The sequence below is a fragment of the Clostridia bacterium genome, assembly GCA_017394805.1.
GTDB lineage: Bacteria > Bacillota > Clostridia > Christensenellales > CAG-1252 > RUG14300.
This window is the reverse complement of the sequence record JAFPXC010000009.1, coordinates 1-89,054: the sequence shown is the minus strand read 5'-3', so window position 1 is coordinate 89,054 and position 89,054 is coordinate 1. Positions and strand designations below refer to the sequence as shown.

Below are 89,054 nucleotides of genomic sequence, written 5' to 3'. Positions count from 1 at the left end.
CAACAATACCGCGTGCAATCTTGCGATTGCCGTATGCCATGCATACCTTTGCTGTCGCAAAGACGCGTGTTGCAATGCGGCGCAAGCGTAACGCAAATACTTCGTGCTTGCACGCTTGCTTCTATTATACAACAATACCGCGTGCAATCTTGCGATTGCCGTATGCCATGCATACCTTTGCTGTCGCAAAGACGCGTGTTGCAATGCGGCGCAAGCGTAACGCAAATACTTCGTGCTTGCACGCTTGCTTCTATTATACAACTATAAAATAGTTTGCACATCAGCCATCCGGCTAATCTTTGCGAGGAAAAACGATTGCGAGCGTAAAGTTTTCGTCGGCGAAAGTCTCTACACGTGCGCCTTGTCTTTCCGCAAGGCGTTTAAGGTTAAGAAGTCCGCCCGTAAAGGTCACCGCACCACTCGGCATATCCCCGTCGTTGGTAAGCCGGCATTCTACACTCGTTTCCGTTGCGGCAAAGTCAATAGCGATCTCTTTTGCGCCCGCGTGTTTTGCGGCGTTGGCTACGGCCTCCTGCGCGGCGGTGAGAAACAAACCACGTTGCTCTTCGGTGAGGACGCCGGGCAAACGATTCCGCCAAACCAAGCGGATTTTGAGCGCGTCGGCAAGGTCTTTGATTTTGCCAATCGCCTTTTTATCCGCCGCGTCGTCCGCTTGCATACAAAGAAGAAGGGCGTTTTGCTCCCACATAGCGAATATCTTGTCCATCGTCGCCGCGTCCTGGCCATCCGCCAAAACGGTGGAGAGCATCAGCCGGTTCATCTCGTCGTGGATGTTGACTTTGGCTTGCAGGATCTCTTGCCTTCTTACGGCATCGTCGATATTCAGATTGTAGTCTTTCAGTTCGCGGTTGAGGCGGGATAGTTCCGCTTTGTCTTTTTCGAGCGCCTGCGTTTTGGCGTATTCGCTCGTTACGTCCGAGGCGATCATCTCGTGCAACTTATCCTTGCCCACCGTCAGTTCCCAAGAGGTAAAACGCCACATTTTGTCGCCTACCGTCAATATCTTGTCCGCAACGACGACGTGGAACGAATTGCCGTTGAGGAGTTGTCCGTCGGTGATAGTGGCGCACAGTTCGTTCATGCACATATTGGTAAACAGCACTCTGCCGGTATCCTTGTAGCAACACACGCCGCACGGCAACTGGTCGAGGTATTTCTTGATGGAGCCCAAGGTGACGTGGCTCTTTTCATATCGAATATTGTATCCCAAAAGGCACAAAAGGGCTACCGAAAGCGCGAATAATACGACGAACCACCACACCCAATCGATACCGCCGAGCGTCTCGGTGACCGATGACACGACGATCCCCAATCGGTTGAACAGTGCCACGTCGAAAATCACCTGCCACATAAAGTATGCGGGTAGAAAAAGGACGAGCGCGAGTAGGGAGAAAAGGTAGCGTTTCTTCCACAAGGGAAGGAACACGCCCCCGATACCGGCAAGGCAAAGGAGCAATGCCCACAAAGCGAAGAATGCACGAGGAAGCGCGGAAAGCGTATCAAAGGAAGTCATAGCTTTTCACCTCCTTTTGGCAGAGTCAACGAGATATAGGTGACGTTGTCTTCGCGCGCGGTATCATAGGTTATGCCGACGTCCGTCAGTTCTTTTGTTTGGAAGATCGAGATGGGCTCGTCCAAGTCCTCGAAGATCATTTTGAAAGTCACTTTTTCTTTGCCGGAGAGGTTGACGAACACGCCTTTCAAGCCGACATAATTGTCTTCCAACAGCGTTTCAAAGACCTCGAATGCGGCGATTGCCGCCTCGGAAGATACCAAACAATCGGTATCTATCATCACTTCGCCCGGCTTGCCGCAGTAGTTGAGATAGCGTAAGACCTCTCTGACGGCAAGTCCCAATTCTCCGCTCGCTATGACGTCGCTTTCTTCGGCAAGCAAGGTCAGATTGGCGTAACGCTTGATATACGCGCCGAGGAGCGTAATGTGCTTGCGACATTCTTCCCTTACCGCTTTGTCGGTGCTTTCTCGCGCCGTTTTTGCCAAAAGGGATATGTCTTGCGACTGTTTTTGCGTGCGGCGGGCGATCGCGTCGTACACACGCGTTCTTTGTTCGATTTTGGTCTGTTTCTCTTTCAATTCGTTTTGCAGACGTGTAAGTTCCGCTTCTTCTTGCAAGCAATTTTTCGCCTCTTCCAATTCTTCGTTGAGGGCGTCGAGATTGGTCATGTCGTCCAGCCAAAACCCGAAGCCGCCGGGAATGGGCATTTTATACAGTACGGTATGTTCGTCGATACGAGTGCCGCTTTCCGCGGCAAACTGCTCGCTCGTCAGGGGCGAAGACTTCGCCGAAGCGTAAACGGGCGTACCTTTTTTGTCGGTAATTTGCGCCGCGATGGAGAGACTACGGAACATTTTGCCGTAATCGGTATTGGTCGGAATAAGTCCCAAAGTCATGCAACATTCCAACACCGTCGCCGCCGTAAAAATGTGCGCTTCGGGAAACTCGACGATGTATGCGCCGTTCAGTTTCGGCATTGCGCCCGTAAGAAGTAGCGCGTACAGGACGATCCCTATCGCAAACGGAATGAGGATGATCCACGCGCTTTTCTTGGAACTGCTTATGCGGCATTTATAGATCAATATAATAATGGACGCAAAAGACAAGGCGAATTGCCACGCGTTGACGACGTAGAACAGCCAAGCGTAGGAGTAATCGTTGTCCCAGTTGTCGAAGTTGGGGTTGAACACAAACGCCTGCTGATGGAGGTCGTTTGTCAAAACGAGAACGAGAAGCGCCACGGTCAGCGCAAACGACACGAACCAAAGTCTCGGTAAACGCGAATTGTCTTTGGACGATACAAGAAGGGATATGGCGAACAAAAACAGCGGTATGAGCAAGATCGGCACGTAATAAAGATACCACGAGAGACGCGCAAGTACGCCGATCTCGGACACCGCGCTGTACTTTATTCCGCGCAAAAGGATGAGAAAAACAGCCATTACGGACAGCGCTTTCACCATCACCGACAAATAGCCCGACGGAACGACTCTGTGCGCGTAATACAAAACGAGACATACGGAAAGAACGAGCAAATAGATCGCGGAAAGATTGCGGGTGGGAAACACGTCCGCAACGATATTCGCACAAAACAGAATGTTGATCGCAAGAAGCAGATAATAAACCGCTATCCGTTTCAGCGTCGTCTTAACTTCGTTCATAGGATCATACTCTCGTTCTTTGATGATAACGTCCTTATTATATCACTTTTTTCACAATAATTCAAGGTATGCAACCATATATCCCAAAGCCTCCATCCGTAAACAAAAAAAGGACTTGGAACTTCCAAATCCTTGTTTGTTGACCGCTTGACAGTGCAATTACCATCGAATTTCTTTTTTCATAAAATCCCTAATGGAACAGCACTGAGGCACAGCCTTTTGTTTGGTTGCTAGTAGGTACTGCCCAGGCGGCAGTGAAGCCGCCTGAGGGTAACTATTGTTGTGGATTACTCGGCGTCGGTGGAGTCGGTCTCCTCGGCCTCTTCGGATTTGGCGGGAGCCTCTTCCTTGGCCGCGGGGGCTTTCTTCTTCTTGCCGAGCACGATGACCAACACGATGACGATAGCAACTACCGCAACGGCCGCTATGACGATACCGACGATGGAGCCGATAGACAAGACGTAGCCGACCATATAGGTGGAGTTGTGATCGGTGGTGAAGGTGACGGTGCCATTCTCGAACACACCCTTCATATCGGTCTTCTTGCCGTTCTCATCGACGTAGAAGATCTTGGCAACTTTGCCACCGGGGGCATTGTTGGCGAAGGGCACGGTGATGGTGGCGGTGCCATCGGTCATACCGCTCAAGGTGATGTCGAGCACGAGCTCGGCGCCCTTGATGGCATCGGCGGCATCGGCGCCCTCTTTGACGGTGTAGGCGATCTTGACGTCCTTACCGGCCAAGGCCTTGACGGCGGCGGCATTCAACACGATGGAGGAGGCTTTGTTGCCTTCGCCCACGGTGAGGGTCAAACCGGCGTTGTCACCGGCTTTGGCAGCGGCCTCGATAATCTTGTTGATGTCCACGCCCTCGACAGAGGAAGCGGCGGCGGCGTCAACGTCGACCTCGACTTTGCCACCGTCCTTGACTTCGACAGCCTCGAACTCGCCTTCGGCGACGGTCAAGGTGCCCTTGGTGAAGGTGATGGCATAGTTGTCGCTGGTGAGACCGGCGGGCACGATGTCATATTTGCCGGCGGCGGACTTGAACTGCTCGTAGGTGCAGGTCAAAGTCAACTCACCACCCAACACAGCCTTGTCCTCACTACCCGCGAAGCCTTCGTAGCTCTCGGTGTAGGTGGGTTTGTAGTCGCCGTAGGTGATGGACTTGTCGTCGGCCTTGACGGTCAAAGCCTTCTTGCCGATGGTCACCTTGAAGCTACCGGTCGCCTCGTTGTAGTTGACCAAGTTCACCTTGTAGTACACGGTGTACTCGCCAGCATCCTTGAAGGAAGGCACGTCGGCGGCGAAGGTGCCGTTGGCAGCCTTAGCAAAGGTGAAGGCAGCCACGTCGGCCTCGATTTTGGTGCCGGCAACCTTGGTAACAGTAGCGACTTGCTCGGCGGCATTGTAGGTAAGGGCAGCGGCTTGCGACACGCTGACGTTGGCGAATTCGGCATTGACGATGGTCACCTGGAAGTTACCGGTCGCCTCGTTGTGGTTGGCGGCGTTCACCTTGTAGTACACGGTGTACTCACCTACATTCTTGAAGGAAGGCACGCTTGCCGAGAAGGTACCGTCGGCAGCTTTGCTGTAGGTGAAGGCGACAGCCTGCTCATTCACGGAGGTGGCGGCGGTGCTCACGGTGGCCGCTTGCTCGGTGCCGTCGTAGGTCAGGGTACCGCTTTGCGCGGCGCTGATGCCGGTAAGAGTGGCGTTGGTGATGGTGTAAGCACCGGCTTCGCCAACGAAGATGATGTCGTAGTTGGCGTCGACGCAGGAACCGGTGATGTCATACGCACCGACAGCGGAGGTGGCCACAGCAGCACAGACGAGGCTGTAGGGAGTGGCGTCCTCGTCGACGACAGCGATTTGATCATCTTCGGCGGCCGCGATAACGGCGGTCAACACGGCGGGTTCTGCACCATAGACGGAAGTCTTGGCATCCACGGTGACGGTGAGTTTTCTCGCCACGATGTCGAGGTAGTCCACTTCTTCGTCGAGGATACCCACCGCATAGGTTTCTTCCTCGTTAATCACATAGTGATCGGTGTCGAGGTTGATGACGTACAGATAATACTTGTTGACATTCCAAACGTCGCTCAAGTCGGCAACGGGTGCGAAGACCACTTCGTCACCATTGGTCAACTTGGTGGCCAAGGTCACCGTGATAACGTCGGCGAGTTCGTCGCCCACGGCCAAGGTGCTGCCGGTGGCAAGTTGCACGTAACTGAAGGGTTGATCAAGACCTTCGAGGTTGCCGTACACCTTGGTGAGGTTGGCATCGAGGGTGCCTTCCACGGTAATCTCACGCTTGACGATGGAGTAATCGGGCACGTTGTAGTCGGCCATCTCGTAGTCGGCATAGTCGAATTCGTCATCGGCATACAACGCTTGCGCGGGAACCTCGAATTCGGTGCTGCCTTGGGGATCGGTCCACTCGTCTACGGCGATGGTGATGGTTTGACCATTGACACCTGCCGCTTTGACGACGAAGGTATGCTCCACACCGTCATAGGACAGCGCGATAGCCTCGGTAACCTCGGCTCCGTCCACATAGAACTTGGGCGTGACCACTTTCTTGTTGACGGTGTAAGTACCCGCCACGAAGGTGATGTCGTAGTTGAAGTTGACGCAGCTGCCGGTGATGCTATACGCGCCGGTGTGGCTCTTGCCGTTCACTTCGCAAGCGAGAGCGTAGGGCAATTCGCCGTCCACGATAACGTTCTTGCCATCGTTGAAGCTATTCTTGAAGGTAGCCACAGCGTCGAGCGCCACTTGAGCGTCGCCGTAGAAGCTATCCTTGGCGTTGATGGTCACGGTGATGGGACGCGCGTTGACGGTGACGTCGATGTACGCGGGCGCGGTATCACTATGGTTGGCAGCCTTGACGACGTAGTAGAGGCGGTTGACCGCATTCACGGCGTAGGTATACGCGGTGGGCACGGTGGTGGTATAGGTGCCGTCTTCGGTGGCAGAATACCAGAACTCCCAGTCCTCACTATTTTGCGTCTTGGCGCTGACGTTCTTGAGCGCGGGTTGTTGGGCAACGCCGTTGTAGGTCAAGACGCCGTCCTGCGCGATGGTGACGTTGGTGATGGTGGCGGGCAACATCGTGTACACGCCGTTCTCGAAGGTGACAGCATAGTTGTTGTTCAACGTTCTGCCGCAGATCTCGTACTCACCCACGTCGGAAGTCTTGTCGAGGTTGACCTCCACGCCGTTCTTCTTGAAGTAGAGCGACCAGATTTGACCTTGCGCACCGTCGTTGGCAACGGTGGGATAGTAACCATCGGAGACAGCCGCTGCCGAGCTGAGCACGGCCAAGGTCTTGTTGTACACGCTCTCTTTGTTGTCGATCGTGACGAAAGTGGGTCTCGGGCTGATGGAGAACGTGGTGGACTTGGTGGCGTTGTCAATCACGTAGTTGGCATTGCCGATCTCGGTGACGGTAATGGTGTAACCGTTGCCCGCATTGACTTTGCCTGCGCCCAACGTGATGCTGATGACGTCGCCGTTCTTCACGTCTTCGGCCTTGGCAGCAACGGTGGGCTTTTGCTCAGAGCCGTTGTAGATGAGGTCGCCGGTGTGGCTCCAGTCGAAGCGCAACGTGCGCGCGTCTATAATATACTGCGCGGTCGCGCCCGCGAAGTCGTAGTTGGCGTTGCCAAGCGAAGTAACGCTGATATTGTAGGTGCCTTGCTGCGTATAGCTCTTGAGATTGAACGCATAAGTAGCAACATCAGCGAAGGTATCGCCCACACCCAAGGAGGTGTCGTTGAGGGCAACGAGGTTGCCTGCCACGAAGGTGCTGTCGTCGTCACCATAGGTAAAGTGACTGCCGTCACCGCTCAAACCGACGGTGATGGGACGCGCGCTGACTACGACGGTGAACTTGTCGCTGTCATTGCCACCGAAAGCACTGTGGTTCTCGGCCGTGACCATGTAGTACACGGTATGCGCACCGGCGGTGGTGAACACGGGAATGGAAGTAGACCATTCGTCGGCCTCGCTCTTTCTGTAATAGAACACGGCGTCTTCACCATGCTTGGTGATCGCAGCGGTGTTAACCGAAGCGGCAGCGGTAGCGGTGCCGTTGTAGATAACGGTGCCGCTCTGCACGACGCTGACACCCGTGATGGTGGCGAAACCGATAGCCCAGTTGACGCTGGTCGTGTCGTCGCCGTTTGCGAACAAGTAGTTGGCTTTGGCGGCGCCGATCAACGTCAAAGTGGCGACGTAGTTGCCTTTCTCCGACTCGACGGTATCACCCGACAATTCGATGCTGACGTCGTCAGAGCCGAATCTGTTGGTGATGGTGGCGGTGACGGTGTGATCACTACCGGTGGTTTCGGCAGAGGTGGTCTCTTCGCCGTCGATCATGAACTTGTAAGTGACGGTGACGGGATCGATGGCGATCTCGTAGTAGTCTTGCATGTCCTCGTGGTTGTCGGCGGTGACTTTGAACCAAATGCCGTGCGTACCGGCATCGATGAAGGTGGGCAGACCGCCCCAAGCGCCATCGATAGAGGTCTTGTATTGCTTGACGATGCTGGAGGTATCGCGCGCAGCCACGGTGGCAATGGTATCCTCGAGTGCGGCACTACCGCCCTGCTCGGCACCATTGTAGGTCAAGGTCTTGCTTTGACGAATGTAACCTTGGATGGTGGCCTTGGCGAGGTTGAAGGTGTAACTGCCGGTATAGGTCTCGTAGTTGGTGCTCGTGACCTGGAAGTACACGGTGTAGTCGCCCGCATCGGTCCAGGTGGGCACGTCGGTGCTATAGCCGCCCGCGGTCTTGGAGAACTTGTAGGTCAAGAGCGCATTGTCTTGCTCACGCAAGGTGTCGGGGTCGACGTTGAAGCCGGTGGTGCTAAAGGCAGCTTGCGCCTCGCCGGTGTAGACGTAGTACGCGTTTTGGTCGATGCTGACGGTCAACGATTGTTTCGCAACGGTCAACGTGCCGTCTTGGAACTCGAACTCATAGTTGAGAGCCCACAGGTTGCTGTCCTCGCACACGATGCCGTACTCGCCCACGTCGGAGTATTGCGCATAGGAGGAGTGGAGATAGGGATAACCGGTAAGGTCGCCCGCGGTACGCAAGGACGCCTCGGTCTCCTCGTTGACCAAACCTTCGATGCGGTAGGTGTAGACGGGAGCCCAACCGTAGATCTCGTCGATGTCGTCCGCAACCACGGTAGCCTTGATCTTGTTGATGAACAAGGTGGCAGCGGGGTTGACGAGGTTGTAGTTGTCGTTGCCCAAGCTGTTGGTCTTCTTGAACGCAGCGGTAAGCGCATAGCCGCCTTCTTGGTAGTCGGTGTAGCTATCTTGCGTGTAGGCAACCCACTCGTCGAACGCTTCGCCGTAAGCCATGGTGGCGTTGGCGTTGGCCATGTGGCCGAAACCGTTGTACATATTGTCCAAACCGATCCATTGCAACGTGAGGTCACGGGGATTGATGCGGAAGGTGCCTTCTACGTAGTCGAGTTTGTAGACGCCCTTGTCGCGGGTCTTTTGTCCTAAATAGTCTTCCACGTCGAGATAGACGTCCCACTTGCCGGTTTCGTCATTCCAAGCGTATTGGTCGCAGGTCACGTTGTAGAACACGGCGCTGTAACGCACGAGATAGACGCCGACATCCTTGGGATAGTTAACGTCGGTCCAAAGGGTCCAAGGATCCTCGGTGGAGGTGCGGAACTCCCAAGTCTCGTAAGGAATACGGAAGGTCTGAGCCGCCTCGCCGAAGCCGTCGGTAGCACCGATGATGTCACTTTCACCGACAAAGTCGACGAAGGGGGTCTGATAGTAGCTGTTGCCGTCCTCACCGCCGTAGGTGAAGTCGGTGGGCAAATCGAACTTCTCCACCGTAACCATATTCCAGGGAATGGTGAAGGTGACCTCGGGATTCATGATCTCATAGTAGTCGGAGATCATCGTAGACGACGCCGTGCTGAAGCCGATGGTGAAGTTGTATTCACCCGCAAACTTGGCACCGTTGCTGCCATTGGTCAACTCGAAGAAGTCGTCATGGTTGAGGTCGTCGTTCATATCGTAGTCCACGGAGAACTCCATTCTGGTCTCGACCGCGATGCCGTCTTCGCGATTGAAGAGCACGGCGGTCCAATCGTACCATGCGACCGCTTGCAGGTTGAGGTCGGTGGGATTCAAGGTTACGGCAGAATCATTATAGATGAAGTACACGGGAGCCTTGACCACGGTGAAGGAATAGCTGTCGGACCAACTGGCCACGTTGCCGCTGTCGGACACGGCGTTGCCAAACCGGAAGGTAATGGTCTTGCCGATATAGTTGGCGACGTCGGTGTCGAATTTGTCTTCGTCGGGCGCGTACCAGTCATAATCGTTAACGGTCCATTGCACAGAGTCAAGCTCGACCTCGTCACCTTCGAGACCGGTGGTGACCAACTCGATGGAGATCTTCTTGGCCATATACTCCATGAAGTCATCGTACTCGCTGCCGGCATGAACCATGATGGCCTCGGTGTAGAACCAGTCTTGGAGCTTGGTGAACTCGAAGGTGGGATGCATTTGCTCAATGCTGTAGGGCCAGGTGTAAGCCAAGTGGAGAGAACCCATATCGTCGATAATGAAACGGGTGTCGTCCAGCACTTGGACGCCGTAGTCGTAACCACTGCCGGCATTGGTGCCCTTGATGATGTTGTCGGCCTCGGCCAAGACGGTCCAGGGGTCATCGATGCGGAACTCGGGGGCTGCGGGCTCGTTGGGGTTGAGGTAACCGTCCACACCTTGGATGGTGAAGCCGGGGACCTGCTCGGTGCCGTCGTAGTACAGCATGCTCACGTCGGGCACGATTTGGATGCGACGACGGTTGATACGCACGGCGCAAGAGAGTTGATCCACGTTGTAGTTGGTATCCTTGACCCACTCGGGCTCTTCCTCGGTACCCACGTTCTTGACAGCATAGACGTTATACGCGAAATAAACGTTGTTGCCGATCAATTCGGAGAGGTCGGTCACGGGCTCTTCTTCGTCATCGTCGGGATTTCTCTTCCAGCCGTCGAAGGCGAATTTGGCGGCGGGATCGCTCATGCTCTTCACGCTGAACTTCAAGCCGGTGGGAACGTAGTACAACTCGTTGAGGTGAGAGGCCTCGACGTAGTCACCGGTGAACATAATGAGCGACATAGAGGAAGGCTCGGTGCCGATATACACGGTAGCGTCGGTGACGGAAGCCTTCTTGATGGTGACGCGAATGGGATTCTCGTCGTCGAAGAAGCTGTCGCCGTTCTTTGTAAGACCGGTCTCGAAACCGTACACTTGGCTGCCGAGGTACTCATACTTCAAGGTATAGGTGCCGGCGGGGCAGAACTCATCAAAGTCATGCTTGCCCTCGGCGTCCTCGTAGTACCAACGCACATAGTAATCGATAGCGCCCCAATTGGAGACGGCAGTCGCCGTTCTGGCGGTCTCGTTGGTGTAGACGTTGGTCTTGAACCCGAAGCTCATAGCGTCGCCGTAGGTCAGGCCGGTGAAGGCGTCGTTGGCGATGCTGTAGGTGAGGTCGATGGGATTGATGACGAGGGTGGCGGGGTTGGCCTTGTTGGCCTCATCCATATCAACGTCGATTCTGCCCATGACGATGTTGCCGGCTTCCACGTCGGAACCGGTCAACACGGGCCACACGCTGTAGTTGCCGGGTTGCAGATCCAAACCGCTGGGCAATTTGGCACCGTCCTCGGAGCCGTCGTCATACCACCACTCCAATTGAGCGTTGGGATTCGTATCGATGGCCATGGGTTGATAGAAATCCAAATCATAGTCGCCCCAAGTACGGGTGAATTGAGAGGAACCATACGTTTCGTTGACCACTAAGGGCTTGACCTCGATCTCGAGTGCAGGATCGCCCACGTTGCCGATGTCACCTGCGGAACCGCCGGACCAATCCTCCCACCACACGGTCATATTGTACTTGCCCGCGGGCAAATACGCAGAGCCTTTGTTCCAGTCGCCGTCGGCGTCGAGGTTGTTGTTGACTCTGCGACCGTAACGCATGGTTTCGCCCTCGTCATCGATGTAAGCGCCATAGTGATAGCCGGCTTTCTCGTCGTAGTAATCCTGAGCCAACTTGGCGTAGCCATAGTCAGAGGTGCTGTACAAAGCGTCGATGAGATCGTTGCCGCTGTACGTGCCATAGGTGAACTCGGTGTTGAACACTTTGAAGGGGCCGAACTCTCTGTACAACTTGACGGCCACCCATGCCATGGGCTTATCGGTGCTGTCGTTATAAATCACCACGGTGTACTGGCCGGGCTTGGTGGGAGCGCCAACCAAATACTCACCGGGGCGGTCACTCGTGCTATCGTAAGTGGCATAGTAACCGGTGAACGTATTGCCCAAACCAGCCCTGTAATCAACACCCGTAAAATCGTCGGACGTATTGACGTCAACGGTCCACAAGTTATTGACCAACTCGTCCGCGGTGCAAGCGAGCGAATAGGTAAAAGGCTCATTGTTCGAAGTAGTCCAGAAGAAATCGTAGTACTCCGCGCTGGTGTTATCCAACACACGGATGTAGGCAAGGTTGGCATCATCCGCAGGGTCTTCCCACTCGTAGACCGTGTGATTATACCAACCGCCGCCGATTTCTATCTCGGCGCTCGCCGTTTGCACGGCGGGGGTGAGCGTCACGATAAGCCCGAGTACGATAGCCAATACCACCACAATGGCAACCGTAGCGAGCGTCAGACGCAAGTTGAGTTTACTTGTCATATATGTACCTCCTTTAGGTTTTTCTTCACAGCGTATGACGACACTGCGACACTTTGCCATCATTATACCATACGCGGGGGCGCGAGCATATCCTCACAAGTGATGAGGCAGAGCATTTTTTTTGGAAAATTGAGAAAAATGAAGATTTTTGCGCGTCGCGTCGAATTTTCCGCCCACCTCTAATAGCAAAATCCGAATCGCGACACGCGGTGAAGTATTCGCTATGCGAAAGTGAAGTTTGCTATGCAAGTGAAGTTCAAGGCCCCGCCTTGAGTGAAGTTTGCGCAAAGCGCAAGTTGCGGTAGGGATAGATGCCTGTGCCGCGCGGTGAATTGGCGGCTATGCGCCGTGAATTGCGGGCTGTGCCCGCGTGAATTGAAGGCCAATGCCTCCGTGAATAGCACCTCTCGGTGCGTTGCGGTAAGGATAGAGTCTGTCGGCGAGGGGAAAACGAGGAGCGAGGCGGGGCGGAATGACAAGTCGAGGGGAAAAGTGATTGATTTTTGGACACGGCGGGTGTAGAATAGAGGGAGAACTCCCTGCGCAAGGCGCGGTGAAGTATTCGCTATGCGAAAGTGAAGTTTGCTATGCAAGTGAAGTTCAAGGCACCGCCTCGAGTGAAGTTTGCGCTAAGCGCAAGTTGCGGTAGGGATAGAGGTGAAGTAACGAGGAAGACGTTTAGTACCTCTGCTTAGGGGATGTTTCGACACACAATGGCAGTTGCCATTGTGGCTCAACATGACGGAGGAAGGGTGACTCTACTTAGGGGATCCTTCGGGCGCAACGGTGCGGGGATTTGCGATATTGTTGACAGGGCCAACCACGGAGAGACAAGGCAAGTAGAATGAAACGGAAAAGATCGATAATGTACACGCTGGTCTTCGGGGCGACGTTCGCCCTACTGGGACTATTGCACTACTTCGAGTGGGAGTTGCACGACCTCGCGGCGCTCTTGTTTTGCGTAATCACGTTCGGCTATATCGGGCTGGTGCTGGCGTGGTATTGGTCGGTGCGCACGCGGCTACTGCCCACGAGAGCGCGGCTGTATATAGCGGCGGCGGCGTGGCTGATGGTGTTCTTTTTGGTATTGCGCACGGTGCGCTACCGCTTCGTACAACCAAGCGACGCCTACGTCTATCAATGGACCTGGTACCTATACTACGTACCCTACCTTTTCATACCCGCACTCTTTTTGATGGCGTGTATCTATTCGACCGAATGGCGGGGGGCGACGGACGTTCACGTGGACGAACGATGGCTCCTCGTGGTGCCCGCGGTTTTCTTCCTTTTGGTATGCACCAACGAGTGGCACTACCTCGTATTCGAGCCGTTCGTCACCGTGCCCATCACGGGGCAGCCGGACACCTACGGCTACGGGCCGTTCTATTACGTGATATGGACGATATTCGTATCCGAGGCGGTGCTGGGCGTGGGACTCTTGGTGAGCGTGACCAAGAAAACCCAGCATTGGCTGAAAGCGCTCATCCCCGTGGGCGTCATATTGGCCTACGCGCTCGTGTTGACCTTTGACAATTATACGTCGGGGAACGGCAGCTTTCACAATGCGTACAGCATGCCCGAATTGTCCGTGTTCGGTATGCTGGCGGTGTTTGAATGCAGTATTCGCCTGCGGCTCATACCGTACAACGAGAATTACGCGGGCGTTTTCGCAAAAATGCGGCTCGCGGCCGTCATTACGGACAACGACCTCGTGCCGAGGTGGCGCACGGAAACCGCGATAGAGGCCCGACGAGAGGACCTCGCGCAAGCGACGGAAGGAGAAAAACCACTCGACCGCGATACCGTGCTGTGGGCGCACCGATTGGGCGAGGCGGGATACGTCTTCTACACCGAAGATCGCCGCGATATACACGCCTTGAACGACCGATTGGCGGCCGCCAACGCCACCATCGAGGAAGAGAACGCCCTCATCAAGCGGGAAAACGAATTGCAGGTGGAGGCCGCGCGGGTGCGACAGCGCAACGAGATCTATCGCAACGTGCGCGAGGTGATGGCGACGAGGCAGCGCAAGATAAACGAACTGCTGACCGAGGCCGACGCCCGCCTTCCGCCCGATCGTCGCCGAAGTGCTGGTGCGGCAGGCCTTCGTCAAGCGCGGCTCGAATATGCTATTGACGATGGCGGACGGGGGCAAAATAACCTACGCCGATATGGATTTGGCTATGGATGAGCCCCTACGTTACCTCAAATATCGTAACATCCACGCGGGCGTCAACGTGCTGACGGAGGGCGCGTTGGAGGCCGAAACGGCCTTTGCGCTCTACCAAACCTTCGAGGACGTGATAGAGGCTTTGATGCCCGTGGCGACGCGTATCGTCGTGGCCTTCGAGGGGGGCAAACTGCGCATATCCGCCAACGCGAAGAAGCGCCCGTCCTTGCCCGAAACCGCCCTGCCCGTCCTCTCGAAGACGGAAGACGGGGGCTGTTATTTCCTCGTGGACGGCACGGGGGAGGTGGCCGTATGACGACGATCGGCGTATTGATCTATACTCCGTGGGGCGCGGTGGTGCGCATTGCGTCCCTACTGACGGTCGTGGCTGCGTTGTTCGTGCTGACGATGGCCGTCCGTCAACGGCGTAAAGCGTACGTCGTCGCGCTGTCCGCTCTGCATTTCGTATGGGACGCGTATCTCTTTGGGTGCTTGTTGCACGCGAGCGTCGGCGGCACCGTGCCCGTGGTGGACTGGATACGGACGTGCCCGTGGGGCGCGGTAGCGGCTCTATTGGCGATAGATACCGCCCTTATTGGGGTGGCGGTGGCGGAAAGCGTGCGCTACGCCAAGTCCCATTTGTGGTCGGAATCGGTCAAATCGGCCATCGACGCGCTGCCCGTGGCGGTGTGCGTGGGTACGGACAAGACGACCTATCTCGTCAACATGCGCATGAACGAGTTTTGCGTGCAAGTGTTCGGCAAAGCCGCGGCGTCGGCGAAGGAATTGTGGGCGAACGTGTGCGAAAAAGGCGAGGCGCACGGGGACAGCGTGCTGGTGCACGGCGAGGGCGTGGCGCTGTCGTTCGCCAAGTCCAACGTGCTATTGGACCAACGGGAATATACGCAGATCACGGCCTACGACGTGACCGAACAATACCGCATCACCAAAGAACTGCAAGACAAACACGACAAATTGGAAGAAGTGCGCCTGCGCCAACTGGAAGTGCGCCACCAGACGGAAGAATTGGCGAGAAGCAAAGAGTTGCTGAACGCGCGTGTGACCGTGCACGACGAGATAGGCCATATCCTCTTGCTCGGTAAATATTACTTCGAACACGTGGACCAAAACGACGAGGCGCTATTGACGGCCATACGCCGTAGCAACGAACTGTTGCTGTCGTCAAACGTCGGGGCGGAAGACGTGCCCGATGAGTACAGAGAAACCGTACAATGGGTGGAATCTATCGGCATTGGCATCAAATTGACGGGGGACGTACCCCACCAAATCGAGATACGGCGGGTGTTGGCACAGGCCATCAAGGAGTGCGCGACCAACGCCGTGAAACACGCGGACGCAAGGTCTATCGAGGTGAAAATCGACGAGACGGACGAAGAAGTGGCGGCGACGATCACCAACGACGGCAAGCCGCCGAAGGGAGAAATCGTGCCGTCGGGCGGACTGTTGAGCCTCAAAAGAACGGTGGAAGAAGCGGGGGGCACGATGACGGTGGAAAGCAGCCCCATAGTAGCCATAAGAATGATTTTACGAAAATAATACGCAAACTATTGATTTTTTGGGGGACGGTGCGCTATAGTAAGAAAGTGCCGCCTCATCGAAAGTGACGAGGGCGAGCGCAAAGCCAAAAGTGCTTTGCGCGGTGAAGTTTTGCCTGCGGCAAAGTGAAGTTGCCACGGAGTTTTGACAATATGCACGCTACGCGTGATAGCCGCCCCGAAAACGGCGAACAAGGAGTATTATGACCAAACAGTATAGAATGATCATCGTGGACGATTTGCGATACTCGCGCAAGATGTTTGCAACCGTCATCGACGTCAATCCGCATTACAAATTGGAGTTGGCGTGCGAAACGTGCGACGAGGCGTTGGAGTACGTGGAAGCGACGGATGTCGACCTCGTCATAATGGACGTGGTGATGCGCGTGGGCGTGGACGGCTTGGCGGCGGCGAAACGAATAAAAGAAGCGAAACCCTATATCAAAATTATTTTGGTGACGGGCACGGCCGAAAGCAGTTGGATGGACGTAGCCAAAGAGGCGGGCGTGGAGAGTTTTTGGTACAAGGAGTACAGCGAGGATAAACTTGACGATATCATCAAACGCACCCTCGCGGGCGAATCCGTGTACCCCACCAAAGCGCCCGACCTACCCTTCGGCGATACCATGAAGTCGGCGCTGACCGAGCGCGAACTCGACGTGTTGCGCGAGTTGACGGGCGGATACAGCAATCAGGAAATCGCGGAGCGGTTGGGTATCTCTATCAATACCGTCCGCACGCATATCACGAGCATGGTCAACAAAACGGGGTACGAATCGCGCTTCGACCTGGCGTTGAACGCCAAGGCGCTGGGCGTCGTGGTGGGAAGTACGAAAAAAGGCGAGTAAGGGATTTGTCAGTCCCTGCCTCGCCTTTTTCGTAGAGAAATCCGAGCATTCGCTCGGGAGAAATCCGTCCACGGCACGGGCGAAATCCGCGCTACCACGCGGGAGAAATCCGAGCGTTCGCTCGGGATGTGGTAGAGATAGACGCCTGTCGGCGGAGATACCCAAACGGTTCGCAGAATAAAAATGATTACTCGTTGTTGCTTTTGGCTGTGTTAATAGAATGTATCAGTTTGCGCCGAATCACACCACAGTCGTGAATCAAATCTTCGCTTTGCAAGGTAGATATAAGATTTGCTCGTTGAAACAATTTCAGCCAATAGTCCGTTTCGTTGCACTCTTTTAACGCAATATACAGTTTCGATATAAAATCCGCCTTGCTTTGCGCGTATTGCGCTTCGCTTATGTTCGCGCCGATAGACGTCGCGCTGCGTTCTATTTGACTGACAAGCGAAAGATGCCCTTTTATGATTTCTGTCACTTTCAGCACTTTCACGGAAAAATCCATTGCTAAATCCAACGTCAGTTGTACCGCCATATTTTCACCTCGTTTTGATTATACAATATCCGTACATATGAATCAATAAAATCCAAATCCCGACACGGTCGGATTTCACCCAAGGCAGAGCCTTGGATTTCTCCTTGCGAACGCAAGATTTATCCCGTTCGAAAGAATGGATTTCTCGTAATCTTTTGCGCCTATTTTTTGTTTGCCAAATAGGATAGGGCCTCGCGGTAGCCCTCGAAGCCTTTGCCTTTGACGACCTTTTCGGCATAGAGGGAAACGTAGGAGAAGCGGCGGAAGTCCTCGCGCACGGCAATATCGGTGAGATGCACTTCGACCGTGGGCAACGCGACGGCTTTCAAGGCATCCAAAATGGCCACCGAAGTATGCGTGTAGGCGCCCGCGTTGATGACGACGCCTTGGTAGCGCCCCAAGGCGCGCTGAATGGCCGTGACGATGGCGCCCTCCGAATTGGACTGGAAGAGGGTAACTTTGACGCCCAAGTCCTTGGCGCTCGCGCGGATATAGTCGCACAACGCGCGATAATCGCGCTTGCCGTAGAGGTCGGGCTCGCGTATGCCCACCATATTGAGATTGGGTCCGTTAATCACTAATAGTTTCATAGGCGGTAAGAATGGCGTTGACGGCGGACGAAACCGCGCCGTCGTTCAAAATCGTCGCGTCGGCAAGGGCGCGATAGATGGGCGCGCGCTCGGCGTAGAGTGCGGCGGCGCCCGCTTGCCGTAAGGTCGGTCTGTCCTCGTCCGAAAGGGACGCAAGGTCACGGTTGACGTAGACGACGAACGAGGTGCGATGGATAAGATCGCGGTTTGCGGACAAAAGCACGCTACCGCCGCCGAGGGCGACGACCGCGCCCCTGAGGGCGCATACTTCGCGCACGGCTTGGGCCTCTATCGAGCGGAAAGCAGGCTCGCCGTCCGAGGTGATGATCTCTTTGGGCGTGCGCCCCGTTTTGGCGGTGATGAGGTCGTCCACGTCCACGAACGGCTTGCCCAACGCCTCGGCCACGGCACGCCCCAAGGTGGTTTTGCCCGACGATGGCATACCCATCAAAACGAGGTTGACGGTATCGTTTCGTAGGGTACGTAGGCAGGTTTTTGCGTCCGTCGGCGTGTAGGAAGCGCCCGTCCATATCCGCTCGGACTCCAAGGCCTGCATGACCAACATGGCCAACCCGCCGTGCGCTTGCGCGCCCGCTCGCCTTGCCTCCGAAACGAGGCGCGTGCGGTAGGGATTGTACACGAGGTCGTAGACCAACTCGAGCGTGGGGAAGCGCGACACGTCCAAAGGGGCGGGCGCGTCGTCGGGATAGGTGCCGACGGGGGTGCAGTTGACGATAAGGTGGGGCATAAGGCGGTCGTAGCAGTTGATATAATCGACCTCGCCGTGGCGGCTGACGACGGTGACGATTGCGCCGCTGTCGCGCAAGGCCATCGCGGCCATCTGCCCTGCTCCGCCCGTCCCCAACACGGCGGCGTGAACGCCGTACGGGGGATAGCCGTAGTAGGATAACGCACCCAAAAAACCCGCGTAGTCCGTATTGTACCCCACCGTGCGGCCGTCTACGCGCACCACCGTATTGACGGCGCCCAATCGAGCGGCCAAGGGGGAAAGCTCGTCGAGGTAGGGAATGACGGCCTGCTTGTAGGGAATGGTGACGTTGAAACCGTCGTAGGGGGCGGTCTTGACGAACGAGGCGAGGTCGGCCTCGGACACCTCTTCCAACGCGTAGTCAAGCCCCCGCGCACGATGCAGGATAGCGGAATAACTGTGGGATAGGGTTTTGCCAATCAAACAATATTTCATAGCCTATACGATTTCTTGGTAGCTGCCCAAGAACGTGAAGTTGCCCGAACTGTTTTCCAACTCGGCGATGAGCGCGACGATATTGGGATCGAACACGTTGCCGTCGAAGTCGAAGTAGAACATGAACTCAAAGGGCATATCGGGCAAGGGACGGGACGCCAATTTGGTGAGATTGAGTCCCAGCGAGGCGAAGCGCCCCAACGTGCGGTGAAGACTGCCCGGCTCGTGAGGAAGGCTGGTCATCACGCTGATTTTGTTGCTGCCTGCGAAAATCTCCAATTCCTTGCCGATGCAGATGAAACGCGTGTAGTTGGCGGGGCTGTCCTGCACCGAGGACTCCAAAACTTCCAAGCCGTAGATGGCGGCGCATTCGGCCGAGCACAGCACGGCGGCGGTGACGTCTTGGGAGGCGGCGAGCGCCTTGGCGGCGGAAGCCGTATTCTCGGCGGCGACGGTGAGATAGCCCTGCTTTTTGAGATAGGCGGCGCATTGCGAGAGTGCCTGCGGGTGAGACGTGACCGTCTTGACGGAGCGCACGCTGGCGCCTTTGACGGCGGCAAGACAATGGTCTATTTTGACGCGAATGGCTCTGACGATATGGAAATCGTACTTCTTCATAAGGTCGTAGACCTCGCCTACCGAACCGGCGGTGCTGTTTTCGATGGGCAACACGCCGTATTGACACAAACCCTTGGCCACCGCGCCGAACACGCCCTCGAACGAGCGGAAAAATGTGACGTCCGCTATGGGGAAGAGTTTGGCGGCCGCCGTGTAACTGTTGGCGCCCAACACGCCCTGACAGGCGACCGACGCGGATACGGGGAAAGCGGGTTGCCCCGCCGCCACGATGGAACGGAGCAACTCGGCCGTGGGCGAGGTGCGACGTAATAACGCCCCTTGATAGGCGCGGGATGACGTGAAGACGCTGTCGTACAAGTCCTTGACGTACAACTTGAATTCGTCCTCGGGAATGTCCTTGGTAAGGCGGTAGACGATGGCCTTTTCGCGGACGGCGTCTCCTATGGGCGCACCCGTGGCGGCCTTACAGCGGGCGACTTCGCCCACCAAAGCAAGTCGCTCGAGATAGAGCGACACGATTTGATCGTCTATGTCATCTATTTGCTGTCTGACGTTAGTGATATCCATATAGTTCTCCTTTTGCGGCGCTTTCGGCGCCCGACGCGTGTCCTATCGACACGGATTTTGCCGTTTTGGTAGCGAATACCCCTATACGTGCGGGGGTATTGACGACAATTCGTCCAATAAAGCGATGGCGACGGCGGCCTCGACGACGGGCACGGCGCGCGGTACGACGCACGCGTCGTGACGCCCAGAGACCCGAATGGTCGTGTTTTGCCCCGTGACCAAATCCACAGTGCGCTGTTCGCGGGCGATGGAAGGCGTGGGTTTGACGGCGACGGACAACGAAATATAGTTGCCGTTGGAGACGCCGCCGTTGACGCCGCCCTGATGATTGGTGGCGAAGCGGACGTTGCCCTCCGCGTCGTAGTACAAGGGATCGTTGGCGGCGCTGCCGCGCATACGGCAGAGGTCGAAACCGCTGCCGAACGACACCCCTTTGACGGCGGGAACGGCGTAGACCAACGAGGCGATCTTGCCCTCCAGCCCCTCGAAAAGGTGGTCGCCCACGCCCGCGGGAAAGCCCGTGACCACGCACTCTATCTTGCCGCCCACGCTGTCCGACTCGGCCTTGGCCTCGGCGATCTCGGCGAGCATATCCTCTGCCCCCGAAATGGCGGGGAAGGCGAAGGAAGCGGCCTCTGCGGCTTGGCGCACGTCGAATGACGCGTCGCGATAGGAAGTGCCGACGGCCTGACCAATGGACGCGACGTAGGCGTAAACGCCTACGCCTTGGGCAGATAAAACCTGCTTGCAAAGCCCGCCCACCGCGGCAAAGGGCGCGGTAAGGCGTGCGGAGAATCGACCGCCTCCCGCAAAGTCCAAAACGCCGTCCTTGACGTACCAAGCGTAGTCCGCGTGCGCGGGACGGGGTTTGCCGTACAAATCGGCGTAGTCCTGCGACCGCGTATTGCAGTTGGGAATGACGAGGGAAAAGTCGCCCTCTATGCGCGTGCCCGTGACCCCCTCGAAAATAGGTTCGTCCGCCTCGACGCGGGCGGTGGAAAACACCGAAGCCGACGCCTTGCGCCGCGCCATAAACCGCGCGAGCGCGCGTTCGTCGTAGGTAAAGGCGGGAAAACCCGACACCTTGGCGCCCACGCAATCCCCGTGCGATTCGCCGTACAGTTCTACCGTCAGTCGTTTACCCTTGAATATCGCCATCCGTTTGCCCTCCCAAAATGGAAAAGTCTTTGAAAAAATCGGGGTAGGATTTGCCTACCGCAGACGGCGTGGATACGCGGCTATCCCCCGCGGCATACGCCGCCAGAATGCACGCGCTCATCACCGTGCGATGGTCGCCCCCGCCCTCGAACGCGCCGCCTGCGGGCGTGCCGCCCGTGACAACGAGCGTGCGCCCGACAAGCCTGCATCGAACGCCCGAGGCCGCAAACATATCCGTAATGGCCGCCAAGCGGTCGCTCTCTTTGAGGCGCAGTCTCTCCACGCCCGACAGAATGCTGTCCCCCTCGGCATACGCCGCGAGGACGGCAATGATCTGCGCAAGATCGGGAATCTCGTCCACGTCCACAGAGAAAGCGCGTAACGCCCCGCGCGAAACGGTGACGGCGCGATCGGACACGCGAACGTGCGCACCCAACCTGTCCAACACGGACAGGATGGCCGCGTCCCCCTGTAAACTGCGCGGATCGAGATTGGCGACGGTGACGGGACCGCCCAACGCGCCCGCCGCCAGCATAAAAGCGGCCGCGGACCAATCGCCTTCCACGTTGACCGCATCGGGCAAACGGTAGGTCTGACGGCCGCGAACGGAGAACCCGTACGCAGTCTTTTCCACCGAAACGCCGGCTACGCTCAACACGTCCAACGTGACGTCCACGTATGCCTTGCTGACCATGCCGCCCGACACCACCACGCGGCTGTCCCAGTCCAACAGGGGCAACGCGAACAAAAGCCCCGTAATATACTGTGAACTGACCGTGCCGTCTACGACGTACTCGCCCGCCGTAAGGCGACCGCTCACGCGAAGCCCGTCTATCGCCGCGCCGTGCGCGTTCAATGCGGTCACCAACCCCTCTACGGGACGGGCCGTCAACCCCGCCGCCGCCGTAAACGCGGAAGGAATGCCCAAAGCCGCCGCCACGGGCAACAAAAACCGCAAGGTACTGCCGCTCTCGTGACAATAGACGGTGGCCTTATTGGGGTGCTCTACGCCCAACACCGCGACGTCGTCGCCCTCGCGTCGATAACGAAGTCCCAACGCACCCAACGCGCCCAACGTAGCCCGTATATCCCGAGAATCGCCCGCGCCGACAATGGTGCAGGGCCGCCCCGAAAGATAGGCCGCGATGAGGTAGCGGTGCGCGTAGGACTTGGACGGGGGCGCTTGGACCGTGCCCCTAAGAGAATGCGGCCGGACGATGACGCTCATAGCAACAAACTCCCTATATCCGCATAGGTAAGGCGCACGATACGCGCGCACAAATCATTATCTATCAATACCATATCCACCCCTTTCTCTCCGCTCTTTTTGTCGTTGACAAGTTGCGCGATGATCTCCATGGGCGCGTAGGGGTTGGAAAGGTCGTGTCCCTTGACGGACAAAACGGCCAAAGCGCGACGGTAGGTCTCGTCGGACAGGCCGTAGTAGAGGCGGGACATCGCCAAAACGGCGGCCATGCCCTTGACCACGCATTCGCCGTGCGAAAGGGAAAATTCGGACAATCGCTCGATGGCGTGGCCCACGGTGTGCCCCAGATTGAGCACCTTGCGCAAGCCCCCCTCGCGCTCGTCCGCCGACACGACGTCGGCCTTGCATTGCACGCATTTGGCTATAAGTAGCGGGGTAACGTCCCCTTCTAAATCGGTCATGCCGATGGTGTGGTCGATGAAGGCGTATTTGATGATTTCCCCCCACCCGCACAGCATTTCGCGCGGGGGCAAGGTGCTGAGAAACCCCGTGTTGATATACACCTCGGCGGGTTGGTAGAACGCACCGCAGAGGTTTTTGCCGTAATCTATATTGATGGCCGTCTTGCCGCCGACCGAACTGTCCACCATGGCAAGAAGCGAAGTGGGCACCGCGATAAGGCGCACGCCGCGCATATAGGTGGCCGCCGCGAAACCGGCAAGATCGCCTACGACGCCGCCGCCTAAGGCGACCACGGTGTCCTCGCGGGTGAAGCCCGCCTCGGCCAAACGGTTGAGAATGGAAACGTACTCGGCGGGCGCTTTGTGCGCCTCGCCGTGCGGAACGACCACGCGAAGAACGCTTTTGCCGACGAATTGCGCGGCGACCGCGTCGCCGTAGAGCGCGTCCACCACGTCGTCCGAAACGACGGCCACGTTTCGCCCCGCGGCAAGCGCCGCCGTGGCGGCGAAATCCGCCATATCTTCCCGAACGCGCACGACGTACCGGCTGTCGGTGCATACCGCTATATCGAATCCACCCTTGACACTATCCATTTTTGGTGCTCCTTGCGTCTATCGCCAATTTGCGGCGGTTGCCCTCGTCCAATAGGGCGTACAGTCTATCTCGGTCGCCCTCGTCCAAGGCGACTTTGTAAGCGGAAAGGTTGGCGATGAGTTCGCCGAGTTCCGCCGACAGTTCCTCTCTATTCTCCATCATCAACTGGCTCCACATCGTGGGATTGAGCCGCGCCACCCGCGTGAGGTCGCGGTAACTGCCCGCCGAAAACCCGTCGTGCGATTCGGCGGCCTCGTTTTTGATATAGGCATTGCTGACGATATGGCAAAGCTGCGAAGTGAAGGCGATCATTTTGTCGTGGTATTGCCAATCGGTGACGTGTACCGCGCCGAAGCCCACGGACAAATAGAACTTCTTGAGTGAGTCCAAGGCGTATATGTCGGCGTTGACGGGCACGAGGAGCATACTGGCGCGGTCAAACAAAGTGTACGTGGCGTGCTCGACGCCCGAAAACTCCCGCCCCGCCATAGGGTGACCGCCCACGAACACGAGGTCAGGATAGGTCTCGGCGAAGCCCCGCATGGCCGCCACGACCGTGCGCTTGGTACCGCAAAAGTCGGTGACGTAGCACCCTTTTGGGAGCAACGGCAGGTACGAGGCGACTGCCGAGGCGAAGTCGCGAGGATAGATGGAAACGACCAGCATATCCAAGGTACGCGCGTTGTTTTCGGTCAACGGCTCGTGATAGGCCCGCAGCAATTCGGCCTTTTGCATAACGGCGGGATTTACGTCCCACCCGTACACCGTGTGCGGCGTTCTTTTGACCAAGGTGCGACCAAACGAGCCGCCCATAAGACCCAATCCTATAATGCCGATATTCATGATAGTACCTGCTTCTTGCCCACCATGGGGAGCATGGTATTGACGTTGCGGACGATATCCGCAAATTCGTCGGGTTTGATGGACTGCGCGCCGTCGCACAACGCCTTTTGGGGATTGTTGTGCACCTCTATCATCAGGCCGTCCGCGCCCACGCCCACCGCCGCGTAGGACAAGGGCCGCACAAGACGGGCGATGCCCGCCGCGTGCGACGGATCCACGATAACGGGAAGGTGCGTCAACTCGCGCAAGAGGGGAATGGCCGACAAATCCAACGTGTTGCGCGTATAGGTCTCGAACGTACGAATGCCGCGCTCGCACAAAATGACGTCGTGCGTGCCCTCGCTCATAATATATTCGGCGCTCATCAGCCACTCCTCGATGGTGTTGGCAAGGCCGCGCTTCAAAAGAACGGGCTTACCCATACGGCCGACCTCTTTGAGTAACTCAAAGTTTTGCATATTGCGGGCGCCTATCTGCACCAAGTCCACGTCCTTGAATAAGTCTATGTGTCTGACGCTCATGATCTCGGTGACGATGGGCAACCCCGTGGCCTCTTTCGCTTTGAGCAAAAGTTCCAACCCCGTGCCGCCAAGCCCTTGGAAAGAATAGGGCGAAGTGCGCGGCTTGAACGCACCGCCCCGCAAAACGGTGGCGCCCGCCGCCTTGACGGCACGGGCCACCTCGACGATCTGCTCCTCGGTCTCCACCGAGCAAGGCCCCGCTATCACCTGGAAGTTGTCGCCGCCGAACTTGACGCCGCCCACGTCCACCACGGTGTCCTCGGGGTGAAACTTGCGGTTGGCGCACTTGAACGGCTCCTGAATGCGCCGCACGTTCTCGACGATGTCCAGCGAGCGCACGAGGTCGATGTCGATGACGCTGGTGTCGCCTATCAAGCCCAAAATGGTGGAGTTGGCGCCCTTGGAGACGTCCACTTGAAGGCCTTGGTCTTTTACCCAATCGATGAGGTGATTGAGTTCTTTCTCGGTATGTTCCTGCTTGACGATGATGATCATACGCTATCTCCTGTTTTTTTCAAAAAAAATAGCCGAATGGACTTCGGCTACCTGCTTGCTGTGCGATGGCAAAGAAACCGAAATCCTAACGGGTCGGGGTATAAAAGTAATAGGCGTAAAAGGCGAAACTCGCTTTTTTCATCTCGTTGGCTCCTTTGCTTTATATCATCAGTATAGCCCTTCCGTAAAGGCAAAGTCAAACGATAATTCCCTCTTGCGAAGATTTGTTTGCATTTTTTTTGCAATCCGCACGCGAAATGATATATAATGGAAAGGCAGACGCCCGAAGACCCCCACGGGGGCGGGCGCAAACGAAAACGCAAGGAAGGAAATACGCATGGAATACCGCATAGAAAAGGATACGATGGGCGAAATCAAGGTGCCGAAGGACAAACTGTGGGGCGCGCAAACCCAACGAAGTCTGGAGAACTTCGTGATAGGCCGCGAAAAAATGCCCATCGAAGTCATCTACGCCCTCGCCGAGATCAAGCGGGCGGCGGCCGTGGCCAACTGCCGAGCGGGCGTGCTGACAAAGGAGAAACGCGACCTCATCGTAGAGGCGGCCGACGCCATCCTTTCGGGCGAACTTGACGAGCAATTTCCCCTCGCGGTGTGGCAGACGGGCAGCGGCACGCAGACCAATATGAACGTCAACGAGGTCATCGCGGGCTACGCCGCCGCGAAAACGGGCAAGCGCCCCCTGCACCCCAACGACGACGTGAACAAAAGCCAATCCTCCAACGACGCGTTTCCATCCGCTATGCACGTAGCGGCCTACCGCAAAACCCTCGCGGTACTGCCCGAAATAGACGCCCTCGCGGACACGTTCCGCCGCCTCGAAAAAGAGAACGCGGACGCGATCAAGTGCGGACGTACCCACCTACAAGACGCCGTGCCCCTTACCTTCGCCCAAGAAATCAGCGGTTGGCGGGGTATGCTGGAGACGGCCGCTATGCAGATAAAAGAAAGCGCCGCCGCCCTCTTGGCGCTCGCCGTGGGCGGTACGGCCGTAGGCACGGGGCTCAACGTACCCCAAGGCTTCGGCGCGGCCTTCATAGAGGCGCTCAACGCGCATACGGGACTACCCTTCCGCCTCGAAGAAAACAAATTCCACGCCCTATCGGCCAAGGACGCTTTGGTCTACGCGCACGGTGCGTTGAAAGCCCTCGCGTGCAATATGATGAAGATAGCCAACGACGTGCGCTGGCTCGCCTCCGGCCCCCGCTGCGGGCTGGGCGAAATACGCATACCCCAAAACGAGCCCGGCTCGTCCATCATGCCCGGCAAGGTCAACCCCACCCAATGCGAGGCCGTGACCATGGTGGCCGTGCAGGTGATGGCCAACGACCAGGCCGTGAGCGTGGCCGCCTCGCAAGGCAACTTCGAACTCAACGTGTATATGCCCGTCATCATCTACGACTACTTGCAGTCGGCGCGGCTGCTCGCGGACAGCGTCCGCTCTTTCCGCCTGCATTGCGCGGAAGGGTTGACGGCCGACAAAGCCAAAATGAAAGACAACCTCGAACGCAGTTTGATGCTCGCGACCGCCTTGAACCCCTATATCGGATACGAAAAAGCCGCCCAAGTGGCGAAGAAAGCCTATGCCGAAAATATTTCGCTCAAAGAAGCATGCACGGCGCTGGGCTATCTTACGGCGGAGGAATACGACCGCATCGTGCGCCCCGAAGATATGGTGTAATGCGCCTTCGGGATCGGGCGCTTTACTTTTCGCCGCGTTTTGGGCAAAAGTGCTTTACTTTTTCGGGAAAACCCAGAGGAAAAGGTAAAGCATTTTTGTTTTCGCATTTTGTCGAACGACCGCCGCGAGACGCGGCGAAGAGTACGAGAGCGCGGGCGCAGACGCGAATGCGGGCGCATATTTTGATTTATTGGTAATATTTATATAATATTAAAAATAAAAAACATTGACAGCAGGGGTGCGAGCATTTATAATAGTAGCGGACAAAACCAAAATTTTGTACTGATAATCATACCTAAGGAGGCAAAATATGAGTCAATTAAGTGAAGCGGCTGCAAAGCAAATCAATGAAATTTGCGACAGACACGCCAACGAACGGACCCCGCTCATGATGATTCTGAGCGACATCCAAAAACAGTTCGGCTATATACCTCTCGACGTCCAAGAGTTGGTATCCGAGCGCACCGGTATCCCCGTGGCGGAGATTTACGGCGTAGTGACCTTCTACTCCTTCTTCTCCCTCAAACCGAAAGGCAAATACGTCATCGGTTGCTGCTTGGGTACCGCCTGCTACGTCAAAGGTGCGCAACAAGTGGTAGACAAATTCTCCGAGATCCTCAAGATCAAACCCGGTGAGACCACGGAAGACGGATTGTTCACGTTGGACGCCCTGCGTTGCATCGGTGCGTGCGCCATCTCGCCCGCCATCAAGATCAACGGCAAGGTGTATCCCAAAGTCGCGGTGAGCGCTGTTCCCGACATCATCAACGAATACAAGAGCAAGGAGGCAAACGCATGATTAAGAACTTTGAAGAACTGGAACAAAAATCTTCGCAATGTTCCGCCTGTCTGGACGCCAAATTTAAGGGCGCGGACGGCAAAAGACATATCTTGATTTGCGGCGGAACCGGTTGCTTGTCCTCCAACGCCAACGAGATCAAGGCCGAATTCGAGAAACTCATCGCCGAGATGGGTTTGGGCGACAAGGTTGATTTCAACCAAGTAGGTTGCTTCGGTATGTGCTCGCAAGGCCCCTTCGTCAAAATCTATCCCGAAGAGACCTTGTACAGAATGCTCAAAGTCGAGGACGTCAAAGAGATCCTCGAGAGCGACATCAAGAACGGCAAGATCGTCGAGAGATTGCTCTACGTCGATCCCGTGAGCAAACAAAAGATCGCCAAACAAGACGACATTCCTTTCTATAAGAAACAGGTGCACATCGCCTTGCACGCCGTGGGTAGCATCGACCCCGAGAACTTCGAAGAAGCCTTGGCGGCCGGCGCGTTCAAAGGCTTGGCCAGAGCCCTCAAGATGGACCGCAAAGAGGTCATCGACGAGATCCTCAACTCGGGTCTGCGCGGTCGTGGCGGCGGCGGTTTCCCCACCGGCAGAAAGTGGCTCTTCGCCTATCAACAACCCGACGGCGAGAAATACGTCGTGTGTAACGGCGACGAGGGCGACCCCGGTGCCTTTATGGACGAAGCCATCCTCGAAGGTAACCCCTTGGCCGTCATCGAAGGTATGATGATCGCCGGTTACGCCATCGGTGCGCAAAACGGCTACTTCTACGTCCGTGCCGAATATCCCGTGGCCGTGGCGCGTCTGCAAAACGCCATCAAACAAGCCGAGAAGGCAGGCCTCATCGGCGACAACATCCTCGGCTCGAACTTCTCCTTCCGCGTCAATCTGCGTTTGGGCGCCGGCGCCTTCGTCTGCGGCGAAGAGACCGCTTTGCTCAACAGCATCCAAGGTCAACGCGGTATGCCCAGACCCCGTCCTCCTTTCCCGGCGGTCAAAGGTCTGTGGGACAGCCCCTCCATCGTCAACAACGTGGAAACTTTGGCGTGCGTGCCCTACATTCTGCGTGAAGGTTGGCAAGAGTTCGCCAAGTACGGCACCGAAAAGTCCAAGGGTACCAAAGTGTTCGCTCTGGCCGGCAAAGTCAACAACGTCGGTTTGGTCGAAGTCCCCATGGGTACTACCCTCCGCGAATTGATTTATGAAATCGGCGGCGGCATCCCCAACGGCAAAGAGTTCAAAGCCATCCAAACGGGCGGCCCCTCGGGCGGTTGCTTGACCAAGGACGACTTGGATACGGCCATCGACTACGACAACCTCATCGCCAAAGGCTCCATGATGGGCTCGGGCGGCGCCATCGTTATGGACGAAGACAACTGTATGGTGGACGTGGCCAAGTTCTATATGGACTTCATCTGCGACGAGAGCTGCGGTAAGTGTTCGCCCTGCCGTATCGGTACCAAACGTATGCTCGAAATGCTGACCAAGATCACGGACGGCAAAGCCACCCTCGAAGATATCGACGCGTTGCAAGAGTTGGCGGCCACCGTCAAGAGCAACTCTCTGTGCGGCTTGGGCCAAACGGCTCCCAACCCCATCCTGTCCACTTTGTCTCACTTCCGTGACGAGTACGACGCGCACATCCTCGAAAAGAGATGCCCCGCGCACGTCTGCAAGAACTTGATGAAGTACGAAATCGACCGCGAGAAATGTATCGGTTGCGGCTTGTGCGAGCGTCAATGCCCCGTGGCCGCCATCAGCAAGACCGATTACACCGCTCCCGGCAAGAAACTGCCCGCGCGTGCAATCGACTCCGAGAAGTGCATCAAGTGCGGTTTGTGCATGGCTTCGTGTAAGTTCGGCGCAATATCCAAAAAATAAGAGAGGTGAACGTTATGTCTAAAGTCAATATTAAAATCGAAGGTATTCCTTTTCAAGTAGACGCCGGCCTGACCATTTTGGAAGCGGCGAAACAATGCGGTTTCGAGATTCCCTCTCTTTGCACCTTCAACCACGGCGAGTGCTCGTTGGCATCCTGCCGCGTGTGCTTGGTGGAAGCGACGGGCGCAAGAGGCCTGGTGGCCAGCTGCGTGTATCCCGTAGCCGAAGGTATGGAGATCAAGATCTCTTCTCCCAAGGCCGTGGCCGCAAGACGCGTGTCCGTGGAATTGATCCTGTCCAACCACAACAAAAACTGCCAACAATGCGATAAGAACGGCAAGTGCGAACTGCTGCACGTCGCCAATATCACCGGCGCCAGAGAAGGCCGTTACGAAGGCTCGCAAACGCCCGTGACCGTGGACAAGCTGACGCCCACCATCACCCGCGACACCAGCAAGTGCGTGCTGTGCGGCCGTTGCGTCGCGCGCTGCAAGAATGCGCACGGCATCGGCGTGCTCGGCTTCGAGAACAGAGGTTTCAACACCATCGTCGCTCCCGCCGAGAACCGCAGTTTCATCAACTCGCCCTGCATTATGTGCGGTCAATGTATCAACGTGTGCCCCACCGGCGCGTTGATGGAAGCCAGCGAGATCGAGAAAGTCGACGCGGCTATGGCCGCCGGCAAATACGTCGTGGTGCAAACCGCTCCCGCCGTGCGTGCCGCGTTGGGTGAAGAATTCGGTATGAAGATCGGCACCCCCGTCACCGGCAAGATGGTGGCGGCCCTGCGCCGTCTGGGCTTCCAAAAGGTGTTCGACACCAACTTCGCGGCCGACCTCACCATTATGGAAGAGGCCACCGAATTGCTGAACCGCGTGAATAACGGCGGCGTGTTGCCCATGATCACGTCCTGCTCGCCCGGTTGGATCAACTACGCGGAGTATTACTATCCCGATCAACTCGACCACCTCTCCACCTGCAAATCGCCCCACGAAATGTTCGGCGCCATTCTCAAGACTTTCTATGCCAAGAAGATCGGCGTGGATCCCAAGGATATGTTCGTCGTGTCCATCATGCCCTGCTCCTGCAAGAAGTACGAGAAGAATCGTCCCGAAATGGAAGAAGAAGGCGGTCTGCGCGACGTGGACGCCGTGTTGACCACCCGCGAGTTGGGTAGAATCATTCGCCGTGCGGGTATCATGTTCGATCGTTTGCCCGACGAAGACTTCGACAACGACCTCGTGCACGACTACACGGGCGCCGGCGTCATCTTCGGCGTGACCGGCGGCGTGATGGAAGCGGCCCTCAGAACCGCTTACTTCGTCCTCACCGGCAAAGAGCGCGAGGGCGTCGTGTTCAAAGAGGTGCGCGGCTTCGAGAATATCCGCGAGGCTGAGTTCGAACTCGCCGGCAAGACCATCAAGGTCGCCGTCACCAGCGGTATGAAGGGCGCCAAAGTCCTCTTGGACCAAATCCGCGAGGGCACCAGCCCCTACACCTTCATCGAGGTCATGGGCTGCCCCGGCGGCTGCATCAACGGCGGCGGTCAACCCTACGTGCGCGACGTGTTCCTCCCCAACGAGGACCTCAATATCTACGACACCTATATGCAAAAACGCGCGAACGCCCTCTACAGCGAGGACGAGCGTCAGGTGTGGCGTCAATCGCACAAGAATCCGCAACTGCAAGATCTCTACAAAGAGTTCTTGGGCGAGCCCAACTCTCACTTGGCACACGAGTTGCTGCACACCCACTACAACAAGAACCGCAAGAGATTCGACTGATTGAGGCGGCCTTGATGCAAATACGCCCCGACGTATAGGGGGTATTTGAGACACAACAAACGACTCGGCTTGGTAACAAGCCGAGTTTTTTGTCACCCGCGACGATTGCTTTCGGGAAGGAAATATGCTATACTCAAAACGGAGAAACGAAATGCAATACCTATTTGAAAAAAACCATGCTACGAGAGGTAGCGGAATATGCGGATATGCTGGAATGCCTGCGGCGAGACACCGACGTCTTGTACGACCGAGCGGACGCCATGCTCATACGCGAAAAGAACGGCACCTGCATACTGGGCGCAACGACCACGGAGGCGGGCATACGCGCCTTGACCGCTCTACCCGCCGAACGGCGCAACCTGGTGGTGCGCGACGGCGAAATAAACGACTACGCCGTACGCGAATTGGGCTTTACGCATTCGCTCGAATGCGTGCAGGTGTACTACGCGGGCGCACCCAAACCCGCGCCCGTCAAATTGACCGTTCGTCACCCTGCCGAGGCCGATTGGGACCAAGTACGCAACGCATACCACCTCATCGACGAAGACCCCTTGCGCGAACACTTCTTGTCGCCGGATTTCTTCTGCGGATACTACGAGGGCCATCTCGCCGCCTTCGCGGGGTTGCATAGCGAGGGGGCCTTGGGAATGCTGTACGTCTTTCCGCAATACCGCAGAATGGGCTTCGCGGAAGAAATGAGCAACTATATGATCGATCGCCAACTCGCCTTGGGGCGCTACGTCTACGCGCATATCATCGCGGACAACGAGGCATCTCTCGCCCTGCAACGCAAAACGGGCATGACCTTCGCCCGTCGGCACGTCTATTGGCTGTGGGAAGAAAAGGAATAAGCACAAAAAACGGGGGACGTATCCCCCCTTTTTTTGTTACGGCGGCGATTATGCGCCGATGGCTTCGTCGTCCGAAGACATGACGTCGGGAAGAGGCTCGTCGGGCGGCTCGACGGGCACGAGGGACGCTTTGGCGTCGAACCCGTCCTGCCACTTGCTGAACAAATAGTAGAACAAAAAGACGGTGGAACTGATGCCCCAAGTGATGGGATAGGCCCAATAGACCATGTTGATGGTGTGGATGAAGTGCATCACCAAAATAATATAGATGACGCGGAACACGCACCATACGGACAGCATCACCACCATAGGCACGAAAGCCTTGCCCGCGCCGCGACAAACGGCCGCTATGGCGTGCGAAAACGCCAACAAACCGTAGAACAAACTGCATATATGCGCGTGCGTGACGCCGAAAGACAGCACCTCCGCCGTGCTGTCGAACAGTCCGATGAGATAGGGCGCGGAAAAATAGAACCCAACACCGATGAGTTCGGCCAACACAACGGACAGCACAATGCCGAAACGCGCACCCGTCCGTGCCCGTGCTTTGGCGCCTGCGCCGAGGTTTTGGCTGACGAAGGTGGTGATGGCCATGGTGAAACTGTTGATGGGCAGAAAGGCAAAGCCTTCGATTTTGGCGTAGGAGCCGTAGGCGGCGGTGGCGTATTGACCGAAGAGGTTTATCTGCGACTGCACAATGACGTTGGCAAAGCCGATGACCGAGTTTTGCACGCCGCCGGGAATGCCGTAGCGCAATATCTCCCGAAGAATGGGCCCGTCAAAGCGTATTTTGCGGAAAGAAATGGTGTAGATTTGATTTTTGCGGCACAGATGCACAAGGCAAAGCACCGCCGAAAACGCCTGCGATATGACCGTGGCGACGGCGGCGCTCCACACGCCCCAACGGAACAGGCCGACGAACAGCAGGTCGAGGCCGATATTGAGGACGGACGAAACGATGAGATACAGCAAGGGACGACGGCTGTCGCCCAAGGAATTCATCACCGAACGAAGGGTATTGTACATCACCATGGCAAACGAGCCGATGAAATAGTAGCGGAAGTATTCGATGGCCTCGGGCAATACCGCGGGATCGGTGTTCATCCATCGGAGCATATAGGGGGTGAGCAAAACGCCGCCGACCGTCAGGAAGCCGCCCGCCGCCAAGCCGAACGCCACGTTGGTGTGAATGGCAAGGCTGACTTTCTCGTGGTCACCCGCGCCGAAATAACGCGAGATGACCACGCCCGCGCCCTGCGCCGTGCCAATGAAAAAGGCGCTGAGCAGGAATATCAGCGTGCCCGACGAACTGACGGCCGCCAACGCCGTCGTGCCCAAAAACCGGCCTACAATCAAGGTGTCGGCCGTGTTGTACAGTTGTTGAAAGACCTGGCTGAGCAATATGGGCAAGGCAAAGCCGATCATCAACGTATAGGGATTGCCGCGCGTCATGTCCTTGACGCCGCTTCTCGTCGCTATCATACCTACATCATACCAAATATGCGATAAATACACAACCGAAAACGCGTGATTATCTGCAATACATCTTGACAAAAATCGAGGCTTTGTTTACACTATTAATATGAATCTGACCATTAGAACACGCAAGGGCAACTACTATACCGCCAATTTTCGGCTTGTGTTCGTGCCGATATTGCTCCTCGTCGCGGGCGCCATTCTCACGGGCATTATTTTCGGCTATCAAAACAAATACGAAAAGGTGTATCGGCAAACGTACGACGCTATCTTGCAGTCGGCGCCCGAAGTCACCGTGCCGGACGGCAAAACCGCCGCCAACGCCGTGCGGAATTGCGCATATTCCACGCCCGAACTGTTTACGGTGAATCTCGTGGAATACATAAGCGGCGAGGACGGCACCGTCTATTACTTTACCTACAACGCGTATGCCGCCGATTATCAAGGCAATCTGGCGCGCTACAACGACTATATCGACGAACTGATGGCCGCCTGCCCCGCGCACGAGGACGAACGCGACAAGGTGAAATGGGCGCACGACGTCATCTGCGCGCGCTTCGAGTACGACCACGGTATGCAAAACTACTCCGTGCTGAGTATGCTGGATTCGGGCAAGGGCGTTTGCAATGCATATACGGGGCTGTTTCTCGCGCTTGCAACGCGGCTCGGACTGCAATGCGGCGTGGCGGTCAGCGACCGTATGAACCATACGTGGAATATCGTCAAGGTGGGCAGGAACTGGTACCACGTGGACGTCACATGGGACGATAGCAGCGGCACGTACGACTACTACCTCAAAACGGACGCCGAGTTTCGCAACCTGCGCCACCACGACTGGGTAGATACCAGCAAAAATATGACCTACTACGACAATCTCAAGATCAAGTTGTTCATAGTGGGCGGCGTGGCGCTCGCATTCTCCCTTCTCCTCACGTTCGCGCCGCTACTCTTCAATTATTTGTTCCGCTGAACGCCCCATCGGCAACGCGTACTGCGGCGATAATGCGGACGAGCACGCCAAGTCAAAAGCGCCGAACACAAGAAAAAATACGCACGGTCGCAAAATAATTGTCGCAAAACACTTGCCAAACCGCCGTAAATAGTTTATAATACCTATGCATTTGCGCGATTAGCTCAGCTGGTAGAGCGTCTTCTTGACGTGGAGAGGGTCAGCGGTTCGAGTCCGTTATCGCGCACCAATGTATTTTACGCAGTACTGTGTACTGCGTTTTTTTACATAAAAACGCACGCCTTGCTTGCAAGAGCGAGCGTTTTTATGTAAAGTAGCAAGCGAAGCGCGCGCAAAATACATTGGTGCGGCGGCCCCCTGGCAAGGAACGGACGGATTTCGGCCAAGCAATGCAAGCCGAAATCTTGTACGCAATCCTTTTGGGGCCGCCGTGCTCTGCACGCGATAACGGACTCGCGCCCCCGTGCAAGCACGGAGGCGGTCTTGCTGTGGCGAAGCCGCACAAGACAACCGCCGCCCCTCTACGAGGGTTGCGCCATCGCTTCGCTCCGGGCAATAGACCAGCGGTTCGAGTAAAACGGTTTTTTGATAGATGCTACCCTGGCAAGGAACGGACGGATTTCGGCCAAGCAAAGCAAGCCGAAATCTTGTACGCAATCCCTTTGGGGCCGCCGTGCTATGCACGCGATAACGGCCTCGCGCCCCGTGCAAGCACGGAGGCGGTCTTGTCGTAGCGAAGCCACGCAAGACAACCGCCGCCCCTCTACGAGGGCTGCGCCATCGCTTCGCATAGAGGAACGGGGGCAAACGCAAACTCGGCGTTGACAAGGGTGGGCGGGCGGTGTATAATAAATTTATATGAAAAACAGGTTTATTGCTATTATCGTTATATGCTTGGCGGTTATCGTCGCCGTGACGGCGGTGGCGTGCCGCGAGAAGAAGACGGAGACCGCCGCCCTGACGCCCATGAGCGAAGTGCGGCTGGAAGGTCACGTCCTCACCTGGGACGCGGTGGACGACGCCGCTTTCTACACCGTCAAGGTGCTTTTCGACGAGCATAACGGATTTGAAATACCCGTATCGGGCACCCGTCACCCCCTCGCTTTGTACGAGGAAGGGACCTATACGCTGTCGGTGCGTCCCGTCTTTGCCGAGGGCTACGGCGCATACTCCCCCGCCCTCACCTACACCATCGAGAAAGAAGTGGTCGTCACCCCCTCCGAGGACGGCAAAGTCGTCCTGCGCGGCGCGGGTACCTACGAAGACCCTATCCTCATCTACACCAAAGAGGAATTGGCCTCGCTGACGGACGGCAAGCGTTCGGTCACCGAAAACGGTGAGACCGTCAAACTGCAAAACTACTACCGCTTGATGAACGATATCGATCTGTCGGGCGAGGAATGGATCTCGATAGGTTCCTCGGCCAATCGTTTCGAGGGCTTGTTCGACGGCAACGGCCATACCATCAAAGGACTGACGCAGACCAAACTGAACAGCAAATCCTCTCGCTATAATTGCGGCCTCTTCGCCGAGTTGGGCAAGGCGACCATCGTCAACCTGACCTTGACCGACGTCAATATTTCGCTCGGTCTCGTCAACGAAGAATTCCGCATAGGCGGCATCGCCGGCTACAGCGTGGGCGCTACCATCGAGAATTGCCGAGTGAGCGGCAATATCACGGTCAACAGCCCGCAAAGCACCCAAAAAGCCGCCCACGTGGGTATGCTTTTGGGTTACTCCAACGGCACGGACGTGCGCCGAGTGGAGACCGACGGCACCATCGACGCCACCTACGCCAAGATATACGCGGGCGGCGTGGAAGGCATGTGTACGTCCGCCTCGCTGGACGTGCTGAACGACGTCGCATCCTACGTGAACGTCAAAGCGCATGGTACGGGACGCAAGGATAATCAAGCGGCGGGGCGCGCCTACGCCGCGGGTATAGCCTACCTGTCCAACGTGAGTTCGGTCGCCAACGTGGTGTGGTTGGGCACCGCCTCGGCCACCGCCGTCGTCGGCACGCCCGCCGATGAAGAATACTACGCGGAAGGTATGTTCGTCGTGGGCGGCGACAAACTCGTCAGAGGACAAAGCCAAGTGACGATAGAAGACTGTTTCTTCGACGTGGACGGCTTGGCTTACGACGAGGACGCCTACTCCCTCGATAAATACAACGGGGACGAAACGGCCCGACTGAACGCCATCGCCAACCGCTACGCCACGGGCAACGCGCAGTCGCAAAAACGCACCTCGTCCGTGTACGGCGTAAACGCCGCCACGCGCACCCTGCAAGCGTCCTACACGCCCCAAGAGGAAGGCGTCACCTTCGGCTTGGACTTCGACGCGGTATGGACGATGACCGAAGAAGCATCCGCGCCCGTTGCCTTGCAACCCTACCGCTCGCAATGGTACACCGTCACCTTCGTCGCGGACGACGGCACGACGGTCAGCACGCAACGCATCTTGAAAGGCCGCGCGGCCAATCCGCCCGAGTACGTGGGCGCGGAAGGCGTCACCGTCAAGTGGGACATAGACGCGGCCGCCCCCATCACCGAAGATATCGTCGTGCGCCCCAAGCACGCCGAATAACGATAAATAACCCACGAAAGGAGATACTATGAGTTACGCCGACAAAGTTTTCAAGGAAAATATCGAGTACATTCTGGCCAACGGCTTCAGTGACGAGAACCTCGACGTGCGCCCCCATTGGGCGGACGACAACGCGCCCGCGCACACCGTCAAAGCCTTCTGCATCGTCAACCGCTACGACCTCAGCAAAGAGTTTCCCATCATGACCATGCGCTACACCAACTTCCGCGCGGCCGTGGACGAGATCTTGTGGATTTGGCAAAAAAAGAGCAACAACGTGCACGACCTGGGCAGCCATATCTGGGACGCGTGGGCGGACGAAAACGGCTCTATCGGCAAGGCGTACGGCTACCAGCTGGGCGTCAAACACCACTACAAAGAGGGTGACATGGACCAAGTGGATCGCGTGCTCTTTGACCTCAAGCACAACCCGCAATCCCGCCGCATCCTCACCAATATTTACGTGCACCAAGACCTCAGCGAGATGGCGCTCTATCCCTGCGCCTACTCGATGACCTTCAACGTGGTGGGCAACAAACTGAACGCCATATTGAATCAGCGTAGCAACGATATGCTGGTGGCCAACAACTGGAACGTCGTGCAATACGCCGTGCTCACGCATATGTTCGCGCAGGTGTCCGGCCTCGAGGTGGGCGAATTCGTGCACGTCATCGCCGACGCGCATATCTACGACCGCCATATCCCCATTGTCAAAGAGGTCATCGAGCGCCCCCAAATGGAAGCGCCCAAGTTCATCATGGACAAGAGCATCACCGACTTCTACGATTTTACGGTGGACAGTTTCCGCTTGGAAGGCTACGACGCGCCCAAACTCGGCAAACGTCTGCCCGTGGCCGTATAATCGGCGAGAAACGGCGTTAGACTGACGATAGAAAACAAAAGCGGGTTCCGTCAAACGAGGAACCCGCTTTTTCGTTTGCGAAAGGTCAACTAACTATTGCCAACCGAACTTGTGGAAAGCGGCGGCAAGCGCCATATCGCTGCGACAGGCGTTGTCTAAGGCCAAGAACATCTTTACCGTATCGTGCCGAGCGTCGTGCGCGGCCTTGCGCGTGTGATACAACTCGTCCATCATACGCATAATATCCTCGTTGGTGACGCCTTCGAACGAGGCGAACTCCTCCAGCGAGGGCATTTTGTAAAAGGATCCCCTGCCCGGCAATTTGAGCACCGAGGCGAAGCGCCGCATGGTGCAAAAACACTTCTCCCACACGTCGAACGACAGCCCGACGCGCCGAAACTCCACCTCGAGAAAGCGGACGTCGAACGTGATATTGTGCGCCACCAACACGTCCGCCGAGGCAAAGTCGCGCCATATCTCGTCCGCGTGGTCGGCAAACCCAAGCCCCGCGGACAGATCGCGCACGATGGAAGGCGTCAGCCCCGTCACGCGCGTCGCGCCCGGCTCGATGGCGTCTACGGCAAAATAATAGTTCTTGGCGGCCACCAAGTCGCCGTCTTCCTCTACGAGGTAGGCAAGTTGACATATTTTGCCGGGATATACCGTGCCGCCCAAGATAAACCCATCCGCGCGCAGACCCGTCGTTTCGGTATCGAAGTACAAGGTTTTCATACCCGAATTGTACCACCCCGCATACTCTTTTGTCAATTATTGACGAATGTTTTGCCGTGCGGTATAGCCGCGAAACGCCCCGCATAAGGATAGGCGAATAAGGAGGACGATATGAATTTGACCGAACTGCTGGCTACACCCGTTATACACCTCGCCACCGCCGCCCGCTTGGGCGTCGTGAGCGCGTTTGCCCTCGGCGCGGATATGCGTCGCATTGGGCAAGTGGCCGTCATAGACGAGGACAACTACTGCCGCGAACTGCGCTACGACTTCGCGGACGTCAAATGGGGACAGGACTTTGCCCTGACCGCCGCGGACGAATCCGCCCAACGCTGTACGCTCATCCCTTTCCGCTCCTCGGTGGTGGACGCCGACGGAACGAACTACGGCTATCTGAAAGAAGTGGAATGCGACCAAAACGGCAAGTTGACCGCCCTCGTCACCACCGAAGACGAGCGCATCGCGCCCTCGCGTCTCGCCATGGTGGGCGACGTGGTGCTGCTGAAAGGCAAACGCCGCTACGCACGCAAAACCGACAGTGCGCGGGACGAAGCCGAACGGGAACAACCCGACGTAGAACGCCTGTTCAACCTGCCCCAAACCGCGGGGCTCAAACGCATCGCGGGCGATTATTCCTTTTTGATAGGACGAAAAATAAAAAGCGACCTGATACAGCGCGGCGAGGTCGTACTGCGGCAAGGCAGCGTGATCACGGCCGACCTCATCGACCTGGCGCGGGAACGAGGCGTACTCCTGCCCCTCACCGAACTGTCGCGCTAACGCTCGGCCACGTTGGCCAGCGTGAGGCCGTACACGTGCACGGCGCCCGCCTTTTTGAGCGCGTGCGCCACCTCGGACATAGTGGCGCCCGTGGTCAGCACGTCGTCTACGACCAAGACGCGCATCCCCTTGACCAGAGTTTTATCGGCGATGAAAGCACCCGCCAAGTTGTCCTGCCGTTCGCGGTAGGACAATTTGGTCTGCGACGAAGTGGATTTCACTTTGACGAGCGCCTCGGGCAAATAGATAAGCCGTGCCCGTTCGGCAAAATCCCGCGCCATAAGATGCGCCTGATTGTACCCTCTTTCGCGCTCTCTTTTGCGGTACAACGGTACGGATACGACCAAGTCCACCGCGACGGGATCGTCGAAATAGAGGTCGGCGAGATAGGCGCCGAAATAGGGAGCCAAGTAGCGCGCGTCACCGTACTTGAGGCGGTACGTCGCCTTGCGCACCTCGCCCTGATAGGCGAACACCGAGCGCACGCGGTCGAAATGGCGCTCGCCACGCCGACACATGGCGCAGTAGCCCGACGAGCGGTCGCCCTCGCCGTCGGTAAACCCCACTTCCCCATCGAATTCCACCGCCCGCGGCGCGTCGGCGCCCTCGGGCAAAAACGGCTTACCGCATTTGAGACAAAAAGCGTCGCCCACGTAGGGCAAACGCGGGCGACAGGTATCGCATACCCCCAGACGGTTGGGGGTATATAGCTCTTTTTGGCAAAATATACACGTGTAGCGGTCGGGAAAAATCTCCGCCGCGCACGCCTTGACGAAGCGCTTGAACGCGGCCTTTGCGTCCTTCACGCCTTATCCTCGAGATGCAACGCCCGCATCATCTTCTTGGCCGAGAACATATTGTACTTGTTGGCGAGGAAGGTAAACAGCGTGAATACGACTATCGAGAACCCGACGCCTATGCCTATGAACGTCCACACGTTTTCGGTCATATCCCCGATGGGCGTCATCGAGAACAAATTCCACTTGCGCAGGTTGAGCGGATGGCCGGCCACGTTGATTTGCAACGAGCACATCAACCAACCCGTCGCGAAGATGAGCCACATGGCAACGTATAGCAAAAAGTGTTTCCAATTGAAGGGACGGCAGACGTTGAACAGCACGAAGAAGCCGTTGCACGCCAGCACGATAACGGACACGGTGGAGACCTCGTCGGCCGTAACGGCGAAACGCGCGGGCATTACGCGCAACATCAACTGCAAAAAGGCGAACGCCAAAGCGATGGTGATGGCGCCCGGCGTAGACTTGGCCAGCGCGTTCTGCAAGAAGTGCCCTTTGACGCGTTCGTGATTGCGCTCGAGCGCCAGAATAAAGCTGGGGAGCCCAATGGTCGCCATGCCGATGAGGGTGATATTGGTAGGCTCGAAGGGATAGTCGCCCACGAAAAGGAACAAGACGGACAGTAGCGCCATATACATCGTCTTGACGAGATACAACGCCGCCGAACGCTGCAAATTGTTGATAGACCGCCTGCCCTCGGCCAAGATGCGCGGCATAGAGGCGAAATTGCTGTCCAACAGGACGAGTTGCGCCACGTTGCGCGCGGCGTCGCTGCCCGACGCCATGGCGATGGAGCAATCGGCCTCTTTGAGCGCCAAAACGTCGTTGACACCGTCGCCCGTCATGGCCACCGTATGCTTGTCGGCTTTGAGCGCTTTAACCAGTTTGAGTTTTTGCTCGGGCGTCACGCGGCCAAACACCTTGTAGCGGCGTGAGGCGTCGACCAACTGCTCGTCCGTCTCGATGGTGGACATATCCACGTAGGTGCAATCGGCAAGCCCCGCCTCTTTGGCGATGGCCGACACGGTCACGGGGTTGTCGCCCGAAATGATGCGGATATCCACGTCCTCTTGGGCGAAATAACGCAACGTTTCGGGGGCTTCCTCGCGGATCTTGTCGCTGATGAGGACGTACGCCATCAACTCCAACCCCGCAGGCAACACGGATTCGGTCATTTGCGCGGCGCTACGCGCCAGCACGAGCACGCGATAGCCCTCTTGGGCGTAATGCTCCAAGAGCGACCGCATATCCTCGCTACGCGTGGGGAACACGAATTCGGCGGCGCCCATAATGTAACTGCCCTCGGCAAGGGACACGCCGCTCCACTTGCGCTCGCTCGAAAACGGCGCCACGTAGTTGGGCGTGCGTTTCTCTTCGCGTTGCATATCCTTGCAATACTCTTTGACGGCGTTGTAGGTGGGATTGCTGTCGGGCAAAAGGTCCACCAACTCCATCAACGTGTGCTCGATGATCTCGTGCGAATTGTCCGTCACGGGCAAAATCTTCTTCACCTGCATACTGCCCTCGGTGATGGTGCCCGTCTTGTCAAGGCACAGCACGTCCACGCGCGCCAACGTTTCTATGCAATACAAGTCCTGCGCCAGCGTCTTGTGGTGGCTCAATCGTATGATACCGATGGCGAACACCGTGGACGACAAGGCCATCAAGCCCTGCGGGATCATGCCCGACATACTGCTGACCATGCTGACGATGGACGCGTCCAAGGGATTGTGCTGTAATAGATACTGCTTGAGGAAAAGCAGCACGCCCAAGGGTACCACGATGATGGACATCAATTTGATGACCGTGCGCAACGCGCGCAGGATCTCGCTGTTGGTGCTCTTGATATACTTGGCGCCCGAGGATATTTTGGACACGTAGTTCTCCATACCGATATGGATGACGCGCGTTTCCACCTTGCCGCTGACGAGGAAACTGCCGCTGAGAAGCGTGTCGCCCACCTGCTTGACGACGGGATCGCTCTCGCCCGTGATGAGGCTCTCGTTTACCTCGCACGAACCGGTGAGCACCACGCAGTCGGCGCATACCTGCCCGCCCGCAGACAGTACCATCATATCGTCCATCACGATGTCCGCAAGGGCGATCTCGCACTCTCGGTCGTCGCGAATGACGGTGACGCGGGGAGCGGACAAAAGGGAAAGTTTGTCGATGGTCTTTTTGGCGCGGACTTCCTGCACGATACCGATGATCCAATTGATGACGGCGGGACCGATGAACGTGACGTTCTTGGGCGAATGCCCGACGAAACACACCAATAGCGCCAACGACACGTTGAGGATATTGAACAGCGTAAAGGTGTTGGTGCGGAAAATCTTCCAATAACTCTTGGTGCGCACCTCAGTCTGCCCGTTGACAAGCCCCGCCGCTACGCGCTCGGCCACTTGCTGAGAGGTCAGACAGCCTATGCCTTCCGTCAAAGAATAGGGTTCTATCGGTATCTCTTTTCGTTTCATCGTTATCCTCTTTCCGTCACGAAGTCCGTCACGAAGTTTCGTTTATTTCAGTTTTCGGCGCACACGCGCGAGGGCGTTGCCCACCGATTTGACGTCCACCGTCCGCTCTGCCGTCGACAGGGCCACGGCTATCTCGGCGTAAGTGTAGCCGTCTATCCGCATACGCCACACGGCGTACTCGAAGCGCGACAATTTGCGCTTGGCCTCGGCCTTGCGCATCGCGAACGCTTCCTCGTCCAACAGCGTTTCCTCGGGCGAGGGCATACGGGACGCCCGCTCGGGCATCGACTGCCAATCCAAGGTGGACTGCGCCTTCCTGCCCGCACGCACCAGGCGATTGCGCACGCATACGTAGGCGTAGGTGGCGAAGCGCGTGCCGCGCGCTTGGTCGAAGTGCATGATGGCCTCCACCAAGGCGATATTGCCCTCGGCCAAGCACTCGTCCTCCTGCATATTGGGAAAAGACTTGGCCGTTTGGACGATCATAGGCTCGTAGCGGCGCTGTAACTCGGCCAGACACCCGTCGTCCTGCCGCGCGCCCACCACGAGGTCGTTGTCGGTGGCTTCGCGGTAGTTCACTTGCGCTGACGATTGGCCTCGTACACGGCGATACCCGCCGCGACGGACGCATTGAGCGACGCCACGTTGCCGTACATGGGAATGCTCACCGCCCCGTCGGACAACTTGCGCGTGAGGGGCTTGACACCCTTGCCCTCGTTGCCCACGACCAAGGCGATATCCCCGTCGAGACGCGCCTCTTGTAGGGGCGTGCCGTCCATATCGAGGGCGTACACCGTGATAAACTCCTCTTTGAGGGTGCGAATTGCGTCGTTGATATTGCCTACCTTGGCGATGCGCATATAGGACGTAGCGCCCGCGGAAGTCTTGACCACCGTCTCGGTGACGGCCACTTGACGGCGACTGCCGATGACGACGCCGTCCACGCCCATGCACTCGGCCACACGCACGATGGAGCCGAAATTGTGCGGATCCTCTATCTCGTCCAAGATGAGAATGAAGTGCTTTTCGCCCCGCTTGTTTTGGAGAATATCGTCCAAGGTGCAATAATCGAAATCGGTCGCGTAGGCGATGACGCCTTGATGGTGCTTGGTGACGCTCTCGCGATCCAGCACGGCTTTGTCTACGAACGATACGCGGATGCGGCGGTCTTTGGCCGCCTCGATGAGCGCGCCCAAACTGCCGTCCTGCACGCCCTTGGCCACCAAGATCTTGTCGATGGTCGTTTCGCCGTTCAATGCTTCCCGTACTGCGTTTCTGCCTTCTATAATCATAACTAATCCTCGAATCCGTGCGCAAAGGACAGCAATTCGCCCAAGCGCTCATTTTGTCCCGTCAGGTAGAGATATCCCCACACGGCCTCCAAGCCGCTCGCCTTGCGGTAGTCTGACACCCTGGCGTTTTTGGCCGTGGACTTGCTCTTGTGATTGCGCGCCGTGCGATACACCGCGTCCTCTTCCTCGTTGAACAAAAGGCGTATGGCGTCCACCTCTTCGGCTTGCGCGACGGCGGATACCTTGCCCACCGCCAAGCTATGCAGCGCCCCCGCCTTGCCGCCCACCGTCGCGGCGAAATAGGTGCGGACGTACAAGGACTGCACGCCGTCGCCCACGTAGGCCAAGACCAACGCGTCCAACGCACGCGCCTCTTCTTTGCTCATCGGTGTTTGAATGGTAGGGTATAGGCTCATCGGATAATCTCCCATTTTACCTATATTATATATTAAAACCGCGCGGAACACAATATTTTTGCTACTAATAATGCGACTTTTCGCGCCTTTTTTCGCATTGCAACCCCTTTTGCGGCGCGATGGCATAGCCCGCGAGTCGCCGTCATACAATAGTACGGGCAAGCCTCCGACGTTTACCCACATTTATGCACGCCGATGTGGATAACTATGTGGATAAGTGGGAAACTGTACGTTTTGGGGGGTTAAAAACGGCGAAAACACGGGAAATCCGTCGTTTTTTGCCGAACGGGCGATATTCATCGATTTATAAGGAGCGCGTATGTTTTCGGTATTCAACCTTTCCAAATACAAACTCACGGCGGCCGTAGCGGCGATCCTCGTGTGCCTGCTGACCGCTTTGGTCTTTCTCTCGCCCAATTTCACGGGGCAAGCGCAAGCCGTCGTGGTGGCCATAGACGCCGGTCACGGCGGGTACGACGGGGGCGTCACGGGGCTACGCCTGCACCTCAAAGAAAGCGACGTCAACCTCTCGGTCGCCAAGTATCTGGAAGCCTACCTGCGGGGGGCGGGCTACAAGACCGTGATGACCAGACGCACCGACCGCGCGCCCGTCGAAGCCGGCTCGCTCAAGCGGCGGGATATGGATATGCGCCTAAACGCCATCGAGGGGGCAAAGGCAGATCTCGCGGTGTCCGTGCATTGCAACTTCTACCCTTCCGAATACCGCAGGGGCATACAGGTTTTCTACGACAAAAAGGAAGACATGCCCTTGGCGGAAGCCATACAATCCCACCTCAATCGTACCCAAAACCTACCCAACGTTGGGCGGCAATTCGAGCCGTTGTGGGGTGATTACTACCTGCTGAAGAACGCGCCCTGCCCCGCCGCCATCGTGGAGTGCGGTTTTTTGTCCAACCGCGAGGACGAGGCGCTGCTCGCGGACGAAAACTACCGCATGACCTTGGCCTATCAAATCTATCTCGCCATCGACTCTATGTACGCGGGGAACGCCGCCACGCCCACCTTGGCGTTGTAGAATGCTTGCAACGCAAAACAAAGTGCCCCGAAACGTCGGTTTCGGGGCGCGTAGTCGTTGAGCGCGCTTAGATAATACCCAACGGAATGAGAATGGCCAGCAATAGGATATTGAGCCCCACCAAGGAGAAGAGAAAGATCTTCTTGGCCTTGGGCTTCATCTTGGGCACGTAGTTGGCGGCGAGGAAGAAAGGCACGTAGGTCGTGATGAACACGGGCAACACGCCCCACCACTTGTACACCCATATAAACGAGCCGTTCTCGGTGCCGGCGAGGAAGGACTCGATGAGCGCAAACAATAGCGCCATGCCGATAGCGCCCACCAAACGCATGGATATTTTGAATTTGCCTCGTTGGAAGAGTATCTTGTCGGGATCGTCACCGAGCATTTTGTAGGAAATGATGCCCGCTATGGAGAACATCATGGACAATTCCCAGCACACGCCTATCAATAGGATAAAGGTCGTGCTCTCGGCCGACACGCACCACAAGGGGTTGCCCGTCGCCTTGCCGATGACGGCGTTCATGATCTCGTAGAACCAATGCACGGAGTACAAGGCAACGCCCGCCACGATGGCGTCGTAGTTCTTGTTCTTGATCTCGCTCCAATAGACGTAGAACACCACCGCCAGAATGAAGATAAACGTCCAGTTGAAATTGTTGGTATGCCGCAATTCCTGATAAGCACGGGCGACTCGTTCCGCCGCGTCCGCGCTACTCGGGCCGAAGAAAATGAAATGCATAACGCCACCTCCTTGTGTTGTTTGGGCGCAAAGCACCACTCGCGGTCGAAGGCAGGGAAGAAAAGTGCCTTTCGCTCATCTATAGTCTACCACCTTGTGTTACAAAGGTCAATACCCCATTTCGCGAAGGAGCGGCAAGTCGCGCGGCGAAAACCCGAAAAACTGCCAGTTTGGTATGGAAAAGCCCCCCTACGGTTGGGGGCAAACGGCGACGCTACCCACCAAGAAAAACCATATCCTTGCGTCCCGTGCCGTGCGCTTTGACGTTCACGTAGGATGCGACGTCGTTCAGCACGTCCGGTGAGGCGGACGTACATATGCCTTCCACGCCGCCCGCGTATGACGCAAGGGGGAATTGCGTACCACGATAGATTTGGGAGCGAAAACGAAAACGGCCACCGCAGGCGTATCGCCCGCGCGTGCCGCGCCGACAGCGACCTTCGTCGGCAAGGGTCGCGCCGTATCCGACCGACGCCTATACGGGGAAATACGCGCCTATATACCGCGATTCGGCGAAAACTCGCGCCTTCCTTCGCAGTTGCCGTCGGCGGTAGCGATCTGTTTTTCGCGCAAAAAAATACGAGAATTGCCGAATTTGGTGCGTTTCGCTATTGAAAAATGGTTTTTTTTAGTATATAATGATAATAGTTATCTATTACGCTCGCGCGTAAAATCATTTTTAGGAGGCCTACTATGGGTATTTTGAGCGCTGTCGCATCAGCCATCACCAAACAAGAATTGTTGACCAAGTACTTCGCCATCGGCTTGTGCATCGCATTCGCCGTCATCTGCATCGTCGTCGTATTGGTCGCCGTGCTGCACAAGCAGAAAGAAAAACGCCAAGAGGAAATGGCCAAGGCTACTCGCACCATCGAACGGCGTCGCAAGAAAGTGTACGATATATCGGTGAAATACGGTGCCGCCGCGCCCAAAGAGGAACAAGCGCCCCAAGAGGAAGCCGAGCCCGTAGCGGAAGAACCCGTTGAAGAGGTCGAAGAAGTCCCCCAAGAAGAACCCGAACCCGTTGAAGAAGTCCCCCAAGAGGAAGAGGTCATCGAAGAACAAGTCGAAGAAGTCGTAGAGGAACAACCGCAAGAGGAACTCGAACTCGTCGAAGAAGAACCCCAAAACGAAGACGTCGAGGACGAAGAAGCCGAGGAAGAAGGCGAAGACGAGGACGAGGTGCTCGAAGTGGTGCGTGTGGACGAGACGGGCAAAGAAGTACGCGTGCGTTTCGTCAAATCCTTCACCGCCAAGTTGGCGCAAGCCCCCGACTATACCAAGGATTACTACACCCAACTGAAGAACGCGCTGTTGAGCTACACGAAAGTGCGTAGTCGCGTCAGTTGGCAATACGACAGTTTCAACGTGGGGCGCAACCAGTTGGCCAAACTCAACGTGCGCCGCAAGACCTTGTATCTGTACCTTGCCCTGGACGCCGCCGACTACGCGGACACCAAGTATAAGGTGAAAGAGGCCACGGCCAAGAAGTACGCCAAAGTGCCCTGCCTCTATCGTATTACGAACGACCGTCGCGCCAAGTACGCGTTGGACTTGATCGCCGCCGCGGTGGAAAAACTCGGCGGACTGAAACAAGGCGAGATCCCCCAAGAGGACTACGCCCTCCCCTACGAAACCACGGACGCTTTGATAGAGAAAGGTCTCATCAAAGAGCAAACCTTTGAGGTGGAAGCGCCCCAAAACGAAGAGCAAGCGGAAGTCGCGCCCATCGCAGAGGAAGAACAACCCGTTGAAGAGCAACCTCAAGAGGTAGCCGAAGAACCCGTTGAGGAAGAGGTTGAGGAGCAACCCGCGGAAGAAATCGAAGAAGCACCCGCCGAGGAAGAAACCCCTGCCGAGGACGTCGTAGAGGAAGAGCAACCCCAAGAGGAAGAACTCGAACTCGTCGAAGAAGAATCTGCGAAAGAACCTCAAGAGGAAATCGTTGAGGAAGAACAACCCGCAGAGGAAGTCCAAGAAGAGCAAGCAGAGGAAGAAACCCCTGCCGAGGACGTCGTAGAGGAAGAAGAACCTATCGAGGAACAACCCGCGGAAGAAGAGCCCGTTGCCGAAGAAGAGGCTGAAGAAACTCCCGCTGAAGAGGAACTCGAACTCGTCGAAGAAGATTCTGCGAAAGAACCTCAAGAGGAAATCGTTGAGGAAGAAACCCCTGCCGAGGAAGCCGTAGAGGAAGAAGAACCTATCGAGGAACAACCCGCGGAAGAAGAGCCCGTTGCCGAAGAAGAGGCTGAAGAAACTCCCGCTGAGGAAGAACTCGAACTCGTCGAAGAAGAGCAACCCATAGAAGAGGTTGAGGAAGCCCCTGCCGAGGAAGAGCAACAAGAAGAGCAAGCGGAAGAAATGCCCGAAGACTTGGCCGACATCGACGAAGCGCCCGTAGAAACCTTGGCGGACGAATTGGATATAGACGTGGGCGAGGTCGAGCAACCCCAAGAAGCGGAAGTGCCCCAAGAGGAAGAAATCCCCGAAGCGACGGAAGAAGCGCCCGTAGAGGAAGAACAGCCCCAAGAAGCGGAAGTGCAAGCCCCCGTCGAAGAGGTCGAAGCACAGCCCGAGGAAGTCCAAGCGGAGCAACCCGAGGAAGCCGAGGAAGGCATCGCCATCGACAGCAATAAAGCCGTCGAAGACTTGGTGTCCTCTATCTACAATCCCACGGGCGAAGAGGCTCAAGAGGAAGAACAACCCGAGGAGCAACCTCAAGAGGAAGGGGTCCCCCAAGAAGAGGTAAAAGAGGAGCAAGAAGAGCAACCTCAAGAGGAAAAGAAAGAGCGGGTGAAGAAGCCTTTGTTCGGCGGTGAGCCGCTGCCCGAAGGTCTGTACGAGGAAGTGCCCCAAGAAGAGGAAGCCAAAGAGGAAGAACAACCCGAGGAGCAACCCCAAGAGGAAGTGCCCCAAGAGGAAGAGAAATCACCCGAATTGTCGGAAGACGAGAAGGCGTTGATGGCCATGATGCAAGAGGCCGAGGACGAGGAAGCGCAAGACCAAGCCGAAGAGGCCAACCTCGACCGCCGTCGTATCGAGTTGGACGCCGTGATGAACGATCCCCGTTTCAACGCGTACACCGCGTTTGAGAAGAAGTTGATCGCCGCCACCGACAGACAGCGCAAATACTACAGCAATATCAAAAACACCTTCTTCCTCTATAGCCGCGTCAGTAGCAAGATCGCCAACGCGGGCGAAAGTTTCCGTCAAGGCAGCAAACTCATCGCGCGTATCACCCTCAACAACGACAAGTTGCGTCTGCACCTGTGCTTGGAGCCCAACGCATACAACCCCAGACAATACCATCACTATTCGATGGCCAAGTACGCCGCCTACAGCGAAGTGCCCTTTGCCTTGGATATCGACGACGCGGCGGCTTTGTCCAATGCGCTCAAACTCATCGGCGAAGCCGTGAGCACCAAGTTCCTCTTCGCGCCCAACAAGAAGTGGCAGCAAGTGGATTACGCGGCGCAATACACCGTGGACGACAACGGCAACTTGCCGCCCAAAACCGAATAACGCAATCGTATGAAAGACGGATTTATCAAAATAACGGCCCTCTCGCATTCGCTTACGGTGGCTAACCCCCAAGCGAATGCCGAGGCCATCATCGAAGGCATCCGCAAAGCGGATAAAGCGGGTGGCCGCGTCGTGGTGACGCCCGCATTGGGACTTTGCGGCAGTACCGTCGGAGACATCGTCTATGAGGGCGCCCTGCTCGTATCGTGCGAGCAAGCGCTCGGCGCCATCATCGACGAAACAGCCTCGCTGGACGTGGTAAGCGTGGTCGGTCTGCCCCTCGTTTTGGGCGACAGACTGTACGACGCAGCCGCCGTCGTCAAGGGCGGCGCCGTGTTGGGCGTGGTGGCCAAACGGTATTTGACCGCCTCGGAAACGAGGCATTTTTCGCCCTCACCCGACCAAGCGCAGTTCATCACCCTCTGCGGCCAAGACGAAGTGCCTTTCGGCGGCACGCAGGTCTTCGCGTGCGTCAACGTGCCCAACCTCATCATCGGCGTGGAATTCGGCGACGAATTGACGTCTATCCGCGCCCCGCATAACGCGTTGGTCGAGGCAGGCGCCACCGTCATCTGCAATTTGGCGGCTACGCCCCTCGTCGTCGGAGCGGCCGAAGCGCGCACGGAAGAGGTAAAAACCATCTCGAAGATATGTAAAGCGGCCTACGTCTACGTGGACGCCGGTGCTGACGAATCCACCACCGACTACGTGTTCGGCGGGCAAAAGATCATCGCTTCGTGCGGCGAAGTGCTTGCCGCAGGCGAGCCGTTCGGCAAAGCGAGCGTGGACGCCGTGGTCGACGTGGCGGGCATTACCTTCCTGCGTCGGCGCACGCACACCCTGCCCGAGATAGACCGCGACGCGGTGGGCAACGAATTCGCCTATGACGAATTGACGCCTACGCACCTTGCAGGGTGGCCCAAAAGCCCCTTTATCCCGCAAACCGCCAAAGAAAAGGCCAAAATTGCCGACGAGATCCTCTCCATGCAAGCGCAGGGCTTGGCCGCAAGGTTGCGCCATATCCACGTAAATAAAATGGTGTTGGGCGTGTCGGGCGGTGTGGACAGCACCCTGGCGTTGCTCGTTTGCCGCAAAGCGTGCGACCTGTTGCGCCTAAAAGCAAGCGAAGCCCTCGTGTGCCTGACTCTACCCTGCTTCGGCACTACCGACCACACCAAGAATAACGCCTTGGCGTTGTGCAACGCGTTGAACGTGCCCTGCCGCGAGATCAATATCGCCGCCGCCGTCCGACAGCACCTCAAGGACATCGGGCACGACGCCAATACGGCGGACGTCACCTTCGAGAACGCGCAGGCGCGTATGCGCACTATGGTGCTGATGGACGTCGCCAACCAGGTGGGCGGGCTGGTGATCGGCACAGGTGACCTCAGCGAGATCGCCTTGGGGTGGTGCACCTACAACGGCGACCATATGAGTATGTACGGCGTCAACGCCACCTTGCCCAAGACCTTGATGCAATGCGTCATAGGCGAGATAGCCAAGAAGGAAAAAGGAGCGCTCGGCGAGGTGCTGACCTCGGTGCTGGCTACCCCCATCAGTCCCGAATTGCTACCCAACGTAGGGGGGCAAATCGAGCAAAAGACGGAAGAAATCGTGGGCAAATACGAGCTTAACGATTTCATTCTGTACCACGTCGTCTATTGGGGTATGACACCCTCCAAACTGTTCCGCGTGGCCGCGTGCGCCTTCCCGTCGGTGGACAGACAAGCCCTCAAGGACGCCTTCGTGCGCTTTTATAAGCGATTCTTCAGCCAGCAATTCAAGCGCAGTTGCTCGGTGGACGGAGCCAAGGTGGGCGCGATCGATTTGTCCCCGCGCGGCGAGTGGCAAATGCCTTCGGATATTTCGGCGACCGCTTGGCTCGACGATTTGAACGATATTTGACGGATTACGTTATAACGAATACCCGACTGCGACGGCGGTCGGGTTTTTCTTTGCGCGAAAGGATGCGAAGGCGAGCGAAACACCCCCAAGGCTAAGCCTTGCGGGGTCTACTGCTAAGATTTGGCATATTGACGAACGCTGTTGCTTGTGCTATCATTAGATAGCAGGAGTTAAGCATGAAAAAGTTTTGTCTTTGGCTATGTATCGTAATCGTAATAACGAGCGTAGTGGCGCTCTCGGCGTGCTCTGCCCCGCTCGGCACGAAACCGTCGACGGACGGCACCGCGACCTCGCCCTCTGCGACTGAAAACGGAAAGGAAAACACGTCCGCGCAAACGCAAAGCGGCAAGGCCATCGACCGCATAGAGAAAACCGCCTCGGCGGACGGCGTGGACACATATACCGTCTTTTATACGGACGGCACCACCTACGCATTTTTCGTCGCCAACGGGTTGGACGGCATCAATGGAAAAGACGGGGCGAACGGCGTCAACGGCAAGGACGGGAAAGACGGGAAAGACGGCCACTCCCCCACCATCGCCATCAACGAAGATGGGTATTGGGTGATCGACGGCGTGGCGACCACGGCCAAAGCCATCGGTAAAGACGGTAAGGACGGCGAAAACGGTAAGGACGGAACCGACGGTATCGACGGCAAAGACGGCAAAGATGGAACGAACGGGCAGGACGGCACCAACGGTACGGATGGTATCAACGGTACGGACGGCGTAGGCATCGAGAGCATCGTCACCGACGAGGACGGCTATGTGATAGTCACCCTGTCCGACGGCAAGATCGTCAATCTCGGCAAGTGGGTGGGCGCAGAGCCCGAGACGAGTTATTTGTCCTTCTACCCCTTGGACGACGGCACCTTGGGCGTGTCGGTGGGCAACGCCGTCTATTTGTCGCACGTCACCGTGCCCAACGCGTATCAAGGCAAGACGGTGAGCACGATATTGCCCAACGCGTTCGCCGCGGATACGGCGCTCACGCAGATAGACCTGCCGGACACCATCGTCACCATCGGCGCCAAAGCCTTTGCGAATTGCACGACGTTGACCTCGATCTTTATCCCCGAAAGCGTGCAAACCATCGCCGAGGACGCCTTTGCGGGCTGCCCCGCCACCTTGCAACGCAATCGCATCGAAGTCGCCTACGATACGCAATCCTTCGTGGAAGCGGGCAAGCAAATCAAACTGCTGGCCACAGCCTATATTCGCGGGACGGCGACCGACGCGCTCACGTGGGAGAGCCTTGACACGTCGGTAGCCACCGTAGACCAAGCGGGCAACGTAACGGGCGTCGAGGAAGGCTACGCCACCGTGCGCGTCAAAGCGACAGAGCGGCCGCAACTATCGTTCGACTTCGGCGTGACCGTGTACGACCAAAATACGCCCGACCTCGTCAAGACCTTGATATGCGCCAACAACAGCACCATCGAATGGCGCAACCTCGGCATCGGCTCGGGCACGCCCGCGTATTATACCGATTTGATAGAGAGCGTCAGCAAGATACTCTACAACTACGATTATGCGGTCAACACCGACTACGAAGCCGTGCAGGCGGGCGTGTCGGACAACCACGGCGGCGCATTGGACGGTGTGGAATTCATCACCGTGCACTACACGGGCAATATGAACGCGTCGGCTGGCGCGGTGTTCCACGCGGGCTATTTCGCCAACGGCACGGGCGGCACCAGCATTCACTACGTGGTCGGCACCGACGGCGACCGCATTTATCACATTCTGGACAACGGCCTTATCGCCTATCACGCGGGCGACGGCACGGGCGCGTCGAGCGTGCTGACTTGGCTGCCGACGGGCGTAACGTACCACGAGGACGACCCCGTCTACCCCGAATGGGGCATTTCGGCCAATTCCAAATACACCATCAACGGCGTGGAAACCACGATAGCCGTGCCCACGGGCACCACGGAAGCCACCAAAAAGGTGACCGACCCCTATTGGCTCAACGATATGGGCTTCGCCTACAAGATAGTGGACAGCGAATACTATATGGCCAAGACGTGGTGGTGCTACGCACAAGTGGCGGAGGGGCGGCTGTGCACCAAGGGCGGCAACCGCACGTCCATCGGCATAGAGACCTGCGTCAACAAAGGCTCGGATATATGGTACACCTGGCACCTGACCGCCAAGTTGGTGGCGCACCTTATGCAACAGTACGACCTGCCCATCGAACGGGTGGTCGGGCATCACTTCTACACCGCCAAAGACTGCCCCCAACCCATGCTCGAAAACGATTTGGAAATGTGGTGGAAGTTCGTGGACTGCGTTAAGGCAGAATACGACTTGCTGAGGCAAGGCGAAGGCTATCAAATAACGATGAGCATATTGGACGGCAACGAGTTGACCAATGACAACGGCCGCGTGTCGGCCTTGCCCCAAGAAGGCTCCCGCCTTATCCTCTATCAACTGACCGTCGAAGACGCGCATGGCACCGAAAAGGTGGTAACGCTGGCGGCTTTGGCGCACCAAAAGGACGAATAGCCGTTATCGAAAATCTCACGAAAAAGGCGTCTTCAAACCGTTTGAAGACGCCTTTTTCGTGTGTTTCCTCATTCTTTTGCCAACCGCAAAAAAGATTGTGCTTCTGTAGTAATCTTATTTCAACAAAAGTTGGAGTATCTCGTTGTTTATCCTTGTCGCGGCATTTTCGGCTTGTTCCGCTTGCAACCATTGTATTTCACCCGACGGAATAATGCCATCTGCGTATAGCGTTTCCTTTTCGATCCATATAATTTCGTTGCTTTTACGTTTTATCAGATCTTTTGGCGCACCTTTGCTTCGACTTGCACAAATCAAGATGTCGCAATCTCCGACATAATCCAACCCGTCTTGTGCGCAATACTCATTGTCGCCGTGAGAAATAATTCCTACTGTTTTCCCATTGCAGACGGCTTTTATCCGAATGTCGACGGCTTCAATGCTTTCTTTGATGATGGTATACGAGGAATTATCCTTAACGTATTTATCAAAGAATCGTCTGATAGCGGTCGATTTGCCTGTGTTGCCTCTTCCGTATAATACGATCGTTTTCATATTTGTATCCTCCTTTTTATGTTATTATTTATGATACCACGTTACATCTCCATCGGTGCAATGAACTATGTTTGTACCGAGCTGGTAATCCCAGTGGTCGAATCCATGAATTTTGTACCAAGCATCTTTTGTGCCGCCATAATACATATCTTTCAGATTTGAGCAATAATAAAACGCATCTTTCCCTATTGACACGATGGAAGCAGGAATATAGATACTAGTTATTCCATCGTTCCCACTGAATACGTGTGCTCCTATTTGACTTACACTTCCATCGGTTGGGATTGCGAATCCCTTGCCGGTCAAACACAAAGTTTTAGTGGATACTTCAATAAGGCAGTTGCCATTGCAACTGTATGCTTGATTTGCATTTGAAACAACAATTGAATCTATATTGAAACAGCGATAGAACGCCTTCGGATCGATATCCGTAACACCCTCGCCTAAATATAGCGTTGTTAATTCTCCACAGTAAGCAAAAGCCGCAGGTCCGATACTTACTACGCTATCTGGAATGGATATTTCTCGCAGACCTTTTAGCGGGAATGCACAGGATTTTTCATCATAGGAAATTTTATAAAATGCGTTTGCTCCAATACTTGTTACACTCCCATCGGTCGGAATAATACTATTTGCTCCGCCCAAAACGAGGATTTTATTTTCCGTATCAATAATACAATTCCCTTCGCTATGATACTTCGGGTTCTTCTTTGATACTTCTATTGTCGTACGATTGTTGAGACTTGTAAACGGAGTTAACGAGGAAATCAATCCGCTCCCTATAGATATGTTCTCTACTTGAGAAAAATAATCAAACGCTTTGCTTTGGATTTCGGTTATACTATCCGGAATGAAAAGATCGGTAACCGAAGCCATCAACAATGGTGTTCCTGCACTAACCGACGAGGGTCCCACTGTGGTTACGGGGATTCCATTATAACTAGATGGAATGGAAAGTCTTTTGATATAAATATATTGCCTGTTATTTGTATATATATAACTTCGCAGCGGATTACTAACACACACACTTTGACTGTTTGTGAATTCGTCATATTGATAAAAGGAAAAGAGATTTTCGGTAGGCTTAAATTCGCCACAATGTGTACATTGATTATTCGTATCATCATAATTATGTTCGAATGAAGGGGATGTATAATATACAACATATTGATTGCACCGCGTACAAATACAATCTTCTTTCCCGGGCGTACACGTAGCTTTCTTTGCAATATGCCAAGAACCCGTATGCCCCAATGCAGGAGGCTCGTCGCTCTCGCTCATATTGCAACTATCACATTTTCTCAGTCGATATCCTTTATTTGTGCAGGTGGGTTGTCTGGTATAGTACCAATCGCCCCATCTATGCTCTCCCAGTGTATAATTGTCCACATAGGTTACCCCACAACGGATGCAAACGTGTGTTGTATATCCCTGTTCTGTACAAGTGGGCTCGGTAACAGTTTCCGAATAATTATGATCAAGAGGGGGGATGACAGCCACCTCTTTTTCTCCACAAACGCACGTGCGCTCTTTTGTTCCCGAAGATGCGCAGAGCGGTGCTTTAGTCATAGTGTATTTACTCCAATTATGTTCGGCTTTATCCGAAACAACGTCGTGCCCACAGGTAGAGCTATGCCAATGAAAATTACTATCGTGTTCCCATTCGATGGCAAAAGTATGCTCGTGCGTCTCGATCTCGTCGTTATTACTCGGGGGGGCAATTATAATCTCTTGCGGTTCAATGGTGATTATATCGTTATGCGCCTCGCCGCAAGCGACAAGGATAAAACAAACCGACAGCACGATAATAATTCCGATTACAGTCATCAAAACTTTTTTCATAAGCAATCTCCTTTTGTAACAAAAACCGCCTTAATCCGAAGATTAAAGCGGCATCGTGTTTTGGTAATAAGATGCCGCCTTCTTGCGAAAGCGGCAAATGTAGGTGCCACCATCGCATAAGTCGCCAAACTCGTTACTAAAACATCCAAAATGCAATATGATTACAAAGAAATGTCGTTGTAAACACGATGATAGCACTCGCTACCTTTTGTGCGACATTCAAAATAAAAATAGTGCACCTTTTCAAAAAGGCTGTTTTAGTAAAGTTGCGCCGAAACGCAACCCGAATTTGGCAAATATATTATAACCATTTTCCCTTGTAATTGTCAATATGAACGGAATAAAACGGTACAAAATGTGTTATTACCAAATCGGAGAAAAAATTAGTATTGAAAAGGCATCCTCAATCATTGAAGACGCCTTTTTGTTTTATTGTTTTTACGGGCAAGTGACGCGAGCGAGGAAATGAACAGCCCGCTCAATCGCCCTCGTCTACTGCCTTAAATAAACAAGCAAGCAGACAAATTGTAGAGAATTGCGACGCCGCTTATATGGTAACTCAAATAAAATCGAGCGGGGAAATGGGATGAGAGCAAGGGTGTGCAAACGATTGAGCCGAGCGCCTAACGTACTCTGTGTACGTGACGCGAGCGAAATCGCGGACAGCCCTTGCCATCGCCCATTTCACCCTCTATTTTATTTGAGTTGAGGGCCGGCGGCCACCAAAGCCTTGCCCGCTTCGTTGGTCGTGTACTTGTCGAAGTTCTTGATGAAACGACCCGCGAGGTCTTGGGCCTTGGCATCCCACACGGAGGGATCTTGGTAGGTGTCGCGGGGATCGAGAATGGCGGGATCTACGCCGGGCAACGCCGTGGGCACCTCGAAGTTGAAATACGGAATGGTCTTGGTGGGCGCGGTCTTGATGGCGCCGTCCAAAATGGCGTCGATGATGCCGCGGGTATCCTTGATGGAAATACGCTTGCCCGTGCCGTTCCAACCCGTGTTGACGAGGTAGGCCTTAGCACCCGACTGTTGCATACGCTTGACCAATTCCGCCGCGTACTTGGTGGGATGCAACTCGAGGAAGGCTTGGCCGAAGCACGCCGAGAAGGTGGGCGTAGGCTCGGTGATGCCGCGCTCGGTGCCCGCCAATTTGGCGGTGAAGCCGGACAGGAAGTAGTATTGCGTTTGCTCGGGCGTCAAAATGGACACGGGAGGCAACACGCCGAACGCGTCGGCCGACAGGAAGATGACGTTGTTGGCCGCGGGCGCCGAAGACACGGGGCGCACGATCTTCTCGATATGGGTGATGGGATAGGACACGCGGGTATTCTCGGTGACGGACTTGTCGGCGAAATCGATCTTGCCGTTGGCGTCCAACGTGACGTTCTCCAACAAGGCGTTGCGCTTGATGGCGTTGTAGATATCAGGCTCGCTCTCTTTGTCCAAGTTGATGACCTTGGCGTAGCAGCCGCCCTCGAAGTTGAAGACGCCGTTGTCGTCCCAGCCGTGTTCGTCGTCACCGATAAGCAAACGCTTGGGATCGGTGGACAAGGTGGTCTTGCCCGTGCCGGACAGACCGAAGAAGATGGCGGTATTCTTGCCGTCCATATCCGTATTGGCCGAGCAGTGCATGGCCGCGATGCCCTTCAAAGGCAGGTAGTAGTTCATCATAGAGAACATACCCTTCTTCATTTCGCCGCCGTACCAAGTGTTGATGATGACTTGCTCGCGCGAGGTGATGTTGAACACGACCGCGGTCTCGCTGTTGAGGCCGAGCTCCTTGTAGTTGTCCACCTTGGCCTTGCTGGCGTTGTACACCACGAAGTTGGGCTCGAAATCGGCCAACTCCTCCGCAGTGGGTTGAATGAACATATTTTTGATGAAGTGGGCTTGCCACGCCACTTCCATGATGAAGCGCACGGCCATACGGGTGTCCTTGTTGGCGCCGCAGAACGCGTCCACGACGAACAGACGCTTGTTGGACAACTCGTTGATGGCGATCTTCTTCACCGCCGCCCAAGTCTCCTCGGACGCGGGATGGTTGTCGTTTTTGTACCCCTCGCTCGTCCACCACACGGTGTCGCGGGAATTGTCGTCCATGACGATGAACTTGTCCTTGGGGGAACGGCCGGTATAGACGCCCGTCATGACGTTGACGGCGCCCAACTCGCTCACTCTGCCCACGTCGTAGCCCGTAAGGTCGGGGCGCGTCTCTTCCTCGAACAAAAGTTCGTAGGAAGGATTGTACACGATTTCGGTAGTGCCGGTAATGCCGTATTTGCTTAAATCGATTTTTGCCATATATGCACCTCTCTTAAAAGATTTCTGGGGGACGGGACGAAGCGGTCTCGCTTTTTCCCACCACATTATACTACATTTTATCCCGTTATGCACGCTTTTTGGCAATTCTTATAAAAATATTCTCGATAGGTCGCACCCCGATCGGTTTTCGCGTAAAAGCAACGCCCGACGCGCCCTCTTTTTGCGAGGCGCTATTGCAATGCGCCTCGGAGTGTGTTAATATAGTAATATACCGACGAAGGAGAAAGCACAATGGAAGATATCGATATCCTCAAACACGCGCAAGTCTATATCGAAAAGATGGCGCGGGGCGTCAACCCCCTGACCGACGAAGAAGTGCCCGAAAGTGACCTCGTCAAAAACGTGCGCATCGGCAAATGCCTCGAATACGTCAACGGCAAACTGAAAGCGCTCATCGCGGCAGGCGGGAAATCGGGCGGACAAAGACGCGAAAAAGCGCCCTTCGTCTACGACCAAAGCAAGATGGCCGACGTGCAATACGAAGCGGAGGGTATATCCTTGACCGAACTGTTGCGTCGCGTGCGCGTAGCCAGCGGCGAGGACTGCGCCCTCACCTACAAGATGGTGGCGCCTTTGCTCGCCGAGAAAGGCATTCTGGTCGAAAGCACGGAAGAAGAAGGCAAGTTGGTGGCCTCGCCCGCGGCCGCGGCAAACGGCATTTGGTCGGAGAAGGTCAACGGTCAACGCGGGGCGTACACGCGCACCCTCTACGACGCGCGCGGGCAACGTTACGTGGTCGACTTGCTGCAAGTATTCCGCAAAGAAGAATAGCACCGCCAAGCAAAGCGGACTATACTGTAAAGGGGCGCAAACCCACCTCGAACCTATGAAACCCTTGTCTATTCGCAAAAAAGCAATCCTCGGCATCCTCATCGCCAGCGGCGTCGCAACTATCGTCATTTGCTGCGTGATGAACTTCGTGCTGATACCCAAGATCGAAGCGGGCAATCCGCCCATCCATGCCTTCGATATGTGCACCACGGGCTATACGGTGGAAGACGCGCACGCCTTCGTCGATTGGCTCAGTCCCGAGGCCAAACACGTCTATCTGGAAGTGCAACTGCCCCTGGACTTCTTCTACCCCATCTTCTACACCCTGTTCTTCTCTTTCTTGTGGATTGTACTGCACGGCAAGCCCAACTTCTTTTTGGCCATGCCCGTAGGCTTGGCGGCGGCCGACTACGTGGAAAACAGCCTGGTCATCGTGATGCTCAAAAACCCCGACTTCCCGAGAGCCGTGGCACGAATGGCCTCGTGGGCGACCATGTTCAAGACGGCTTTGATGTACCTGACTATGCTCATTTTGGTCATCGCCATCGTGGTGTGCATTCTGCGCGCCGTCAGACGAAAACGCCAGCAGAAAGAAACGCCCGACAGCCCGCTCGGCGAATAAAAACGCGCATTTGGCACGCAAAGCCCCCGACGTCGGGGGTTTTTTGATACCAATCGCCCGATGGTGGCAACCCGCCATCGAACACGACGCACGGTTGACCTGCCCTACCGACGGTAGAAAAAGGCGTTTCTTGCCCAACTCAACCAACGGTATGTAGACATTCGGGGACGGATGTGCTATAGTGCAAACAAGAGGAGGTGAGGAAAATGGATCAAATCAAAATCGGAAAATTCATCGCGGAACGCAGAAAACAAAAAAAACTCACGCAAATGCAATTAGCCGAGAAACTCGGCCTGACGGATAGAGCCGTCTCCAAGTGGGAATGCGGCAGATCGCTGCCCGATTCGGCCATCATGCTGGACTTGTGCGACCTGCTCGGCATCACCGTAAACGAATTACTTTCGGGGGAAGAACTGAACATGGAAAACAAGGAATATAATAAACAAATAGAGCAAAACCTCATCGAAATGGTAAAACAAAAAGAAGCGGCAGACAAACGGCTCCTCAAAATGGAAATCGTCATCGGCGTAGCGTCCATCGTCTTTTTGGCGGCGATGGTGGCGGTAGGCTCGATGTTCGTAGGGGACGCCGCAAAAAGGTGGATATTCTTCGTCCTCCTCGGCGTTGGCTTCGTACAACTCATCGTGTGCGCAATGTTCGCTCTCCGCGTCGAGCAAGTGGCGGGCTACTATGAGTGCCGCAAATGCGGGCACAAATACGTGCCCACCTACGGTAAGGTCACAGCGGCCATGCACATGGGCAGAACGCGCTATATGAAATGCCCTCATTGCGGACAATGGTCCTGGCAAAAGAAAGTTGTCAAGAAAGACGACGAAAATACGTCGGATTGAAGCCCGCCGATTGGCCTTTCAATCAACAATCAAGGATTTGGATTGACTCCAAGTCCTTTTTTGTTGTATTATTGATTACGTAGCATTTTAAGTAGCAAAGGGGAAATATAGTGGACTGGAAGAAATGCCGAAAAAAAGCGTACGAGGTGGCGTTCGTCAAAGCGGACGAAGGCAAAGTGTATAACACCGCTCGGGCGGGACAGGTTTATAATTACCTCGAGGACGTGGCGGAAGACGTCAAAGAGGGAGCATTCGTGTGCCGCGGCGTGGTGGGCGAATTGTACGTCGTGCCTCGCGCAAAGGTGGAGATGGGCTACGACGTAGACCCCGAATCCATCGGCGACGAATGGGTGACGGCGCGCGCCAAAGCGGGCGCGGCAACGTATTTTTGCCGCAAACCCGAGGGGGCGTTCGCGCTTGCGACCGAGTACGGTGTGATGAAAGGCAACCGCGAAGGCGTGGCGCACGGCGAGGGGGATTGGATCCTGACGACGGCCAAGGAAACCGAGGCGGGTTTGGCGCCCGACGAAGCGGACGAATGGATAGTCAACGGGGTCGTATTTGCGCGTACGTACGAAATAATAGAATAAATAGACGCATTTTTTTGGATTTTTTGCGCGTAGTAGGCTTTTTTATTTGGAAATAACGGCATAAAGCGGTACAATATTTAAGGAATATCGGAGGCTTTTATGTACGCTATTATCACGGTTATCGGTAAAGACAAAATAGGCATTTTGTCCGCAGTATGCACCTTCTTGGCAGAGCGTAATATCAATATCGAAGATATATCGCAGACCATATTGCAAGGTGATTTCATCATGATCATGCGCGTAGACGTCTCCGCGTGCCGCGATCCCTTGGCCGAGGTGGCCGTGGCCATCGCCGAGGAAGGCGTCAAGTTGGGCGTGGATATCACCCTGCGCCACGAAGATATCTTCAACGCCATGCACAATATCTAAGGCCTATGATCAGCAAGTTCGACATATTGGACACGGTGAATATGATACGGTCGCAACACCTCGACGTGCGTTGCATCACGATGGGGTTGTCTTTGTTCGACTGCATAGACCCCGACGCCAAGCGTTGCGCCGCCAAGGTGTACGACAAAATCGTCTATTGCGCCAAGGACTTGGTGAAGGTGGGCAACGAGATCGCCGAGATATACGGCATTCCCGTGGTCAACAAGCGCGTATCCGTGACGCCCGTGTCCCTCGTGGGACAGGCGTCGGGCGGCTATCTGGAATTGGCCGCCGCCTTGGATAGAGCCGCCCAAGAGACGGGCGTGGACTTTATCGGCGGTTATACCGCCCTCGTGCAGAAGGGCATGAGCGAGGGCGAGTGCGCCTTTCTCGACACCATCCCCGAGGCCTTGGCCTCCACCCAAAAACTGTGCTCGTCCGTCAACGTGGCCTCTACCCGCGCGGGCGTCAATATGGACGCCATCTACAAGATGGGGCAAGCCGTCAAAAAAGCGGCCTACCTCACCCGTGACCAAGGCAGTATCGCCTGCGCCAAGTTGGTGGTCTTCGCCAACGCGGTGGACGACAACCCCTTTATGGCGGGCGCGTTCAACGGTATGGGCGAGGGCGACAAAGTCATCAACGTCGGGGTATCCGGCCCCGGCGTCATCAAAGCCGCCTTGGAATCGGTGAACGGGGACTTGACCGAAGTCGCCGAGTGCATCAAGCGCACGGCGTTCAAGGTGACCAGAGTGGGACAGTTGGTGGCCAAAGAGGCGGCCGAACGACTCGGCGCCAACTTCGGCATCGTGGACTTGTCCCTCGCGCCGACGCCCGCCGTGGGCGATTCGGTGGCCTGGATATTGGAAGAGATGGGGTTGGAGCGCGTGGGCTGTCACGGTACGACGGCGGCACTTGCCCTCCTTAACGACGCCATCAAAAAAGGCGGCGTGATGGCCAGCAGCCACGTGGGCGGTCTGTCGGGCGCGTTTATCCCCGTCAGCGAGGATATCGGTATGATCAATTCCGCGGCGGCGGGCGGCATCACCTTGGACAAGTTGGAGGCCATGACCGCCGTGTGTAGCGTGGGTATCGACATGGTGGCCATTCCGGGCGACACCACGGCCGAGACCATATCCGCCATCATCGCGGACGAAATCGCCATCGGCGTGGTCAACAACAAGACCACCGCCGTCCGCGTAATCCCCGTGGAGGGAGCCAAGGCGGGCGACATGGTGGAGTTCGGCGGTCTGTTGGGACGCGCCCCCGTGATGAAAGTCAACGCGGGAAGCGCCGCCAAGTTCGTCCAAAGAGGGGGCCGCGTGCCCGCACCCATACATAGCAATAAGAATTAAAACCACATAGCGAGGAGTTATTATGAAAGTTTACAATTTTTCCGCAGGTCCTTCCACCTTGGCCGATTGGGTCAAGAACGAAGCGCAACAACAATTCGTCGATTACTACGGCTGTGGCATGAGCGTCATCGAAATGAGTCACCGCTCCGCCCAATACACGCCCATCCACCAAGAGGCCAAGTCCCTCCTGCGCGAGTTGATGAACGTGCCCGAGGAATACGAGATCTTGTTCTTGCAAGGCGGCGCGTCCACGCAATTCGCCATGGTGCCCCTTAACCTTATGAAGAACAAACAGGCCGACTATGTGCTGACCGGTCACTTCGCCGAAAAGGCCTTCCAAGAAGGGCAAAAGTACGGCGACGCGGCGGCCGTAGCCAGCAGCAAAGAGGCCAACTACACCTATATTCCCGACATGGACGGCATCCAAACGCGCGAAGGCTCGGACTACCTGCATATCACGTCCAACAATACCATCTTCGGCACCCATTACGTGCGCTATCCCAAGGCGGATTGCTTGGTGGCCGATATGAGCAGCGAGATTTTGTCCGCGCCCGTGGACGTCACGCAATTCGGCCTCATCTACGCCGGCGCGCAGAAGAATATCGCCCCCGCAGGCGTGACCATCGTCATCATCCGCAAGGATTTGTTGGGCAACGCGATGGATATTTGCCCCACCATGCTCAACTACGCCGTGCACGCCAAAGCGGACAGCCTGTACAACACGCCGCCCGTCTTCTGCATCTATATGGCGATGCTCACTTTCCGCTGGATCAAGAGTCTGGGCGGGCTCGACGCCATGGCCGAGATCAACCGCGAAAAGGCGAAATTGCTGTACGATTATATCGACGAGTCGGGCTTCTACACCAACCCCGTGCAAAAAGAGTATCGCTCGTTGATGAACGTGCCCTTCGTCACCGCCAGCAAGGAGTTGGACGCCGAGTTCGTCAAAGAAGCGGCCGAGAACGGCTTGGTGTCCGTCAAAGGTCACCGCTTAGTGGGCGGTATGCGCGCCAGCATCTACAACGCCATGCCCATCGAGGGCGTCAAGGCTTTGGTCGCCTTTATGCAGAAATTCGCCAAAGAACACCGCAACGACTAACGAGGAAAGAGATATGAAAGAGATTTTGACACTGAACAAAATAAGCCCCGTCATCAACGAGGTTTTCGATGAAAATTATACGGTCGCGGGGGATATTGCCAATCCGGACGGCATCCTTCTGCGTAGTTTCAATATGGCCGACTATGCCGTGGGCGACAAGTTGGTGGCCATCGGTCGCGCGGGCGCGGGCGTCAACAATATCCCCGTCAAGGATATGTCCGAAAAAGGCATCGTGGTCTTCAATACGCCGGGCGCCAACGCCAACGCCGTCAAAGAGTTGACCTTGTGCGGTATGTTGATGGCTTGCCGCGACGTCATCGGCGGCAATAAGTGGGTGAATACCCTCATGGGCGACGACGTCGCCAAACAGGCCGAAAAAGGCAAAGGCAACTTCGCGGGCATCGAGATAGCGGGCAAGACCTTGGGCGTCGTGGGTTTGGGCGCCATCGGCAGAGCCGTCGCCAACGCGGCCAAAGCCTTGGGCATGAACGTCTTGGGCTACGACCCCTATTTGGCGAAGGGCGTCACGCTGGACTTCCCCGCCGTAGATTTGGACGAGCTCTACCAAAAGAGCGACTTCATCACCCTGCACGTGCCCTTGGTGGACGCTACGCGGGGTATGATCAACGCCGACACTATCGCCAAGATGAAGAAAGGCGTTATCCTGCTCAATATCGCCCGTGGCGAATTGGCCGACACCGCCGCCGTCAAAGAGGCCGTTGAGAACGGTCAAATCGCCAAATACGTGGTGGACTTCCCCTCCGCCGACCTATTGAACGTAGCGGGCGTATTGGTGCTGCCGCACTTGGGCGCGTCGACCGAAGAAGCCGAGAATAACTGCGCCAAGATGGCCGCCGAACAGGTGAAAGATTATATCGAAAACGGCAATATCCGCAACAGCGTCAACTTCCCCGCCTGCGGTATGCAACGTATGACGCCCTACCGTATCGTCATTCTGCACCGCAATATCGCCAACTCCTTGGCGCAGATCACGGCCGTGGTGGGCAACGAGGGCATCAATATCAGCAACCTGTCCAACCAAAGCCGCGGCGAATACGCCGTGACCGTGTTGGACGTGGACGACGAAGTGGAAGAGAAAGACCTCGCGCGTATCGCCCAAGTCAAGGGCATTCTCAAGGTGCGTTTTTTGCACTAAGTGAAGTATTCGGAACGAATCAAAAGGGTGTTGCGAAACCGCATTTCGCAACACCCTTTTCTTTAGATAGAAGCGCCTGCAATCGAAAAACCGCCCTGCTTTTCGCGTGGCAATGCCTACGACCGAGAAAAACTCCCTCTGCTTCGCGGGATAAAGCCTACGAACGATACGATAAGTTGAAAACCCTCTCCGCTTCTTAAGGGCGCGGCGTGCGTTCGTACGTTCTCCCCGCCGTCGTCCGAGCCTACGGCGAAGAACGAAACAGGCTGTTGAGAAACACTCAACAGCCTGTTTTTTTGGCCCGAAGTCGGGCTATTTATTCGATTAGGACAAGGCTACCCAATTGTCGCCCTCGCGGCGATAGTAGGTGCCTTCGGCGTCCACGGGTTGACCGTTGGCAAACGTGCCCTCGAACTTGTAATCGGTGTCGTTCTCGGTATAGGTGAGAACGCCGTTCGCGCCGTGCATTTGGCCCATCGCGTTGAAGGACCCGACGTAGGTGCACTCGATGCCCTTGTCGTTGACGTAGACGTAGGTGCCCGAAACGTAGGCGCCGCCCGAATAGGTGCCGTCGAAGACGAGTTTCTCCTCGCTGCCGTTCACCTCGTACAATTTGCCTTCGCCGTCCATATTGCCGTCCGCGAACTCGCCCACGTATTTATATTGTTTATTCTCGCTGCTATAGTAGTAGACGCCTTCGCCATCGTATTTACCGTTTGCCCAATCGCCCGTGTAAAGAATTTGGAAGTCGGCGTTCGCCCAGTCGGCCGCGTAGACGAGGTCGTAGGCCTCTTCGCCCGAGACGCGTTGGGCTTGAATGCCCTTGCCGCTCTTCTCGTCGCCTGCCCAGTTGCCCAAATACACGATGCTGTCCTCGTAGTAGTACTCGACGCCCACGCCTTGACGCTTGCCGTTGACCCACGCGCCCACGTAGCGGTCGGCTGCGCCGTAGTAGGTGCCCGTGCCGTTGATGACGTCGTTGGACCATTCGCCCTCGTACACCTTGACGTACTTGGTACCATCGTGGCGAGACCAGACGCCTTGGCCGTGTTTCTTGCCGCTCGCGAAGTCGCCCACGTATTGATAGGTGACGTCGGCTTCGACGTAGGTATAGATGCCGTTGGTCATTTCGCCGTCCACGTATTTGCCTTGGAACACGCGACCGTCCGCCCAAGTGTAGGTGGCGTTGTCGTCGTTCTTTTTGCCCGCGGCGTTGAACGCACCCTCGTACACGTCGCCCGAAGCGTAGTAATAGGCGCCCACGGTCATACGATCCTCGGCCCAATTGCCCGCGTAGTATTCGCCATCGTCGTAGTAGTAGGTGCCCTCGCCCGACTTCTTGTCGGCGGCCCAATTACCCGTGTAGATGACGCGGTAGCCCGTTTCGCCCTCTTGCTTGTAGCTGAGAACGCCCTCGCCCACTTTCGCGTCGTCAAGCCACCGGCCGGTGTAGACGTTGCCGTCCGTGTAGAAGTAGACGCCCACGCCGTCACTCGCGCCCGAGGTATCTCTCTTGTCCGCGAGCCAGAGACCGAAGTAACGCGCGCCGTCCTCGTAGTAGTAGGTGCCCGTGCCGTTGCGTTGGTCGTCCGTCCAATCGCCGTCGTAGCGCAACACGTCGTACTGTTGGGTGGCGTCATTGTACAGATACAACTTGCCGTTGCCGTTCTTCATGCCGTCCGAGAAGTCTCCGTCGTATTGATACTTGACGTCGTCGGCGGTGTAGGTGTATTTGCCGTTGACGGATTTGTCGTTGGCGAACGTACCCTCGAAGGTTGAACCGTCCGCATAAACCAAACGACCCGAACCGCTCTTGACGTTGTTCGCCCAATTGCCGATATATTTGTTGCCGTCTTTGAACGTGTAGGTGCCTTGGCCGTGTTTGTTGTCGTTTTCCCACGCGCCCGAGTAGGTATCCTCGTTCGCATAATAGTAGTCGCCCAAGCCGCTGCGTTTGCCCTCGGCCAAACCGCCGATATAGTAATCGCCCGAAGCATAGTCTATACGGCCGTGTCCCGTGTAGGCGGCATTGGCAAGCCAAGTGCCCTTGAATACGTCGTCGTAGTCTTGCGTGCCGACGTTGAACACGTAGAGGTCGCCCGCGCCGTCCTTTTCGCCGTCCGCGTTGAAGGCGCCGACGTACTTGTAATCGCGGCCGTTAGACGTGTAGAGCAACGTGCCGTTGCTGATCTTGCCATTGACGAATTGACCGTTGAACTCGGCATCCGCGGTGACGTAGACGCCCGTGCCCGTGTAGTACAAATCGTTGTTCCAAGTGCCCGTAAAGAGTTGGTCGGTGTAGTCCCTCGTGCCCGCGTTGTAGCGATACAGGGTGCCTTGACCTTGCTTCTTCTCGTCCGCGTTGAAAGCGCCGTCGTACTTGTAATCCTCGCCGTCCGCCGTGTAGAAGTAGACGCCGTTCGCTTTGGCGTCCGCACGCCACGTGCCCGCGAAGATGACGTCGTAGTCGTCGTCCGACCAGTCGGCCGCGTAGACGATGGCATAATCCTCGGTGCCCTCTACGCGCTTGGCCAAAGTGCCCTGCCCTTCCTTGACGTCCATGGCCCAGGTGCCGACGTAGACTTGGCCTTGGGTGTCGTAATAGACGCCCGTGCCGTCCTTTTTGCCGCCCGACCAGTTGCCGTCGTAGACGTAACCGTCGTGCCACACCATCTTGCCTTGGTTGCCGGCTTCGCCCGCTACGAACGTACCCGTGAAGACGTCATAGAGGAGATGCCCCTGCCCGTCCTCGAGGGCGTTGCCTTGACCGTCCTTGGCCACGTAACGCTTGGTGCCTTGCCCTGCGGGCAAGCCCGAAGCGAACGCGCCCGTGTAGCCGTCGCCGTTGGCCCAAGTATAGCTACCCGAGGTCTGGTCGGCGATTTCGCCCGCCGCGAAGAGCCCCGTGAAAGTGTCGTTGCCGTCCGCTTTGACGAAGGTCTTGGTGCCTTCGCCGTTGGGGAGGCCGCCCGAAAACGCGCCCGTATAGACGTCGCCCGAAGCCCAGGTAAAGGTGCCCGCGCCCGACAGCACGCCCGCCGCGAATTGACCTACGTAGCGGTCGCCGTTGGCATAGGCCAAAATGCCCTGCCCGTTCTGCACCCCGTTGACGAACGCGCCCGCGTAGCGGTCACCGTTGTGCCAAGTGTAAATGCCCTCGGTCTGGTTGGCGATGGCGCCCGCCGCGAAAAGCCCCGTAAACACGTCGAAGAGGCTGTTGCCCTCCTCGTCCTTGATGACGGCGCCCGTGCCGTCCTTGGCGAGGAAACGCTTTTCGCCTTGGCCTGCGGGTTTGCCCGAAGCAAACGCGCCCTCGTAGCGCTCGCCGTTGGCCCATTGATAGACATAGGTGCCCACGTTGGCGATCTTGCCGTTCTCCCACGCGCCCGTCAAGGTGTCGATGCCCGCGGCCGTCTTGATGGTGCGCGTGCCCTGACCGTTCTCTTTGTCCACGGACCAGCCGCCCACGTAGGTCGTTTGATCCTCGGCGTAGGTCAAGGTGCCTTGGCCGTTGCGTAGGCCGTCGCGCACATCGCCCTCGTAGACGTTGCCGTTGCGGTAGGTGATGGTGGCTTTGCCCGTCAAGACCTCGGACACCACGTCGCCCACGTAGGTCGCTACGTTGCCCGTCTTGAATAAGAAGGTGCCTTTGCCCGTCTTCGCGTCCATCACCCAATCGCCGTCGTAGTAGTCGCCGTCCGACCATGTGTACTTGCCTTTGCCGTGGAATTGGTTGGCGAGCCAAGCGCCCGTGTAGACGTCGCCGCTGACATAATATTGCGTGCCTTGCCCTTGCCGTTTGCCGTTCACCCACGCGCCCACGTAACGGTCGCCGCTCGCCTCGACAAGCGTGCCTTGCCCGTCGAAGATGTTGGTGCCCGTGAGGACCTGACCCTCGTACTTGCCGTTGGTGAAGTTGATGGTCTTGGTCTCGTGCGTCGTATCCGCAGGCTCGGTGTTGCCGCCGTTACCGCCGGGCGTGGTGTTGCCCGCGTCACCCGTATTGGTGTTGGTGTTGCCGCCGTTGTCGGTCGAGGGCTTCTTGCCGAACAGGTCGCACGCGCAGAGCGCCACGACGAGCATCACGACCAAAACGATGGTGAGAATGGTAATAGATTTTTTCATATTTCCTCCTCGGCAAAAAATGCCGTTATTTACTGCAATGTTGCGCCAAATACGCCGTCAGCGTGTTTCGCAACAGCATGGCGATGGTCATCGGCCCCACGCCGCCCGGTACGGGCGTGATATAGGAACACTTGGGCGCCACCGCGTCGAAGTCCACGTCGCCCACGAGTTTCTCCCCCGTGCGGTTGATGCCCACGTCCACGACCACGGCGCCCTCTTTGACCATATCGGCGGTGACGTAACGAGGCTTGCCGATGGCGACGCAGAGAATGTCCGCCTCGCGGGCGATGGCCGCGTCGCAGACGGTGTGCGTATGGCACACGGTCACGGTGGCGTTGGCGTTCATGAGCATCATCGCCAACGGTTTGCCCACCAGATTGCTACGCCCCATCACGACCGCGCGCTTGCCGTCGGGATCGATGCCGTAGGCACGGAGCAAGGTCATCACACCGTAGGGCGTGCAGGGAAGCAACGAGGGCAAGCCGCAAAACAGTCTGCCGCGTTGTACGACGTGCAATCCGTCCACGTCCTTGTCGGGATCGATGGCGGCCAACAGGCGGGTTTCGTCGCATTGGGGGGGAAGGGGCAACTGCAACATGACGCCGTGCACGGCGGGATCGTCGTTGAGCGCCTTTATCTCGCTAAGCACTTGCTCCTCGGTGCTATCCGCGGGCATTCGCAAGAGAATGGAGCGGAAGCCCACGTCGGCGCACGCCTTCACCTTGTTGGCGACGTACACTTGGCTAGCAGGATTGTCCCCTACCAAAATGACCGCAAGACACACGGGGTCGCGGTATTGCGCCACGGCCTCTTCGGCCTCGCGGCGTATTGCTGTGCGGCACTCGGCCGCCGTCTTTTTGCCGTCTAATATCGTCATATCAAAACAGTCCCGTAATGACGCCCGAAGCGTCCACGTCTATGTTGTCGGCCGCCGGCACTTTGGGAAGGCCGGGCATGGTCATAATGTTGCCCGTGTACACCACCACGAAGCCCGCGCCCGCGGACACTTTGACGCCTTTGACGGACACTTTGAACCCCGTGGGTGCGCCCAAAAGGGTGGCGTCGTCCGAAAAACTGTACTGCGTCTTGGCCATGCAGACGGGCACCTCGCGGTAGCCGTCGCGCTCGAGCCGTTCGATCTGGGCCTTGACGCCCTCTTCCAAAACCACGTCGTCCGCGCCGTATATGCGTTGAGCGACCGCGCGTATCTTGTCCTCTATGCCGCCCTCGTCCAACCGATAGGCGAAGCGGAAATGCGAAGGCAGGTCGCACAGGCGCACCACTTCCTCCGCGAGGTCCACGGCGCCCAAGCCGCCTTTGGCCCATACGTCGGACAGCACCACTTTGCAGGGCAGATCCGCAAGCGCCGCTTCGAGCGCCGCTATCTCCCTATCCGTATCGGTGGGGAAGCGGTTGATGGCCACCACGGCGGGCAAGCCGTACACGCCCGTGATATTCTCCACGTGGCGGCGCAGGTTGGGACAACCGCGAAGCAGCGCGTCGACGTTCTCCTCTTTGAGCGCGGCTTTGTCCATACCGCCGTGCAATTTGAGCGCGCGCACGGTGGCCACGATGACCACCGCGTTGGGGGTAAGCCCCGCCAAGCGGCATTTGATATCCAAAAACTTCTCCGCGCCGAGGTCGGCGCCGAAGCCCGCCTCGGTGACCGCGTACTCGCCCAAGGCCATGGCCGTCTTGGTGGCGATGACCGAATTGCACCCGTGCGCGATATTGGCGAAGGGGCCGCCGTGCACCAGAGCGGGCGTGCCCTCCAACGTCTGCACGAGGTTGGGCTTGACGGCCTCTTTGAGCAAAGCGGCCATAGCCCCCTCGGCGTGCAAATCGTGCGCCGTGACGGGCGCGCCCCAAACGTCGTAGGCCACGACGATGCGCCCCAACCGCGCTTTGAGGTCGGCAAGCGACTCGGCAAGACACAGCACCGCCATGATCTCGCTGGCCACCGTGATGCAGAAGTGGTCGCGGCGCGGCACGCCGTTTTTGCCCCCGCCCAAGCCGCAGTCGATATTGCGCAGTTGGCGGTCGTTCATATCCACGCAACGCGTCCATACCACGTTGTCGAGGTCTATGCGCAACTCGTTGCCCTGGAAAACGTGGTTGTCGAGCATGGCGGCCAAAAGATTGTTGGCCGCGCCGATGGCGTGGAAATCCCCCGTGAAATGCAGGTTGATGTCTTCCATGGGCACCACTTGGGCGTATCCGCCCCCCGTAGCGCCGCCTTTGACTCCGAACACGGGGCCGAGACTCGGCTCGCGCAAGGCCACGACGGCCTTTTTGCCTATGCGGCGCAAGCCGTCCGCAAGACCGACGGTGGTGGTGGTTTTGCCTTCGCCCGCCGCGGTGGGGTTGATGGCCGTCACCAAGATGAGTTTGCCTTTGGGCGGCAACGTACTCAGCGCGGGATTCAACTTGGCCTTGTAGCGACCATAGAACTCCACGTCGTCGAGGTTTAGCCCCGCCGTGTGGGCGATTTGGTCGATGGGCAGCATCGTATGGCGTTGTGCGATCTCAATATCCGTAAGCATATCCGTCATTAGTTATTGTTGAAATTGGTGTTTTTGGTGATGACGTCGTGGCTACCGCCCTCGACGATGGACGTGGCGGAGACCAACGTGAGTTTGGCCTCGCGGTGCAAGGCCTCGATGGTGGTCACGCCGCAGTTGCACATGGTGGAGCGCACTTTGTAGAGACTCTTGGCCACGTTGTCTTTGAGACTGCCGGCGTAGGGCACGTAACTATCGACGCCCTCCTCGAAGCCGAGGCCGCTCTTGCCGCCCAAATCGTAGCGTTGCCAATTGCGCGCGCGGTTGGAGCCCTCGCCCCAATACTCTTTGACGTACGCGCCGCCGATATTCAGTTTGTTGGTGGGGCTTTCGTCGAAACGGGCGAAATAGCGACCGAGCATCAAAAAGTCGGCGCCCATGGCCAACGCCAAGGTCATGTGGTAGTCGTGTACGATGCCGCCGTCCGAGCAGATGGGGATATAGACGCCCGTCTCTTTGAAATACTCGTCGCGGGCCGCCGCCACTTCGATGACGGCCGTGGCCTGTCCTCTGCCGATGCCCTTTTGCTCGCGGGTGATGCAGATGCTACCGCCGCCGATGCCGATCTTGACGAAATCGGCGCCCGCTTTGGCGAGGAAGAGGAAACCGTCGCGGTCTACCACGTTGCCCGCGCCCACTTTGACGGTGTCGCCGTACTTTTGGCGAATGAAGTCGAGGGTGCGCTTTTGCCAAACGGTGTAGCCCTCGCTGCTGTCTATGCACAACACGTCCGCGCCCGCTTCGATGAGGGCGGGTACTCTGCGCTCGTAGTCGAGGGTATTGATGCCCGCGCCCACCAAATAGCGCTTGTTGTGGTCGAGGAGTTCCTCGGGGTTTTCTTTGTGCGAAGCGTAGTCCTTGCGGAAGACGAAATAGGCCAAATTGCCGTTTTCGTCCACCAAGGGCAGGGAGTTGAGTTTGTGCTCCCAAATAATGTCGTTGGCCTCGCTCAACGTGGTGTCGGCGGAGGCCACCACCAACTTCTCGAGGGGCGTCATAAAGTCGGATACCACTTCGGTCTCGGCCATGCGGCTCACGCGATAGTCGCGGCTCGTCACGATGCCCAACAGTTTGCCGTTCGCGGTGCCGTCCGAGGTGACGGCGATGGTGTTGTGGCCGCGCGTTTCGACCAAGTGCAACACGTCCTTCAAGGTGTCGGTGGGTTTGAGATTGCTGTCGCTTACTACGTAGCCCGCTCTGTATTTCTTGACGCGGCGCACCATTTCGGCCTCGTCCTCGATGGACTGCGAGCCGTAGATGAACGAAAGGCCGCCTTCCTTCGCCAACGCGATGGCCATCGTGTCGTTGGACACCGACTGCATGATGGCGCTGACCATGGGAATGTGCAAGGTGATGGCGGGCGTCTCCCCTTTGCGGAACTTGGTCAAAGGCGTATGTAAGCATACGTTTTTGGGAATGCAATTTTCATCGGTATATCCCGGAATGAGCAAATATTCGCTGAATGTACGGGCGGGTTCGTTATAGTAGTATGCCATAATCTCTCCTTTTCTCTTACGCCGCACGCGCAGGCGTGTAGCACGCAAAAAAATATTTTATAACATTATATATCCTATCTACATACTTAGGCAAGCATTTGTCGCCGATTTCAAAAAATTGGATTCGTTTTGGTTGCGCTCTTTACTTTTGGCGGCGAGTGGGGTATAATGAAGGAGAAGCGCGACCGTTATGGAAGTTGCGGGGCGCGACAGGAGACATTATGCCCGGTCACTATACCCACCTCTATTTCGCCATGCAACTCAAGGATAAGTTGTCCTATGCGCCGAATGCCGTCATTCGGTTGTATCCCGACGCCTATCGCTTGGGGGCTTTGGGCGCGGACGTGATGGCGCCTTTGGGCCGATTGCCCGCCGAGATGGACGTGGCGGAGCCGTACGAACTCTTCGAGCAGACGGGGGCGCACGTGTACGAGAGCGGCAGCAAGTGCCAGTTGTCCTATATGTTGGGTATGCTGACGCACTACCTCTTGGACAGCCGTCTCAATCCCTATCTGCACTACCTCGCCGAGAACGGGGTGGGACACTATTTCGACGACGGCAAGGACGTGCTGACCTTCGAGCAAATCAAAGATTCGGTGGATTTGCACATCGCCAACGCCTACCTTGACGGCAAGTTGGAGGAACTGCGCCGCAACGACGTGAAGGCGGACGTGGCCGAGGATATCGCCAAAATGTACGAGCGCGCCGTGTGCGCCGTGGTGCAACACGCCATCGGGCAAAAGCAGGTGTACAAGTGCCTGACCGAGCACGATATAGGCCCCGTGCCCGCCGGGTACAATCTGCCCGAGTTGGACTATCTCAACCGCAATCATCGGGAGTGGGAAACCATCCGCAACGGACAATGGACCACGCGCTTGTCCCTCGAAGAACTGTTGGACAAGCTGCAACCCATCGCCATACGCCTTATCGAGGACTATATGATGCGCACGCGCTCGGCGTACGAACTCAACAGACGGGCGTTTCAGGTCAATCACTTGGGCATTTTGCTTTGAGTTTGGACAAAAAAACAGGGGTACGTCACCCCCTTTTTGATGCAAAACGCGACTGCGTGGGCGCAGTAGGCACCCGTGGCGACGAAACTTGGGCGCATAGCGCCGAAAGGAGGATATAGTATGCCCTTAGGCTCGGCAATCAGTAGTATCATCGTACTTTTGCGCAATCTCAACACGGACAAGCCCACCGTGCACACCGTCAAGAACAAAAAACCGGACAAGACGGTGGTGTACGCGGGAGAGGTGGAGTCTTTGCCCCGCGCCCTACCCGAGGACGTAGGCTTGTCCTCGGCCTACGTGCAGTCTTTCCTCAGCGAAATTCGCCGCGACCCCGCCATTCGCGCCAACCGCATACTCGTCCTGAAGGACGGCAAGGTCATCGCCGAACGCTACGAGCACCCCTACGTGCCGGATAGTTGGGACTGCGTGTTCTCGGCCACCAAGACCGTGACCGCTTTGGCCCTCGGTGCCTTGTGGGACGAGGGCAAGGTGGATCTGGACGCGCCCGTATCGACCATTCTCGGCATAGACAACAAGGTGGGCAATTTGCAGAACAAGAAGATCACCCTTCGCCATCTGCTGACCATGAGCACGGGCAACACGTTCAACGAGATAGAGAGCGCGACCTCGCTCAAATGGACGAAGGGCTTTTTCGATTCGCCCAACAAGTTCAAAATCGGCGCTAAATTCGAGTACAATTCCCTCAACACCTATATAATTGGCGCGTGCATCCAAGCCATTACGGGGCGCACGATGGCCGACTACGTGAGGGAGAAAATATTTGCGCCGCTGGGGCTCAACGCCACCTACTTCGAGCATTCGCCCGAGGGCGTCACCAAATCGGGTTGGGGTCTGTATATCCTGCCCGAGGATATGGCCAAATTGGGCTTGCTGGTGCAGGGCAAAGGCATGTGGCAAGGCAAACGCGTGCTGTCCGAAGAATGGATAGACCAAATGAGTCACAAGCAAATCGCCTCCACCAAAGTGGGGCACCGCTTCGACTACGGCTACCAAATGTGGGTGGACGACGACAAGGACTTCTGCTGTTTCAACGGTATGTTTAACCAAGAAGTGCATATCTGGCGCCGTAGCGGCGTCGTCGTGGTGATGTGTTGCGCCAACAACGAGGCCTTCCACGGCAGCAATATCTACACCATCGGCGCAAAGTATTTCGCAGAGGCCGCGCCCGCCAACTTCGACCTCGTGCCCGAGCAAGCGCCCCGCGACCTCGCGGACGACCCCTCTTTGCACTATTTGCTCGACGAAATACGCGATAGGGAATACGTGCCCAAGGACAAGATCGCCAACTCGTGCGGTCTATTGCCTTTGCTCATGCAAAACGAGATGGGCACCTACGCCAAAGGCATCAAGGGACTGCGCCTTACCGAGGAAGGCGGCGTTTGGACTTTGTGGGTAAAAGAACACGGAGAAGAAACGCCCCTACGCTTCAACTTCGCCGAGGGGGTGCGCGGCACCTACGACTTCTACGGCAATCTGTACGATTGCGTGGCGGACGGGCGCTTCGTCCTCAACGAGCGCGGCGAGCCCGTGCTGGTGATACGTCTGTACCTCTTGGAATACGCATCTTCGCGGTATATCGCCATCTCGTTCGGCAAGACCTTCGACCGCCTGACCGTATCGCTCAGCGAAAATCCGTCCACGGGCTTCATCGAGGCCTTGCTGGATTCGTTGGACGAGGCCACCAAACGCTTGGTGGCGAATGCCGGCAAACTCATCGACAAAAACCTCATCGCCACCAAGATGAGAAACCTCTTTACGCCCTCTTTCCCCGTCGCCTACAAAGCGCCCGCGGAAGAAAACGAAAAACCGACCGCCAAGAAGCAACCCGCCAAACCAAAAGCGCAAGCCAAACCCGCCCAAAAGAAGCAATCCGCAAGCGGCAAAAAGGCTCCCGCCAAGCCCAAAGACAAGCAATAAACAGCACGATGGTACGCAAAAGCCCCCGACGTCGGGGGCTTTTTTGATACGAATACGCGCGCTACCCTACCGCGCCGTGCTACGCGCCCCGTAGAAACGCTCTCCGCGTATTCGTAAAAAAAGCGGGCCGAAGCCCGCAAAAAAACAGTCTACTCCCGCAAGAGGTAATTGCAGGCGGCGATGGCGGCCGAAGCACCGTCTGCGGCGGCCGTGGTGAGTTGCCTGACTCGCTTGCTGCGGCAGTCGCCCGCCACGAAAAAGCCCTCCGTGCGGGTGGTGCAATCTTCGCCCGAATCGAAATAGCCCCATTGATTGAGGTCGGCAAGGTTGGTATAGGCCTCGTTGTCGGGCATCTGCCCGATGGCCACGAACGCGCCCTTGACGGGGAGTACCTTTTCGCCGTCCTTGTTGCGAATGCGAATGGCCGTAAGCTCGGGCGAGCCGATAAATTCCTCGCACACCGTTTCCATATAGATCTGCACGTTGGGGGTGTTGCGCACCGCGCGCATGAGGGCCTCCTCGCCCATAAGATAGTCGAGAAGGACGATCATGTGTACCTTGGTGCAATAGGAAGACAGGGCCAACGCGTACTGCAAGGCCGAATTGGCGCCGCCGATGAGGGCGATCTCTTCCCCTTTGAAGAAGGGGCCGTCGCACACGGCGCAATAGGACACGCCCTTGCCCACGAGTTCTTCCTCGCGGGGCAACCCCAGCGGGCGATGCTTGGCGCCCGCCGCCACGATGACGGCTTTGCCCTCGTGCGTGCCGTAGTCGGTGGTGACGACGAAGTGCTTTTCGGCCACTTTGTCCACACGCAACACGCGCTCCAACTCGAACTCCGCGCCCAACGACAGCACTTGCTCGAACAGGCGGTTGGCCAACTCGCTGCCGCCGATGGCCTCGATGGTGGGATAGTTCTCCACGCGGGGGGAATTGGCGATTTGGCCGCCCACCGTTTCGGCCTCCAAAATCAACACGTTCTTGTCCGTGCGTAAACAATACAATGCGGCTGTCATGCCCGCCATACCTGCGCCTATGATGATGATATCGTGCATAGTGTACTCCTCTTTTTGCATTTTGGAGAAATTGCCTCAACAAGTTGAGGCAATTCTCGGATAATCGGCGTTCGTGCCCCCGACAAAGGAATCGGGGAAACAAACTTTATTTGCTTTCGATATATTTGCGAATCTCGCTGGCGTTCTCGTAGCGAACGTACTCCGCGCCGTTGGGCACCATCAGGGTGGGCGCTTTCTTGACGCCGTAGGCGATGGTGAGATCCTTGTTCTCTTCCGCGTCCACTACGCGATAGGCGATGCCCGCCTTGTTGAGCATGGACTTGGCCATGGCGCAGTTGGGACAGGTCTTGGTGGCGAAGAGCAAGATCTCTTTGTCCTCTTGGGGCGCGAAGTCGGGCGCATAGGCGTCCGCACCGCAGCAGGGAGAATCCATCACGCGCTCGTGGTGCAGTACCGAATGGTCGATGTCGTAGACCTTGCGATCCTTGAACTCCTGCGTTTTGCCGTCGTTCCAATTCTGCACGGGGCGATAGTAGCCCGTGATACGGCTGTAGACCTCGGCCTTCTTGCCGCACTTGGGGCACACGAAGTGCTCACCCGTGAGGTAGCCGTGCTCGGCGCACACCGAATAGGTGGGCGACAAGGTGTAGTACGGCAGGCGATAGTTCTCGGCGATCTTGCGCACCAAGGTGGCCGCCGCGCGCCAATCGGGCAATTTTTGACCGAGGAAGGCGTGGAAGACGGTGCCCGACGTGTACAACGTCTGCAACTCGTCCTGAATGTCCAGCGCCTCGAAAATGTCGGACGTGTAGCCCACGGGCAAGTGCGAACTGTTGGTGTAGTAGCAGGTGCCGTTCATGTTGGCGAAGATCATATCGGGATAGCGCACCTTGTCGTGCTTGGCCAAACGGAAACTGGTGCTCTCGGCGGGCGTGGCCTCGAGGTTGTACAGGTCGCCATACTCCTCTTGGTAGTCGGACAAACGCTCGCGCATATGGTTGAGCACGCGCTTGGTGAACTCCTGCGAAGCGGGATCCACGAGGTTCTTGCCGATCCAGGCGGCGTTGAGGCACGCCTCGTTCATACCCACCAAACCGATGGTGGAGAAGTGGTTGTTGAAAGAACCCAAATAGTGCTTGGTGTAGGGATAGAGGCCGTTCTCCATCAAGCGGGTGATGACCTTGCGCTTGATGGACAAACTGCGGGCCGCAATGTCCATCATCTTGTCCAAACGGGCGAAGAACTCGTTTTCGTCCTTGGAGAGATAGGCGATGCGGGGCATATTGATGGTGACGACGCCCACCGAACCCGTGGACTCGCCGCTACCGAAGTAGCCGCCCGATTTCTTGCGCAACTCGCGAAGGTCCAAGCGCAAGCGGCAGCACATACTGCGCACGTCCGAAGGCTCCATATCGCTGTTGATATAGTTGGAGAAATAGGGGGTGCCGTACTTGGCGGTCATCTCGAACAACAAGCGGTTGTTCTCGGTCTCGGACCAATCGAAGTTGCGGGTGATGCTGTAGGTGGGAATGGGGTATTGGAAGCCGCGGCCATTGGCGTCTCCCTCGATCATGACCTCGATGAAGGCCTTGTTGACCATGCGCATCTCCTCTACGCAATCCTTGTATTTGAAGTCCATCTTCTTGCCGCCCACAATGGCGTCCAACTCGGCGAGGTCGTTGGGCACCACCCAGTCCAACGTGATGTTGGTGAAGGGCGATTGCGTGCCCCAACGGCTGGGCGTGTTGACGCCGTAGACGAAGGACTGAATGCATTGCTTGACCTCTTTGTAGGTGAGGTTGTCCACCTTGACGAAGGGGGCCAAATAGGTGTCGAAGCTGGAGAAAGCCTGCGCGCCCGCCCACTCGTTCTGCATGATGCCCAAGAAGTTGACCATCTGGTTGCACAACGTGGACAAGTGCGAGGCGGGAGAGGACGTAATCTTGCCGGGAATGCCGCCCAAGCCCTCTTGAATGAGTTGTTTGAGGCTCCAGCCCGCGCAATAACCCGTGAGCATGCTGAGGTCGTGAATGTGAATGTCCGCGTTGCGGTGCGCCGAGGCGATCTCCTCGTCGTAGACCTCGGAAAGCCAATAGTTGGCGGTAAGAGCACCCGAGTTGTTGAGAATGAGGCCGCCGACCGAATAGGTGACGGTGGAATTCTCTTTGACGCGCCAATCGTTGATCTTCAGATAGTTGTCGATGGTATCCTTATAGTTGATGACGGTGGACGCGACCTCGCGGATGCTTTGGTGTTGCTTACGGTAGAGAATGTAGGCCTTGGCAACTTGCACGTAGTTGGTCTGAATGAGCACGACCTCGACGCTGTCCTGCACGTCTTCGACGGCGATGAGCCCGTCTTTGACTTTGCTGCCGAAATCGGCGGTGACGCGCAAGGTGAGCATATCCAAAATGTCGTTGCTGTACTGCGTGTTGGTGGCGTCGAACGCCGCTTGAATGGCGTTCTTGATCTTGTTCAGGTCAAATTCGACGACTGAACCATCTCTCTTTTTTACTCGATACATGGTGAACCTCCCTAAAATGAAACTAACGGGGTTATTATACAAAATACCGACGAATAAGTCAAGCCCCATTTTCAAAAAAAATACCAAATATAGGGGCAATAGGTTTTGTACACCACAATATATAGTATATCAAGAAAGGCCTGCCGACGGGGTGAAAATGCTTACATCTATGCATAAATACCCGCATACGACCGCTCCAAGCCACCACAATACGTGCAAAAATCGCTCGAAAACCCGTGCATTGCACCCATATATGGCGTTGCGGGCAATGTATTTTTGCATAATTCCGGGATTCGATTCTTGACGAATCGCGTATAATCCGCACGGTTTTTGACGAACGCGAACGCCATATCTTGTGCCGAAAATTAATTTTTCACACGGGCGTGCGCTCGCGCGTATGCGTGCGCACACGAACGCGCATTCCATAAAAGTAAAAGAATAAAAAAGGCCCTGCCGCAAGAAACGGCAGGAACCTGTGAAGCATACACACAGTGAAACGGTAGCTTAGACGTCTATGGCGAATACGTAGCACCCGATAGAGTATATCGCAAATCCCAAAGGGATTTATCTCGCTCGCTTGCCGACTGCGGCAAGCGTTTATTCGAGCGGAGAAAGCGTGTAGCCATCTTTGCTGTCCTTGACCGCCCAGCCCAAGGCGGTCAACTCGGCGCGAAGCGCGTCCGCCGTGGCCCAATCCTTGGCCTTCTTGGCCTCGAAACGGCGCTCGGCAATGGCCTTGACCTCGTCGGGAACGACGACGGCGTGCTTGGCCGCGTACGAGGCAACGACCGTAGCGGGATCCTTGGTGAACAGCCCCAAAAGGGAATAGGACGACACGACGCCGTTGACGATGCGAGCGGCCACGGGGTCACCCGCCGCCAACGCGGCTTTGACACGCTTGAACAGACCGAAGAGGTCGGACAGCGCCTTGGCCGTGTTGAAATCGTCGTCCATCGCCTCGTTGAACGCGAGGTCCACCGTCGGGTCGACGTCCTCCTCGTCGGGGAACGCCCGCTTGACGTCGGCAATGACTTTGTAGAAGTCGGTCATCTGCCTGTCCGCGTCGGGGAAGAGATTGTCGGTGACGTTGATGTCCTGCCGATAGTTGTTCTGCAACAGGGCGAACTTGATGGTCTCGGGGCCGTAGGCGTCCAAGAGGTCCTTGAGCAAAAGGCTGTTGCCCAACGACTTGCTCATCTTTTGCCCGTTGACCTTAATGAGGCCGTTGTGGAACCAATACTTGGCGAAGGTCTTGCCCGTCAACGACTCGGTCTGCGCGATCTCGTTCTCGTGGTGGGGAAAGATGAGATCCCTGCCGCCGCCGTGAATGTCGATCTGCTCGCCGAACGCCGCGCGGTTCATACACGAACACTCGATATGCCAGCCGGGACGACCGTCGCCCCAAGGGGACTGCCAGAAGATCTCACCCTTCTTGGCGCTCTTCCACAAGGCGAAGTCCAAAGCGTCCCGCTTCTCCTCGTCGGGATCGATGCGCACGCCCACCTTGGCGTCCTCCAGATTGCGGTTGGAAAGATGGCCGTAGCCCGCGTAACTGTCCACGGCGAAGTAGACGTCGCCCTTGGGCGTGGCGTAGGCGTGCCCCGTGGCAATGAGCTCTTTGACGAACTCGATGATATCGCCGATATGCTGTGTGGCGCGGAGCCATACGTCGGGATCGCCCACTTCCAAACGGCGCATTTGACCGTCTATATTTTCGATCATGCGCTCGGCGTAGGTGGTGGCGTCAATCCCCGCGCGATTGGCGGAGGCGATGATCTTGTCGTCCACGTCCGTATAGTTGCGGGCGTAGGTGACGTGATAGCCGCACTTGACCAAATAGCGGCGAATAATGTCGTAGATAAGCGCCTGATAAGCGTGGCCGATGTGCGCCTCGCCCGACACGGTGATGCCGCAGGCGTACATATGTACGTCAGGGGCGTGAAGAGGCTCGAACTTTTCTTTTTGCCCGGTAAGGGTGTTGTAAACGCGTAACATAATTATTCCTCGTCAGGGGTGGGTTTCTTGTCTTCCTCGACGACTTCCTGCGAGTCGGCGGTGATGGTGTAGCGGCAAGCAGAAATGCCCGCCGCTTTCTCCAACGTGCAAATGCGGTCGTTGAGCCTGCGCAATTCTTCCAAGATGGGGTCGGGGATATGGATTTGGTCCAAATCGGACACGCGGACGTTGTTGGTCTTGACCACCCTGCCCGGTACGCCTACGACCGTGCTGAAGGGGGGTACCTCTTTGAGTACGACCGAGCCCGCGCCTATCTTGCTGTCGTGGCCGATGGTGATGGGACCCAACACGCGGGCGCCCGCCGAAATCATCACGCGGTCCTCTACGGTGGGGTGACGCTTACCCGTATCCTTGCCCGTACCGCCCAACGTGACGCCTTGGTAGATGAGCACGTCGTCGCCGATTATGGTGGTCTCGCCGATGACGACGCCCACGCCGTGGTCGATGAAGCAACGGCGGCCTATCTCGGCGCCGGGGTGAATGTCGATGCCCGTGAGGCGAATGCACTTGGAAGCCACCATACGCGCCAGCGTGTAATGACCGTGACGATAGAGCCGATTGGCCCTGCGGTGCATACGCAAGGCCTTAACGCCGTGATAGGCGAAAAAGACCTCCCAAAAACTGCGCGCCGCGGGATCGCGCTCCATCGCCGTATATACGTCCTCTTTCCAAAGTCTCATAACTCAGTATATGTGAATGCCGATCAGTATTCCAATACGGCCTTGATGCGGCGAATGCCGGCGGACGAAGACTGCTCTTTGACGATCTTGAAATGACCGAGTTCGCCCGTGCGTTTGGCGTGGGGACCGCCGCAGATCTCGCAACTATACTCGCCCATCGTGTACACCTTGACCACGTCGCCGTACTTGTTGTCGAAAATGCCCATCGCGCCCTTTTCGCGGGCGGCGTCCAAGGGCATCTCCTCGCAAACGACCTCTACGTCGGCCTTGATGGCCGCGTTGACCCAATCCTCCACCGCTTTGATCTCATCGGGGGTGAGAGGACGGTCGAAGTTGAAGTCGAAACGCAAACGCTCGGCCGTAATGTTGCTGCCGCGCTGGCGGATATTGGGATCCAGCAAAGTGCGCAACGCCGCGTTCATCAAGTGGGTGGCCGTGTGCAAACGGCTGGTGGCCTCCGCGTGGTCGGCCAAACCGCCTTTGAAGGTCTGCTCGGCGCCCGCGCGCGACTTGGCTTGGTGCTCCTCAAAGGCCTTTTCGTAGCCCTTGACGTCCACTTCGAGCCCTTTCTCGGCGGCCAACTCCTGCGTCATTTCGATGGGGAAACCGAAGGTGTCGTAGAGACGGAACGCCGCTTTGCCCGAAAGGCGCTTGCACTCGGGGGGCAGATAGCCCACCACTTTCTCGAACTCCTTGATGCCCTGCGCCAAGGTCTGTTGGAACTTGGCGGCCTCTTTGCTGAGCTCGGTGACGATCTTGTCGGCGTTGTCGCCGATCTCGGGATAGACCTCGCGATACTCGGCGATATACACCTTGGCCACCTCGACCAAGCCGTCGTCGGGCAGGTTGATGAGGCGGGCAAAGCGTACCGCTCTGCGGATAAGACGGCGCAGAATGTAGCCCTGGTTGACGTTGGAGGGCACGATGCCGTTCTCGTCGCCTATCATCATGGTGGCCGTGCGAATGTGGTCGGCTATGACGCGCATGGCGCGGGTGGACGCTTCGTCCTCGCCGTACGTCACGCCCGAAAGCGCGGCGATACGCGCGATGGCGGGGGCGAAGAGGTCGGTCTCGTAGACGGACTTGTGCCCGTTGAGCACGCACACGGTGCGCTCCAAACCCATGCCCGTGTCCACGTTCTTCTGCTCGAGGGGGCTAAAGGTGCCGTCCGCATTCTTGCGGAACTGCATAAACACGTTGTTCCAAATCTCCAAATATTTGCCGCACGAACAGGCGGGAGAGCACTCGGGCGAACACTTGGGACGACCGGTGTCGATGAAGATCTCGGTGTCGGGACCGCAGGGACCGGTCTCGCCGGCGGGGCCCCACCAGTTGTTCTTCTTGGGCAGGTAGAAGATGCGCTCGGCGGGAATGCCATTGGCTTGCCACAAAGCGGCGCTCTCCTCGTCACGCGCACAGTCCGCGTCGCCCGCAAAGACGGAGACGGCCAGATTGGCGGGGTCGATGCCCAGGACCTTGGTCAGCAATTCGTACGACCAACCGATGCTCTCCTTCTTGAAGTAGTCGCCCAACGACCAATTGCCGAGCATCTCGAAGAAGGTGCAGTGCGAACTGTCGCCCACTTCGTCGATGTCGCCCGTGCGCACGCACTTTTGCACGTCGGTGAGGCGCTTGCCCGCGGGGTGCTTCTCGCCCGAAAGGTAGGGGACGAGGGGGTGCATACCCGCCGTGGTGAACAACACGGTGGGATCGTTCTCGGGGATGAGAGACGCCGATTTGATGACGGCGTGGCCGCGCTCTTTGAAGAAGTTGAGATAGGTCGAACGTAGTTCTTTTGAAGTCAGTTGTTTCATATATCCTCCCTAATATAGACGGTTATTTCTTGATGATGGATTCCATAAATTTGGTGGCGGCGAAGTTGAGGGGTGCGCCGCGCATGGTGGCGATGGTGATGGGACGGCGGGGCAGCGAAAAGGAAATGGGTACCTCATACAGAGCGCCTTTGGCCAAGTCCTCGGCCACAAACTCCTTGGTGACGAGCCCTACGCCCATGCCGATCTTGGCACATTCGACGATCATATCCACCGAGCACAGCTCCAACGTGGGGCGCACGTTGCCGCCCGCTTGGATGATGGCGTTCTCGATGTCGCGGCGCGTGCCCGACTTGCGCTCCAACATGATGAGGGGATAGGCGCACAGCTCCTCCGCCGTGAGGGGATGGTCGAATTTGCTTATCCAATCGCGGTTGACCACGAAGCACTCCCCCACCGTGGCGCAGGGCGTGAACTCGACCGTGGGCTCGGAAATGCTCTGCGAATAGTTGATGATGGCCATGTCGATCTTGCCCGCTTTGAGGAGAGCGATATTCTCGTCCGTGGTGCGGTTGGTGATGCGGATATTGATGTCGTGGTATTTCTCGCGGAAGCGGCGAATCTGGTTGATGAGGAAAAACTTGCTAAGTGTGTCACTGGCGCCGATGCTTATTTCGCCGAAGGCGATGCCCTTCATTTGGCTGAACTTGTGCTCGGCCATCGTGATGAGGCCGTAGGCCTGCTCCACGTACTCGAACATCATCTTGCCCTCGCTGGTGAGTTCCATGCCGCGGCTGGTGCGGATGAACAAACAACCGCCGAGCTGCGTCTCGAGCTGTTTGATGGCCTGCGAGATGGCGGGCTGGGAAATAAACAATTCCTTCTTGGCTTTGGTGAGACTGCCCGTCTTGGCTACGACGTAGAACACGCGGTACAGTTCGAGGTTGATCAACATACTTTCGCTCATATAGCCTCCATAAACCCTATTATAATCCTTGCTTATATAAAAGGCAAATAGTATAACGCAAATTGTAGATAAAAAGTGTGAGCGCGGGCGCACACGCGACGAAATGCGGGCGCGGAAGGAAACGGAGCGCGAGGAAAAAGGATACGGCCGCTGCTTAGGGGATCCCTTGCGCCTAAAATAAAGGGCAATAGACCGAATGCCTCGGGATGACGGTGCGTGTACCCTCAGTATGACGGTTTTGTTAATTCGGCGGAACGATGGCGATATCTCGCAACCCAACTAGTTGAATGTAGAGGGATGATTGCGGCTCGGTATGAAAAACACTGCTCTCTTGTTTGGGTGATTTTATTATCCAAATTTCGGCATTCGCAAGGGGGCGGCAAAACCGCTGCCCCGTGCGAATGCGAGATTGCCCCTTGCGGGGCGAATTGTAGAAAATCGACACTTTCGTTAAAGGCGTCATACGGAGCCAATGCGCTCTGCTCTTTGTGGCGAAGTATCTCATAGGGGGACGTGCCTCTACTTAGAGATAATGTGTTACTCGGACGCCTTACGAAAGTTTAATTTTCAAAGCGGGAACAACGCCGTGAAGAGTGCTGAGGACAATGACGTCGCTGGCGGCATAGCCATAGTTGCGGACGAAACGCGCGCCGCTACTACGATCATAGCCGGGCGAACGGAGCCACCAATAGCCGTTACCTTTGTAATAATCATCGGTACTGGTCCAGGCTCCTTGGCACTTGGCATAGTCCGTGTTTTGCTTGCAGCGAGCCGTGTCGTAGTCGCTGTAACTGCTACTAAATCCGTAGGCGGCGGCCGTTACCTCTTGCTCCGAGAGTAGGAATACGTTGTCCTGCGTATTCGCACAAGCGTAGTCGTTGTTGCCACTGTTAAAGGCGGTGGCTTCGCTATTGGGGTTGGTAGAACGCGCGCTGTTGTCCACTTCGCTACGCAATATCAATTTCTTCTGCTCTTCATTGAATGCTTGGCCATAAAAATTCTTATTGAGCCAAGCGCGTATCTCACTCCGCTCGTAATTGTTATTGCTTTTGTCAAAGCGATGTGCGGCCAATATTTTGTCGGCAAGAAGGAATGCTTCTCCGTTTTTCTCCTCGAGAATACGCCATTTGATGGGCATTACTTTATAGTAACCATCACCCGCTTTGGCATACGACGCTCCGTCTGAACCGAGGAAATAACCCCGATTGTCTCTCTTGTCCGTGATGGTCACACTGTCCGCCTTGGCGTCTTGCGGATAAGTGCCGAAGTAGATATAGTCGCCCTCGCGACTGTACGGTTGCAACGTAACGTTGGCGCGGGCTGTAACCGTTCCGCTTATGGTGGCAGCAACAGGAATGGGCTTAGCCACATTGGCGGTGGCCTTGACCCGCATGGAAGACGCGTCAGGCTTCGCCTTCGTTGCGCACGGTGCAAAGTACTCACATTTTTTCCCAAGGTCGGCGACGGCGTCCGACAAGGTGGCAAACATATCCAACTTGCACATTTGATAGCGCCCGTAGCGGAGCTTGAAACCACGTGGCAATTTCGATTCCATCTCACTATTCTTCAATATATTGACGAAAGGCTTCTTCAAATCGCGGGCGAACGCCAACTCGTCCATGCAATTCTGCGATTCCAAGGATATGGGTGTAAGGACGAACAAAAACAAAGCGCAATGCTCCAACTTGTCCGCTATAAAGTCCTCCCACTCCTTGCCGTATTCGATGCCGTCGTCATACCATACGTTATACTTTTCTTGCAATGCAAGAATAAACGGCCACACGATTTCCTTGTCCGCGTGGGCGTAGGATACGAATATGTAGGGTTCGGTGCCTTGGTAGGCGATGGGTTTTCTTTCGTTCATAGGGGTACCTCGCGTATGTGTTCGTTCGGTTTGTATAGGAGCACAGTACAACTATACCATTGACAACTGTTTTTGTCAACATAACAAATACACACGAGGCGGAGAGATTTGGCAAAAGATTAGGGACAGACCTCTACTCGTGCGAGCGACGGATACGGGCACGGCAAACGCCGAGATTGCCCACCCACAACACGAGGGCGATGAGATAGGTGGCCACGAGCATCAACGGGAGAACGATGGCCATCTGCCATACGCCGCCCTGCACGAAGGCGTACCAATCGTATTCATAAGGGACCTTGCCGTCCACAGCGTGGGTGAGCGCGTTGACCGAATAGAAAATCGCGTAGACGCCCATGGGCACGAGGCCCCAAAAGGTCTCGCGGAAGCGGACGTCGTCGGTGTCCTCGAAGAAGACGTAGACGACGATGGACAAGACGGGCGTGAGGAAGTGCATAAAGAAACTGGCGTTGGTGAACAGCGACCAGAACGTGGGCGCGACGAAGGGCGCGAGAAAGGCCACGACGGTGAGAAATGTCAAAGAAACCCCTACCGTACCCACCAATTTGAGCACGTGGAGCCAATGCGGAATAGCGTCGATTTTGCCCGCGAGCAAGAGGACGAGGTACACCGCGTACAGCAACGCAACGAGCCCCATAAGGACGTTGCTGTCCACCGTGAAGAACTTGAACGCCTCGGCCTTGGACGCCACGAGCGCCAAGTCTTCGCCCATGAATTGCACGCCGAACATCATAAAGAACACGGATAGCACCATCAGCGCGAAGACGGCGATATCCAAGCATAGCGCAACGATTTGTTTTGTCTTTTGTTTCATACCGTTTTCCTCGTAAATAGTATCCAACCATGCGAACGCCCATTCTTACGAATGGTATCTATACCGTGTATAGATTGGTCGCTGCGCTCCCTGCGTTCGGTTGCAATGCGGCGCCTCGTCCAGCCTCGCCCCATCGTTCGCCGCGAAGTAGAGTTGCGCCTAACGTGAATAGTACGTCATCCTGAGCCGAAGCAATAGGCTTCGTGTCGAAGGATCCCCTAAGTAGAGGTACAAATACTTCTTCGCGGCTTCACCTGTTGGTCTGGCTGTCCTCTCCGTGCCGCGCCTCGCTTCGATGTACGCGCCACGGGTTTGGCTTGCGCCAAAT

The 89,054-nt window shown here is 56.5% G+C and carries 62 protein-coding genes and 1 tRNA gene; 28 read left to right on the top strand and 35 right to left on the bottom strand.

The features are described 5' to 3' along the window. Positions 1 to 292: 292 nt before the first annotated feature. The 3 genes from II896_02345 to II896_02335 form a co-directional block, all read right to left on the bottom strand. On the bottom strand, positions 293 to 1,534 hold the full coding sequence (locus II896_02345) for a hypothetical protein (protein MBQ4443485.1): 1,242 nt from the start codon (positions 1,532 to 1,534) through the stop codon (positions 293 to 295). After that, positions 1,531 to 3,198 carry a hypothetical protein gene (locus II896_02340; protein MBQ4443484.1) on the bottom strand — a complete coding sequence of 556 codons (1,668 nt, stop codon included), beginning with the start codon at positions 3,196 to 3,198 and terminating at the stop codon, positions 1,531 to 1,533. The genes II896_02345 and II896_02340 overlap by 4 nt, the downstream gene beginning before the upstream one ends. Before the next feature lie 287 nt (positions 3,199 to 3,485). Further along, complete coding sequence (locus tag II896_02335) at positions 3,486 to 11,948, bottom strand: hypothetical protein (GenBank protein MBQ4443483.1); 8,463 nt, start codon at positions 11,946 to 11,948, stop codon at positions 3,486 to 3,488. Between the two features lie 844 nt (positions 11,949 to 12,792). Between II896_02335 and II896_02330 the strand changes: the two genes are divergently transcribed. The 4 genes from II896_02330 (at position 12,793) to II896_02315 (ending at position 16,522) form a co-directional block, all read left to right on the top strand. Further along, positions 12,793 to 14,139 carry a hypothetical protein gene (locus tag II896_02330; protein ID MBQ4443482.1) on the top strand — a complete coding sequence of 449 codons (1,347 nt, stop codon included), beginning with the start codon at positions 12,793 to 12,795 and terminating at the stop codon, positions 14,137 to 14,139. Continuing rightward, positions 14,120 to 14,434, top strand: a complete 315-nt coding sequence (locus II896_02325; GenBank protein MBQ4443481.1) for a hypothetical protein — start codon at positions 14,120 to 14,122, stop codon at positions 14,432 to 14,434. The genes II896_02330 and II896_02325 overlap by 20 nt, the downstream gene beginning before the upstream one ends. Beyond that, positions 14,431 to 15,675, top strand: coding sequence for a hypothetical protein (locus II896_02320; GenBank protein MBQ4443480.1), 1,245 nt, complete (start codon positions 14,431 to 14,433; stop codon positions 15,673 to 15,675). The genes II896_02325 and II896_02320 overlap by 4 nt, the downstream gene beginning before the upstream one ends. A 202-nt stretch (positions 15,676 to 15,877) precedes the next feature. Continuing rightward, positions 15,878 to 16,522 (top strand): response regulator transcription factor, encoded by a 645-nt coding sequence (locus II896_02315; protein ID MBQ4443479.1) that lies wholly within the window; start codon positions 15,878 to 15,880, stop codon positions 16,520 to 16,522. A gap of 187 nt (positions 16,523 to 16,709) precedes the next feature. Here II896_02315 and II896_02310 read toward each other — a convergent pair whose 3' ends face one another. From II896_02310 to aroF, 9 genes are all read right to left on the bottom strand, one after another. Further along, a complete protein-coding gene (locus II896_02310) occupies positions 16,710 to 17,057 on the bottom strand; it encodes a four helix bundle protein (protein ID MBQ4443478.1) in 348 nt (115 codons plus the stop codon). Between the two features lie 161 nt (positions 17,058 to 17,218). After that, a complete protein-coding gene (locus II896_02305; GenBank protein ID MBQ4443477.1) occupies positions 17,219 to 17,647 on the bottom strand; it encodes a 3-dehydroquinate dehydratase in 429 nt (142 codons plus the stop codon). Further along, a complete protein-coding gene (locus tag II896_02300) occupies positions 17,628 to 18,851 on the bottom strand; it encodes a hypothetical protein (protein MBQ4443476.1) in 1,224 nt (407 codons plus the stop codon). The genes II896_02305 and II896_02300 overlap by 20 nt, the downstream gene beginning before the upstream one ends. A 3-nt stretch (positions 18,852 to 18,854) precedes the next feature. Beyond that, positions 18,855 to 19,997 (bottom strand): chorismate mutase, encoded by a 1,143-nt coding sequence (locus II896_02295; GenBank protein MBQ4443475.1) that lies wholly within the window; start codon positions 19,995 to 19,997, stop codon positions 18,855 to 18,857. 81 nt (positions 19,998 to 20,078) lie between these two features. Beyond that, positions 20,079 to 21,155: a chorismate synthase gene (gene aroC / locus II896_02290; protein ID MBQ4443474.1), complete on the bottom strand. Its 1,077-nt coding sequence runs from the start codon at positions 21,153 to 21,155 to the stop codon at positions 20,079 to 20,081. Beyond that, on the bottom strand, positions 21,136 to 22,383 hold the full coding sequence (aroA, locus tag II896_02285) for a 3-phosphoshikimate 1-carboxyvinyltransferase (protein ID MBQ4443473.1): 1,248 nt from the start codon (positions 22,381 to 22,383) through the stop codon (positions 21,136 to 21,138). The genes aroC and aroA overlap by 20 nt, the downstream gene beginning before the upstream one ends. Beyond that, positions 22,380 to 23,417 carry a 3-dehydroquinate synthase gene (gene aroB, locus II896_02280; protein ID MBQ4443472.1) on the bottom strand — a complete coding sequence of 346 codons (1,038 nt, stop codon included), beginning with the start codon at positions 23,415 to 23,417 and terminating at the stop codon, positions 22,380 to 22,382. Before aroB ends, aroA begins: the two co-directional genes overlap by 4 nt. Beyond that, entirely contained in the window at positions 23,410 to 24,261 is an 852-nt protein-coding gene (locus II896_02275) for a prephenate dehydrogenase (GenBank protein MBQ4443471.1), read from the bottom strand. The genes aroB and II896_02275 overlap by 8 nt, the downstream gene beginning before the upstream one ends. Further along, positions 24,258 to 25,277, bottom strand: a complete 1,020-nt coding sequence (gene aroF / locus II896_02270; protein MBQ4443470.1) for a 3-deoxy-7-phosphoheptulonate synthase — start codon at positions 25,275 to 25,277, stop codon at positions 24,258 to 24,260. Before aroF ends, II896_02275 begins: the two co-directional genes overlap by 4 nt. A gap of 337 nt (positions 25,278 to 25,614) precedes the next feature. Here aroF and fumC point away from each other — a divergent pair, with 337 nt between their 5' ends. The 5 genes from fumC (at position 25,615) to II896_02245 (ending at position 32,290) form a co-directional block, all read left to right on the top strand. Beyond that, on the top strand, positions 25,615 to 26,976 hold the full coding sequence (gene fumC, locus II896_02265; protein ID MBQ4443469.1) for a class II fumarate hydratase: 1,362 nt from the start codon (positions 25,615 to 25,617) through the stop codon (positions 26,974 to 26,976). Between the two features lie 310 nt (positions 26,977 to 27,286). Beyond that, positions 27,287 to 27,775, top strand: coding sequence for an NAD(P)H-dependent oxidoreductase subunit E (locus II896_02260; protein ID MBQ4443468.1), 489 nt, complete (start codon positions 27,287 to 27,289; stop codon positions 27,773 to 27,775). Next, on the top strand, positions 27,772 to 29,655 hold the full coding sequence (locus tag II896_02255) for a 4Fe-4S binding protein (GenBank protein ID MBQ4443467.1): 1,884 nt from the start codon (positions 27,772 to 27,774) through the stop codon (positions 29,653 to 29,655). Before II896_02260 ends, II896_02255 begins: the two co-directional genes overlap by 4 nt. A gap of 14 nt (positions 29,656 to 29,669) precedes the next feature. Beyond that, positions 29,670 to 31,439 (top strand): iron hydrogenase small subunit, encoded by a 1,770-nt coding sequence (locus II896_02250; protein ID MBQ4443466.1) that lies wholly within the window; start codon positions 29,670 to 29,672, stop codon positions 31,437 to 31,439. Between the two features lie 164 nt (positions 31,440 to 31,603). Further along, positions 31,604 to 32,290 carry a GNAT family N-acetyltransferase gene (locus tag II896_02245; protein MBQ4443465.1) on the top strand — a complete coding sequence of 229 codons (687 nt, stop codon included), beginning with the start codon at positions 31,604 to 31,606 and terminating at the stop codon, positions 32,288 to 32,290. A 48-nt stretch (positions 32,291 to 32,338) separates the two neighbouring features. On the opposite strand, the gene II896_02240 is transcribed toward II896_02245, so the two are convergent. Then, complete coding sequence (locus II896_02240; protein ID MBQ4443464.1) at positions 32,339 to 33,772, bottom strand: MATE family efflux transporter; 1,434 nt, start codon at positions 33,770 to 33,772, stop codon at positions 32,339 to 32,341. A 100-nt stretch (positions 33,773 to 33,872) separates the two neighbouring features. Between II896_02240 and II896_02235 the strand changes: the two genes are divergently transcribed. From II896_02235 to thyA, 4 genes are all read left to right on the top strand, one after another. Next, positions 33,873 to 34,736 (top strand): hypothetical protein, encoded by an 864-nt coding sequence (locus II896_02235; GenBank protein ID MBQ4443463.1) that lies wholly within the window; start codon positions 33,873 to 33,875, stop codon positions 34,734 to 34,736. A 153-nt stretch (positions 34,737 to 34,889) separates the two neighbouring features. After that, positions 34,890 to 34,965 (top strand) — tRNA-Val (locus II896_02230). A 629-nt stretch (positions 34,966 to 35,594) separates the two neighbouring features. After that, entirely contained in the window at positions 35,595 to 37,325 is a 1,731-nt protein-coding gene (locus II896_02225) for a hypothetical protein (GenBank protein MBQ4443462.1), read from the top strand. A gap of 28 nt (positions 37,326 to 37,353) precedes the next feature. Beyond that, on the top strand, positions 37,354 to 38,187 hold the full coding sequence (gene thyA / locus II896_02220) for a thymidylate synthase (protein ID MBQ4443461.1): 834 nt from the start codon (positions 37,354 to 37,356) through the stop codon (positions 38,185 to 38,187). A 93-nt stretch (positions 38,188 to 38,280) separates the two neighbouring features. On the opposite strand, the gene II896_02215 is transcribed toward thyA, so the two are convergent. Continuing rightward, positions 38,281 to 38,919, bottom strand: coding sequence for a 3'-5' exonuclease (locus II896_02215; GenBank protein ID MBQ4443460.1), 639 nt, complete (start codon positions 38,917 to 38,919; stop codon positions 38,281 to 38,283). Between the two features lie 111 nt (positions 38,920 to 39,030). Between II896_02215 and II896_02210 the strand changes: the two genes are divergently transcribed. Then, positions 39,031 to 39,699 (top strand): hypothetical protein, encoded by a 669-nt coding sequence (locus II896_02210; GenBank protein ID MBQ4443459.1) that lies wholly within the window; start codon positions 39,031 to 39,033, stop codon positions 39,697 to 39,699. On the opposite strand, the gene II896_02205 is transcribed toward II896_02210, so the two are convergent. The 5 genes from II896_02205 to II896_02185 are packed head-to-tail and all read right to left on the bottom strand — an operon-like array spanning position 39,696 to position 44,678. Beyond that, the gene (locus II896_02205; protein MBQ4443458.1) at positions 39,696 to 40,505 is read right to left on the bottom strand and encodes a ComF family protein; all 810 of its coding nucleotides are present in this window, start codon (positions 40,503 to 40,505) and stop codon (positions 39,696 to 39,698) included. The two genes, II896_02210 and II896_02205, sit on opposite strands and share 4 nt — an antisense overlap. After that, the gene (locus tag II896_02200) at positions 40,502 to 42,970 is read right to left on the bottom strand and encodes an HAD-IC family P-type ATPase (GenBank protein MBQ4443457.1); all 2,469 of its coding nucleotides are present in this window, start codon (positions 42,968 to 42,970) and stop codon (positions 40,502 to 40,504) included. The genes II896_02205 and II896_02200 overlap by 4 nt, the downstream gene beginning before the upstream one ends. Before the next feature lie 42 nt (positions 42,971 to 43,012). Then, positions 43,013 to 43,549: a sigma-70 family RNA polymerase sigma factor gene (locus tag II896_02195; protein ID MBQ4443456.1), complete on the bottom strand. Its 537-nt coding sequence runs from the start codon at positions 43,547 to 43,549 to the stop codon at positions 43,013 to 43,015. Next, positions 43,546 to 44,262, bottom strand: coding sequence for a 23S rRNA (guanosine(2251)-2'-O)-methyltransferase RlmB (rlmB, locus tag II896_02190; protein MBQ4443455.1), 717 nt, complete (start codon positions 44,260 to 44,262; stop codon positions 43,546 to 43,548). The genes II896_02195 and rlmB overlap by 4 nt, the downstream gene beginning before the upstream one ends. A gap of 2 nt (positions 44,263 to 44,264) precedes the next feature. After that, positions 44,265 to 44,678 (bottom strand): Mini-ribonuclease 3, encoded by a 414-nt coding sequence (locus tag II896_02185; GenBank protein ID MBQ4443454.1) that lies wholly within the window; start codon positions 44,676 to 44,678, stop codon positions 44,265 to 44,267. 319 nt (positions 44,679 to 44,997) lie between these two features. On the opposite strand from II896_02185, the gene II896_02180 reads away from it, so the two are divergent. Then, positions 44,998 to 45,714, top strand: coding sequence for an N-acetylmuramoyl-L-alanine amidase (locus tag II896_02180; GenBank protein ID MBQ4443453.1), 717 nt, complete (start codon positions 44,998 to 45,000; stop codon positions 45,712 to 45,714). Between the two features lie 67 nt (positions 45,715 to 45,781). Here the strand turns inward: II896_02180 and II896_02175 are convergent, their stop codons facing one another. Beyond that, complete coding sequence (locus II896_02175) at positions 45,782 to 46,456, bottom strand: hypothetical protein (GenBank protein ID MBQ4443452.1); 675 nt, start codon at positions 46,454 to 46,456, stop codon at positions 45,782 to 45,784. 693 nt (positions 46,457 to 47,149) lie between these two features. Between II896_02175 and II896_02170 the strand changes: the two genes are divergently transcribed. The 3 genes from II896_02170 to II896_02160 all read left to right on the top strand — a co-directional run bounded on the left by II896_02170 (position 47,150) and on the right by II896_02160 (position 54,390). Further along, entirely contained in the window at positions 47,150 to 49,978 is a 2,829-nt protein-coding gene (locus II896_02170) for a hypothetical protein (protein ID MBQ4443451.1), read from the top strand. A gap of 9 nt (positions 49,979 to 49,987) precedes the next feature. Next, positions 49,988 to 51,883: an NAD(+) synthase gene (locus tag II896_02165; protein MBQ4443450.1), complete on the top strand. Its 1,896-nt coding sequence runs from the start codon at positions 49,988 to 49,990 to the stop codon at positions 51,881 to 51,883. Positions 51,884 to 52,059: 176 nt separating this feature from the next. Then, the gene (locus II896_02160; GenBank protein ID MBQ4443449.1) at positions 52,060 to 54,390 is read left to right on the top strand and encodes an N-acetylmuramoyl-L-alanine amidase; all 2,331 of its coding nucleotides are present in this window, start codon (positions 52,060 to 52,062) and stop codon (positions 54,388 to 54,390) included. A 114-nt stretch (positions 54,391 to 54,504) separates the two neighbouring features. Here II896_02160 and II896_02155 read toward each other — a convergent pair whose 3' ends face one another. From II896_02155 to pckA, 3 genes are all read right to left on the bottom strand, one after another. Then, positions 54,505 to 54,942 (bottom strand): hypothetical protein, encoded by a 438-nt coding sequence (locus II896_02155; GenBank protein MBQ4443448.1) that lies wholly within the window; start codon positions 54,940 to 54,942, stop codon positions 54,505 to 54,507. A 24-nt stretch (positions 54,943 to 54,966) separates the two neighbouring features. Beyond that, on the bottom strand, positions 54,967 to 56,784 hold the full coding sequence (locus tag II896_02150; GenBank protein MBQ4443447.1) for a leucine-rich repeat domain-containing protein: 1,818 nt from the start codon (positions 56,782 to 56,784) through the stop codon (positions 54,967 to 54,969). A 696-nt stretch (positions 56,785 to 57,480) separates the two neighbouring features. Continuing rightward, complete coding sequence (gene pckA, locus II896_02145) at positions 57,481 to 59,088, bottom strand: phosphoenolpyruvate carboxykinase (ATP) (GenBank protein ID MBQ4443446.1); 1,608 nt, start codon at positions 59,086 to 59,088, stop codon at positions 57,481 to 57,483. A gap of 252 nt (positions 59,089 to 59,340) precedes the next feature. Between pckA and II896_02140 the strand changes: the two genes are divergently transcribed. The 8 genes from II896_02140 to II896_02105 all read left to right on the top strand — a co-directional run bounded on the left by II896_02140 (position 59,341) and on the right by II896_02105 (position 65,922). Further along, positions 59,341 to 59,880 (top strand): hypothetical protein, encoded by a 540-nt coding sequence (locus tag II896_02140; protein MBQ4443445.1) that lies wholly within the window; start codon positions 59,341 to 59,343, stop codon positions 59,878 to 59,880. Between the two features lie 55 nt (positions 59,881 to 59,935). Further along, positions 59,936 to 60,502: a hypothetical protein gene (locus tag II896_02135; protein ID MBQ4443444.1), complete on the top strand. Its 567-nt coding sequence runs from the start codon at positions 59,936 to 59,938 to the stop codon at positions 60,500 to 60,502. 206 nt (positions 60,503 to 60,708) lie between these two features. Further along, entirely contained in the window at positions 60,709 to 61,353 is a 645-nt protein-coding gene (locus tag II896_02130) for a helix-turn-helix domain-containing protein (GenBank protein ID MBQ4443443.1), read from the top strand. Between the two features lie 110 nt (positions 61,354 to 61,463). Next, positions 61,464 to 61,943, top strand: a complete 480-nt coding sequence (locus II896_02125) for a hypothetical protein (GenBank protein MBQ4443442.1) — start codon at positions 61,464 to 61,466, stop codon at positions 61,941 to 61,943. Positions 61,944 to 62,042: 99 nt separating this feature from the next. Beyond that, positions 62,043 to 62,312: an ACT domain-containing protein gene (locus II896_02120; GenBank protein MBQ4443441.1), complete on the top strand. Its 270-nt coding sequence runs from the start codon at positions 62,043 to 62,045 to the stop codon at positions 62,310 to 62,312. A gap of 5 nt (positions 62,313 to 62,317) precedes the next feature. Further along, positions 62,318 to 63,667 carry a PFL family protein gene (locus tag II896_02115; protein ID MBQ4443440.1) on the top strand — a complete coding sequence of 450 codons (1,350 nt, stop codon included), beginning with the start codon at positions 62,318 to 62,320 and terminating at the stop codon, positions 63,665 to 63,667. 19 nt (positions 63,668 to 63,686) lie between these two features. Then, entirely contained in the window at positions 63,687 to 64,766 is a 1,080-nt protein-coding gene (serC, locus tag II896_02110; GenBank protein MBQ4443439.1) for a 3-phosphoserine/phosphohydroxythreonine transaminase, read from the top strand. 13 nt (positions 64,767 to 64,779) lie between these two features. Continuing rightward, complete coding sequence (locus II896_02105; protein MBQ4443438.1) at positions 64,780 to 65,922, top strand: 3-phosphoglycerate dehydrogenase; 1,143 nt, start codon at positions 64,780 to 64,782, stop codon at positions 65,920 to 65,922. 324 nt (positions 65,923 to 66,246) lie between these two features. Here II896_02105 and II896_02100 read toward each other — a convergent pair whose 3' ends face one another. From II896_02100 to II896_02085, 4 genes are read right to left on the bottom strand one after another with little or no spacing between them, the layout of a single operon-like run. After that, positions 66,247 to 70,047, bottom strand: coding sequence for a hypothetical protein (locus tag II896_02100; GenBank protein ID MBQ4443437.1), 3,801 nt, complete (start codon positions 70,045 to 70,047; stop codon positions 66,247 to 66,249). Positions 70,048 to 70,072: 25 nt separating this feature from the next. Then, complete coding sequence (gene folD / locus II896_02095) at positions 70,073 to 70,924, bottom strand: bifunctional methylenetetrahydrofolate dehydrogenase/methenyltetrahydrofolate cyclohydrolase FolD (protein MBQ4443436.1); 852 nt, start codon at positions 70,922 to 70,924, stop codon at positions 70,073 to 70,075. Position 70,925: 1 nt separating this feature from the next. Then, entirely contained in the window at positions 70,926 to 72,590 is a 1,665-nt protein-coding gene (locus tag II896_02090; GenBank protein ID MBQ4443435.1) for a formate--tetrahydrofolate ligase, read from the bottom strand. 8 nt (positions 72,591 to 72,598) lie between these two features. Further along, positions 72,599 to 74,104: an IMP dehydrogenase gene (locus II896_02085; GenBank protein MBQ4443434.1), complete on the bottom strand. Its 1,506-nt coding sequence runs from the start codon at positions 74,102 to 74,104 to the stop codon at positions 72,599 to 72,601. Between the two features lie 221 nt (positions 74,105 to 74,325). Here II896_02085 and II896_02080 point away from each other — a divergent pair, with 221 nt between their 5' ends. Together II896_02080 and II896_02075 are read left to right on the top strand one after the other, a co-directional pair. Beyond that, positions 74,326 to 75,117 carry a zinc dependent phospholipase C family protein gene (locus II896_02080; GenBank protein ID MBQ4443433.1) on the top strand — a complete coding sequence of 264 codons (792 nt, stop codon included), beginning with the start codon at positions 74,326 to 74,328 and terminating at the stop codon, positions 75,115 to 75,117. 120 nt (positions 75,118 to 75,237) lie between these two features. Next, positions 75,238 to 77,055, top strand: a complete 1,818-nt coding sequence (locus II896_02075) for a serine hydrolase (protein ID MBQ4443432.1) — start codon at positions 75,238 to 75,240, stop codon at positions 77,053 to 77,055. 149 nt (positions 77,056 to 77,204) lie between these two features. Here II896_02075 and II896_02070 read toward each other — a convergent pair whose 3' ends face one another. The 8 genes from II896_02070 to II896_02035 form a co-directional block, all read right to left on the bottom strand. Next, complete coding sequence (locus II896_02070) at positions 77,205 to 78,110, bottom strand: FAD-dependent oxidoreductase (GenBank protein ID MBQ4443431.1); 906 nt, start codon at positions 78,108 to 78,110, stop codon at positions 77,205 to 77,207. Between the two features lie 106 nt (positions 78,111 to 78,216). Beyond that, positions 78,217 to 80,595, bottom strand: coding sequence for a ribonucleoside triphosphate reductase (locus II896_02065; protein ID MBQ4443430.1), 2,379 nt, complete (start codon positions 80,593 to 80,595; stop codon positions 78,217 to 78,219). Positions 80,596 to 81,192: 597 nt separating this feature from the next. Then, entirely contained in the window at positions 81,193 to 82,590 is a 1,398-nt protein-coding gene (gene cysS, locus II896_02060; GenBank protein ID MBQ4443429.1) for a cysteine--tRNA ligase, read from the bottom strand. Between the two features lie 2 nt (positions 82,591 to 82,592). Continuing rightward, a complete protein-coding gene (gene cysE, locus II896_02055; GenBank protein MBQ4443428.1) occupies positions 82,593 to 83,291 on the bottom strand; it encodes a serine O-acetyltransferase in 699 nt (232 codons plus the stop codon). Between the two features lie 23 nt (positions 83,292 to 83,314). Beyond that, positions 83,315 to 85,105, bottom strand: coding sequence for an alanine--tRNA ligase (locus II896_02050; GenBank protein MBQ4443427.1), 1,791 nt, complete (start codon positions 85,103 to 85,105; stop codon positions 83,315 to 83,317). A 22-nt stretch (positions 85,106 to 85,127) separates the two neighbouring features. Next, a complete protein-coding gene (locus II896_02045; GenBank protein MBQ4443426.1) occupies positions 85,128 to 86,030 on the bottom strand; it encodes a LysR family transcriptional regulator in 903 nt (300 codons plus the stop codon). A gap of 550 nt (positions 86,031 to 86,580) precedes the next feature. After that, entirely contained in the window at positions 86,581 to 87,894 is a 1,314-nt protein-coding gene (locus II896_02040) for a toll/interleukin-1 receptor domain-containing protein (GenBank protein MBQ4443425.1), read from the bottom strand. Positions 87,895 to 88,027: 133 nt separating this feature from the next. Continuing rightward, a complete protein-coding gene (locus II896_02035) occupies positions 88,028 to 88,726 on the bottom strand; it encodes a hypothetical protein (GenBank protein MBQ4443424.1) in 699 nt (232 codons plus the stop codon). Positions 88,727 to 89,054 lie beyond the last annotated feature (328 nt).

Excerpts from the sequence above, each read along its gene's own strand:
- II896_02345 (MBQ4443485.1), bottom strand. The coding sequence starts at position 1,534 with ATGACTTCCTTTGATACGCTTTCCGCGCTTCCTCGTGCATTCTTCGCT.
- II896_02340 (MBQ4443484.1), bottom strand. The coding sequence starts at position 3,198 with ATGAACGAAGTTAAGACGACGCTGAAACGGATAGCGGTTTATTATCTG.
- II896_02335 (MBQ4443483.1), bottom strand. The coding sequence starts at position 11,948 with ATGACAAGTAAACTCAACTTGCGTCTGACGCTCGCTACGGTTGCCATT.
- II896_02330 (MBQ4443482.1), top strand. The coding sequence starts at position 12,793 with ATGAAACGGAAAAGATCGATAATGTACACGCTGGTCTTCGGGGCGACG.
- II896_02325 (MBQ4443481.1), top strand. The coding sequence starts at position 14,120 with ATGGATTTGGCTATGGATGAGCCCCTACGTTACCTCAAATATCGTAAC.
- II896_02320 (MBQ4443480.1), top strand. The coding sequence starts at position 14,431 with ATGACGACGATCGGCGTATTGATCTATACTCCGTGGGGCGCGGTGGTG.
- II896_02315 (MBQ4443479.1), top strand. The coding sequence starts at position 15,878 with ATGACCAAACAGTATAGAATGATCATCGTGGACGATTTGCGATACTCG.
- II896_02310 (MBQ4443478.1), bottom strand. The coding sequence starts at position 17,057 with ATGGCGGTACAACTGACGTTGGATTTAGCAATGGATTTTTCCGTGAAA.
- II896_02305 (MBQ4443477.1), bottom strand. The coding sequence starts at position 17,647 with ATGAAACTATTAGTGATTAACGGACCCAATCTCAATATGGTGGGCATA.
- II896_02300 (MBQ4443476.1), bottom strand. The coding sequence starts at position 18,851 with ATGAAATATTGTTTGATTGGCAAAACCCTATCCCACAGTTATTCCGCT.
- II896_02295 (MBQ4443475.1), bottom strand. The coding sequence starts at position 19,997 with ATGGATATCACTAACGTCAGACAGCAAATAGATGACATAGACGATCAA.
- aroC (MBQ4443474.1), bottom strand. The coding sequence starts at position 21,155 with ATGGCGATATTCAAGGGTAAACGACTGACGGTAGAACTGTACGGCGAA.
- aroA (MBQ4443473.1), bottom strand. The coding sequence starts at position 22,383 with ATGAGCGTCATCGTCCGGCCGCATTCTCTTAGGGGCACGGTCCAAGCG.
- aroB (MBQ4443472.1), bottom strand. The coding sequence starts at position 23,417 with ATGGATAGTGTCAAGGGTGGATTCGATATAGCGGTATGCACCGACAGC.
- II896_02275 (MBQ4443471.1), bottom strand. The coding sequence starts at position 24,261 with ATGAATATCGGCATTATAGGATTGGGTCTTATGGGCGGCTCGTTTGGT.
- aroF (MBQ4443470.1), bottom strand. The coding sequence starts at position 25,277 with ATGATCATCATCGTCAAGCAGGAACATACCGAGAAAGAACTCAATCAC.
- fumC (MBQ4443469.1), top strand. The coding sequence starts at position 25,615 with ATGGAATACCGCATAGAAAAGGATACGATGGGCGAAATCAAGGTGCCG.
- II896_02260 (MBQ4443468.1), top strand. The coding sequence starts at position 27,287 with ATGAGTCAATTAAGTGAAGCGGCTGCAAAGCAAATCAATGAAATTTGC.
- II896_02255 (MBQ4443467.1), top strand. The coding sequence starts at position 27,772 with ATGATTAAGAACTTTGAAGAACTGGAACAAAAATCTTCGCAATGTTCC.
- II896_02250 (MBQ4443466.1), top strand. The coding sequence starts at position 29,670 with ATGTCTAAAGTCAATATTAAAATCGAAGGTATTCCTTTTCAAGTAGAC.
- II896_02240 (MBQ4443464.1), bottom strand. The coding sequence starts at position 33,772 with ATGATAGCGACGAGAAGCGGCGTCAAGGACATGACGCGCGGCAATCCC.
- II896_02235 (MBQ4443463.1), top strand. The coding sequence starts at position 33,873 with ATGAATCTGACCATTAGAACACGCAAGGGCAACTACTATACCGCCAAT.
- II896_02225 (MBQ4443462.1), top strand. The coding sequence starts at position 35,595 with ATGAAAAACAGGTTTATTGCTATTATCGTTATATGCTTGGCGGTTATC.
- thyA (MBQ4443461.1), top strand. The coding sequence starts at position 37,354 with ATGAGTTACGCCGACAAAGTTTTCAAGGAAAATATCGAGTACATTCTG.
- II896_02215 (MBQ4443460.1), bottom strand. The coding sequence starts at position 38,919 with ATGAAAACCTTGTACTTCGATACCGAAACGACGGGTCTGCGCGCGGAT.
- II896_02210 (MBQ4443459.1), top strand. The coding sequence starts at position 39,031 with ATGAATTTGACCGAACTGCTGGCTACACCCGTTATACACCTCGCCACC.
- II896_02200 (MBQ4443457.1), bottom strand. The coding sequence starts at position 42,970 with ATGAAACGAAAAGAGATACCGATAGAACCCTATTCTTTGACGGAAGGC.
- rlmB (MBQ4443455.1), bottom strand. The coding sequence starts at position 44,262 with ATGATTATAGAAGGCAGAAACGCAGTACGGGAAGCATTGAACGGCGAA.
- II896_02185 (MBQ4443454.1), bottom strand. The coding sequence starts at position 44,678 with ATGAGCCTATACCCTACCATTCAAACACCGATGAGCAAAGAAGAGGCG.
- II896_02180 (MBQ4443453.1), top strand. The coding sequence starts at position 44,998 with ATGTTTTCGGTATTCAACCTTTCCAAATACAAACTCACGGCGGCCGTA.
- II896_02175 (MBQ4443452.1), bottom strand. The coding sequence starts at position 46,456 with ATGCATTTCATTTTCTTCGGCCCGAGTAGCGCGGACGCGGCGGAACGA.
- II896_02170 (MBQ4443451.1), top strand. The coding sequence starts at position 47,150 with ATGGGTATTTTGAGCGCTGTCGCATCAGCCATCACCAAACAAGAATTG.
- II896_02165 (MBQ4443450.1), top strand. The coding sequence starts at position 49,988 with ATGAAAGACGGATTTATCAAAATAACGGCCCTCTCGCATTCGCTTACG.
- II896_02160 (MBQ4443449.1), top strand. The coding sequence starts at position 52,060 with ATGAAAAAGTTTTGTCTTTGGCTATGTATCGTAATCGTAATAACGAGC.
- II896_02155 (MBQ4443448.1), bottom strand. The coding sequence starts at position 54,942 with ATGAAAACGATCGTATTATACGGAAGAGGCAACACAGGCAAATCGACC.
- II896_02150 (MBQ4443447.1), bottom strand. The coding sequence starts at position 56,784 with ATGAAAAAAGTTTTGATGACTGTAATCGGAATTATTATCGTGCTGTCG.
- pckA (MBQ4443446.1), bottom strand. The coding sequence starts at position 59,088 with ATGGCAAAAATCGATTTAAGCAAATACGGCATTACCGGCACTACCGAA.
- II896_02140 (MBQ4443445.1), top strand. The coding sequence starts at position 59,341 with ATGGAAGATATCGATATCCTCAAACACGCGCAAGTCTATATCGAAAAG.
- II896_02135 (MBQ4443444.1), top strand. The coding sequence starts at position 59,936 with ATGAAACCCTTGTCTATTCGCAAAAAAGCAATCCTCGGCATCCTCATC.
- II896_02130 (MBQ4443443.1), top strand. The coding sequence starts at position 60,709 with ATGGATCAAATCAAAATCGGAAAATTCATCGCGGAACGCAGAAAACAA.
- II896_02120 (MBQ4443441.1), top strand. The coding sequence starts at position 62,043 with ATGTACGCTATTATCACGGTTATCGGTAAAGACAAAATAGGCATTTTG.
- II896_02115 (MBQ4443440.1), top strand. The coding sequence starts at position 62,318 with ATGATCAGCAAGTTCGACATATTGGACACGGTGAATATGATACGGTCG.
- II896_02105 (MBQ4443438.1), top strand. The coding sequence starts at position 64,780 with ATGAAAGAGATTTTGACACTGAACAAAATAAGCCCCGTCATCAACGAG.
- II896_02100 (MBQ4443437.1), bottom strand. The coding sequence starts at position 70,047 with ATGAAAAAATCTATTACCATTCTCACCATCGTTTTGGTCGTGATGCTC.
- folD (MBQ4443436.1), bottom strand. The coding sequence starts at position 70,924 with ATGACGATATTAGACGGCAAAAAGACGGCGGCCGAGTGCCGCACAGCA.
- II896_02090 (MBQ4443435.1), bottom strand. The coding sequence starts at position 72,590 with ATGCTTACGGATATTGAGATCGCACAACGCCATACGATGCTGCCCATC.
- II896_02085 (MBQ4443434.1), bottom strand. The coding sequence starts at position 74,104 with ATGGCATACTACTATAACGAACCCGCCCGTACATTCAGCGAATATTTG.
- II896_02080 (MBQ4443433.1), top strand. The coding sequence starts at position 74,326 with ATGCCCGGTCACTATACCCACCTCTATTTCGCCATGCAACTCAAGGAT.
- II896_02075 (MBQ4443432.1), top strand. The coding sequence starts at position 75,238 with ATGCCCTTAGGCTCGGCAATCAGTAGTATCATCGTACTTTTGCGCAAT.
- II896_02070 (MBQ4443431.1), bottom strand. The coding sequence starts at position 78,110 with ATGCACGATATCATCATCATAGGCGCAGGTATGGCGGGCATGACAGCC.
- II896_02065 (MBQ4443430.1), bottom strand. The coding sequence starts at position 80,595 with ATGTATCGAGTAAAAAAGAGAGATGGTTCAGTCGTCGAATTTGACCTG.
- cysS (MBQ4443429.1), bottom strand. The coding sequence starts at position 82,590 with ATGTTACGCGTTTACAACACCCTTACCGGGCAAAAAGAAAAGTTCGAG.
- cysE (MBQ4443428.1), bottom strand. The coding sequence starts at position 83,291 with ATGAGACTTTGGAAAGAGGACGTATATACGGCGATGGAGCGCGATCCC.
- II896_02050 (MBQ4443427.1), bottom strand. The coding sequence starts at position 85,105 with ATGAAACAACTGACTTCAAAAGAACTACGTTCGACCTATCTCAACTTC.
- II896_02045 (MBQ4443426.1), bottom strand. The coding sequence starts at position 86,030 with ATGAGCGAAAGTATGTTGATCAACCTCGAACTGTACCGCGTGTTCTAC.
- II896_02040 (MBQ4443425.1), bottom strand. The coding sequence starts at position 87,894 with ATGAACGAAAGAAAACCCATCGCCTACCAAGGCACCGAACCCTACATA.
- II896_02035 (MBQ4443424.1), bottom strand. The coding sequence starts at position 88,726 with ATGAAACAAAAGACAAAACAAATCGTTGCGCTATGCTTGGATATCGCC.